Consider the following 113334-nt stretch of genomic DNA (forward strand, 5'->3'; position numbering starts at 1 on the left):
GTTGGCAGCAAGCCCACGACGGCCTGCACCACGATCATCCAGAACAGGATCGACAATGCGCTTTCGGTCCGGGTCAGCGACTTGGCCAAGATCATGGAAATGCTGAAGCCGATTGCAGCCCCGAGGGCGATCAATTGGCCCGGATTGATCTCGCTGGTGGCGGGCCGCACGATCATCACGACGCCGACGATGCCGAGCACGACAGCGGCGATCTTCCAGAGCGTCATGCGTTCGGACAGGAACGTCGCGGCCAGCACGGCGGTCCAGATCGGCATGGTGAATTCGATCGCGACGACCTGCCCGATTCCGATCAGCGTCAACGCGTAGAACCAGCCGAGCTGGGCAAAATAATGCACCCCGTTGCGAGCGAGGTGCTGGGGCAGGCGCATGGTCGCGACCGCCTTGAAGCCACCGGCGCGGGAGATGATGGGCAGCAGGAGCGCGAACCCGATCACCGAGCGCACCTCCATGATCTGGAAGACGCTCAACTCGCGCGTGGTCTCGCGCCCGGCAACCGCCATCACCAGCATCAGCGACAGCCAGCCGGCCATCCACAGTGCAGCCATCGTTTTGGACTGTGTCGCGCTCATCGGCGGTGATTGCGGGAGGATGGAATGTGAAAGGAGGGCCGGTATCGGCGACATCGCCGCCGTTTGCAACGGCCAAATCTGCGGATGCAGCGATGCAGCGGGCCGTGCTAAAGCATGATCCGGAAAAGCGCGCAGCGGTTTTCCGGAAAGATCATGCTTAAACAGCAAGCTATGGCGCGATGGCGATTCATCCTTGTCGCATCGTGCTTTAGGCATCATCGAACAACAAAAAAATCGGGAGAGCTTCGCTCATGCAGATCTTGCAGCCGGCCGAATGGAAGAAACCGCGTGGCTTTTCCCATGGTGTCGCGGTCGAGGGGCCGGGGCGCTGGGTGGTCCTGGCCGGGCAGACCGGCGGCGACGAGACCGGCAATTATGCGCCCGACCTGGCGGCACAGGTCGAAATGGCGCTGAAGCGGATCATCAAGCTGCTGGACGAGGCGGGCGCGGGTCCGGAGCACATCGTCCGCCTGACCTGGTACCTGACCAGCCGCAGCGAATATGAAGCAGCCGGTGCCGGCATTGGTGCGGCCTGGAAGGAAACGCTTGGACGCAATTTCCCGCCTTCGACACTGCTCTATATCGGCGGCCTCGCGGACGAGCGGGCCAAGGTCGAGATCGAGGTCACCGCGTTCGTGCCGGCCGCATAAAAAATCGATCCGGCGGGGCCGCCGGATCGATTGTCAGATCGAGTGCTGGCTTACTTCGACAGCGAGATGTTCGCCCCGCGGAACTGGCTGTCCGCGCGTATCGCGACGTTCTGCTTGTTGCCGCTCGTCTTCAGCGAGATGTTGGCATTGAAGCCAGCGGCAGCGGCAACCAGCTCGAAATTGCCGCCGGCGCCACGCCCCTGGAGCGATCCAGAGATGTTGCGGCTGATTTCGGACCAGCTCCCGGAAATGGCGCTGCCCTCAGCCTTGAGGCTGGCCGCAAAGTTGAACTTGTAGGCGTCGCTGGCGCAGGTCAGGGACAGCTCCATGGTGGGGCCGATCGGGGCGTACTTGGCCCGACAGCGGATCCGTTCGGTCGAGCCGTCATCCAGAGCCACCGTCCCGGCGCCACTCCAGCTGCCCGCCATTGGGGCGAACGGGCTCGACTGGGCCTTGCTTTCAGTGCCGGCGATCCCTGCCGCAAACAAAACGGCGGCCGCGATCAGCAGCCGCCGGCTCCGGGCGCGAGCCTCGATTGGTTTATTGGCGCGATGCTTCCCATCGCCCGCTGCACGGTATGCCTGCAGATGCTCCATTCCACTTCCCCGATCCGGCGTTGCCGTTGAGTTGACCGTTGGCATATGCACCATTGATCGAAACTTTCACAAGACCCCCGCTGCCGATGGTGCCGGAAACGTTAGCGCCGGGCGCAGTGATCTTGCCGTCGGCAACCGTCAGCATGGAACTCGCGGTGGGTTCGCAGGAGCCGCTCTTGGTCACGATCGTGACCTGCCAGTTGCCGTCATAAGGCGTCTGGGCAAAGGCGGAAGCGGCGAGGGTGCCGGTGAAAACTGAAGCGGCACAGAACACCGCAATGCGAGCAAAACGCATAAATCCGTCCTTGAATGTGTCTGATATGCTGTCGCTTATCTGGACCAAATGTGACGGAAATTTGTTGCGATGCCAAATCGAAAATTGTTCCTGTGGGAACAATAGTTTATTTGCGTTTTCGGCTGCGATTTTCCAAGCGGAATCAATGCGGCTTCACGTTAAGGGTAAACGTCAGGAGCGAACTCTTGGACGGGCTTCACGAAAGGCTTGGCGCGGAGGTCGCGAACTGCTCGTCCTGAGTCTTGGCGGGCAGCGCCTTGTGCACCTTGGCGTAGTCGATCACATCGGCCAGGAGCTTGAGGCCGAGGGGGGCCAGCGCGCGCTCCCAGAGCTCTCGCGCCGTCTCGCCCTTCTTGACGAAGCACCAGTCCTGGGCGGCGATGGCGCCGGCGTCCATGCGGTCGGCGAGGTGATAGATCGTGCCGCCGGCGATCGGATCGCCTTCCTTGATGGTCCATTCCACGGCGGCCTTGCCGCGATGACGCGGCAGTAGCGAGGGGTGATAGCCGATCCCGCCGAGCCTGGCGGCGGCGAGCGCGTCCTTGCCGATCCGGGCGTGGCTGTGCGCCGTGATGATCAGATCGGTATCGGGGGCAATCTCGGAGGCTATCACCAGCTTCGGGTTGGCCTGCACCACGACCTCGATGCCGGCTGCCTTGGCGGCCGCGGCGAGGCGATCCTCGGAGTCGGCCACCACGACCCGGACGATCGAAACGCCGTGCTCCCGGAGCATGTTCAGGGTTGTCACGCCGAAATGGCGGGAGCCGACGAGGGTAATGCGCATGGGTATCCGATCCGATCTCGCAACTGCGTCATCCCCGATAACACGTCCGGACGCCCTGTCACCACCCGCGCAGCGTTTGCGTGGGTTATCAACAATACGCCGAGGGCGCGGGCTGCGATGGACGCCATGATTGCGCAGCCAGCCGTTCCGGTGCCGCCATGGCGGGCGCAGATCGCGGCGCACTTGCTTCCGCGTCGCCGATGAGCGTTGCTGCAAGGCCACGGCGGGACGGCAAGCGTCCGATAAGTGGGTTTCTGTGTTTCGTTTTTAACAGAAGGACGCTGGGCGGGCTGATAAGATTGGGCGGACCGGGGCTGGCGACATTTCAACCCGCATCCGTTTTTAAACCCGGCTTGGGCCGCTGGCGCAATCGTCAGCGGCCTTTTTTAGTGCCGCGTATTACGAAAATCACGGAACGGTAACGCGATCTCAACCAGCCCGGCGTATCGACTAATCCGTCGCGGATTTGTATTGCGTACCGCGACACCGAAAATGTCCCGCCGGCGCGGGTGCGCCGTGCGGGCCTTTTCGCCGGGACAAATTTCATGCCGCGCGCAATTGAGCAGATTGTCGACAGCTATGTGCGGCTGAAGAACCGCCGTGGGCTCGACGAGCTGATGATGCACAGGCAGCGGCTCGCGGTCGAGCTGAAGAGCAGGTCCGGCTATGATTTCAGCCTGCCGATCGGCCAGATCGACGAGGAGATCGCGATCATCGAGGCCGGCCTCAGCCGGCTCAAGGCCGATAATTCCACGGCGGACTAGCGGGGTCTGCGAGGCAAGGCTACGGGTCGCCGCCGCGCCCGCTGTCCGCACCGCTACGATGACAATTACTCGCAGGGACAATGCTATCGAAGCGGCGCTCGCGCGCCCGGCATGCAGCAGCGCCAGCTGATCGCGGGCCGAGGCGCTTGTCGTCGTTCAATCGCGCCGGCCGCCGTCGATCACTGTGAACAATGGCCGCGCCGGGGTCGGCTCGACCAGCAATTCCTCCACCAGCGCGGTTGCCGCGTCGACATATTTGCGTGTCGGCTTGTCGAGAGGGCGCCTGGCCTCATCGTCGAGCGCGACCTTTGCGGCTTCGACCAGCTTGCGCATGCGCGCCGCATGGTCGTCGCCCGCCGTCAGCGTCGCGCGCGCCAGCGAGCGCAGCACGAACAGCTCGCCCTCGAGGCGGAGCAGGCGGTCGTTGAGCCTGGTCAGGACGGCGTTGAGATCGGCCATGATTTTGATGGTTCGGCGCGAGGGATCCGTTCTGATCTAGCGGCGATCGGTGAACGGAGTCCAAATGGCGCCGCTGCAATTCGGCCTATCCTCCCGCCCGTCGCGGGCGACCGCGCGGCGCAATCAAAGATGCGCGCGTGGGCCGCCTACCATTCCACGTCCGCCCAGCGCCTTCCGAACACGGGTGGCCGCGTTTTCACGGCTTGCCAGCCGAAGAAATGATGCTTGCCGGACCAGGCATGCACTACGCCGCTGCAGATGCTGCATTTGAAGTGGCCGGCGTGGGCTTCGCTGTGTTCCTCCCTGGTCGCGGTGTAGTTCATGCCGCAACCCGCACAGGTGAATTCTTCGATCGTCCAGATGCTGTTGGCCATTGCACGGAATGCTTTTTGGTGACCCCGATCCACGGTAGCCGCGGGCGTTTGCAGCGGCGTAAACCGGCGCCCGGGAATCCGGTTAACGGGCGTTAGCCAAGGCCGGCCGGCGTCGGGGGCGGCCGCGGTCGCGGATTGGCGGAATGGCCCGATGTGTTCCCAATCGCGGGGCCGACCGGTTCCAGTCGCCTTGACGCCGGATGCGTTGCTGGCAATAACGGCTGGGCCGCGCAAGCACCGGAAGTTTTGCGTTCATGCCGCAAGGAAAGCAGTGCCCGTGAAAAGTCTCCGTCAGCTCCTGACCGGAGAAGACGTCATCCAGCTCGTGATCCGGCTCGGCCTGCTCGCCCTGCTGATCATCTGGACCTTCCTGATCATCCGCCCGTTCGTGCCGATCCTGGCCTGGAGCGGCGTGCTCGCGGTTGCGTTCTATCCGGCCTTCAGCTGGGTCGCCAAAGCCCTCGGTGGCCGGCCCAAGACCGCAGCCGCGATCCTGACCATGATCACGCTCGGCATCGTCATCGGCCCGGCGACCTGGCTCGGCATCAGCGCGGTGGACGGCGTGCGCGAGCTGGCACAGCAGCTCGGCACCGGCGATCTGGCGCTTCAGGCTGCGCCCGAGCAGATCAAATCATGGCCGCTGGTCGGCCCCTGGCTCTACGAGCTCTGGGACCAGGCCTACACCAACGTTCGCGCGCTGGTGCGCGAGGTGGCGCCGTATCTCCAGCCGCTGGCGGGCCCGCTGCTGTCGCTTGCCGGCGATGCCGGCGTCGGCACGCTCCAGTTCCTGGTCTCGGTGTTCGTGGCCGGCTTCCTGTTTCCGCATGGGCCGAGGCTGGTCGCGGCCGGCCGCGGCTTCCTGTTTCGCATCGTACCGGAGCAGACCGAGCATTTCCTGTCGCTCGCGGGTGCGACCATCCGCGCCGTGGCGCAGGGCGTGATCGGTGTGGCGATCGTGCAGGCGCTGCTCGCCGGCATCGGCTTCAAGCTCGCCGCCGTGCCGAGCGCCGGCCTTTTGGCCTTCATCGTGCTGCTGCTCTCGATCGTGCAGATCGGCGCGTTCCTCGTGCTGCTGCCGGTGATCATCTGGATCTGGACCGCCAAGGACGTCACCACGGCGCTGCTGCTCACCGTGTTTCTCGTCCTCGTCGGCTTCATCGACACCATGTTGAAACCGCTCGTCATGGGGCGCGGCCTGACCACGCCGACCATCGTGATCTTCGTCGGCGTGATCGGCGGCACGCTCGCCCACGGCATCGTCGGCCTGTTCATCGGACCGATCATCCTGTCGGTGGCCTGGGAGATGATGATGGCCTGGATCAGGACCGAGGACCGGGCAGGGGCGGGCAAGGACTGATCTCGCAGCCGACGGGCCGTGCCGCGCCGGGACAAAGCATGCTGCGAACTTGTCTGTTCCACTAGACAAGTTACGATCGGAACGATTCTGTTTCAACCACGGCAGCAATGGCGAAGTCTTCCAAGCTGGTTGCCGCAAGGCGCGGCAAGGTACTGTTGGTCAGACGCCGGTCGGACGGCCTGTGGATGTTTCCGGGCGGCCGCAAGCGTGCGCGCGAGTCCGCCAAGGATTGCCTGCGGCGGGAGATCAGGGAGGAGCTGCCCAAGCTGAAGCTCGGCAGGATCAGTCTCTGGAAAGAAGTGAAAACCAGGAACAAGCGCTCCGGCCGCAAGATGAGCGACGCGATCTTCATTGCCAAGAGGGCCAAAGGCAGGCTGGCGATTGGCGACAAGAAGGAGATCGACCGCGCCGCCTGGCAGAAGCCGCGCGGCATCCGTCTGACAGCCACCTCGCGCTACATCCGCGACCGCCTGTTTCCGAGGAAGCAGAAGCGGAAGTGAGCTAGTCCTCGCGTCCGGCCGATCGCGTCCGTCCGGCGAACGCTCTCGACTGCGCCGCGCGCGGCCCCGGAGCGGCCAGTCTGGCTGCACCGGCTTCCCGCATCTCCTTGCGGGCTTTGCGCGCATTGCGCATCGCGCGCTTGATGAAGGGATGCTGGGAATCCTCGGCGAAGAACAGCACCACTTCGCAAGTCGGGCATTGCCTGGAATAGCCGTCCTGCAACCGCCCGGCGCGATCGCGAAACACGCTCTTGCAGCGCGTGCACTGAATCTGGACCGAACTCATGTGCGGACAACAATGACTTTGAAAAAATGGAATATTCAGCTGATCCCAAATGTCTGAAGAAAGCTTGAACGGCATCGCGGCGGATGTCGTAGAACGCGCGCGGCCTTCGGCCGACCGCGGCCGGCGTCGGGAAAACCCGGTTCGAGCGGCAAGCTGGCCGCTATTGACCGGCTGCCATCGTGTCCAGGCAGTGGGTGAGAAAAGCGGTGCGATCCCTGGGCAGCACTTTCTCGAGATCCGCCTTCAGCGCGCATTCGCGCTGGCGCAGCTGCTCGGCCCGTCGCTTCTCGGCTGCCTCGCGATATTCCGGAGCAACCTTGCTCGGATCGACCAGCGGCTGCGAGCGGGCGGGTGCCATAGCAAGCAGCGCGATGGCGATGAAAAGGAATGGTTTCAAATGAGCCTCCGTAAAAGGCGGCATCCTAGCGCGCGGCGCGTGCGCGCTCAAATGCGGTATCCCGCTCCGGCGTGATTGAACGGGTCGAACGTTCAGGCCATCCCGGCGAATCTTTCGGGGGCGGCGATGGAACGACTTGGCGTGGCAGGCGTCGAATCCTGGCTCGCGGCCCAACCCCAAGCCCCCCAAAAGCCCCGGGCCGTGAGAGAAAACCTTCCCCACAAAGGTTGGCGACCTCAGGGCCTCCGCGCTGAGGTCGTTTGTTTGCCGCAAGATGTGAACCAGGTCACAAGCGCGCGCTGAAATCGCTGCTATGAAGACGTCATTGCTTGACCAATTTATTTGAACGAAACGCCCCAGCGTGGCTCCAAGCGCTGGGGTTTTTCGTTTCTCTCCGTGCGCGGAATGGTTACAATCGCGCCAAGCGTCGCATCGACAGACGCAGCTCCCGCGCCGCGCCAGTTCCGTTCCACCGGTCGATCAGCAAGCCCTTGTGTCGGGATCGTTGCGCCGTGCCGAACGTTGCTCCCAGGCGTGCGTTCGCGGGGCAAATCTCATATGCATGGCGCGAAGTCGCCGAATCGGAATGAGGGCGGCTGGCGTTCAGTTGACGACGGTTTACGACCAGAAACGGATTCAAGTGAGGCTTACCAAGAAGGCGCGGGTGGCCAAGAGGTCGCCGAAGAAGACGTTGCCGAGCAGGACGTCGACAAGCAAGGCGTTGCCAAACAGGACGTCGCCAAGGACGAGCAAGGCGGTGCAGCGCGCCACGATCTCGTCGTCGTCGCCGCTCGGGGTGCTGGCTCTCCACCTGCTTGCCCAGTGGAAGCAGTCCGGACCCGGCGGCATCGTTTTTCTCGCCGAGAACGAGAACAGGGCGGAGCGGCTGGGCAGCGTCATTCACGCGCTCGACCCCGCATGCGAGGTCCTGGTGTTTCCGCGCCTGAACACCTTGCCGTTCGATCAGCTCGAGCCGTCGCACGAGCTCGCGGGGCGTAGAGCCTCCGTGCTGAGGCGCCTCGCGAAATCCAAGAAGCCGCTGTTTCTCGTCTCGACGGCGGAAGCGGTGATGGAGCGCCTGCCGCCCCCGGCGAGCCTGGCGCGCCTCAGCCTGAGCTTGAAGGTCGGCGGCCCGTTCTCCGAGCGCGAGCTCGAGACGCGTCTCGAAGCCCTCGGATACGATCTCGACGACGAGCCGGATTATCCCGGCGGGGCGCTGTTCCACGGCCAGACCTTCGAGATCTTTCCCGCGGGCGCGCTGGGGCCGTTCCGGATCGAGCATTCGGATCGTGCGATCAAGCGGATCGTGGCGTTCGATCCGAACGAGCACAGGATCATCTTCGAGACCAGGGAGCTTCTCGTCGATCCCATGTCGGAGCGGCTTGGCCTTGCCGGCAAAGGCGGCAGGCGCGCGAGCCTGTTCGAATATTGCGGACGCGCCAAATGGATCGCCGACGCAGGCGTCCCGGCGCACGCCGACGGCTGGCTCGATACGATCGAGGAGGCCGCGCCGCGCGCCGAGCGCGAGCGCGAATATCTCGGACGGCGGGATTGGAAGCAGCTCTCCAGGGGCATGAAGGTGCTGCCGCGCGCGGCGTCCTTCCAGACCATCCCGGAGTTTTCGAAGCTGACATCCGCCAGGAAGGCGCTGCGTGCTTTCGTCGAGGAGACGCGGCGGGCGGGTTCGCGCCTGATCCTCGCCGCGGCGCAGGAGGACGACCTGCGCGTGATGGAGCGCATGAGCGGCCTCAAGGCGCCGCGCTGCGAGGACTGGGACGAGGCGGCGAGCGCGCGGAGCGGCGAGGCGGCGCTGCTGGCCGATCTCGATGCGGGCTTTGTCGTGCCGGGCAGAAAGCCTCTCGTCGTCGTGACGGCCTCCGACGTGCTCGGCAGCCGGGCGCATCATGCGCAGCCGATGGCGCGGGCCTGGAGCACGGCGTTCGACCATGCCGACGTGCCCGAGCAGGGCACGGTGGTGATCCATCTCCAGCGCGGTCTCGGCGTGCTTGACGGCCTGCAGACCGTCAACACCGGCGGTGGCGGCTTGCGGGAGATGATCCGCCTGAAGTTCGCCGGCGACAATGCGGTGCTGGTGCCGCCGTCCGATCTTGCCTTGATGTGGCCTTACGCGGCCGAGCTCGGCAAGCTCTCGCTCGACAAGGCGGACGGCAGCACATGGTGGGCCCGCCGCACCGAAGCGGAGCGCGAGATCCAGGCCGCCGGCAGGGCGCTCGCCAAGCACATCAGCCAGCGCCGCCGGCGGCGCGGCGAAAAGCTGGTGCCGCCGGGATCGGCCTACGAGAAGTTCGTCGCGCGCTTCCCTTACTTCACGACGATCGACCAGGCCAAGGCGATCCACGACGTGCTGGACGATCTCGCCTCCGGTCATCCCATGGACCGCGTGATCTGCGGCGACGTCGGATTCGGCAAGACCGAGGTGGCGCTGCGGGCGGCGGCGGCCGTGGTGCTTTCGGGCAAGCAGGTGGCGGTCGCGGTGCCGACGACGGTGCTGGCGCGCCAGCACGTCGCGACCTTCCAGAAGCGTTTTGCCCCGTTCGGCATCGAGGTCGGCAACCTGTCGCGCGCAACCTCGGGCGCGGAGCTGCGCGAAACGAGAGAGGGGCTGCGCAGCGGCCGGATCAAGGTGGTGATCGGCACGCAGGCACTCACCGGCAAGGACATCAGGTTCGACGATCTCGGCCTCGTCATCATCGACGAGGAGCAGCATTTTGGCGCGGCCGAGAAGGCCAAGCTCGCCGGCCTCGCCAAGAATGTCCATGTGCTGATGATGAGCGCGACGCCGATCCCGCGCACGCTCGCCGCCGGTCTTGCCGGCTTCCGCGACCTCAGCGTGATCGCCTCGCCTCCGGTGCACCGGCTGCCGGTCGCGACCCGGATCGCGCCGCTGTCGGATGCCGCGATCGCCTCGGCACTCTTGCGCGAGCAGCGCCGTCACGGCCAGAGCTTCCTGATCTGTCCGCGCATCCAGGATCTCGATCCGATGCTGGCGCGGGTACAGGCGGTGGCGCCGGACCTGCGCATCGTCTGCCTGCACGGCCGCTTGGCCGCGGACGAGATCGACGACCGCATGATGAGCTTCGTCGAGGGCAGGGCCGACGTCTTGCTCGCGACCAACATCGTCGAGAGCGGCCTCGACATTCCCCGTGCCAACACCATCGTGGTCTGCTGGCCGGAGAAGTTCGGCCTCGCCCAGCTGCATCAGCTGCGCGGGCGCGTCGGCCGCAGCGGCATCCGCGCCTTCGCCCATCTGCTGACCGAGACGCAATCCGGACAATCCGAGAAGCGCCTGGCCGTGCTCGAGGAGTTCAGCCGGCCCGGCGCGGGCTTTGCCATCAGCGAGCGCGACCTCGACCTGCGAGGCGCAGGCGACCTGTTTTCCGAGCAGCAATCCGGCCATGTCCAGGTGTTCGGGCCGGTGCTCTACAGTCACCTCCTCAAGATGGCTTCGGAGAAGCTCGACGAGGGGCAGGCGGTGTGGGTGCCGGACCTGAACCTGCCGCTCGGTGAAGTGCTGCCCGAGAGCTACGTGCAGTCCGAGCCGGTCCGGCTCGAGCTCTATGCCCGCGCCGCACGTTGCACGGATGAGGACGACCTCGAAGACCTCGAGGAGGAAACCGCCCGCCGCTTCGGACCCTTACCGAAGGTCGCGCGCGACTTCTTCGCCGCGGCGAGGCTCAGGATCGAATGCAAGCGCAGAGGCATCGTCCGCCTCGACGTCGGCCCGGAAGCTGCGGCCGCGACGTTCCTGCCCGGACGCCTGCGGAAGTCGCGGGGCAAGTCGCTGCAGCGCGCCGGCGACCGCGTGGTCTATCACGCCAAGATGCAGGACACCCCGTTCGAGCGGGTGGAGGAGCTGTTCGAGCTGCTGGACGAGGGCTGAGGCGGCCTTCAAAACGCGAAAACAACCCCATGCACAGTAGCTAAGTGCTGCTCGCACAAAGCTTTTTGAATCGGCGAAAAGCCGGCCGCAACCACCTGAGCGCACGCCTCGTCCTTCGAGACGCCCGCTTGCGCAGGCTCCTCAGGATGAGGCTAAGCAGCATCGGCGCTCGTCGAAACGATCGCGGCGCACCCGGTCCTCATCCTGAGGGCCCGCAAACGGCGGGCGTCTCGAAGGATGGCCACAGGCGAAATCGCTCCCAGCGACTGCCCCCGTACTCGAACGGAGGCGCCGGGCCCGTCAGCCACCTCCGCCGCTAACGTGGAATTAATCCGAAATGCTCACAATTCTAGGCAGTTGTGTAAGGGTGCTGCGTACACGGACTCGTCGCGAGGACGTTCCAGGGGCGGCTTCCTGTTGCTCGCTCATTGGGGTCCATGCACGTGACCACGACATTCGAAACGGCAAGCTTTGCCGAAGAGCTCGACGCCGCAGCCCTTGCAGCCGCCGCGGCAGGGCACGAACCCGAAATGCCCGAAGCTTCGGAGCCGGCCAAGCGGCCCCGCCGGAAATCGATCCTGGCGCTTTCGGTGTGTGCCCTGGCCATCAACGGCGCGGCCGCCATCTACACGTCGCCGGCCGATCTTTCGTCGCTGAACCTCGGCAGCCTGGCTGACCTGCTGCCGCGCCAGGAAGCGTCCGCGCCAAAGCCGGATCCGGTCGTCGCGGCCCTGAAGGACATTCAGGCAGCCCAGCAGCAACACACCGCCTTGCTCCAGCAGAACAATCAGGCCGCGGATCAGAACTCGGTTCTGCTGCAGCAGGATTCAATGCTGCTGCTGTCGCTGCGACAGAGCATCACGGACGAACGGGTCGATGTGAAGAAGATCTCGTCGCAGCTGTCGACGCTGATTGCGAAGATCGACTCGCTGCAGAGCACGGTGATGTCGGACGTCACCTCGTCCGTCCGAAGAGCGCATGCGCGCTATGGACTGTCCGCCGCGATGCGCAAGCGGATGGTGCGGGAGACGAAGCCCGTGGGCCCCGTGGGGCCGGTAGGGCCGGTGTCGGTTGGCGGCGCGCCGCTGAGCGTGCCGGCTGCGGCGCCGGAGAGCTGACGTCACGTCAAGCTGATCAGCCCCGTCGACGGCCGCGCTGGTCCGGCGCGCCGCGTCCGCGCGTCACTTCAAGGCGTGATCGATCTTGTGTCCCAAATGACCGGTGTCGTGATCACGGCGCAGCTGGCTCAGCGACGTCTCGTTGAGCTGGGCCAGGACCTCGCTGAGCTGCGTCGCATCGGGATACCCGGCCGCAAAACTCTTGCCGTAGATCTTGCGCAACGTGCCGACCAGCGTGTTGCCGTGCTTCTTGCTGATCCCGCCATCCTTGTCGCGGTGGCGACCATCCAGGCCCGGTTCCTTCATGCGTCTCTCCCGTGCGGCGTCTGAAGCGCCTGGAGAGAGCCTGCGCCCAAACCGGTGGACTGGCAATGGCACCGCGCGTCCGACGACGGCAAGCCAATGTCACGGAAAGAGCGCGCACCTAGCTCGGCAGCCTGTGAAGCCGCGAAGCAACGCAGCGCTGGCTGAAAATGCCCGTCGAACGTCGGCCGAGGCGGATAGCGGCAGGCGATCGCTCGGAACTAGGCGGCCTGCTCTTCAAACGAGGTGTAGACGCGGCCGCTGGGATCGACGACCCGAACGTCCCAGCACCCGTCCTCGACCAGCTCCTTGGCCTTCTTGAGGGCGGCGGCGAGTGAAGCCCGCTTCAGGCTGACGACGCCCGCCGTGTCGAAGCCGTTGATTTCAAACATGCCGCGCCTCCGATTTTGCTGAATCCTACACCTTTCCGGCCCGTTGTCTTCCGGCTTTTTGGGGGCAGGCTGCCTGGAGCCGCCACGGATGCGACGCAATGGCAGGTGCGGTAGTTGAGAGCACTGCGCACCGCAGCGCGCTAGCTCGGCTCTCCCGGCCTTAATCGAGCGGGATGGTGTCTACCCGCAGACACGGACGGCACTGGTAGGCATGCACTGCCGGTAGCGTGAAGATGGCCGGGAGCGTGGCCAAGAACGCCATCGGCCGTCTGCACTTGGAGCAGATCAGAACGGGCGGACTGTCTTTCGCTGCGCAGATCATCGCCAAAATGCCGGGAAGGGAAGGGCACAATAGGCGCATGCTGCGGGGAGTTCATCTCGGGGCGACTACTGGACTCTATCGGAAATTGGCGGATTCCTGCGACAAAGCGGCGCCGGCGGCAGCAACCGCACGACCTGTCAGACAGAGCGGCAGCGCGGCGAATATTCTCGTCGTTGAATGGCGCAGCCTAACGGCTGCATGGACAAGGGCATGTTCAGTTCCTCCCACTCCGCGGCCTCTGTGGATGGCTCCGATAATCGATCGCGGATCGGGGGCGAGAGGCCGAGGTGCTCGTCGACGATCATTGGTGCTCCACGCCAGAACGATAGAATTCGACGATGCGGTGCTTCATTGATACCCGGACATCAAAGCCTGCGGACAACCACGCCTTCGCTTGTGGGCTTCTGCCATTTAGTGTGCTCCACCAGCTAGTGAATCTATAAGCCGACCTCGGCAGAGGCTTTCCCAATATCGATTCAACCTCAGCAAAGGTTAGCCGAAGTCTTGGACAGTTCTCCGTTAGCAATCTCTCGCGGAGGGGGCTGTAAATCGAGATTGGCATTGGCGAGCGTTATGGGAGTAATATTGACCAGGATTGTCACTGCGCCTTTTGACCGAGATCTCTCAAGAGCGCGTGGAGAAAGTCGCTGGCATGGTCATAATGTACGCCGTCATTCGCGATTTGACGGGCGCGCGGCTCCAGTATGCGACCGGCGGTTTCAGAGCCAAGCAGTTCAGCTCCTTCCGACCATTGCTCCAGCAATCTATCGGGAATGTCTTCAGCCGATCCAAACAGCTTCAATAAGCGATGTTCGCCATCGTGCTTGTGGTCGTGATGTGCTTTCGCTGCATAAAAAGCGAACAACCCACGAAAGGCATCACGGGAAACGGCAGGCTTTGCCATCGCAATGTCCCCCAATAAAATCGGCGGTATAATTCCAGAAATCTGGATCGTCGGCAAAACAAAAGCTAGGGGAAAATTTAATCGCGGCTCCGAAAATTGAATCGCGGCTCTGAAGATTTAATCACGGCCCTGAAAAGGAAGGTCAATAGAGCTGACGTTGACGCCTTCTCGCGGATCCGCGTCGATGCTCAACGTTATTTGCCGGCGCTCCGCAACGGCAGCGCGAGCTGAACATCGAAACCTCTCGTCGCATGGGCGGCAATGAAAGCCTGCAGCGCGGACGAGACGTCGGCGTCAGAATCGGCTGCGCGCCGGGCGAGCGCGTCGGCGACCTCGGAGGTGGCGTCCCGTGACCAGCCTTCGCCCGGATTGAAGCACACAATCCGGGCGGGGTAGGCGTATTGACCGGAGAGAATGTGCTGCAGGACGGTTTCGAGATCTGTATCGGCTTCGTCCGTCTCGCGCCAAGCGCAGCCGGCACGCGCGCCAATGTCCTCAAGCACCAAGTAAATGTCACGGTCGAGACGATCGGCCGGCACGATCGAGGGTGAGGAACGCATACGCAAACTCCGATATTGCGCTTGGCAGAGAGACGGCCCCGGCTGCAGGGGGGCTTTTGGGGTAGGCCGGGGCCGCTCCGCCAGCTCGGCGGCGAGCCGGCAGCGATTCAAGCATCAGGACGCCCAGGTGTTCCTTGGAGGTGTTCCTTGAGGTGTTCCTTGGAAAACCCGCGCGCAGGATGCCTCTCACTGGGTTCGCCTTGCAATTGTGCCAACCTCGTGGCGTAATGCTGAGATTGCCGGGATCGTTTTGTACTCTTGTCATTGTTATTTTATGAGGTCGTGATGAGTATTTCCGATCGGACTTCCTATCTTGCTGTCGCCTTGCACCAACGTATCGCATTTCTAGAAAGTCAGATTGCAGAATTGGGCCTCTTGCGAACTCGATTAATGCAAGCAGAGTTGCGCCGCCGACGCTCAAGGTCGCGCGGGAAGTCTGCGGAATCGAGCAGAGTAGATAACCTTCTGCACTCAACGAACCACTAGTTGCCAGCTCCCCCCTTGTAGCCCCAAGCTATAGACGATTCGTGAGTCGGGGGGATTCATGGAACGAAGGCCGTTCGAAAGCATGTCGATTGAAGAGCTGTGGCAACTCCACAGTGTCGTCAATGACATTCTTGCCACGAGACTCGTGGCCAAGAAGGAAGAACTGGAGAGGCGGCTTGCGTTTCTCAACCGCGAAGACAAGACCCCTCGCGGCCAGCATTGAGTGAGAGGTGGTGGCTCAGTAGGCCGCCCGTGCCGGCCGGCGCGTTCGTGGGGTTGGTCGCATCGCTGCCACCGCGCATGCTGGCGGGACCCTTACGCTGGCAACGTGGCGTGCCGCGCCGATCGTGCGGAACGTCGCGGCAAGAGCCGCAGGATCTGTCTTGAGGCAGCGCGAGAGGTCTTGCTGGCCTGGATGACTAAGTTTCGCTCAGGTGTATGATTCCCCGGGCGGAGCTTGATTCGTCATGCTGGAAAGCATCTTGGTCTTGCTGGGAATTGGAAACGCGGCAGTCCTGTTCATCGCCCTGTGGGGCGCACATAACCGCCCGCGCCTCCGTTAGCTAGCTCGCTCGTCCAGAAGATTTAGGATGGTCCGCGCTCTGTCCACGCTGGCGGGCCCGCCGGTTATGCTCCTTGGGCAAGCTCCAGAAGTCGGCAAATTAAACATTAAAAAATAAATGGCATTAAATGAATTAAATGGTGGACAAGATTTAAAGTTGGGCTAGAATGCAATTGCTTGGCGCCGGACGCACGCGTCAAGGACCTCCTGGAAGCGGCCCCATCATCCTGCCCCCCTGCTTACGCCGTTCAAAGGATGTAGGGGCCGCTTCTGGCAAATTGGGAGGCGAATCATGCAGTTCCTGTCCTTAGGTGACTTGTTTTTCATCTCCGCAGCAGCGGGTACGCTCCTACTGGTTGAGATCGGAGTCTTGATCATTGTGGGCGTGATCTGAGCAGGACGTTCTCCGGTCAATTTCAATTCAAGCGCTTCGCCGCGATCGACGTCAGGCCGGACGTCGGCGCCGCGGGCTTGTCACCAATGGTCTAATTAGCTGGCGATCCATCTGACTGGGCACCAGCTTCAATCCAGAGCGCGGCGATCGGTGGCGGCTATTGATCAATACTCGTCGCGGTAATAGCGGTGTCGCCACCGTGGGCGGTACTCCTCCCTGTAATATCGGCGCGGCTCATAGTAGGCGCGGGGTTGGCGCGCGGCTTGATACTCCGGCGGAATGACGCCGTTCGGATAACATCTTCCGTAGATATCGGTATCAAACCCGTAGCTGCACGGCCCTTCACGGACCTGAACCAGGTTGGGCGTTTCGGTCTGGTTGACTGCGGGTGTCGCGAGCTGGAGCGCAAGGACTGCAGCAGCTGCTGCACTGGACAAGGGCATGTTCAGTTCCTCCGGTGGTGTAGAGCTAAACGCCGCAGAGACGCGCGCGGTTTCCAGGGCAAGAAAATGGTTTTTCGCTCAAGCCGTCGCGGCATTCATGGTCTATTCATCACGGCGCGCGGGGAAGGCGTCGGTGATGTCGACGTCTTTCTCGTCAGACAACGCCACGCTGGCGCTTGCGCGACGACAGCAACATTTTGGCCAGGACGACGCAAGTGTGGGAGTTTGACTCACGGCAGTCAGGCCAAACGCAACGCTGGCCCCATTTCGGCGCTTGCGGACAGAAGCGGATATCGACCTGCCGACAACCCGAGATGAATCCGTCTCAATGGCCCAATGCTGACATTCGCCGGGACATGTTGATATAAGGCGATACCCCCGGATACGAGGACGTTAGGCTTTGCCAAATCGTCGCCAGATATTGTCAGGAATAGCAACAGCCGTGGGTTCGCAAATCCTGCCGGCTCGGGGGCAGCAACAGCCCACGTTTCCTTCTGACCAATTCGCCACCGAGGTAATCAGACGGCTCGATCAAGCAGTCGCCGAGCGACGTGTGTGGAATATTCACGGTCTTCTTGTTCTCAAGAACGGAGAACAGATCGTCGAGCGCTATTTCGAGGGTCAAGATCGCGCGTTGGCGATCTCGGAACGGTGAAGTTCTCGGTGGAGACGCTCCACGATCTTCGATCCTGCTCGAAGAGCATCGTGGCTTTGCTCTATGGAATCGCTCTTCAGCAAGGGAAGGTGCCGGCGCCGGAGGCGAGCCTGCTTTCCGGATTCCCGGAGTATCGTGATCTTGCCGACGAGGAACGCTCGCGCGTGACCGTCCATCATGCGCTGTCGATGACGATGGGAATGGATTGGGATGAGAGCAGCTTACCTTATGCCGATCCCCGCAACAGCGAAACCGCAATGGACAACGCTACCGACCGTTATCGTTACATACTGGAGCGACCGGTTGTCGATAGGCCTGGTGCGCGCTGGAATTATTGCGGCGGAGCGACCGCGTTGCTCGCCCGGCTGATCGCCAAGGGATCAGGCAAGTCACTGCACGACTTCGCACGCGAGGCGTTGTTCGATCCGCTCGGCCTGGGGCCGACGCAATGGGCCGCCGGGCCCGATGGTGAGCCATTCGCTGCCTCAGGCGCCCGGATGTCGGTTCGCGACCTCTCTCGGATCGGAACGCTGATGCTCTCGGGTGGGCAGCTCAACGGCCAGCAAATCGTTCCTTCGGAGTGGATCACTCGTTGCACGACGCCGGTTGTCAGTTCCGACGAGCTTCGCCGGTATGGCTATCAGTGGTTTCTCCTCGACGTGGCTTTCGGCAAGCCGAAGGGATGGGCGGCCGGGCGCCTGGAGCGTATGTGGCTGGCGCAGGGGGAAGGCGGCCAACGCTTGTTCATCATTCCTGCGTTGCAGCTCGTCATTGCCTTGACGGCTGGAAACTACGGGATGGAAGATCAGTGGATTCCGCCGACGCGCGTGCTGCGGGAAATCGTTTTGGCGAGCGTGCCTTAGCCTTTTTCATCGGGACAACTCGTCAGTTTTGACCTTGGCTCTCATCTTCATCCGCTCCCGCAGACGCTGAAACGTCACGTAAAGCATCGGCACCAGGAAGATTCCGATCGAGCTGGCCGCGAGCATACCTGCAAAGACGGCTGTCCCGACGGCCCTGCGGCTGAGCTCCGCAGCGCCGGTCGCGATCACGAGCGGCACGAGACCAAAAATGAAGGCAACGGAGGTCATCATGACCGCGCGGAAGCGCATATGCGCGGCCTGGATCGCAGCGTCCTCGAGCGCCACGCCTGCCTCGCGTTGCTCCTTGGCGAATTCAACGATCAGAATCCCGTTCTTGGCGGCGAGCGCAATCAGCACCACCAGCCCGATCTGGCCGTAGAGGTCGAGATTGAGGCCGGCGAGCTTGATGCCGACATAGGAGCCGAGCACGCCGACGACAACGGACAGCAACACTGGGATCGGGATCATCGTGCTTTCATAGAGCGCCACCAGGAACAAATAGGCAAACAGCACCGCAAGCATCAGAACGATACCGGTCTGGCCGGCGGCCTGTTGTTCCTGATAGGCGGTGCCGGTCCACGCGAAACTGTAACCCGCAGGCAGTACGCTATTCGACACATCGGCCATTGCGGCCATCGCAGTGCCTGACGAAACTCCGGGCGCCGGGCTGCCGTTCACCGTCACCGAGCGGTAATTGTTGTAGCGGGTGATCACCTGAGGGCCGGTCACGATCCTGATCCCGGCCAGTGATCTGATCGGTACCATTTGCCCGGTGGCGTTGCGCAGATAGATGCGCCAGATATCCGAGATGTCGCTGCGATCGAACGCCTCGCCCTGGACGTTGACCTGCCAGGTGCGGCCAAACCGGTTGAAGTTGTTGACGTAGATGCCGCCAAGCGTCGCCTGCAGGGCGGTGAAGATGTCGTTGATCCCCACGCCGAGCGCCTGCGCCTTGCCGCGGTCGATGTCGAGATGGATCGACGGATTAGTCGCAGTGAAGGTGGAAAAGACGCGCGCCAAACGTGGATCGGCGTTGGCGGCTCCGATCAGCGCGTTTGTGACGCTCGAGATCTCGGCCGGGCTCTGTCCTTCCAATGCCTGAAGCTGGTATTCGAACCCGCCGCCGGTGGAGAGTCCGATGATCGGTGGCAGGTTGAACGGCAGTACATTGGCCTGTCGGACCTGCGCGCCGGCGGCAAAGGTCTGCCGGATCAGCGCTTGCGCAGAATCCGCTGCCGCCTTGCGGTCGGCAAATGGCTTCAGGCGGGTGACGACGAGGGCGCTGTTCGATTCCGATGCGCCGTCGAGCAGGGAAAAACCGACGATGGCAAGAACGTGGTCAACGGCCGGCATCTGCTTCAGGACGTCTTCGACCTGCCGGGTGACCTCGCTGGTTCGCGCCACCGATGCGCCGTCCGGAAGTTGGACCGACGTGAAGAAGGCGCCCTGATCTTCCTCGGGCAGGAAACCCGTCGGCGTGATCAGCGACATGCCGAAGATGCCGGCGGCAAAGAGCAGGACGAGCAGAACGGAGAGGCCGGCCATGCGCACGAGGCGTCGGACGCCGCTGCTGTAACGGTCACGAATCCAGTCGATGGAGCCGAGGACGCGGCCGATGATGCCGCGCCTTGGCCCGGTGTGGCGCAGGAACAGCGCGCACAGGGCGGGCGACAGTGTCAGCGCGTTCAACGCCGAAATCATCATCGCGGCGCTGATCGTCACCGCGAACTGGCGAAAAAGCGTTCCGGAAACGCCTGGAATGAATGCGACGGGTACGAAGACCGACAGCAGCACCAGGGTAATCGCGATGATCGGCGCGGTGATCTGGGTCATGGCCTTCTTGCTGGCTTCGGTCGGCGAAAGGTCCGGCTCCTCCTGCATGACTCGCTCGACGTTCTCGACGACGACGATGGCATCGTCCACGACGATGCCGATCGCGAGCACCATCGCCAGCAGGGATACTGTATTGGCGGAATATCCTAGTACCAGTAGGACAGCGAAAGTACCGATCAGACTGACTGGAACGGCGATTGCCGGGATCACCGTCGCCCGGAGATTGCCGAGGAAGAGGTACACCACGATCACGACCAATACGAAGGCCTCGCCCAGCGTCTTCAACACCTCCGCGATGGTGTCGCGCACGAAACTCGTGGAATCGTATTGCACGAGGTAGCTCAGCCCGGTCGGGAAGTGCTGCGACAGCCGCTGCATCGTCGCCGCCACCGCTTGTGCGGTGGTCATCGCATTGGCGCCCGGCGCCAGATAGATCGCGACCGGGACGGCTGCGCGTCCGTCGATCCGCGCTTCGCTGTCGAGGTTTTGCGCGCCCATCTCGACGCGGGCAACGTCCTTCACCAGCAGGGATGAGCCGTCCGGGTTGGCGCGCAGCACGATACTGGCAAATTGATCGACGGTTGCGAGCCTGCCCAGGGCCTGCACGTTGAACTGGAATTGCTGGTCGTCACTGATCGGGCGCGCGCCGATGCGGCCGACCGGCGCCTGGACGCTCTGCGTGCGAATTGCGGCAATGACGTCCGACGGCGTAAGGTTGAGGCTGGTCAGCCGCTGCGTGTCAAACCAGATCCGCATCGAGTAGTTCATCTTGGCGAACAGATTGGCCTGGCCGACCCCCGGGGTGCTCGCAATCGCATCGAGCACGTTGATGATGGCGTAGTTTGTGATGAACAGCGGATCCTGCTCGCCATTAGCGCTGTAGAGCACGAGGAATTGCAGGATCGACGAGGACCGCTTGCGCACCGTCACCCCCTGCTGCTGCACTTCGGTCGGCAACTGCGACAGCGCGCTCTGCACGCGGTTGTTGACATTGACGGTGTTGATGTCGGGGTTAGTGCCGAGCGCGAACGAAACCGTCAGTGTGTAGCTTCCGTCGCTGGCGCTGGTCGATTTCATGTAGAGCGCGCGGTCGACGCCGATGATCTGTGCCTCCAAGGGCTGGGCGACGCTGCTCTCGACGACTTCGGCGGATGCACCCGGGAACGTGCCCGAGACCGTGACTTGTGGCGGCACGATGTCCGGAAATTGCGCCACCGGGATCTGCATCAGCGCGAGCGCGCCCGCGATGGTGATGATGAAGGCGATCACCAATGCGAGCCGCGGACGATCGATGAAGACCGCAGATATCATGGCTTGTCGTCCGCCCGGCCGGCTTTGCCGGAGGTGCTGGGAGCTGCCTGCGGAGCCGTACCATCCGCAGCCTTCATGCTCGACAGGATCAGGGGACTTGCCGGTCCCGGCAAAACGACCTGGCCGGGGCGAACCCGCTGCAGGCCCTCGACGATGACGCTGTCTCCGGCCGCGAGCCCGGCGATGACCGCCGCGATGGTCGGGGTCGATTGCCCGAGCTGGATGCGGCGCTGCTCGGCCTTGTTGTCGGCGCCGACGGCGAGAACATAATGGCCCTGCTGATCGGAGAGCACGGCGGAGCGCGGGATAGCTAGCACCTCGATCGGTTGGACGCCCTCCAGCACGACGGTAACGAACTCACCGTCGGTCAACTCGTGAACGGTGACGCCGGCCGCCGAGGACGCCCGCAGGATAGGATTGCCGATCTCGCCGCGCACGGTGATCGTGTCGGTGTTTTGGGCGATGGTGTTGTCGACGAAATTCAGTTTGCCGGACTGGCCGTACATGCGGCCGTCGGGTAGTCGCAGCCTGATGACGACGGCCTCCAGGCCTCCTTGCGGCGCGTATCGTTCCCGCAATTCCAACCCCTGGCGCAGCGGCACGGGGAAGGTGACGTACATCGGGTCCTGGCTGACGATGGTGGTCAGCACGCCCGAGCTTGGGCCGACAACGTTGCCTTCGGTCAATGCCGTGCGTCCGATCTTGCCGGCGATCGGGGCGCGGATCGTCGTATAGTCAAGGTTGATCCGGGAGGCCTGAACCTGGGCTTGTGCGGCCTGGACCTGGGCTTCGAGGCTGAGCTGGTTCGCAATGGCGGCGTCGTAGGTGGACTGTTGCCCGGCAGGGCCTCCGAGCAGAGTCCGCGCGCGTTCCGTCGTCTGTTTGGCATTCTCGAGTGTGGCCTGAAGTTGAGCTACCTGCGCCTGTTTCCATGCCAGATCCGCTTCGAACGGACCGCGCTCGAGCCGGTAGAGCTCATCGCCTTTGCTGATCTCGGCGCCTTCCTCGAAGAGGCGCCGTTCCAGAAATGCAGTGACGCGCGCAACGACATTGACCCGATTGATCGCTTCGATCCGCCCGAGAAATTCACTCCTCTCGGTGATCGGTCGCCTTGTCGCTTCCACGACGCCGACCGCGGGTGGGCCAGGGGCGGCGGGTTGGGTCCTGGCCCACCCACTGGCGATGATCGTCAGGAGAATTGCCGCCAGCAGCCTCATCGAAACGCCAGCAAGGTTCATGGTCCGCTCCTTGCAACCAGGCTTGGGACCGGGCCGATGCTTCACCGGTGCCGTATCACTCCCGCGGTGTTCGATTGCTGCGCACGGGCTCGTCGTAATCCTTGCGGCGGCTATAGAACATCAGTGCGATCAGGCCACAGCCGGACACCAGCATCAGGAGTGCAGCTCCCGCCAAGATGGCGTTGCGGTAAAACGGCATTGATGGCGTTTCCTGCCATACCGCCACGGTGTACCAAGTCGCCACTACGAGAAGCGGTGCGAGAATGGCTCCGAGAAGCCACAGATTGGTGTGGCGCACGATGTCCTCCATCGGTCTGTTGGAGTTGCATGGCCTTCACAGCCCTTCAGCTGTGTGGGGGATCGCGCAAGGGTAGGCCTAGCGCCACCGCCATCCGCAGTGACGACGTCCGCGATGCCACCAGCAAACCCAGCGGCGGCTGCGCGGCCGCCGGCGGCGCCAGCCAGGAGGAGGCGGCGGTCCCCATTGAGCTTGCGTCAGGAGATCCGACGGCCGGTCGTTCTGGCCGAGGTCGGGTGCGATCGGCATCGCTTCCGCAACCGCAATGAAGCGGACACCGATGGCGCCTATCGCCGCGCCGGCTACGACATTTTGAGCAAGACCAAGGAAAGCGCGACGGGTGGGGAGATCCATCATCTTTTTCTCCTTATGTTATGCAGTCCGCCGCGCAGACTGGAACGCGTAGATCAGCCAGGCGAGGCCGTGCGAGATCAGGTCGACGCCAAGCAGGAATCCGAGGAGCCACGGGCTGATGGTGGGGAAGCTGAACAGGGTCAACGCACCCGCGGCCAAGCCGAAGACGCCGGAGGTCAGCATCATCCATCCGTTCTGGCTCCAATGGGCAAAGCTCAGCATGCATCGAATGACGCCTGAGGCGATCAGGATCGCGCCGAGGAAATAAGTGAGGATCAGGGCGCCGGAGGCGGGCTGGGTCAGCAGCACGAGCCCGAAGGCGACGTAGAGGGCGCCGAGCAGGATCTGCCACAGAAAGCCGCCCCATCCCTTGGTCCAGAAGGCGTGGGCGATCTCGAACGCGCCGGCCGCGATCGCCGTCAGTCCGATCAACTTGACGCTGATAATGGTTGCGAACACCACATCGCTGAGAGCTGCGATACCGGCGGCGATCATGACGACGCCAAGGAGAGCGCAGACCCACAGGGGAGGAGGGCCCAGAGCTGCAATGCCGGACCGGCTGTCATAGACTGTCATGCCACGCTCCTGATCTATTAGATGGCTACCCCGACGCGACGGTAGCTTCGGAGCCGGAGCGTCGACATCCGACGAAACCCTGAGCGACGATGCGGGAATGTTCGCATGAAGTCTCGGGAACGATTCCGGTGAACGAGCTATCGCCTGCCGCGCGGTCCCAGAGACAGGTTGGTCACGCCCGCTGCAAGATTGATTCCGATCGATCGCTCGATCGACAGCGGTTGCAACATCACGCTTCGGCGCGAGCCGCCAATCAGGACATTCGCCCCGAGCCCGGGACCGAATGCGACATTGCCGCTTGCTCCCACATAGAATCCTCGCAGCGTAGCGGGGCCGATCCGCGAATTCTTGGCGAAGACGGCCCAGGAGAGAGTCCCCGCCGAGGTCACTCCCAGGTCGAGTCCAACGCGCCTTATTCGCCCCTCATAGATATATTGTCGAGGAGGTCTGCGCGCATAGAAGAAAGTGCAGCGCAGCGATTGAGTCGATCCAAGGACCAAGCCCACGCGCGGGGAGCTGAGGCATAACAGTCGGCCGACCCGGAATGCGTCGGCGCGGACGGGCGAGGCGGCGGTGCACAGCAACGCGCATGCGGCAGCGCAAAGGAACCGTGTCATTCGCATTCAAGCCTCCATCTGGTTGTTTATGGATGCGGTCGCCGGCCGGCGATCCTGGCGAAGCCAGAACGTGATGCCGAGGCCGATTAGCAGCACCGCGCCAAGCAAGAAGAAGAAGACGGATTGCTTCAGCCATGATATCGCCGGGACGGTCACGCCCATCGCAAGGCCGAGAAACGAGATTTGTAGCGACAGTAGGCTGACGCCCGCGAGGAACGTGCCGAGCGCCAGCAACGTCAGCAGGACCAGGCCGGTTGCCGGTGTCGGAAGCAATTGCTGAACCCCCGACATCAGCATGATGTTCATCGTGACCAGGACGGCGATCCAGTGCAGCGCCTGGGTCCAGATCAATCGGAGCTGGGCGTCCTTGCCTTGCGTCTCCGGCCATTTCGTGACGACGCAGACCACGCCAATGGCGAGCGCCAGGAATTCCCAGTAGCCGACGAGAGGCTGGTGGGAGACGTTGGTATAGGCGACGCCTGCGACGGCGAGCACCAGCGCCACCACATAAGGGAGTTGCTCCCACAGGAAATGGGCCATCCTGGATTGCGGCGTGGAGGACGCCGCGCCCTCGCTGCCTGATACATCAGTCTCGCTCATAGTCATCCACTCACGCTTTCTTGCTGCTGAACGTCGGCTTTGGCTCGTCGCCGAGATGGTCCTCGACGTAGAACCGGATGATTGCGACGCGGCCGATCGCGACCAGGGGCATGGCCATCGCGATGCCCAGTATCCCGAACAGCGCGCCAAGCATGACAATCGCGACCAGCGTCCAGGCAGGGGGGATCTCGACCGCATGACGGTGGATCAGCGGGCCGATCACATAGCCCTCGATCGACTGGATGATTGTGTAGATTAGCACGGCCCAGATCAGCAGCGAGCCGCCGAGTGGCATTGCGACCAGCGCGATCGGAATCGCCGCCACGATCGGTCCAAGGTAGGGAATGAAGTTCGACAAACCCGCCTGCAGTCCGAGCACGAGAGGTCCGGGCAGGCCGACCAGATAGAGCGCGATCCAGACGCACAGTGTCATGAGAAGGATCCGAATGAACTGTCCGATCAGCCACAACCGCATCACGCTGCCCATCTCATCCATGACCGCTCTTGTTCGCGGTCGGTAGGGTCGCTTCACCAGCATGACCAGGCTCTCGCGATGGCTGATCGGATCGAAGGCGAAGAGAATTCCGAGAAACAGGATGACTAACGCGCCGGTCAGAAGACTCGATGCTCCGCCGAGCACGAATTGGGCGTGGCTGAGAAAGCGCCCCTGATCGGAGAACAGCCATTGTGCAAAGTCGCGGCCCCATTCCGGGCCGAGGAGGTCGACGCCGTATGACAGGAGATGCTCCTGAAGGATGTCGATCTGGCTGTCCATGACCTTCAACAGGAGGCGCGTCTGCTCCGGTAGCTTGCCTGCGCCCCATACCAACCCAAATCCGGAAAGAGCGGAGAACAGGAGCAGGACCAGCGTCAGCCGCCAGGTGCGAGCGAGCGGAAGGACCGGCGCCAGTGCCCTTGCGCAGGCATCGAGAAATGCGCCGAACAACACGCCTGCAAAGATGAGCAGGAGACTGGACACTGTCTGCCACGCCAGAAACAGGAAAACACAGGCAGCTAGCAGGCTGAGCCCCGTCGCGAGAATGCTGCGCTTGGCCTGCTCCGGCAGGCCGGGGGAATCGTCGTGCGAAACGAGTTCTCCAAGCCGCTCCGGCCCTGTCCTGGAATCGCTCATGGATCTGCCCAATCACCAGGGTGGATGATGGTTCGCGGCACCTAGGTGCGGACGCGCCGGCTGCCAAAGTGCGGATGCTTGCCGCCGCGATGACGCCAGTGGCGGTGCTTGGTCGGGTTCGTATTGGTATTGGGCGCCACGTTCTTCGTCGACACGCCGGGGTCCTTCGGTGACGCCTCCATGCCGGTTGGCTGGGCTAGCAACGGGGTCGGGGATGCGGAAACGGCCATCAACCCGCCCAGGATCAGGGCGCCCCAGATGATTCGGATGCTCATTTTCGCCTCCATGCTGCCAGGGACAAGGACTCAAATCGAAATGGCTCCGGTGGACAGTGCGTACACGCCGGCACATGCTGCGATCGTGATCGCGGCAAAAAGGATTGCCTCGAGCGGCCTGAACGCAGCTTCCTTGCGCTCGCGCTTGGCGATAAGAAACAGCAGCGTGCCGGGCGCATAGAGGATCGAGGACAGCAAAAGAAACTTTGGTCCGCCTGCGTAGATCATGCCGGCCGCGTAGAACGTCGCAACGGCCGAGCGGATCCAGTCACCAACACGCGCGCGCTCGCCAGTGCGGTAGGTCTCGCCGGTCCAGGCGAGCTTGAGACCATAGGCCGCAACAAAGAAATATGGGATCAGCGTCATCGCGCTCGTCATCTTCAAGGCGAGCGTGAATGCGTATTCCGCAAACCAGGTTACCAGGAGGAAGGTCTGGATGACGCAATTGGTGAGCCAGAGCGCTCCAGAAGGCACCTTGTACGCGTTCACTGTTGCGAGAAAGGAGGGCATGGTGCGGTGAACCGCGGCGGAATGCAGCACCTCAGCGGCCAATAGTGACCAGGACAGGTAGTTGCCGAGGACCGAGATCAGGAGCGCCACGCTGATGAACACGCCGCCCCAGCGGCCGACGATCGCTTCCATGACGCCGGCCATGGATGGCGTCGGTAGATCCGCCAGCTCCGGTCGTAGCAGCACGCCATAGGATAGCAGCGTCACAAGGACGAGCAGGCTAAGCACCGTCAGAAAGCCGGCAATAGTTGCGAACCCAACATCGGTTCGGCTTAGGGCATAGCGGGAGTAGACACTCGCGCCTTCAATCCCGACGAAGACGAATACGGTCAGCAGCATCGTGCTGCGGACCTGAGTGAGCACATCTGAATGCTCCAGCTGCTCCGTTCCCGCGAAGTTCATGGAGAAAAGCCTGCCATCAAAGGCGATGGCGGCGGCTGCAATGAACAGCAGGATCGGAATGATCTTGGCGTAGGTCGCGATCGTATTGAGCGCGGCGGCGTTTTTGATGCCGCGCAGCAGCAGAACATGCACTCCCCAGAGCAGGACGGATGCCGAAGCGATCGCCACTGCCGTTGTGCCGTCACCGAAGACGGAGAAAAACTGCCCGAGTGTCGCCTTGATCAAGACAAGGCAGGCGACATCCGCGAGGCAGCATCCAATCCAGTACCCCACGGCTGAAGCAAATCCGATATACTCGCCAAACCCAGCCCTGGCGTAGGCGTAAATGCCGGCATCGAGATCCGGTTTGCGGTGTGACAAGGTCTGGAATACAAAGGCCAGCATCAGCATGCCGGTGCCTGCGATCGCCCAGGCGATCATTGCGCCGAGCGCACCCGTGGTTCGCCCGAACGAGGCGGGTAGCGCGAATATGCCAGAGCCGACCATCGAGCCCACCACGAGTGCGATGAGCGCATTGCGGGAGAGCTTTTGATCGACCTGGTGCGGTGACGGAGCCATGCCAAAATGGCCTTCCAATCCGCGATCGGCGGGCACTGATGCCCGTCGATCTCGCCAACACCTTAGGCGCGGCCTTCCCGATCGCACATCAGGGATTCTCTGTAGAGAGCAGGGGCAGGAAATCGCCGAGGGCCTGCACGCGGGCTTCAGGCCTTTGCCGTGAGGTCGATCGCGCCTTCGCCGGGACCGGATGGCCCGGAAACAGCAGCCAGAAGCACGACGCCGAAACGGCAGAATTCACCGGCCTTCGCGAGCTCGGCCGCAATCCGTTGAGCATGCTGAACCGCGGTATCCTGATCGGCATATTCGCATCCGGTCTCATCGGGCGTGAGACCGTATTTATCGACGATGTGAAAATAGTAGCGCATGTCAGCCGATTAGGCCGCGCCGCGATCATCTCCTAGTGACAAACGCGTAAGGCGCCTCCTCCAAAGGAGGACGCGTGAGTGGTGGTTCCAGTTTGCCACTTTGTAATGCGCAGGATGGTCGCTGCGGCGGAATTTACGGGGGCAACAGGGTGGTTTCCCCGTCGGCGTTCGGGTGATTGTCCGATGCCATCCTCTGAGTCCGAGGGATAGCGTTGCTCCGTCAGCAAGCTCTGAGAGGAGACGAGCAATGTCAAATTATGATCAGAACCTGGCGGCCTCGAGTGCGGGCGGTGGTGACACAATCGCGGTGGACACCGGCCTGCGTGACTACATGCTGCGCATCTACAACTACATGGCCGCAGGCGTTGGCCTGACCGCTGTCGTCGCGTGGCTGACCTATCAGCTGACTGGTCCGGCCTTGCTGCAGAGCCCGTTGATGTGGGTCTTCATCCTGGCGCCGCTTGCGCTGGTCTTCTTCATCGGCTCGCGCATCAATACGCTGTCGGTGTCGACCGCACGGCTTCTGTTTTTCATTTACGCCGCCCTGGTCGGCGTGTCGCTCTCGACGCTGCTTCACATCTACACTAGTGCATCGATTACACGCGTCTTCTTCATCGCAGCCGCGACCTTCGGGGCGCTCAGCGTGTTCGGCTACACCACCCGGCGAGACTTGTCCCGTCTTGGGACCTTCCTGTTCATGGGCCTGATCGGCATCATCATCGCGACCGTGGTCAACCTCTTCCTGGAGTCATCGGGGCTGGACTGGCTGATCTCGGTTGTGGGGGTCGGTGTTTTTGCCGGACTCACGGCATACGATACGCAGCGAATCAAGACGATGTACGACGGCAGGGATGACGAAGTGTCGGCAGGCCGCAAGTCGGTGATTTCGGCGTTGTCGCTCTACCTCAACTTCATCAACCTGTTCATGATGCTGCTGCGCCTCACCGGTGGTCGGCGCTAAGCGGGCCGAAGGCGGCCGGTCAGGCCGCCGGCCGTTCCGCCGCACTTGCGAGCGCGTCGCGCAGGGCCTGTTCCTTGGTGTCATCCAGGGACGTCTTCAGCACGGTTCCGCCGGCGTCCTTGATCTCCTTCAGCACCTTGTCCGCCGTCATGTTCTTGATCAGGACGAACAAGGCGGCGTTGCCGGTGTGCAGCGAGGCAGACAAGTCCTTCATGAAGGCGTCGTCGATGCCGAAATCGGCCAGGGCGCCGCCGAGCGCACCGGATGCGGCGCCGACCGCGACACCAAGGATCGGATTGAGGAAGATCACGCCGATCAGAAGGCCCCAGAAACTCCCGGTCATCGCGCCCATCGCTGTTGTGTTGACGAGCTGGTTGAGCTTGATGCCGCCGGAATCTGTTTTCACGGCGATCACCGCGTCGCTGATTGTGATTAGATATTCCTTCTGCAGCTTGAGCAGCCGTTGACGCACTTCTTCGGCCTTCGCCTCGGTTGGATACACGATCGCTACTAGGTCGGACATGCAAGCCTCCTTCTGGTCGGGTTCTGCGGGCCAGGGCTGGTAGCCGGCGAGACGCGCCTAAAGATTAGCTGTCGGTCCGCCAGCGCGGCATCGGATAAAACCCTAGGCGTGCAGGGATGAATTTTCTTGATCATCACCTAGGAAGGGACATCGGATCTAGCTTTCGCTAGCTAATGCTGGGCTCCCGTCCCACGCGGTCACGAAGCATGGGTGGAAATGAATGACGTTAGGTGTTCGCTTCCCGGCGAGGAGAATCCCTATCCCAGACTAGGTGATCACCCGATATTTCGAGCCGGGATCAAGGCGCATCGTGCAAGCGGTCGGGCAGTCGATCGTAGAACTGTCGCGCACCATCGTGTGGCGAGGTCTTCACATGACTGCGAACCCGTCAATCCAAAAGCTCTCGCTGTTCGCGTTGACCGCGATGGTGGTCGGCTCGATGGTCGGCTCGGGCATCTTCTCGCTGCCGAGAACCTTCGGTATCGCCACCGGACCGTTCGGAGCGATCTTCGCCTGGTGCATCGCGGGCGGCGGCATGTACACCCTCGCGCGGGTGTTCCAGGCGCTGGCGGAGCGAAAGCCCGAGCTCGATGCCGGCGTCTATGCCTATGCGAAGGAGGGGTTTGGCGACTATCCCGGTTTCCTGTCGGCATTCGGATACTGGATAGGCAGCTGCATCGGCAACGTCTCCTATTGGGTGCTGATCAAGTCGACATTGGGCGCTTTCTTCCCGGTCTTCGGGGACGGGAACACCGTGATCGCGATCGTCGTCGCCTCGATCGGAATATGGCTGTTTCATTTCATGATTCTGCGCGGAGTGCAGCAGGCGGCCGCGATCAACACGATCGTGACGATCGCAAAGATCGTGCCGATCCTCGTCTTCATCGTCATCCTGATCATCGGGTTCAACGCGGACCTGTTTCGAACGAATTTCTGGGGCGGAGAGGGCATGCCGGACAAGAGTCTGTTCGAGCAGATTCGCGCTACCATGCTGGTCACCGTATTTGTCTTTCTCGGCATCGAGGGCGCCAGCGTCTATTCACGCTATGCCAAGGAGCGCGCGCATGTCGGCGCTGCAACCATTCTGGGATTTACGATCGTCACGAGCCTGATGGTGCTCGTAACCATGCTGCCCTATGCCGTGCTTCCCCGCGCCGAGATCGCCGGCATGCGGCAGCCCTCCATGGCGACGGTGCTGGAAGCAGTCGTTGGCCATTGGGGCGCGATCTTCGTCAGCGTCGGGCTTCTGGTTTCGGTATTGGGGGCCTATCTCGCCTGGTCGCTGATCTGCGCCGAGGTGCTCTCCGCCGCCGGCCGGACCAGGGACATGCCGGCTCTGTTCGGCACGGAAAATGCGAACAAGGTGCCGGCCGCGGCGCTTTGGCTCACCAACGCGATCGTTCAGCTCTTCGTCATCAGCACCTATTGGTCGCAGGATGCGTTTGCGTTGATGCTCAATTTGACGAGCGTGATGTCGCTCATTCCGTTCTTTCTCGTCGCAGCCTATGCGCTTCTGCTCAGCAGGCGGGGCGAGACCTATGGGAAGAACAGCAGCGACAGAACGCGCGACATGATCTTCGCTGGCATCGCCGTCGTCTACACGCTGTTCCTGATCTACGCCGCCGGAATGAAGTTCCTGCTGCTGTCCTTGATCCTCTATGCGCCCGGCACGGCACTCTACTTCTGGGCTCGTCTGGAGCAGAAGGCGAGGGTCTTTACGGCCGTCGAGTGGGTCATCTTCATTGCCGCCGCCGTCGGCGCTGCTGTCGGGATCCACGGATTGGCCACTGGCTACATCACCATCTAGGCAAGGCAACTCCCGGGAGAACTCCCATGGCAAGACAGGTGTCGGATAGCTCGGTTTCCTTTGGGGTCCATTCGGAGGTCGGTCAACTCCGCAAGGTGATGGTCTGCTCACCCGGCCGTGCCCATCAACGCCTCACGCCGTCCAATTGCGACACCCTGCTGTTCGACGACGTGCTGTGGGTCGAGAACGCCAAGCGCGATCACTTCGACTTCGTGCAGAAGATGCGCGACCGCGGCATCGAAGTCGTTGAGATGCACAATCTGCTGGCGGAGACCGTCACGATCCCCGAGGCCAAGAAGTGGATTCTCGACAACCAGGTCGTTCCCGATCAGGTCGGCCTCGGTCTCGTCGATGAACTGCGGGGTTACCTCGAGAGCCTCAAACCGCGCGATCTGGCCGAAACGCTGATTGGAGGCGTTTCGACCCATGACTTCCCGGACGCCCATGGCGGCGAGATGCTCAAGCTCGTGCGCGAGGCCGCCGGCATGACCGAGTACCTGCTGCCGCCGCTTCCTAACACGCTATACACGCGGGACACGACCTGCTGGATCTATGGCGGGGTCACGCTGAACTCGCTCTACTGGCCGGCGCGGCACGAAGAGCCGATCCTCGCGACGGCGATCTACAAGTTCCATCCGGATTTCGCCGGCAAGGTCAATGTCTGGTGGGGCGATCCGACGCGGGACCACGGCCTGGCGACGCTGGAAGGCGGCGACGTGATGCCGATCGGAAAGGGCAACGTGCTGATCGGCTTGAGCGAGCGCACCTCGCGGCAGGCGATCAGCCAGGTCGCTGCGGCCTTGTTCAAGAAGAAGGCGGCGGAGCGCGTGATTGTGGCTGCGATGCCGAAGCTTCGTGCGGCAATGCATCTCGACACCGTCTTCACGTTCGCGGATAGGGATTGCGTTCTGCTGTATCCCGACATCGTCAACAACATTGCGGCCTTTTCCTACCGTCCAGCAGACAATTCGGCCGGCCTCGATCTGCGCAGGGATGAGAAGCCGTTCGTGGACGTCGTGGCCGAAGCCCTTGGCCTGAAGAAGCTGCGCGTGATCGAGACCGGGGGCAACGCCTATATGCGCGAGCGCACACAATGGGACAGCGGCGCCAATCTGGTTTGCGCATCCCCTGGCGTGGTGTTCGCCTATGACCGCAACACCTACACAAACACCTTGCTGCGCAAGGAAGGGATCGAGGTGATCACCATCGTCGGGGCCGAGCTCGGACGGGGCCGGGGCGGCGGTCATTGCATGACCTGTCCGATCATCAGGGATCCTGCGGACTATTAGACCACCAACTGGGCTCCGTCGTGAGGCCGGCGTGTCAGGGCGGAGCGCCGCTCCGGTCTTTCTTGCACCTGCGCGATCGATTGGGATCAAGCGCAGGATTGGGTCCATGCGTCGAGAACCTCCGGCAATCTACGAAATCGCGGTCCATCGATTCAATCACGGATTTTGAATCATATCACTAACACGCCACAATTGTCGACCAGGCTGAGGCGATTCCTGGTGCACGCAAAAAGCCATCGAGGAACACCATGCACAGCTCGAGAGCTCTTTTGCCGGTCTTGGGGTTGTTGGGAACCGGCACCGCTTGGGCAGCGGACGTTGATCTCACCGAACTGAAGGCGAGCAGCCCCATACCGTATTACTCCGCTCCGTCCTGGAGCGTCGTCGGCTCCGTCACGCCGAGCTTCACCGACAATGCCCTGTTCAGCCGAGACAACCGCAGGTCGGATTTCTTCTACGAGCCCGACGTAAGCGTCAGGCTGGATGGGAACCTCACAGATGACCTGTCGTACCGGCTTTATGCACGCGCGCAATATGACGCCTTTGCGAGAGAGAAAGACGGCAATGCCGCGGTGGCGCGGATGGGAGCGCGCCTGACGGAGAATTGGGACGGCTGGCGCTTCTCCGCCATCTACGAGCACCGATACGATTTCGACGGCGTCTATCGCGATCTCGCTTTCACGTCAGACGACGTGATGGGCTCGGTGGCGCGCGACTTCCGCGTGAACAATGTGACATTCTCACCGCTCCTGCTCCTGACCTACCGGTTCTCCGACCTTGCGGAAGCTCGCCGCTGGCGCTTCGATGCCTTGCTCGGCATAGAGGTCAGGCTCGATCCAAAATGGTCGATCGTGAGCACGCCGTTGTTCGAAGCCTTCTGGTTCACCGACGGGCTGAACAGGGGACGACAGGATCAAATCTACTCCGCGGATATTGGCCTGAAGTATAGTTTTGCCAGCAACGTTTCGATCACAACGACTGTGCTGTACGAGGCACGAGAATCGAACGTCATGGTGCGTCGCTACAGGGATCTCAGGATCGGTCCCCGTCTCGACTTCGCCTTTTGAGAGGTCTGCAAGATGACGTTGAGGCGCGCTTGGGTGCTGATTGGGGTCCTTGTCGGTTTAACGGCAGCATCCGTCGCAGCGGCGGACCCACGCGACTCTGTGGACCGGAGCCAGCGTCTCGATACCGATGCTCTCAGGGATGATGCCGGCACTCAACGGCTGCGGATGCCGTATCATCCGCTGGTGATCGCCCCGCCGCAAGAGGCAGCCCCAAACGCGACGAAAGGAAAGAAGAACAGGCCGAAGACGAGCGGCGATGTGAGCCGCTAACACACCGCGACTTAGCCATGGTGCGATCGCCTCGACGCCATCATGAAAGCTGTTTGCTGCGCTTGAGTATCTGTTGCACCTTATTCGAATTGCAGCGGGATAATCTGGCAAAAGGCCACTGATCCGATCCGCCCGATGTCGTCTCATCGATGCAAGATTTTATTCCGTCAGCAACACTACCTGGTGGTGTGAGCAACCTGACGGTGTATACTCTGCCTACCCCAAGGGCGCGTCTCCTGATTCATTGATGGATATCTCGCCGGCGGGCAGGGAGGAGACTCCTGATGTTCGGCCTCAATATATTGGGCTTCAATATGTTGAGCTTCAATATCGGGCGTCACCGGTGAATAGTGGTGCGTACCGTGAAGTCACATAGCTCGCCCGCCTGTGAGTCGAGTGGAACCAGTGCTAGAGGGTGGTTGCGACTTGGCTCGGAAGAAACCAGCGAACGCCTTTACTGGGTCTTTTCACCCGATCTTCTTTTTGCAGCACACCCTTCGTTTGAAGGGCACTTCGTGTATGAAGGGATAAATCCGGCATTCGAGCTTCGCCTTGGGGTCTCGTCGGAAGATATCCGGGAGATGGACGTTTTCAACTGCCTCGGCAGCGACGACGCCAGAGCCGTCAGCGAAGCTCTCCGCGCGTGTCTCGCAGAAGGAACAGAGGTCAGGATTCGCCATCGCCTGGCGTTTGGCGGCCAGCGCCAGAACATGGAAACGACCATCGTTCCGATCATGGACGCTGCCGGTGGTGCAATCCGGTTGATCGGCAGCCATCGGATCGCGCGAAATGAATTTTTCCAAAGCGCCACTGAGCGCTTGGTCGCTGCGCAGGCGAGCGTCAGTCTCCTGTCCATTCAGGAAGAGATCCAGCAACGGATTGCGTCTGATCTGCACGACTCGACGTGCCAGCATCTGATTGCCGCGAGCCTTGGCCTGATGCGCATCCGCCAGACCATTGGCGACCCCGTCCGGGCCGAGCGCCTCTGCGATGAGATCGACGCGTCGATCGACGAGGCGCTCAGGGAAATCCGCGCTTTTGCCTACTTGCTGCACCCGCAAAATCTGACAGACAACGGGCTCAAGGTCGCGATCGAGCATTATGCCGATGGATTCGCGGCCCGCACGTCGTTGCGGGTCACGACCAGGATCGTGGCGGCCGTCGATCGACTGCCCTACGAGAAGCAGCGCTCATTGCTTCGGGTCGTTCAGGAAGCGCTCACGAACGTATTCCGCCATGCAAAGGCGACGGAAGTGAGCATCGTCATCAAGGAGACCGGCGGTCATTTTCGGCTGACCGTCAGGGACAACGGGCGCGGGCTTCAGGCCGGCCGCACCCACCAGGCGATATCGACCGGCGTTGGTATTCCAGCCATGAAAGCAAGGCTTGAGCAGATCGGAGGGTCGCTGGAGATCCGCTCCGATCCGGCAGCGCATCGTTCCGGCACGGTTCTGTGCGCAGTCGTTCCGCATGCATTTGTCACGACCAGGAGAAACCGGCGAAAGGACACCACTGTCATGAGGGCCCCCGCAGGCACCCACTGAGGGAAGAAAAACACTGATCACCGGCGGCAGGCGAAACGAATTCGTTTCGGCCCCAGCCGCCGAGTAGCGACTGGAGTGCTCGCCATGAAGCGTATTTTGATAGCAGACGATCACGAAGCGGTGCGGTCGGGCTTGCGCGCGGTGCTCGAGCAACGAGCGGATTGGGAAGTGGTCGCCGAGGCGGACGACGGCAGCAAGGCGCTAACAGCGGCGATCGAAAGCCGACCTCACGTGGCAATCGTCGATTTTTCCATGCCGCGAATGACCGGACTGGAGGTCGCGCGGCGGATCAGGCAATACCCGCTGCAGACCGAGGTCCTGATTTTCACGGTCCACAACTCCGGCCTACTCGCCCAACAAGCATTCGAGGCAGGTGCGCGCGCTTTCCTGGTGAAATCGGATGCAAACAGATTGCTGATGACGGCCGTCGATGCTCTTCTGGCGCACAAGCAGTTCTGTACCGAAAGATGTCGGAACGAACTGAACGGCGGATCCAGCAATGCAGAACGGCATCCGGGTCTCACTCCGCGCGAGCAGCTCGTCGTTAAGCTGGTTGCAGAGGGCTACAGCAACAAGGGCATCAGCGCGATCCTCAACCTCAGCGTCAAGACCACCGAAGCTCATCGCGCCGCCGCGATGCGCAAGCTGGACGTGAGCTCGACCGCGGGGCTGGTACGATACGCCGTCCGCGCGCAGCTGGTCGAGGCATGACAATGCCTCTCTGGGGGTGGGTGGCCGCGGTCCTGTCGGTACATTCGCCCGGCCATCTCGGGGTTTTGCAGGATAATGCCTCAGCCCGCGATCTGTATGATCGCTCGACTGTTCTGCTGCCGATGATCTCCGCCGATAGCAGTCGGATAGGAGAACGATGCCGTGAAGCGCATCCTGATTGCGGATGATCATGAAATCGTGCGTTCAGGGCTGCGCGCGATTATCGATACGCGCTCTGACTGGATCGTTGTCGGTGAAGCAACGAACGGTGAGCAGGCTGTCGCACTGGCTCTGGAGACAAAGCCGGACGTCGTGATCGCTGACTATTCGATGCCCCTCATGAACGGGCTTGAGGTCAGTCGCCGATTGAAGTCACTTCGCTTGCGCAGCGAAGTTCTGATTCTGACGATGCACGAAAATGAAGAGCTGCTGACCGAAGCCATTCTGGCCGGTGTCCGCGGCTTCTTGTTCAAGTCGGATGCGAGGAAACACCTGCTTTCCGCCGTCGAAGCGCTGCTGGACCGCAGGCCCTATTTCACAAGCGTGTTGCTGGAGAAATTGCTCCACGACTATCAGATCAACAAGCTGAACAAGTCGGATATGCTGCTTACCTCGCGCGAGCAGGGCGTAGTGCAACTGATAGCAGAAGGACACACCAACAGGTCCATCAGCGCCATTTTGCAATTGAGCGTGAAGACCGTCGAGACCCATCGTGCTTCGGCAATGCGCAAGCTGGGGATGTCGTCGACAGCTGAACTCGTCCGTTACGCCATCCGCAAGAAACTGGTGGCGCCCTGAGAGACCTAGCCGGCCGAACGATGTCCGCCAGATGTGAGATCCGACGTAGCTTCGATTGTCTTAGGGTTCTGCGTGCGCATGCTGCGTGCAGATTGACGGATGGAGAGATTGTAGGCTCGCTTCTCGTATCTCGCGGCCGGTGTTGGTACTTATCCCTCAGTGCCCTCGGCTGAATTTGGGAGTGTCCTTGATCCACAATGATGCGAAGACTTGTCGGTAAACGCAGCAAGGAGGCCCGCATGAATAGGAGTGCACCTGTTGTTATCGCAATCGTTCTGTCGGCAATTGCTGTAAGCGCCGCGCATGCTGACCGGCCGGGGGCTGACTGGATGCCAATCCAGCAAGTCATCGAGAAGGTTCTCAAGTCGGGCTTTACGCTGGTCAGCAAAATCGAAGCCGATGACGGTCGTTGGGAAGGCGAAGGCATGAAGGATGGTCAGAAGATGAAGTTTCACGCCGACGCCAGAACGGGCGAGATTATATCTGCAAGGCCCGATCGCTAAATTGTGCGATTGCCTCACGGGCGCCCCGGCGATGCAGCCTGCGTCGGCCTTCCACACTGAGCGAGGGACGCTCCGGCCGAGTTCTCCGCGGGCGACAATCGGATGACGATTAGAATTAGGTGAGCTTTAAGGACAGGGAGCCCTTCAGATGAACTCGGATTGCAGAAAGGCCGGAGCCCGTACCAGCGTGGACACCGTCCAGCGCCACTCAAAGGCCGTGCGGCCGCTCCGGTGCATCTTCCTTGAAGACGACAATCCGGGCGACTACCCGCACAACCATCATCAAACGGATCCCCAGCGGGTCCCCGAGCGGTGCGGCCCGATTTAGAGTGTAGCGTAACGCATTGATTTCGCTTGGTGAGCGCGCTGGGGCTCGAACCCAGGACCCCGTGATTAAAAGTCACGTGCTCTACCGGCTGAGCTACGCGCTCCCATGGCCGCTGATGGCTTTGACGAAGATCGCCATCGTGTTCGGACATTCGAGAAGCATGTCTTGCCGCTACGCCCGATTTGCGTCGCGGGGAAAAACCGGCTGTTTCCGGATCATGCTTTCGGCCCCGGCTGTGTAGGGGGATGGGGCGCGGAGGTCAATAGCGGGCGTGGCTGCCGAAAGTCTTGGCAGGGACGGGGATTTGCTCGCGGAATCCTCGGCTTAAGGCGGGATTTTCAACCCGATTGGCGGGCGTCATCCACGCTGAACTTCGGGAGGTTGCTGGACCACCGCGGCCAGAGCCCGCCGCAGGCGGGCGTCTCGAAGGATGGCCGCACCCGCCCGTCACTGCGTCTCGCGCCGCACCTCGTTCGACACGGCTTGCGGCGCGCCCACCGGCGGCAGGGCGACCGGGCGCAGGCCGATCAGCTCGGCGGTGCGGATCGCGCTGTCGCGCCAGAACTGGAACGAGTTGATGCGGCTGAGCTCGAGGATGGCGATGGCGACGGCGGCCAGGAACGGCAGGCTCTGCAGCACCAGCACGCCGGCGAAGATGTAGATCTCGGTGATCTGCTTGTAGCTGTTGGTGGCGATCAGCACGCCGGCGCCGATCAGGAGCAGGGCGCCGATCACGGCCTCCCAGAACGCCTGGAACTCGATCGACATTCGACTGAGGCCGCCCTTGGAGGTGCGCGCGAACGCGATGTGCTCGGTGATGAGGCCCTGCGCCACCGCGCGCGACACCGTCCACTGCACGCTCATCGCCGCGATCATGGCACCCAACATCTGGCCCGGCTTGATGGCGACGCGGGCGCGGTACATCGACAGGAAGTGCACCAGCGAGACGATGAAGGCGCCGATGATCGGCAGCGTCAGGATCTTGTCGGGGATGGCGATGTCGGCGAAGGCGACGATCGGCACCCAGACGAGGTTGAGCAGGGCCACGACCACGCCGAGGCTTTCGGCGCCCAGCCAGTTCAGCCAGCCGAGGCCGTATTCGCGCTTCTGGTCGGCGGTCAGCCGGCTCGTGCCGGGCAGGAAGCGGCGCCAGTGCTTCTTGACGATCTGCAGGCCGCCATAGGCCCAGCGGTGACGCTGCTTCTTGAAGGCCTCGTAGGTGTCGGGCAACAGGCCCGCGCCGTAGCGGGTGTTGGTGTAGTGCGTGGTCCAGCCGAGCTCCTGGATCGCAAGGCCGAGATCGGAATCCTCGCAGATCGTGTCGGACGACCAGCCGCCGGCCATGTCCATCGCGGCGCGACGGATCAGGCACATCGTGCCGTGCACGATGACGGCGTTGAGCTCGTTGCGCTGGACCATGCCGATGTCGAAGAAGCCGGCATATTCGCCGTTCATGATGTAGTGCATGATCGACAGGTCGCCGTCCCGGTGCTCCTGCGGCGCCTGCACCAGGCCGACGCGCGGGTCGGCGAAGGCGGGCACGAGGTCCTTCAGCCAGTCGGGCTCGACGACATAGTCGGCATCGAGAATGCCGATGATCTCGGCATCCGCCGCGGTCCGGTCCATCGCGATGCGCAGCGCGCCGGCCTTGAAACCCTGCACCTTCTCGGCGTTGATGAACTTGAAGCGTTCACCGAGCGCGCGGCAATGGTCCTGGATCGGCTGCCAGAACGCGGGATCCGGCGTGTTGTTGATGATGACCACGCATTCGTAGTTCGGATAGTTCAGCCGCGACAGCGCGTCGAGCGTCTGCTTGAGCATGTCGACCGGCTCGAAATAAGCGGGGATATGGATCGAGACCTTCGGGCAGTAGGTCTCGGGCACGTTCTCGACCGGCTTGTCCTTGGTGATCAGCCGCTGCGGCGGCCGGCCGAAGGCGACCGCGGCGATCTCGTCGATGCGCGCCATCGCGATGAGGACGAGCGGGACAAGCAGGATCATGCCGAGCGTCAGCGCGAAGGCCGAGCCGAAAAGGAAATAGTGGCCGTTCCAGTAGGCGAACACGGTCGCGGCCCAGGCGCCGACGCCGTTGGCGGTCGCCGACAGCAGGAAGGCCTGCTTGGCGGTCGCCTTTTCGATCCGCAGAATCGGCAGCGACAGCAGCACGCCGACTAAGAGCGCGATGCCCATCAGCTTCCAATAATCGGGATTCTCCACCGGACCGGTCCAGGCGAATTTCGGCTCGCGGCTGGCATTGAGGATGCCCCAATAGGGACCGACGCCACCCTCGAAGAATTTCCAGGGCTGATCGATGGCTTCGACGATGTTGTAGTCCATGCCGAGCGCTTCGGCGCGGGTGACGAAGTTGCGCAAGGTCAGCGCCTGCTGGAACGGACCTGGGTCTGCGTTGCGCAAATTATAGCCTGCGCTCGGCCAACCGAACTCGGCGATCACGATGCGCTTGCCCGGGAACTGATTGCGCAGGAGGTTGTAGCGGTCCACGGCCTGGTCAACGGCCTGATCCGAACGGAAGTTTTCCCAATAGGGCAGCACGTGCGCGGCGATGAAGTCGACGCTGGAGGCGAGGTCCGGAAAATCGCGCCAGATGTTCCAGATCTCGCCCGTCGTAACGGGAACGCGGACCGCGCTCTTGACCTTCTTGATCATCCGGATGAGGTCTTCGACCTTCTGCTCGCCGCGGTAGATCACCTCGTTGCCGACCACGACGCCGACGACGTTGCTGTTCTTGCGGGCGAGTTCGATCGCAGCCTTGATCTCGCGCTCGTTGCGGTCCTCGTCCTTGTCGATCCACGCGCCGACCGTAACCTTGAGGCCGAACTCGGCCGCGATCGGCGGCACCAGCTCGTTGCCCTCCGTCGCGGAGTAGGAACGAATCGCTCGCGTGAGGGTCGAGAGCTTCTTCATGTCCGCGCGAATCTTGTCGGGGTCGACGTTGAGGTCGACGACATGGCCCGGTTCGAACGGCGTATAGGACAGGCTCGGCACCAGGCCCTTGAAATCCGGCGCAGGTTCCCTGTCGCGCAAGACTCCCCAGATGCCGGCGTGAAGCGCGGACACGAGCAACAGAACGGCGGCGACAACGCGCATCGCGGCTAAACCAAACGGGGCTGAGGTGGCAGGGAAGCGGATCCGACCCCGAGATCCGACCAAGTCCGCGGCAAAGGAAGCATAACTCTGCCGCGCGGTTTCACAACTGTCATGGCCTCATGTCCTTATGAGGGCATGCCTTTCAGGATGCACGGCAGTGCCAACCGTCTCTATGGTCGATCGTTCCTGAACGCCAGCTGAAACGACTCTCGGCTATTTCTGGGGCGCCGGTGTCGGGCTTGCCGCGGGCGAGGGGCTGGCGGCCGGCTGCGGCGCCGGGGCGTTGGCTGCGGCCGGCTGCGCCGCCGCGGCGGCCGCCTGCTGCGGCTGGGCGGCCGGGTTGATCCAGCAGGCATGCACACGGCTGTCGAGGGTCTCGGCGACCTTGGGATCGATCTGGCCGCCGAACCGGGTCAGGCAGCGGAACGCGGCCTGGATGTGGCCGCCGGGGCAGCCGAAACGATCGTAGAGGTCGAGATGGCGGAACGCGGTATCGAGGTCGTCCCGCCACATCAGCCGCACCACGCGCCGGCCGAGCCAGACGCATTCGGGATTGCCGGCCGGGCCGTTGATGACCTGGGCGGCTTCGGCGAACTCGTCGGTGCGGCGCTGGTTCTGGGCGGCATCCTTGGCGGCGTCGGCGGGCTGGGCGGCGGCCTTGCCTTGATCCGGGGCCGGCGTGCCGCTCTGGGCGGAGGCGCCACCGAGACCGGCGAGAGTGAGAAGGCAGGAGACGGCCAAGGTGGCGGCGAACTGCCGCAGGACCGCATTTCGTGACTCGAACACCCGTTGCCGCATGAATTCCCCAATGTATCCGCTGGCCGTCCGCGTCAGGATCCCGCGGACGCGTCGGTGATGGCGTCCAAATGGGTCTCCATTGCGGCGGAAAAGTCGTTCGGAGTCCATGACCTGTATTTGGAATTTTGTCCAGCAAAGTCACGATGCTAGGGCCCGGTCGAACGGCCGCAGCCCAATTCCTCGGGGCGGGAGCGGATCCGCCGAGCGATCGGCACTTGGGCACCCCCTTGGCACCCCCCTTGGCAGACGGCGTGCAAGCAGGTAATCGACGGACCCTTCGCGGAGGACGGAACCGATTTCTCTTCGTACGCCACTGGCGCTTCTGCTCGTTTCACTGGGTGCGATTGCTGCCGTGTGGTGGTGGTTGGCGACGCCGATCACGCTCGCGCGCGCCCCGATCGACCCTGCCGACAAGGTCCAATGCGTCTCCTACGCGCCGTTCCGCGGCGAGCAGACGCCGCTGGAGGCGTGGACCCATATCGAGGCCGAGCAGATCGAGCAGGATCTGCGCCAGCTCAAGCAGATCACCGACTGCGTCCGCACCTATTCGATGGAGAACGGGCTCGACCAGGTCCCGGCGATCGCCGCCAGGGTCGGTGGGCTGAAAGTGTTGCAGGGCATCTGGCTCTCCAGCAACCGCACCAAGAACTACGAGCAGGCCGGGCTCGCCATCCGCCTCGCCAAGCAATTCCCCGACATCATCACCACGCTCATCGTCGGCAACGAGGTGCTGCTGCGCGGCGAGATGACAACAGCGGATCTCGTCTCCCTCATCCGCCTGGTGAAGACGCAGGTCAGCGTGCCCGTCACCTATGCCGACGTCTGGGAGTACTGGCTGAAGAACCGCGAGGTCTCCGACGCCGTCGACTTCGTCACGATCCACATCCTGCCCTATTGGGAGGATTTCCCGGTCAAGGCGAAGTTCGCCTCCGCCCATGTCGAGACGATCCGCGAGCGCATGGTGGTGGCGTTCCCCGGCAAGGAGATCCTGATCGGCGAGACCGGCTGGCCGAGCGAGGGGCGCATGCGCGACGCCGCGCTGCCGTCACGGACCAATCAGGCCCGCGTGGTCTCGGAAATCCTCGGCCTTGCCAAGGCGAACAAGTTCCGTGTCAATCTGATCGAGTCCTACGACCAGCCCTGGAAGCGCAAGCTGGAAGGCACCGTCGGCGGCTATTGGGGCCTGTACGATTCGGTGCGCCGGAGCCTGAAATATCCGCCGGGCGAGCCGATCAGCAATTTCCCGTACTGGAAATGGTACATGGGCGCGGGCATGGGCCTTGCCGTGCTGGTGTTCGCGGTCGCCATCATCACGCTGCGCCGGCGGCCGTGGACGCCGCGCTTCTCGGCCTGGCTCGGCGTCGGGATCTCGGCAACGACGGCGGGGAGCCTGCTCGGGATCGGTGCCGACAAGATGTATTACGAGAGCTACGGCATCGGCGGCTGGCTGCTCTGGGGCGCGCTGCTGCTTGCCGGCATCCTGTCGCCGATCTTCTGTTCGCAGGCCATGGTGATCGGCCGCAGCCTTCCGACCTTCCTCGACCTGCTCGGTCCGCGCGAGGGGCGCAAATGGTCGAAGCTCACCGCCGTTCTCGGCCTGACGCTGGCGGTGACCGCAGTGATCGCGGCCGCGACCGCGCTCGGCTTCGTGTTCGACCCGCGCTACAAGGATTTTCCCTACGCCGCGCTGACGATGGCGGTGGTGCCGTTCGCGCTGCTGATGCTGAACCGGCCGCAGATCGGCCAGCGTCCGATCGCGGAATCGGTGTTCGCGGGCGTGCTGGCGCTGTCGGCCGTCTTCGTGCTCTTCAACGAAGGCCGCGACAATTGGCAGTCGCTGTGGACCTGCACGATCTACCTGTTGTTCGCGCTCACGCTGTGGCGGGCGCGGGCCGAGCAAATCCAAGAATGAACAGGCCGATCGCAAGGCCCGACAGCACGACATTGTAGAGCACGATGCCGAGGCCGGCCGCGACGATGCCGACCGTGAGCAGCACGATCGACGGCCGCATCAGATTCAGCGTCGCAACCACCAGCGCGACGATGCCGAACACCGAATTCTTGAACAGCACGGTCGAGACCGAGCGCGCCTTGCAGAGCAGCGTCTGAAGCCCGGCGTCGCAGGCGAGAGCGACCTGCGACAGCTCGATCGCGAGGTAGCGCAGATAAAGCGCATAGCCGACGGACGCGAAGCCGACGACGATCAGGAACTGCACCTGGTAGGGCGTGAGGCGGAAGGGCTTTTTTGTCATGGCGGCAATATGGTCGCGATGGCGCGGGCAGGCAACAGGGCAGGCGATGTTTCTGTTGGTCCGGCTCGCTCTAGACGTGCGCAAGCAGCCGTCAAAGCCGCCGGGGGGCCAAACCTATTTCAGTCCCAGCCGGCGCTCGACCCAGCCGAGAACGAACAGCACGAGCAACGTCACCGCGATCGCAGCGCCGACGAGCAGCCAGGCGCCCAGCGCGCATGCGATTCCGAGCCCCGCCGCGATCCAGACGGTCGCCGCGGTCGTGAGGCCGTGAACGGTTTTCGCCTTGCTGTCGTGCAGGATGACGCCGGCGCCAATGAAGCCGACGCCGGTCAGCACGCCCGTAACGACGCCCTGGATGACGCGGGAGATCGCATCCGGGTGGTCGCGCAAATTCTGGAACTCGATCACGGCGATCGACACCAGCGCGGAGCCGAGCGACACGAGCGCGAGCGTTCGCATCCCCACCGGCTTGTCGTTCATGTCGCGGTCGATGCCGATCAAGAGGCCTGTTCCGGCCGCGACGAGAAGCCTCAGCACATCATCAAGTTCATTCATCGAAGCCCGGGAGTTTCGGAAGGTTGAGGCGCCGCTGGGGCGCGCCGTGAATGAACGCAAACGGGCTGCAAAAGGACAGCTCAGGTCCTAGCGTCCGATCGCCGCATGCAAGAGGCTTTCGTCGGAGACGGGGCGTCCTATCGCCTGAAGAACGACGACAAGGTCGATGTCGCCGATGCGGTCTCCGGCTTCGCCGGCGCCGGCTGTGCCGCAGGAGCGGGCGCGGGCTCCTCGCGCTTGGTGCGTTTCGAAGTGTAGCTGCGGCGGCGCTGCGGCTTCTCGGGCTTGGCGCTGGGCGCGGTTTCGGCTTGCGGGGCCGCGTCCTGATTCTTCTCCGCGTTCTTCTCCTGAACCCTGTCTTGCGACTTCTCTTGTGCCTTGTCCTGGGGTTTGTCTTGCGCCTTTTCCGAGCCACGCATCGACAGGCGCTGGCCGTCGAACACGGTGGTCTCGCAGTGACGATTGCTCTCGGCAAGGCTCGCGCAGAACTTCGCGGCGGCGGCGGCATTGACGAGCGGGCCGGCACCGAGGCGGAGCTGCATGCCAAGCCCTGTCGTGCCTTCCTTGATCATGATGATCGGTCGCAGCGCTGCGATTTCCGGATTGGATTTGGTCACGCCGCGCCAGAGCGCGCGCAGGCCGTCGACCGAATTGGCGCCGCCGAGATCGATCGCGAAACGCGTCTGTTGAACCGCGATCGCGGGCGATTCGCTCTCGGTTGCCTCCGATGGCTTGGCGGCTGCCACGACGGCTTCGGTCGGCGCGGGCGCCGGCTCGGCCTTCTTCTCGGCGGCCTTCTCGTTCGTCTCCGGCTGCATCAATTTCGATGCGGCCGGATCGGGCGGCGCCATGATCGACTTGGACGAGACCAGCGGAATGGTCGGCAACGCTGAATTCATCGCCGGCGATTGCTGCACGAGCGAGGCGGCCGCGGCGGTCTGCGGCGGCGGCTCCTTTGCCGCTTCCTTCGGGGGATCCTTGAGCGTGTCCTTGAGCGTGTCCTTGGCGGCCTCGGTGCGAGGCTTGTCGGCGGCGGAAGCAGGCGTCGAAGCAACCGGCGCGACGCTGGGGGCTGCGGGCGCAGCATCCTGCATCTTGCCGGCCTGCGGCGGCGGCGGGGTGGTCTGCCTGGCGATGGCGCCGGTGACGGAATCGAGCCCTTGCTCCAGCACGGTGACGCGCGAATACAGCCGGTCGCGATCGGTATTCAGCGTCTCGATAGCGGCCGTGAGCCGACGGGCCTCGTTCTGGCTCTCCCTGGTGAGCATCTGGAGGCGGTCAGCCTGGCGCGCCAGATCGGCGGAAGCAACCTGGTCGCGCCGCCAGCCGAGCTGGGCCTGATTGGCCAGCACCGCGATGGTGACCGCGCCCACGGCCGCCACGCCCCACGAGCCCAGACGCCACATCAGGCGGCGATCGAACGCGCTTTCCTCAGCCAAGAGTCCGGAGAACAGTCCGCCGGTCTCCTTGGCGCCGAAGGCATCCGCCAGTGGGTCGGAATCCTTTGCCATGAACGTTAAGTGCCCAGCCCCGAAGCTTCCCCGAATCAATCAAGGAACATTAACAGGAAATGCGTGCCGCACTTGAATTCCGGGCGTTTGCGGGGGTAGCAAGGCGGCAGCTCTTGAGGGCGGCCCGCCTGCCGCGCCATTTGATTCGGCCGAACCGACAGGATTTCGATGACCGCCCGTTCCAGCCTCACGATCGTGCTCGCCGCCGGCGAAGGCACGCGCATGCGCTCGAGTCTGCCGAAAGTGCTGCATCCGGTCGCTCACCAGACGCTGCTGGCCCACGTGCTCGGCGCGGCGCCGAAGGGAACCGGCAGCTCGCTCGCGGTCGTGATCGGTCCCGACCACCAGGCGGTCGCGGATGAGGCGAAGCGCATCCGGCCCGACGCGCTCACCTTCGTGCAGGCCGAGCGGCTCGGCACCGCGCATGCGGTGCTGGCGGCGCGCGAGGCCATTGCGCGCGGCGCCGATGATCTGCTGATCGCCTTCGGCGATACGCCGCTGATCTCGGCCGAGACCTTTGCGCGGCTGCGCGCGCCGCTCGCCAGGGGCGCTGCGATCGCCGCGCTCGGCTTCCGCGCTGCCGATCCCGCCGGCTACGGCCGCTTCATCGTCGAGGGCGAACGCCTGGTCGCGATCCGCGAGCAGGCCGATGCGAGCGCCGACGAGCGCAAGATCGACCTGTGCAATGCCGGCGTGATGGCGATCGACGGGCGCCGGGCGCTTCAAATCCTTGGGCAGATCGGCAATGCCAATTCCAAGGGCGAATATTATCTGACCGACGCGGTCGAGATCGTCCGCAAAGAGGGATGGGAGTCCGTCGTGATCGAGACCAGCGAGGACGAGGTGCGCGGCATCAACACCAAGGCGCAGCTCGCCGAGGCCGAAGCCGTGATGCAGACGCGCTTGCGCAAGGCGGCAATGGAAGCCGGCGTCACCCTGATCGCTCCGGAGACGGTTTATCTCGCCGCCGACACCGAGTTCGGCAAGGACGTGACCATCGAGCCGTTCGTGGTGATAGGCCCCGGCGTCTCGATCGCCGACGGCACCGTGATCCATTCCTTTTCGCACATCGTGCAGACGACGCTGGGCAAGAACGTCTCGATCGGCCCCTTTGCGCGGCTTCGGCCCGGCACCTCGCTCGGCGACGGCGCGCGGATCGGCAATTTCGTGGAGACCAAGGCGGCGACGCTGGAGGCCGGCGTCAAAGTCAACCATCTCTCCTATATCGGCGATACCACGGTCGGCGCCAATTCCAACATCGGCGCCGGCACCGTCACCTGCAACTACGACGGCTTCAAGAAGCACAAGACGGTGATCGGGCAGGGCGCCTTCGTCGGCACCAATTCTTCGCTGGTCGCTCCGGTCAGAATCGGCAACGGCGCCTATATCGGATCGGGCTCGGTGATCACGCGCGACGTGCCCGATGACGCCATGGCGCTGGAGCGCAACCAGCAAACCATCCGGGAAGACGGCGCGGCGCGTTTTCGCGAGATGAAGACGGGCGGCAAGAAGCCGGAGAAATGAGCTTTCCGCTATTCGTCGTCGGCGAATTCGGAGAAGATCGCGCGGGTCAGGCGCCAGCCGCGCGGCTTGGCGCGCTTGACCGGCTCGCCTTCGGGATGCTTCATGAAGACGGGCTTGCTTTCCTTGCCGCGCTGGGGCGGCGGCCAATGTGCGAGATGCGTGCCCGTGGTCTCGCTGGCACGCAAGTACGTCGATGACAGACCTTTGCGGTCGGACGAGCCTTTCATGGCCTCACTCTCCTGAGCCGGAATCGTTGGCCAAATATGTTGACAGCAAGTTAATGTGCGCGGTCTAAGGCCGGCCAATTCGACGCAGGCGAAGCTCAGGTTGCGGTCCGCGCTGTCTCAATCCGCAATAATTATTGAGTAATGGTTGCTTCTGAATTTCGCTAAAAGCCGGACGTGTCGTTTAGGCGATTTTTCGACGATTTGGGGGATAGTGATCCGCATGTGCGGGATTGTCGGCATTCTCGGGCGCGAGCCGGTTGCAGAGCAGCTGGTGGATTCGCTCAAACGTCTTGAATATCGCGGTTACGACTCAGCGGGGGTCGCGACGCTCGAAGGCGGGCACCTCGAGCGCCGCCGCGCCGAGGGCAAGCTGAAGAACCTGGAGAAGCGGCTCGAAGCCGAGCCTTTGACGGGCACCACCGGGATCGGCCACACCCGCTGGGCCACCCACGGCAAGCCGACCGTCAACAACGCCCATCCGCACGCGACCGAGCGCGTCGCTGTCGTCCACAACGGCATCATCGAGAATTTCCGCGAGCTGCGCGAGGAGCTCGAGAACAATGGCACGGTGTTCAACACCGAGACCGACACCGAGATCGTGCTGCATCTGGTCGACGATCTCTTGACGCGCGGCAACAAGCCGGTGGAAGCGGTGAAGCTGGCGCTGAGGCGCCTGCGTGGCGCCTTCGCCCTCGGCTTCATCTTCGCCGGCGACAACGATCTCATGATCGGCGCCCGCAACGGTCCGCCGCTTGCGATCGGTTACGGCGACGACGAGATGTATCTCGGCTCCGACGCCATCGCGCTCGGCCCGTTCACCGACACGATCAGCTATCTCGAGGACGGCGACTGGGTCGTGCTGACCCGCAAGAGCGCTTCGATTTTCGACAAGGATGGCAATGCCGTCCAGCGTGACAAGATCAAGCACGCCGCCTCGACCTCGCTGGTCGACAAGGCCAATTACCGCCACTTCATGGCCAAGGAGATCCACGAGCAGCCGGAAGTGGTCGGCCACACGCTGGCGCGCTACGTCGACATGGCGAGCGAGCGCGTCTCGCTGCCGGTCAAGCTGCCGTTCGACTTCAGGAACGTCCAGCGCATCAACATCACGGCGTGCGGCACCGCGAGCTATGCCGGCTTCGTCGCAAAATACTGGTTCGAGCGCTTTGCGAGGCTGCCGGTCGAGGTCGATGTCGCCTCCGAATTCCGCTACCGCGAGGCGCCGCTGCGCAAGGGCGATCTCGCCATCTTCATCTCGCAGTCGGGCGAGACCGCGGACACGCTGGCCGCGCTGCGCTATGCCAAGGCCGAGGGCGTGCACACGATCGCCGTCGTCAACGTGCCGACCTCGACGATCGCGCGCGAGAGCGAGACCGTGCTGCAAACGCTAGCCGGCCCCGAGATCGGCGTCGCCTCGACCAAGGCCTTCACCTGTCAGCTCATGGTGCTGGCCAATCTTGCGATCGCGGCCGGCAAGGCGCGCGGCGAATTGTCCGACGAGGACGAGACCAAGCTGGTTCACGGCCTGGTCGAGATTCCGCGCCTGATGGCAGACGCGCTCACCACCGAGCCTCAGATCGAGAAGCTCGCGCATCGGATCGCCAAGTCGCGCGACGTGCTCTATCTCGGCCGCGGCACCAGCTTTCCGCTCGCGCTCGAAGGCGCGCTGAAGCTGAAGGAGATCTCCTACATCCACGCCGAGGGCTATGCCGCCGGCGAGCTCAAGCATGGACCGATCGCGCTGATCGACGAGACCATGCCTGTCGTCGTCATCGCGCCTTACGACCGGGTGTTCGAGAAGACCGTCTCCAACATGCAGGAGGTCGCCGCCCGCGGCGGCAACATCATCCTGATGACGGACGCCAAGGGCGCGGAAGAGGCGACCGTCGAGTCCCTCGTCACCATCGTCATGCCCGACATGGCGGCGGCGTTCACGCCAATGGTCTATGCCGTCCCGGTGCAGCTGCTCGCCTATCACACGGCTGTCGTGATGGGCACCGACGTCGACCAGCCGCGCAACCTCGCGAAATCGGTGACTGTGGAATAGGCAGGCGGGATATCGGCCGGTCGTGGTCTTCCAAAATCTGCTAGAAGACCCTAGCTTGTGTGTTGCGACCGACCTGGAACCCGAATGACCCCCCGCGACGACGCGCCTGCGCCTCTTGATCCCGTCCCGGAACCGCATACCGGCCTGATGGGCCGCTTCCGCAATTATTTCCTGACCGGGCTCGTCGTCACAGGGCCGATCGCGATCACGCTGTACCTGGTCTGGTGGTTCGTCACCTGGGTCGACGGCGTGGTGCGGCCCTTCGTGCCGCTGGCCTACCGGCCCGAAACCTATCTGCCGTATGTCGTTCCCGGCTGGGGACTGGTCGTCGCATTCTTCACGCTGACGCTGGTCGGCTTCCTGGCGGCCAATCTGATCGGCCGCACCCTGGTCGATGTCGGCGAAACGCTCCTCGGCCGGATTCCGGCCGTGCGCGCCATCTACCGCGGCCTGAAGCAGGTGTTCGAGACGCTGTTCTCGGGCAAGGGCTCGAGCTTCCGGAAGGTGGGCCTGGTCGAGTTTCCGTCGCCGGGCATGTGGTCGATCGTGCTGATCTCGCAATCGCCGAATGAAGAGGTCGCGCGCAGCTTGCCGGGGCAGGAGGAGCACGTCTCGGTGTTCCTGCCGTGCTCGCCGAACCCGACCACCGGGTTCTTCTTCTACGTGCCCAAAAGCAAGATCGTCGAAGTCGATATGAGCACCGAGGATGCCGCGACGCTGATCATGTCGGCCGGCGTGGTGCAGCCGGGCTCGGCGCCCGATCCGAAGAAGGCCGCGGCACTCGCGGGCATGGCGAACGCCGCGCGCATCGCCAATGCGTCGGCGATGCAGCCCGAGCCTGCGAAGGTGGAGTAGAGCCATTCCGTTGCGGGATGGCGTCGGTCACGCGCGCGTTGGCATCCTCTGCTAGTCTCCCCTCGAGCCGCGCGCCTCGCTCGGCGTTCGATCTGGAGTGCATGATGTCCAAGACCATTGCGATCCTCGCGCCCGGCGCCATGGGCAGCGCCGTCGCCCGCCGCCTTAGCGAGCATGGCGCTCGTGTACTGACGTCCCTGACCGGGCGGAGCGAGGCGACGCGCAAACGCGCAGCAGATTCCGGCATGATCGGTGCCGATGACGATGCGATCGCTGGCTCCGACATCATTCTTTCGATCGTGCCGCCCGGGGAAGCCGTCGCGCTGGCCAAACGGCTGGCGGCGCTGATCGTCAGGCGCGAGCACAAGCCAATCGTGGTGGATTGCAACGCCGTCAACGTCGACACCGTGCGTGGGATCGAGGAGATCATCGGCTCGGCGCAGGCACCGTTCGTCGATGGCGGCATCATCGGCTTTCCGCCGCAGCCAGGCGGCAAAAGTCCTGCGTTCTACGTGTCCGGCGAGCACGCCAAGGACGTCGCGGTGCTGAAGGATTTCGGGCTCGACGTGCGGATCGTCGAAGGCCCGGTCGGCGCCGCCTCGGCGCTGAAGATGTCCTATGCCGGCATCGTCAAGGGCCTCGCCGGTATCGGCTCGGCCATGGTGATCGCGGCAACCAAGGCGGGCGCCGCTGATGCGCTGCGCGACGAGCTGGCACTGAGCCAGCCCGCGATCCTGGCGCGGCTCGAGGTCGCGCTGCCGGACATGATTCCGAAGGCCTATCGCTGGATCGCGGAAATGCGGGAGATCTCCGGGTTCCTCGGCCCCGATCATCCGGCCAGCCAGATCTACGAGGGCTTTGCGCGCTGGTTCGAGCATCTGGCGGATGATGCGAAGGGCGAGGCGGTGGATGCCACGTTGCTGAAGGCGTTTGCCGCGGGGAACGCGCGGAAGAAGACCTGACGTACCCACGTTCGCTCCCGCAAGGTTTGCGGTTGCGGTGTGCGGGTTTCTATCCACGCGTCATTGCGAGCGCAGCGAAGCAATCCAGAGTCCCTCCGCGGAAAGATCCTGGTTGCTTCGCTGAGCTCGCAATGACGGAGATGAGACGCTGCGGAGCCCATCTGCTATTGTGTTTGCGGTTCTTCTGAGACGGGAGTTCGAATGAGAGTGCTTGTCATCGGCGCGGGCGCGCTCGGCGGCTATTATGGCGCTTGTCTCGTCCGGGCAGGCCGCGACGTGACCTTTCTGGTGCGCGAGAAGCGGGCCGGTAAGCTGCGGCAGAACGGATTGCAGGTGGTGAGCCCGCACGGCGACTTCGTGGTGCAGCCGAAGATCCTTCTGGCCGGCGATCTCAGGGAGGCCTTCGACGTCGTGCTGGTCGGCGTGAAAGCCTACTCGCTCGACGACGCGATGAGCCAGTTTGCGCCCGCTGTCGGCCCCCACACGATGATTTTGCCGATCCTGAACGGGTTGAAACACATCGACGCTCTTACAGCCAGGTTCGGCGCCACTCGCGTCCTCGGCGGTCTCGCCAATGTCAGTGCCGGGCTGGACGCGGATGGCCGGGTCCTTCACTTCATGGCCAACCAGACCATCGTCTTTGGCGAGATCGAGGGCGCCTTAAGTGAACGCGCCCTCGCGCTGGAGACATTGTTCGATGTTCCCGGTATCGACGTGCGCGCCAGCGAGGCGATCACGCACGACATGTGGGAGAAGTTCGTTCAACTCTCGACGATCGCGGGCATCACCTGCCTGATGCGTGCAAGCATCGGCGACATCCTGGCCGTGCCCAACGGCGAGCAGTCCATCTTCCGCCTGTTCGCGGAATGCTGTGCGGTTGCCGCAGCATCGGGATATGAGCCGCGCGCGCCGTTCATCGAGTTCGACCGCAAGCTGTTCACCACCCTCGACTCGCCGCTCAAGGCCTCGATGCTGCGCGACATCGAGCGCGGCTCGATGACCGAGTCCGAGCATATCCTCGGCGATATGGCGAACCGGGCCCGTACCCTGGGCATCGAGACGCCGCTGTTGGATCTGGCCCGCGCGCATGTTGCGGCCTACGAGGTCGGGCGACGAAGGGCCGCAAGCTAGCCCGCCCCGATCAGCGGGATCGCTTCGTCGCGTTCGTAGAGATACAGCAGGCACCGCAGCGCCTCGCCGCGCTCGCCCTTCAGCTTCGGATCGTCCTTCAGGATGCGCAGCGCCTCGTCTCTCGCCTGGGCGATGAGCTGGCCGTGCACCTCAGGGCGCGCGATGCGGTAGCCGGGCAGGCCGCTCTGGCGCACACCAAGCACGTCGCCTTCGCCGCGCAGCTTCAAATCTTCCTCGGCGATGCGGAAACCGTCGGTGGTCTCGCGGATCACCTTCAGCCGGGCCTTCGACATCTCGCCGAGCGGCTCCGAATAGAGCAGGATGCAGGTCGAGGCCTCCGAGCCGCGTCCGATGCGGCCGCGCAGCTGGTGCAGCTGGGCAAGGCCAAAGCGCTCGGCGTTCTCGATCACCATGATGGTGGCGGCGGGAACGTCGACGCCGACCTCGACCACGGTGGTCGCGACCAGGAGCCCGATCTCGTGGGCGGCGAACTGGCCCATCACGCGGTCTTTTTCCGTGCCCTTCATCTGGCCGTGGACGAGGCCGACACGATCGCCGAAACGCTTTTGCAGGCTTTCGAAACGCTTGGTCGCGTTGGTGAGGTGTTCGGTGCCCTCGGCTTCGGATTCCTCCACCAGCGGGCAGATCCAGTAGACCAGTTTGCCCGATTGCAAGGCACGGCCGACGCCGTCCATGACCTCGCCGAGCCGGCTCATGGCGACGGCGCGGGTGTCGATCGGCTGCCGGCCGGCGGGCTTCTCGCGCAGCTCGGAGATGTCCATATCGCCGAAATAGGTCAGCACCAGCGTGCGCGGGATCGGCGTGGCGCTGAGCACCAGCACGTCGACAGCTTCGCCCTTGGACGTCAGCGCGAGCCGCTCGCGCACGCCGAAGCGGTGCTGTTCGTCGACGATGGCGAGCGCGAGGTCGTGGAAGGTCACATCGTCCTGGATCAGTGCATGGGTGCCGACCAGCAGGTCAATCTCGCCTGCGGCGAGCTGCGTGATGATCTCGCGCCGTTCCTTGCCTTTCTCGCGGCCGGTGAGGATCGCAACGCGCATGCCGGCACGCTCGGCGAGCGGGGCGATGGTCTTGATGTGCTGGCGCGCCAGGATTTCGGTCGGCGCCATCAGCGCGGCCTGCTTGCCGACCTCCGCGACCGCGGCCGCCGCGAGCAGCGCCACGACGGTTTTGCCCGAGCCGACGTCGCCCTGGAGCAGGCGCAGCATGCGCAGCGGCTGCTTCAGGTCCTCGGCGATGGCCGCCGCAGCGCTGCGCTGGGATGGCGTGAGCGCGTAAGGAAGGGCGTCGATGACCCTGTTGCGCAGATGTCCGTCGCCGGCATTGCGCACGCCGGCGGGGCGACGCAACTGTGCGCGGATCAGTGCCAGCGCGAGCTGGCCGGCCAGCAGCTCGTCGAAGGCGAGGCGCGACCAGAACGGCTGGTCCGGCAATATGTCGGTCAGCTCGACCGGCTGGTGCACGCGGGTGAGCGCTTCGGTGACCGGCGGGAAGTGGCAGCGCCGCAGCACCTCCGGGCTGATCCATTCGGGCAGCGCCGGCAGCTTTTGCAGCGCCTGCGCGATCGCCCGGCGGAGCGAGCCGAGCGCGAGGCCCTCAGTGAGGGGGTAGACCGGATCGATGCCCGAGAGCTTGGCGATCGCTTCCTCGTCCAGCACGCGGTCGGGATGCACGATCTGCGGGATGCCGTCATACATCTGCAGCGTCCCGGAGACGTAGCGCTTCTCGCCGACGGGCAGCAGCTTTTCGACATAGCCCGGCTTGGCGCGGAAGAAGGTCAGCACGACGTCACCGGTGTCGTCGCTGGCATAGACCAGATACGGCGCGCGCGCGTTGCGCGGCGGAGGCGGGCGATGACGGTCGACAATGACCTCCAGCGTCACCATAGTTCCCTGCACCGCGTCGCGGATCTTTGGCCGCGCCCGGCGGTCGATCACCTGGCTCGGCAGATGCAGCAAGAGATCGACCAGCCGCGGCGTCTCGCTGCGGCTGAGCAGGTACTGCAGCAGCTTGTCCTGCTTCGGACCGACGCCGGGCAGGCTGGTCACGGCAGCAAACAGCGGATTGAGCAGGCTGGGGCGCATCAGTGGAATCTAAGATTGTTCCTGGCCGTCATGCCCGGCTTTATGCCGGGCATCCACGTCTTTTTTGCAGCCCCACGTGGATGGCCGGGACGAGCCCGGCCATGACGGACGGGATGAGCGACTTGTCGCAACAAAGGGCTGACACGGCCACCCCGAGTGGCTATATCACCCCGGCCCGGCACGTCCGGGCTTTCTGCGTTTGACTGGATTTGAGACATGACGGGAACGACACGATCGAGCAGCGGGCTGGACGATCGCCGCAAGCGGCTTTTGTTCCGCTGCTGGCACCGCGGCACGCGCGAGATGGACCTGATCCTCGGCCGCTTTGCCGATGCCGAGATCGGCAATCTGTCCGATGACGAACTGGCGCAGCTCGAGAGGCTGCTCGATCTCAACGATCCCGATCTCTATGCCGCCATCACCGCCGACAAGGTGCTGCCGGCTGATGTTACCGGTGCGCTGTTCGCCCGCATCAAGGCCTATCCGCTCGCGGACGGCGGCGTATGAAACAGGGGATGAAATCTCCGGCCGAGCTGCTTGCGCCCGGCCGGGCGCTGACGCTTGCCAATGTCGCGGAAGGCGCCGAAGGCCTCGTGATCTCCGATCTGGCTCGGGCCATCGCGGCGCGGCCGAAGAAAGCGGCCGTCAGCCTTGCCGTGGTCTGCCGCGACGGTCCGCGCATGCAGCAGCTCGAACGCGCGCTGCAATTCTTCGCCCCCGATCTGCCGGTGCTGACCTTCCCGGCCTGGGACTGCCAGCCCTACGACCGCGTCTCGCCGCATGGCGGCATTCTGGCGCAACGCCTGACGACGCTGGCCCGGCTTGCCTCGCTCACCGGCAGCGACAAGCCGCTGATCGTGCTGACGACGGTGAATGCCGCCGTGCAGCGCGTGCCCGCGCGCGAGCTGGTCGCGGCGCAGGCGCTGTCGGTGGCCCCGGGCAATGTCGTGCCGATGGACACCATCGTCGCCTGGCTCGAGCACAACGGCTACAACCGCTCCTCGACCGTGCGCGAGCCCGGCGAATACGCCGTGCGCGGCGGCATCCTCGATCTGTTTCCGGCCGGCCTCGAGCAGCCGGTCCGCTTCGATTTCTTCGGCGACAGCCTGGAATCGATCCGCTCCTTCGATGCCGAGACCCAGCGCACGCTGCTCGATATGCGCTCGCTCGACCTCGTGCCGGTCTCGGAATTCCAGCTCGTCACCGAAACCATCCGCCGTTTCCGCATGGGCTACGTTGCCGAGTTCGGCGCGCCCGAGCGCGACGATGCGCTGTATGAGGCGGTCAGCGAGGGCCGCCGCCATCCCGGCATGGAGCATTGGCTGCCGCTGTTCCAGGACCGCATGGACACCCTGTTCGACTATCTGCAAGGCGCTCCGATCGCGATCGAGCCGCAGGCCGAGGACGCCGTCCGCGAGCGCTTCAAGCAGATCCAGGACTATTACGAGGCCCGGCGCGACGCGATGGAGCATCCCGGGGGCGGCGCGATCTACAAGCCGCTGCCGCCGGATCGGCTTTATCTCACCAGCGGGGAATGGGCCGAGCGCGAGAGCGGCATGCCGCTGGTGCGGTTGACGCAATTCTCGGTTCCGGCTGACGGGACGAGTGTCGTCGACGCCGGTGCGCGCAAGGGCCGCGACTTCGCGCCGGAGCGCAACGACACCAATGTCAACGTATTCGAATCCGTGGTCGGCCACGTCATGGCGCTGCAGGCCCAGCGCAAGAAGGTGGTGATCGCGCTGTGGAGCGAGGGCTCGCGCGACCGCATGACCTCGATGCTGCGCGACCACAAGCTGGCCCACACCACCAGCGTCAACTCCTGGCGCACCGTGCAGGCAACCCCGCGCAACGAGACCATGCTCGCTGTGCTTGGCCTCGAGAGCGGTTTCGAGACCGACGAGATCGCGCTCATCAGCGAGCAGGACATCCTCGGCGACCGCCTCGTGCGGCCGCGCAAGGCGAGCCGCAAGCTCGACAATTTCATCTCGGAGGTGACGAGCCTTGCCGCCGGCGACATCGTCGTCCATGTCGACCACGGCATCGGCCGCTTCATCGGCCTGCAAACGCTCGACGTGGCCGGCGCGCCGCACGACTGCCTCGAGCTGCATTATGCCGCCGAAACCAAACTGTTCCTGCCGGTCGAGAACATCGAGCTGCTGTCGCGTTACGGCTCGGACCAGACCAATGTCGAGCTGGATCGCCTGGGCGGCGGCGGCTGGCAGACCCGCAAGGCGAAACTCAAGAACCGCATCCGCGAGATCGCCGGCGAATTGATCAAGATCGCGGCCGCGCGCCAGCTGCACGAGGCGCCCAAGCTCCCGGTGCAGCCCGGGCTCTACGACGAGTTCTGCGCACGCTTCCCCTATGACGAGACCGAGGACCAGCTAGGGGCCATCGAAGCCACGCTGAAGGATCTCGAACTCGGCCGTCCGATGGACCGGCTGATTTGCGGCGACGTCGGCTTCGGCAAGACCGAGGTGGCCTTGCGCGCGGCGTTTGCCGTGGCGCTCGAGGGCAAGCAGGTCGCCGTCGTGGTGCCGACCACGCTGCTGGCGCGCCAGCACGCAAGGACCTTCGCCGAGCGTTTCAAGGGCTTTCCGGTCAACGTCGCGCAGGCTTCGCGCCTGATCGCGGCCAAGGAGCTGAACCAGGTCAAGAAGGGCATCGCCGACGGCTCGGTCGACATCGTCGTCGGCACCCACGCGCTGCTTGGCAAGGCCATCAAGTTCCGCGACCTCGGCCTCGTGATCGTCGACGAGGAACAGCACTTTGGCGTCACGCACAAGGAGCGGCTCAAAGCGCTTCGCTCCGAGGTGCACGTGCTGACGCTGTCGGCGACGCCGATCCCGCGCACGCTGCAACTCGCGCTCACCGGCGTGCGCGAGCTCTCGATCATCGCTTCGCCTCCCGTGGATCGCCTCGCGGTGCGCACCTTCGTCGCTCCGCACGATCCCTTGATGATCCGCGAGGCATTGTTGCGCGAGCGCTATCGCGGCGGGCAGGCGTTCTACGTGGTGCCGCGCATCGACGACCTCGCCGAGGTCAAGGATTTCCTCGACAAGAACGTGCCGGAGATGAAGGTCGCGGTCGCACACGGCCAGATGCCGCCCGCCGTGATCGAGGACATCATGACCGCGTTCTACGACGGCAAGTTCGACATCCTGCTGTCGACCACGATCGTGGAATCCGGCCTCGACATTCCTAACGCCAACACCCTCATCGTGCACCGCGCCGACATGTTCGGCCTCGCCCAGCTCTATCAGCTGCGCGGCCGGGTCGGGCGCTCCAAGCTGCGGGCCTATGCGCTGTTCACGCTGCCGGCGCAGCAGAAGATCACGGCGCAGGCCGAGCGCCGGCTCACCGTGCTGCAATCGCTGGAGACGCTCGGCGCCGGCTTCCAGCTCGCCTCGCACGACCTCGATATCCGTGGCGCCGGCAACCTGCTCGGCGAGGAGCAGTCCGGCCACATCAAGGAGGTCGGCTTCGAGCTCTATCAGTCGATGCTGGAGGAGGCGATCGTCAACCTCAAGGCCGGCGTCTCCGAGCCCGCCGCCGACCGCTGGTCGCCGCAGATCACGATCGGCATGCCCGTGCTGATTCCGGAGGACTATGTCGGCGATCTCTCGGTGCGGCTGTCGCTGTACCGGCGCCTCGCCGATCTCGACACCGAGGAGGAGATCGAGAACTTCGGCGCCGAGATGCGCGACCGCTTCGGCGTGCTGCCGGACGAGGTGCGCTACCTGTTCAAGGTCGCCGCGATCAAGGCGTTCTGCCGTAGGGCCAATGTCGAGAAGATCGACGCCGGCCCGAAGGGCGCCGTCATCGCCTTCCGCGACAATTCCTTCGCCCATCCCGACCGCCTCGTCAGCTTCATCCGCAGCCACGGCCAGGCCGCCAAGGTGCGCCCCGACAAGAAGGTGGTGTTCCTGCAGGATTGGGAAACCCCGGAGGAGCGGCTGGCCGGCACGACGGAAATCATGCGTCAGCTGGCGCAGCTCGCCGAGAGCAAGAAGGCGGCGTGAGCGCGAGGCGAGATGCTGTAGGGTGGATTAGCCGAAGGCGTAATCCACCATCTTTGGTTGCCGCGAGCAGAAAAGTGGTGGGTTACGCCCCGCGCCTGCGCTTCGCGCAGTCGCAAGGCTAACCCACCCTACAGCAGCGAGGTTGTGGTTACGACGCCGCCCTGGACGCATCCGCCGACAGCCGCGCCAGCAGCGACCTCGCCGTATCCGAGGGCGACAGCGAGTCCACGCTGACGACGGGGTCGCTGCGCATCTCGTGCTTGCCGTTCGAGGTATGCCGCATCACCGCCGACAGACGCCGCGCGATCATATGCGCCGTGCGGAAGTCGGTCTCCGCGAACACGACGATGACCGAGCCATCCTTCTGCGCTACGCCGAAATCCATCTGCCGCATCAGGCGGCTGAGGATGCGCGCGGCGTCGAGCTGGGCGCGGGAATTGCCGGGGTCGAAAGCAAAACGCGCGACGGACAGACCGCCGCCGCGGGCCAGCGTCTGCTCGACCGCCTTGGCAAAATCGCGGGCGAAGGCTTCCACGGTGAGCAGGCCGCTGCGCGGGTCGAGCCAGCCGCCGGCATCGATCGAGCGCAGCGTGCGGCTCAATTGGGCTTCCATCGCGTGCTGGCGGATCAGGGGCAACGCATTGGCCGCGACCCTGGCCGGCTCGCCAGGGATCAGCTCGAGATTTGGCAAATCGTAAGTCTGCGTCAGCTGATGCGCGGTGACGATCACCGGCAGGCTGCGGAAGCGGGTGTCCTCGGCGAGCACCGTGAGAAAGGCATCGGTGACGCGCGCGGTAAAACCCTCGGCAAGGACCACGCCGTCGAGGTCGCGGGTGTTGAGGTGCTTCGCGGCGGCCTCGATCGAGAGCGCGCCGACGACGCCGACGCGTTCGCCGAGCGCGACGGACAGCGCGGGGTAGGCCGCGCCGCGGCCGATCAGGAGCACGGTGGCATCGCGGGCGGGATCACCTTGCGGCAATGCGACTTTCACTTCGGGCAGCCGGCGCAGCACCGTGGCGTGGAGCGTGCGCACGCGCAGTGCGGCGCGAAGCCGTGCGATCAGGCGGTCGGGATTGCCGCCGCGCGAGGAGAAGGGCAGGGCGTTGTGAGGCAGCGTGCCCGCCGCATCCACGGCGACAAAAGGTAGATAAGGCGATTGCTCGGCGATCTTCCTTGCCAGTGCAGCCAGATGCGGCTCGTGTCCGCCATGCATCGCAGCGAGAATGGCCGCTGGCTGCACCTCTTCGACCGCGCGTGCCGCGCTGGCCCAGTCGGTATCGACCACGGGAAACAGCCGGGCCTCGTCCAGCGCCCCGACGAAGGGCGGCCGATCGGCATTGGACACAAAGAGGATCGGGCCCGCCTGGGACATTGGGAAACTCTGATGACGCAACAGATGCCGCGCAATCTAGTTCGGCCGCCTTAATGCGGCGTCAACATATCCGGCGAAACTGCGCCTAGACCGGCCCGGAGCGATCGCGAAAAGCTTCGACCATCAGTGGGTTAAGCCCGAGCTCGCTGAGCGCCTCGCGGGCGCGGGCGTTGTCCTGGGCACGTCCGGCCAGCCTGTGGCCGGAAAGCCGGTCGGGCAGCGCGGTGAGGAGGGCGCCCTGGCCGAGCCGGCGGGCCCATTCCTGCAAATCGTTGGAGAGGAAGCGGTAGCCGCCGACGGCCATGATGCCGGAGGGGGGCGCGGTGATGCAGATTGCGCCGCTCGGGCGGTCGAGCCGCGCGGCATAACCGGTGTCGACATAGTCGCGCGGCGGCTGCGCCGTCAGGGTTTCACCGACCGGCTGCGGCGGGGCATAGGCCGCAATCGGCACCATCGCGCCGCGCAGGCCGAGCGTGCCCTTCGGCGTCAGCAGGATTTCGCCGGCAATGGAGGAGCCGGACTGCTCACGCGGGGCGCCGTGCGGCCCGGGCATCACCGCGACCGGCATGCCGTCCTCGCCGCGGCGGGCACCGAACAGGCCGGCCTCGCCGAACAGATAGACGTCGGTCAGCGGTGCATGCGGGGCGATCCAGGCATCGCTCGCGGCCACCTGCTCGGGCGCGCGCCACAGGCCGATGACGTTGCGCAAGGACGGCATCCGCGCCGCCAGGTCGGAATCGCCGAGCCGCAAGGCCAGCTGCGCCGGCGCGATCAGCACCTCACAACCATGCTCGTTGATCTGCTGCTCCAGCACCTCGATCTCGAAGGGATGATGCAGTGCCAGGGCGCCACCGGAGAGCAGCCAAACCGCGAGCGAGGAGGCGAGGCCGGCGAACGACATCGGCGCGAACGCCGCCATCAATGTCGCGCCCTGCCGGATGTCGGCTTCCAGCGACATCGCCAGCCCGCCGGCGATCAAGCTGAAATGCGGCCGCGGCACCGGACGAAAGCCTTCCGCGGTGACGTCGAAGGAGATCATCGCCGCCTTGCGGCCGTCCTGGATCACGGCGCGCGTGGTCCCTGGCGGACGCGCCAGCACGTCGTCGAGCGACGCCATGCCTTCGGGCAGGTCGGTACCGAAGCCGCAGACGTGACGGATCGAGAAGGCTTCGGCGGCCGCATGCATCGCGAGGTCGGCATAGCTCGTGCCGTCGACCTTGCTCGTGGTGACGATGGCACGGGCCGCGGTGCGGTTGAGCGCGGCGGTCAGCTCCGCATGGCGCCACAAGAGCGGCAGCACGGCGACGACGAGGCCGGCGCGATGGGCGGCGAGCACCGTCAGCACGAACTCGATCGTGTTGGGCAGCTGGATCGCGATGACAGAATTGGCCGGCAGGCCCGATTCGACGAAATGTGCCGACAGCGCCTCGATGGCGGTGTCGACCTCGGCATAGGTCATCCGCCGCGGCTGGTGCCCGGTGATGCGTGCCTTGTTGAGGGGATCGAGCAAAGCGAGCGCATGCGGCTGCCGGATCAGCGTGCGCTGAAACAGCGTGTCGAGCGTCGGCGATATTGCTGGCTGGTTCACGGCGTCACTTCGCTTGAGTGGCTTGCTTCTGCCCCTTCGCCCACCAGGTCTCCGGCAAATAGCCTGAGAGCGAGGTGGCCTTGGGCCGTTCTATCCGATTCCAGCGCGCGATCCATTGCTCGGACACGTTAAACAGGGGGATTGTGTAGAAGCCCGAGATCAGAGCGCGGTCGAGCGCGCGCACCGCCGGGACGAAATCCGTATGTTCACGGGCCTCGAGCAGGGCGGCGATCATGGCATCGACGGCGGGATCCTTTGCGCCCATGTAATTGCGGGTGCCGGGATTGTCCGCGGCCGCGCTGCCCCAGTAGAAATATTGCTCGTTGCCCGGCGACAGCGACTGGTCCCAGCGGTTCTGGATCATGTCGAATTCGTAAGCCAGACGGCGCTGGTCGAACTGCACGGGATCAACCGAGCGCACGCTCGGCTCGATGCCGGCCCGCTTGAGATCGCGCTGGAACGCGAGTGCGATACGCTCCTGGTCGCGGGTCGTGACCAGGATCTCGAAGGTGAAGGGCGCTCTCGTCGCGCGGTTGCGCAGCACCGTGCCGTCGAGATCGTAGCCGGCCTCCGACAACAGTTTCAGCGCCGCGCGCAGCGTCGTGCGGTCGCGTCCCGATCCGTCGGTCACGGGAAGGCGGTAGCTGCCGTCCATGATGTCGGGCGCAATTCGAGCGGCGAACGGTTTGAGAAGCTCACGTTCGGGCGCGTCCGCCGGCCGGCCATAGGCCGAGAGGTCGGAGCCGGCGAAATAGCCGGCAACGCGCGAATAGAGCCCGAAAAAGTAGTTGCGGTTGACCAGCTCGAAATCGAACAGCAGCGTCAGCGCCTGACGCACGCGGATGTCGGCGAAGATCGGGCGGCGCGTGTTGAACACCAGGAATTCGGAGGGCTGCGGCAGGCCCGGCTTCACGGTGTCACGGACCACCTCGCCGCTTCTCGCAGCCGGAAAGTCGTAACCGTCATGCCAGCGCAGCGGCTCGTGCTCGATGCGGAAATCGTACAGGCCGCGCTTGAAAGCCTCGAACTGGCCGTTGGCCTCGCGAAAATAATCGAGCCTGATCTCGTCGAAATTGTAGAGCCCGCGGTTGATGGGCAGGTCGCGGCCCCAATAGTCGGGATTGCGGCTCAGGGTGACGCTGGCGCCGGGCTTCACCGCCGTGACGCGATAGGGTCCCGAGCCGACCGGCGCCGTCAGCGTCGTCTCCTCGAAGGTTGCGACGTCGATGGCATGCTTCGGCAGGACCGGCATCAGGCCGAGAATCAGCGGCAGCTCGCGGTCGTTGGCGCCGGTGAGGTCGAAGCGGACGGTGAGGGGATCGGGTGCTTCGGCCTTTGCGACCTTGGCGTAGTACTGCCGGTGATTGGGCCGGCCGTGGTCGCGCAGCAGCTGCCAGGAGAACAGCACGTCCTCGGCCGCGACCTGCTTGCCGTCGGAAAAACGGGCGCGCGGATCGAGACGGAACGTGACGAAGCTCCGCTCGTCATTGGTTTCGACGCTCCTGGCGAGCAGGCCATAGAGCGTGAACGGCTCGTCATTGCCGCGCGCGAGCAGGCTCTCGACCACGTAGCTGCGCATCTGCTGCACGGCCAGTCCCTTGACGATGAAGGGATTGAGGCTGTCAAAGGTTCCGAGAATACCCCAGGTCAAGCGGCCGCCCTTGGGCGCATCCGGATTGACGTAGGGCATATGGGTGAAATCGGCCGGCATCGCCGGCTTGCCGTGCATGGCAATGGCATGGGCCTGCTCGGCCCGTGCCGCGCCCATCGACACTCCGCCACCAAGGCCCAGGACAAGGGCAGAGGCCAGCACCAGGACGCAAAGGCGGACACCGGGGCCCTCGACGAGGCGTTGGAACATGAACATCGGCACAGGTTGATTCGAGGACGGGCGTGCCTCGAATCCTATCACAGGGAATTTCCCCGGACGCGGCTGCGGGTGTGGCCAAAGGCGCTTGTCGGCATTGATCTTTTCGTCGACCACGTTAAGAAGGCACCCGATCGCGCAAGAGCGTCGAGCCCGTCACTTATCCGCCTCAATTGACGGGGAGAGAGCCGCGCCCAACGCGGCCAGGTTCGATGCTTCGGAGCGGTTCGGGCACTTCCCGTTCAGAAAGGGTTTTCCGCAATGAATTTCCGTTACTTGGCCGCGTCCGCCCGGCCGCGCGGGCGAATTCTCGCCTTGTTGACGGCGACGGCATTGGCCGTCCCGTTTGCCGCCGAGGCCCAGACCCCGGCGCCAGCGCCGGCGCCGGCCCCCGGCGCACCCAAGGCGGCTCCGGCCCCGAAGGCGACGCCCAAGGCTGCCCCCAAGGCGCCGACCGCTCAGGCGCCCGCCCAGCCGGCTCCTGCCCAGGGCGCTCCGGCGCAGCAGGGCGCGGCCCAGCCGGCCGATCAGCAGATCCAGCTGATCTATGCCCCCTGGACCAAGTTCTGCCTCAAGGGCCAGGACGCCAACGCCAAGCAGGTCTGCTTCACCGGCAAGGACGGCCGCATCGAATCGGGCCAGCCGGTCATCGCCGCCGTGATCATCGAGCCGGAAGGCGAGCCGAAGAAGATCCTGCGCGTGACGCTGCCGCTCGGCATGCAGCTCGTGCACGGCACCCGCATCATCGTCGACAGCAACGCGCCGCTGCAGCAACCCTATGTGATCTGCTTCCAGAACGGCTGCATGTCGGACTACGAGGCGACGCCCGAGCTCATCAACAACATGAAGAAGGGCCAGAATCTCGTTGTCCAGGCGATCAACGCCAATGGCGCGCCGCTGACCCTGCCGCTGCCGCTCACCGGCGAATTCCAGAAGGCCTATGACGGTCCGCCGACCGATCCGAAGGTGTTCGAGGAAACCCAGAAGAAGCTCCAGGAAGAGCTTCAGAAGAAGGCCGAAGAGCAGCGCAAGAAGCTGGAGCAGCAGGGTGCGCCTCCCGGTACACCACCGGCTGGCCAGAAGTAGTCGGGACCAAATCCCGGACATGAAAAAGGCGCTCATCTCGAGCGCCTTTTTTGTCGATCGCCTGTCGGTGCGACTCAATTCAGTGAGGGATTACGCGGGCGGTAGCCGCCATCCTTGTTCTTGATGAAGATCTCGGCCACCTGGGAATGCCGGACCGGCTCGCCGGAATCGTCCGGCAGCAGGTTCTGCTCGGAGACGTAGGCGACGTACTCGGACTCCGCATTCTCCGCGAGCAGGTGATAGAACGGCTGATCCTTGTGCGGCCGCACCTCCTCGGGGATCGACAGCCACCACTCCTCGGTGTTGTTGAATTCCGGATCGATGTCGAAGATGACGCCCCGGAACGAGAAGATCCGGTGGCGCACGACCTGTCCGATCTGGAATTTGGCGGTCCGCGCTTTAATCATTCCCCGTCGATAGACCAGGATTGTGGCCGATGCTAGTGGCCTGATCTGGAATTGGCGTTCACTTGAGGGGGAGATAGCCCCCAAATCTTCAGAAAACACTTCATCAATGGTCGATATCCTCAATCTGGCACTACCTTATTTCGGCCTGATCTTCGTCGGTTTCGCGTGCGGCAAGGTCAAATCCCTGCCGGAATCGGGCCTCGCCTGGATGAACTTCTTCCTGCTCTACGTGTCGCTGCCGGCCCTGCTGTTTGCGATCATGTCCAAGACCCCGTTCTCGGAATTGAACAACCCGCCGTTCCTGGTCGCGACCACGCTGTCCACCGTCGCCGCGTTCACCCTGGCGCTGGTCGTGGGCAAGGTTTTCGGCCGGCTGACATTGCGCGAGGCGACGCTCGCAGGCCTGTCCGGCGGCTACGGCAATATCGGGTATATGGGGCCGGGGCTGGCGCTCGCCGTGCTCGGCAGCAAGGCCGCGGCGCCGACCGCGCTGATCTTCTGCTGCGACAGCATCTTCCTGTTCACCATCGTGCCGCTGCTGATCGAGCTCTCCGACCGCGATCATCCCTCGATCGTGCACGCCTTCGGCGTGGTGCTGAAGCAGATCGTGCTCAACCCGCTGATCATGTCGGCCTGCTTTGGCGCGGCCGTCGCGGCCCTGCATATCGAGATGCCCGTCGCGCTCGATCGCACCATCACCTTCCTGCAGAACGCGGCGGCCCCGACCGCACTGTTCGTGCTCGGTGTGACCGTGGCACTGCGCCCGTTCGACCGCGTCCCATGGGAGGTGCCGGGTGTGATCGCGATCAAGCTGCTGTTTCACCCGCTCGCGGCGTTCGGCCTGATGCTCGCGTTCGGGCCGTTCGCGCAGCCCTGGGCCGCCACCGCCGTGCTGATGGCCTCGCTGCCGCCGGCGCTGAACGTGTTCGTGATCGCCCGGCAGAACGATGCCTGGATCGAATCCGCCTCCGTCGCCGTGCTGCTCGGGACCTTCGCGTCGGTGGTCACGCTGACCAGCGTGATGTGGGCGATCCAGACCGGACGGCTGGCGTTTCCGTAAAGGGCCTTACCGTCGCCAAACTACCTTCGCCAAGTCGGCGTCAGGCCCTCGCGCATTGCAAACCGTCGGAGCGGGCCGATGGCGCCGAGCAGGTGCATGCCGACGGCGCGGACCGGCTGCAGCGGCAGGAAATCGTTGAGCAGGGAGCGGTTGGCGATGTCGATCGCAAACGTGCGGCTCAGGATGTCCGGACGCCGCGCCCGGTCATAGCGCGTGAGCACCTCGTTCGCGCCGGGATCCTGTTCCGCCGCGACGGTTTCGCCGGCGAGCCGCGCGATGTCGGCGGCGTCGCGCAGGCCGAGATTGAGGCCTTGGGCGCCGATCGGGGGAACTACATGGGCGGCTTCGCCGACCAGCGCGATGCGGTCGCGGCCGAAGGATTTTGGACGCTCGATCGCCAGCGGGAACAGGTTGCGCCCGGGCTCGACACTCATGCGTCCCAGAATCGAATGCGACTGTTTCTCGACCGCTGCGGACAGCTCGGCGTCATCAAGGCTCCGCAGCCGCTCGGCCTCGGCCGGAGCCGAGACCCAGACGACGCTGGAGCGGTCGCCGGGCAGGGGCACGAACACGCAGGGTCCGTGCGGCGTATGGAACTCGGTCGAGACGTTGCGATGCGGCCGCGCGTGGCTGACGTTGAAGGTCAGCGCGGTCTGGTTGAGCTCGCGCCGCGTCACCTCGATGCCGGCAGCCTCCCGGCACAGCGAATGCCGGCCGTCGGCGCCGACCACGAGGCGGGCCGTGAGAAACTGTGCGGAGGCCGTGCGGATTGCGACGTCGTCGGCCTCGATGACGATGCTCTCGGCCTCGTCGTCGAGACGGACGAGATTGGGCAGCTCAGCCGCACGCTCTTCGAGCGCCAGCATCAGCGAGCGGTTGTCGATGTTGTAGCCGAAGGCATCGAGCGCGATTTCGTGACAGGAGAAGCGGACCTCCGGCGCGCGGAACAGCCGACCGGTGTCATCGACGAGGCGCATGACCTCGAGCGCGGCCGCCTTGTCCTTGCAGCGCGACCAGACCTCGAGCGTCTCCAAGAGGTCGATGGAGGCACCGAGCAACGCCGTGGTGCGGTTGTCGGCATAGGGAACGCGGCGTGCCACCAATGCGGTCCGGGCACCGGCCTGTGCCAGCGCGATCGCCGCGGCAAGTCCCGCCGGCCCGCCGCCGATCACGGCGGTGTCATAAAGTGTCGATGCGTCTGTCATGGAACGACACATGACACGCCCGGCGGCAAATTCAAGCTCAAGTCTCTCGGCTGTCATTCCGGGAGCGCCTGACGGTGCGGCCGCAGCCAGTTCAACCGTTAACCGATTTCGCCTGATTTTACGGTCCATCATGCGACGGCGCGCCGCAATGGCGGATGTGCAAATCGGCCTCATTCTGATAGCAGAAGTCATGGATAGCCAAGAGGATTCCCTGAAGCCCACGCCCGCGATCCGCGCCGCGGCCTTCTCGGTGCACATCTTCACCGCGTTCGGCGCGGCACTCGCGCTGCTGGCGATGCTGGAAGCCGTGCGCGAGCACTGGGCGGCGATGTTTCAATGGCTGGGCGTCGCCCTGATCATCGACGCGATCGACGGTCCGATCGCGCGCCGGCTCGACGTCAAGAACGTGCAGCCGAACTGGTCGGGCGACGTGCTCGATCTCGTGGTCGACTTCGTCACCTATGTGTTCGTGCCGGCCTATGCGATCGTGGCCAGCGGCCTGTTGCTGCCCGTCGCAGCTCCCTTGCTCGGCATCGCGATCATCGTCACCAGCGCATTATATTTCGCCGATTTGCGCATGAAGGCGGATGACAATCATTTTCGCGGCTTCCCGGCACTGTGGAATGCGGCGGCGTTCTATCTGTTCCTGCTGCACTGGCCGCCGCTGTGGTCGACGCTGCTGGTGACCGCGCTGGTCGTGCTGACCTTCGTGCCGTTCCACGTGCTGCATCCGGTTCGCGTCGTGCGGCTGCGCTGGCTGACGATGTCGCTGATTGCGATCTGGGCGGTGCTCGGCCTCTACGTGCTGGAGATGGACTTTCGCGTCGGCACCGGCGTCACCATCGCGCTCTGCGCCATCGCGCTCTGGATCAGCTTCAGCGACGCCTTGATCCGCCTCGTCAGATCCTTCGCATGATGCACTTGCTGACCAGCCCCGAAGCCTCGGCGGCGCTGCTGACATTGACCGCGCTCGAGATCGTGCTCGGCATCGACAACGTCATTTTCATATCGGTGATCGTCTCGCGCATCCCCGAGAAGCAGGCGCACCGCGCCCGCCGGGTTTAGGCGTTCCAGCTGCCATCGAGTTGACAAGGCGGGCGCGATGCCTTTCGCTTGCGCCCTGGAGAAGAGGAATCAGGCGATGACCAAAGCGGTCCGTGTGCACAAGGTCGGGGGGCCCGAGGCTCTGGTCTATGAGAGCGTCGACGTGCCGGCGCCCGGTCCCGGCGAGGTGCGGATCCGCCAGCACGCGGTCGGCCTGAACTTCATCGACGTCTACTACCGCACCGGCCTCTACAAGGCGCCGGGGCTGCCCTTCATCGCCGGCAACGAGGCCTCGGGCGAGGTGATCGCGGTCGGGCCAGGCGTTACAAATTTTCATCCCGGCGACCGCGTCGCCTACTATCACAATCTCGGCGCCTATACCGGCGAGCGCAACATCCCCTGGGAAAAGCTGGTCAAGCTGCCCGACCACATCACCCACGAGCAGGGGGCGGTGCTGATGCTGAAGGGGCTGACCGTCTGGTACCTCCTGCACAAGACTTTCAAGATCGAGCCGCATCACCGCGTGCTGATCCATGCCGCCGCCGGCGGCATTGGCTTGCTCGCCTGCCAGTGGGCGAGGGCGCTCGGCGCCCATGTCATCGGCACGGTCGGCTCGCGCGAGAAGGCCGAGCTCGCCGAGGCCAATGGCTGCGATCACGTCATCCTCTACAACGAGGAGGATTTCGTCGCGCGCGTCAAGCAGATCAGCCGCAACGAGGGCTGCGACGTCGTCTATGACGGCGTCGGCAAGGCGACCTTCCCGGGCTCGCTGTCCTGCCTGAAGCCGCGCGGCATGTTCGTCTCGTTCGGCAACGCGTCAGGTCCGGTGCCGCCATTCGCGATCGCCGAGCTCAACAATCACGGCTCGCTGTTCGCGACGCGGCCGAAGCTCAACGATTACATCGGCACGCGCAAGGAGCTGCTGGAAGGCGCCGACACGCTGTTTGCTGCTGTCATCAACGGCAAGCTGCACGTGCCGATCAATCACGCCTACGCGCTCAAGGACGCCGCGAAAGCGCATATCGATCTCGAAAGCCGCAAGACCACGGGCGCTTCGATCCTGAAGCCGTAGGACTTTCGTCGTCATCCGCATCTGTGTCCCGGACAAGCTGCAACGCGCACGCGTTGCGGCGCAGAGCCGGGACCCAGAAGCACCGCACGATGCGCAGAGATGGGCCCCGGCTCTGCAGCGCACCGCCGAAGTGGCGCTGCGCTGCGTCCGGGGCACGAGACAGCCCTACGCCACCCGCCGTGCCGCGCCGGCCTTGGTCAGGATCCCGTCGAGACAATCGATCATCTCGGCGATCTCCGCCTTCGCGACGTTGAGTGCCGGCATGAAGCGCAACGTGTCGACCTGCGGCGCGTTCAGGAGCACGCCGGCCTCGAACGCCTGCGCGACGATGCCGGGCGCGATCGGCAGCTTGAGGTCGAGCGCGAGCAACAGGCCGCGTCCCCGCACGCCGCCGAGGCCGTGCCGTGCCGAGACCTTCTGCAGCTCGCTTTCGAGCAGCAGGCCGGTCTCGGCGACCTGTTTGAGGAAGTCCGGCTTGCCGACCTCCTCGAGCACCGCAAGGCCCGCGGCGCACATGATCGGGTTGCCGTTGAACGTGCCGCCCTGGTCGCCGTGCTCGAAGCAGGAGGCGCGTTCGGTCGCGAGCAGCGCTGCGAGCGGGACGCCGCCGCCGATGCCCTTGCCGAGCGTCATGATGTCGGGCGAGATGCCCGTGTGCTCGTAGTGGAAGAGTTTTCCGGTCCGGCCCATGCCGGTCTGGATCTCGTCGAAAATGAGCAGCAGGCCGTGCGCCTCGGTCAGCGTGCGCAGCTGCTGCAGGAACGCATCGGTTGCCGGCCAGACGCCTGATTCACCCTGGATCGGCTCGAGCATCACCGCGACGGTGTTGTCGTTGATCAGCTTCTCGACCGAGGCGATGTCGTTGAGCTTGGCCTTCTTGAAGCCGGCGACCTTCGGCTCGAACAGCGGCTCGAACGCTTTCTTGCCCGAGGCCGACATCGTCGCCAGCGTCCTGCCGTGGAAGCCGCCTTCGAAGCTGATGATCTCGAATGCGCCGCCCTTGTGCAGGCTGCCATATTTGCGCGCGAGCTTGATCGCGCCCTCGTTGGCTTCGGCGCCGGAATTGGCAAAGAACACCTGGTCGAACGCGCTGGCTGCGACCAGCGCCTCGGCCAGCTTCAGGCTCGGCTCGTTGTAGAATGCCGGGCTCGGCGTCAGCAACCGCTTGGCCTGCGAAGCCAGCGCGTCGGCGACCGCGGGCGGGGAATGACCGAGGCAGTTGACGGCCCAGCCCTGCACGAAGTCGAGATAGCGCTTGCGGCCGTCGTCCCAGAGGTAGGAGCCGGCGCCGCGGACGAACACGGCTTTCGGCCGTGCGGTGATGTCCATCAGCGCGTCGTACGGATGCGTCGTCATGTCGAACTCCTCTGGAGGCGGGTGGAAAACGGGCGCAAAAAGCAGAAAGGCCGCACCTTGCGGGTGCGGCCTTCTCGAAAACTTCGGCTGAATTTTAGTGGTTCAGCGGCGTCGTCGGACATGGCGCACCCTCTCATCGTCGCGGGAGCGACGACGGAGCATGGTGGTGCGCTGGTTGGTCCGGTTGATCATGGGGCGCGTCCGTACAGCCGAATGGCAGGGCTTGTCAAGCGGGCGTTTTGCCGAACACCCGCCTCGCGTGCATCGGTCAGGTGAGGTGGGCGGCTTCCTCGGCATCCTCCTCGCCCCAATCCGCGTCCGCAATCGCGGTGTCCAAGAGCTCGCCGCGCATCAGCTTGAGCGGCGATCTCCAGTACAGCGCGATGTTGTGGAAGGGGTCGGTCAGCACCTTGAACGACCAGACCAGGCCGGTCGTGAGGTCGCGCGTGACGAAGAGCTGGAGCATGCGGGCAAGGCCGCCGCCGATGCCGATCGCGAGCCAGAGCGTGCCGACGTGCCGGATGAAGTCGAGACGCCCGGCCGGCGGATCGAAAACTCCGAACAGCGCCGGATGGAAATACAGCGCGATCGGCGCGCTGCCCCATACCAACAGCAGGATGATCTTGCGGGTCTGGTTGTAGCCGACCTTGATCGCTTCCTTGTACTCGTTGCTGACGTCGTTGACGGCGTCATAGCCGTTCGGCTCGAAGAAGAAATGCCCGGTCTGCCGCGTCAGCATCGCAAGCCAGCCGACGATGCCGGCGAGTGCGGGGTCAACGAACAGCAGCGCGTAGCAGAACAGGAAGATCGCGGCGCTGAAGAGGTGCAGCGTCTGGTTGACGGTGCTCTGGTGGTAGAAGCGGTAATCGTCGAAGCGCTGTGTGCGCAGCATGCCCGAGAGGCTCATCCTCGTTCCTCGCTCGCGTTGAAAAGCGCGGGCAGAGTTAGGCCGAGTCCGTGACCTCTGCGTGAATGCACTATAGTGTCACAATACGCTCCGCGTAGCGCCGCGGCAGCCGAGACGACGAAGCGTGCGAGCGAGGCCGATGCGGTCATCGGGCGGGCATAGTCCGCTCCCGGATACCGCTGGTTTCCCGTCATTTCATTGTCGCGCCCGCAGAAACCATCGCGTCGCTGGCGCGTTTGTGATCGAGGTACGCGAATTGGTTCGAACCGGATGCAACTCGGCTCAGACCAAGAGGGGCGGGACCAACGAGACAGTTTCAGCCTTGTCCGATACGCCTTATCCAATCGATCTCGACAGCGTTCGCGGCGCATTTCCGCCGGGCATCGAAGCGCCTCCGCTGCTGGTCGACTTTGCCGCCTGGCTCGACGGGCGCCCGTGGGGCAGCGTCGGCTGTTTTTCGCTGCAAGGCCAGTTCTCCGATCACGCGCCGATCATCGACGGCAGTCCCTTGCGGGACAGGTTTTCGCTGTTCATGCGGCTGCCGGACGGTTCGGCCGTCGGTGGCTGGTACGGCGCAGGTCTCGACCGCGACAATCCGCCGATCGTCGGGCTGGGGTCGGAGGGCGATTACGAATTGCTGGCGCCGAGCCTCGACGGCCTGCTCGCCAAACTGACATCGCAACAATTCGACGACACCTGGAGCGATCTGAAGCCGTGCGAGGAGGTGGAGTGCCAGACGGTCGAGCTCGCGCAATGGCTCGCCGGACGGCCGCAGGGCGAGCCGACAGCGGCCGAGGAAATGTCGTCGGAGCTGCCCGACTTCCGCGGTTTCATGGAGAAGTGGAGCCGGGAGCGGGAGGACTATTGGGCCAATCATCGGCTGATGGCCGAGCTCGGCTGGCGGCTCGCGGCGCATCTGCCCAAGGGCAAGAAGCCCTGGGACCAGACCCGCTTCGAGGTCGCGATCGTCGGCGCGCAGTACGAAGCGCGCGTGCTCTCGCGCGGGCCGCAGCCGTTCGAAGAGGCCGCATCGATCGAGTCTCTGCTGCGCGATCTGCGCGAGGAGATGCGCCGTGCGCAGCCCGAGCTTGGGCTGTGGTACGCGATGAATTTCGGCCTCCATGCCGACGGCCGCGTCATGCCGAGCTTCGCATACGATGTCCGCCCGACCATCGACGGCGAGCCGGCGCTGCTGTCCGAAGCCAAGGCCGATCTCGCCCGTGCCCCGCGCCCCGAGCGCTGGGTGCCGAAATGGCTGGTGTGAAGTTGTAGCCCGAGCAGTGGTCCGCTCCCTCTCCCGCTTGCCGGGAGAGGGGTGGGGAGAGGGCTCTATCCACAATGAGACTCCCGATGAGGACAAAGCCCTCACCCGGCGCTTCGCGCCGACCTCTCCCGCAAGCGGGAGAGGTTGCAGCAACCTCGCGGCGAGACCGATCGCAACAGCGAGGTGCCGTCAGAACCCCGCGACGCTGCCGTGCAGGTCGTACTGATCGGCGCGCTCGATCTTGGCGGTGACGATCTCGCCGACGCGCAAGGGGCGGCGGCTCGTCAGGTACACCGCGCCGTCGATCTCCGGCGCATCGGCCTTGGAGCGACCCTTGGCGACGGTCGGTCCGACCTCGTCGATGATGATCTGCTGGCGCGTGCCGACTTTGCGCTTCAGCCGGCGCGCGGAGATCTTCTGCTGGCGGGCCATCAGCGCATTGTAGCGCTCCTGCTTGACCTCTTCCGGCACCGGGTTCTCGATCGCGTTCGAGGTGGCGCCGGCGACCGGCTCGTATTTGAAGCAGCCAAGGCGGTCGATCTCAGCCTCATCGAGCCAGTCGAGCAGATAGGCGAAGTCGGCATCGGTCTCGCCGGGGAAGCCGACGATGAAGGTCGAGCGCAAAGCGAGATCGGGACATTCCTCGCGCCAGCGCTTGATCCGCGCCAAGGTCTTGTCCTGCGCCGCCGGACGCTTCATCGCCTTCAGCACCTCGGGGCTTGCATGCTGGAACGGGATGTCGAGATAGGGCAGCACCTTGCCCTCGTTCATCAGCGCGATGACCTCGTCGACATGCGGGTAGGGGTAGACGTATTGCAGCCGCACCCAGGCGCCCAGCTCGCCGAGCTCGCGCGCGAGGTCCAAAAATTTGGCGCGGACCTGGCGGTCCTTCCACGGGCTCTCGGCATATTTGAGATCGACGCCGTAGGCCGAGGTGTCCTGCGAGATCACCAGCAGCTCCTTGACGCCGGCGCCGACCAGGCGCTCGGCCTCGCGCAGCACGTCATTGGCCGGGCGCGAGACCAGGTCGCCGCGCAGCTTCGGGATGATGCAGAAGGTGCAGCGGTTGTTGCAGCCCTCGGAGATCTTCAAGTACGCGTAATGGCGCGGCGTCAGCTTGATGCCGTGCGGTGGCACCAGGTCGAGATGCGGATTGTGCGCAGGCGGCAGCGCGCGGTGCACGGCATCGAGCACGCTCTCATATTGCTGTGGGCCGGTGATGGAGAGCACGCCGGGATAGGCCTGCTCGATCGCTTCCGGTTCCGCGCCCATGCAGCCGGTCACGATCACCTTGCCGTTCTCGGCCATGGCCTCGCCGATCGCCGAAAGCGATTCCTGCTTGGCGCTGTCGAGGAAGCCGCAGGTGTTGACGATGACGATGTCGGCGCCGTCATGCCTGCGGGCGAGCTCATAACCCTCGGCGCGCAGGCGCGTGATGATGCGCTCGGAATCCACCAAAGCCTTGGGGCAGCCGAGTGATGTGAATGAAATACGCGGCGCTCTGTCCATAATCGCCTGGAGCCTATCTGAATTGTCTGGATTTGCGATCCAACTAATTGAACCGATGACGAAATTCAACAACTAACGTATGCGGCGCGACAGCAGTACTCGCGGTACTTGACCTGCACTCGGAAAGATACGGACTGACTGAGGTTCCTGATCTGGAGGCTCATTCGGATCGAGCGAGTGGAGGAGCCGAGATGAATTGCTCGAATCTGCACGTTTTAGTTGTTATTCTGTTTCTTGGCTATTCCACGGAGCTTAACTGCGATGCGCAGATTCATCTTCGGCTTGGCTTTCGCTACCGTTTCCTATGGCGCTATGTTTCCGGCGCGAGCTGAAGTCGACAAGATCATCCATGTCTGCGATCGGCAAGAACGATTGTGTCCGGAATTCAGGCCACGCGTGATAGCGCCTGATGGGTGGGTGAGGGACGAGGCCGCGAGCCTTAAGTACGGCGCATCGATGTTCGTGCCTAACGGGAAGAACTTCGGTGACGCAGAAGCAATCATCTATGCCGAAGGCCGCTACAACAAGGGCCGGACCAAATTGGTTCAGTGGGTCGCTGCCAGTGATCGGGATTGGGCAACGACATCCGGCAAGAATGCAAAGATCGTCAAGCTTCCCTCGGTCAACCCTAAGGTCATCATCAACCGCTACGACAATCCGTCCCTGAAGGACCAGCCGATCGAAGTGATCGCGCATTACGCCGATCTCGACAAGGACGGCAACACCTACGTCGTGCGGCTAGCGGTCTCCGGCCGCAATGAGGCGGCGGTGCTGGCCACCGTGCCTCTTCTCGAAAATATGATCGTTGGCGCTAAGATTCCCTGAGAGCATGAGTTCCGCTTCGCAGCCGAAAGCTGAAGTCTTGCCTTAAAGAGTACACGACGGCTTGCGCGAGCATTTTCTTGCGAGCGGGCGGTACGGAAAGTTTACATCGTTGTCTCAGGCATACCCGAGCGACACGAAGCTGACCTTGGGCGCAGCCGTCTGATCCATATCCAAATCTGCCTGATTGACCGGCCTCAGCTAGTCCCAATTGCCCACAATTACAACCCTTTGCAGGGCGATCCGGCGTGCTATGGATGAAGCACCTGCCGTGAGTGAGCTATGAGCGCCGAACAGTCGCCCAAAATCGTGATCGTCGACGAAAGCCCGGTCAGGGCCGCGATCCTGCAGGAGGGATTGCGGGAGGCCGGATTCACGCAGGTCGTCCATATCAGCGAGATGCAGAGCCTGCTTGCCCGTATTTATGCGGTCGATCCCGACATCATCCTGATCGATCTGGAGAACCCCAGCCGCGACGTGCTGGAGGCGATGTTCCAGGTCAGCCGCGCCGTCAAACGGCCGATCGCGATGTTCGTGGATCAGAGCGATTCCGCCTCGATCCAGGCCTCGGTGGAGGCGGGGGTGTCCGCCTACATCGTCGACGGGCTGAAGAAGGAGCGCATCAAGCCGATCCTCGACCTCTGCGTGTCCCGCTTCAACGCCTTCGCCAAGCTCCAGGAGGAGCTCGATCGCACCAAGTCGCAGCTCGAGGACCGCAAGATCATCGAACGTGCCAAGGGCATCCTGATGAAGGTGAAAGGCCTGACCGAGGACGAGGCCTATGTGCTGCTGCGCTCCACCGCGATGCGCGAGAAGAAGAAAATCGGTGAGATCGCGCAGTCGATCATCACCGCCTCGGAGATGCTGAAATGACCGCCCCCCTTCGCATCGGGTTCATTCCGCTGGTCGATGCCGCCGCGCTGATCATCGCCGTCGACAAGGGATTTGCCGCCGCCGAAGGGCTCGACGTCGAGCTGGTGCGCGAGGTCTCCTGGTCCAATGTCCGCGACAAGCTCAATATCGGGCTGTTCGACGCCGCGCATCTTCTGGCGCCAGTGGCGATCGCGTCCTCGCTCGGGCTCGGCCACGTCAAGGTGCCGATCGCCGCGCCCTTCAATCTCGGCATCAACGGCAATGCGATCACGGTGTCGCCGGCGCTTCATGCCGCGCTGATGGAGCAGATCGACGGCGACCGTTTCGATCCGATGGTGACGGCGAAAGCACTGGCGAAGGTGGTTGCCATCAGGCGCAAGCTGGGTGCCGAGCCGCTGACCTTCGGCATGACCTTCCCGTTCTCGACCCACAATTATCAATTGCGGTTCTGGATGGCCGCGGCCGGTGTCGATCCGGACGAGGACGTGCGCCTCGTGGTGTTGCCGCCGCCCTACATGGTCGACAGCCTCGCCAATGGCCATGTCGATGCGTTCTGCGTCGGTGCGCCCTGGAACTCGATCGCGGTCGATCTCGGCATCGGTCACATCCTGCATTTCGTCTCCGACATCCTCGACCGCGCCGCCGAGAAGGTGTTGGCGGTTCGTCAGGTCTGGGCCGACAAGCATCCGGACGTGGTCGCTAGCCTGGTGCGTGCGGCGGTGAAGGCGGCCGAGTTCATCGAGAACCCGGCGAACCTGACCGAGGCGGCGCAGATCCTGGCGCAGCCCGAGCGGATCGGGGTCGATGCCGAGGTCATCCAGCGCACCTTGACCGGACGCCTGAAGATTTCTCCTGACGGCACGTTGCGCGAAAGCGGCCGCTATCTGCTGGTGGGGCGGGAAGGGGCAGGGCGCCCCGATCCGGTCCAGGCCGCCTGGCTCTATGCGCAGATGGTGCGTTGGGGGCAGACGGTACTGACGCCCGAGGGCGTCAAGACGGCGATGGCCGTGTTCAGGCCCGATTTGTACGACGCGGCCCTCGGCCGCCGGCCGCCCGAGCCGCCTGCCGCGGCGTTCGGCGCTTTCGCCGGCCCGGTCTTCGATCCCGCCAACATCCGGGGGCATCTCGAGGCCTTCGAGGTAGGACGCTGGCGAACCTGATTCGACCTGCATCGTTTTTGAGCATGCAGATTTATTGCCCAAATGTTGGCCAGGGTGCACGAATTTCGTGAAAATGTACGACCCGGGATCTTCCGGGTGTGTGCGTAATCGGTTGTAAACGCAAAGCTTTCCATTTCCCCCAAGCTGGCACGCAACTTGAATATTGCAGTGCGGCCAGCTTGTCACAGATGCCTGCTGAGCCGAGTCCCGCAGCAACGAAGCTGATCGGACCGCTGGGGTAGCGAAGCCGGCTCTTGGAGCCAGCCTCGGTCCTCGCGGGTCGCGCAATATCCGTCGATGCCACCAGGTGGCCGCAGGAGCTTCGTTACCGACCATGAAAATCGATACGCTCTCAGTCGACTTTACCGACGAGCAGAAACGCTATCTCGAAGGCTTCACGACCGGTCTGCAGATCAGCCGGGTCGGGCGCGGTCTGGGCGGCGGCGCCGGCAAGGCGAATGCCGAGCCTGTTGGTCCCGATGCCGTGCACATCAAGGCGCAGGACAAGGTGATCGCGGCGGGCAAGAAGCTCGCCGACCAGGAGAAGTTCAAGCGCGACGAGCATCCCTTCGACGCCTATCCGCGGCTGCGCCAGCAGGCGCTCGATAATGCGCCGCCGAGCCCGGCGGACAATTTCCGCTGGCGCTATTACGGCATCTTCTACGTCGCGCCGACGCAGGACTCCTACATGTGCCGCCTGCGCATTCCGAACGGCATCATGAAGCACTGGCAGCTGTCGGGCCTTGCCGATCTCGCCGATGAGCTCTGCGGCCCCTATAGCCATGTCACGACCCGCGCCAATCTCCAGCTCCGCGAGATACCGCCGAAGCATGCGGTGAAGCTGCTCGAGGGCATCCAGGAGCTCGGCCTGTGCTCGCGCGGCTCCGGCGCCGACAACATCCGCAACGTGACGGGAACGCCGACGGCCGGCATCGATCCGCAAGAGATCCTCGACACGCGGCCCTATGCGCGCGAGTGGCACTACCACATCCTCAACGACCGCTCGCTCTACGGCCTGCCGCGCAAGTTCAACGTCGCCTTTGACGGGGCCGGCAGGATCGCGGTGCTAGAGGAGACCAACGACATCGCGTTCACGGCGTATGAGGTGAAGGACGGTTTTGGTGTCGAGCCGGGTGTCTGGTTCCGCCTCGGCCTCGGCGGCATCACCGGCCACAAGGACTTTGCAAAATATTCCGGCATCATCGTCAAGCCGGAGCAGGCGACCGCCGTCGCCGACGCCATCGTGCGTGTGTTCATCGACCATGGCGACCGCACCAACCGCAACAAGGCACGGCTGAAATACGTGCTCGACGCGATGGGCCATGACGGCTTCCTCAAGCTGGTCGAGGAGCGGCTGAAGACGCCGTTCACGCGCGTGCCGGAGGAGGCGTTCGCGCCGCGGCCGGCCGCCGACCGCATGGCGCATGTCGGCGTGCACAAGCAGAAGCAGGTCGGTCTCAACTGGATCGGCGTGTCGCTGACGCTCGGCAAGCTGACAAGCGACCAGATGCGGGGGCTGGCCAAGGTTTCGCACGACCTCGGCGACGGCGAGATCCGGCTGACGGTCTGGCAGAACCTGCTGATATCGGGCGTGCGCGACGAGAACGTCGAGCTTGCCATTGCGGCGATCAAGCAGATCGGGCTCGCGGTCGAGGCCTCGCACATCCGCGCCGGCCTGATCGCCTGCACCGGCAATGCCGGCTGCCGCTTCGCCGCGGCGAATACCAAGCGCCACGCCGCCGAGATCGGCGATTGGTGCGAGCCGCGCGTCGCGATGGACAAGCCGGTCAACATCCACGTCACCGGCTGCCATCATTCCTGCGCGCAGCATTACATCAGCGACATCGGCCTGATCGGCGCACGCGTGCCCGTCAACGAGGACGACACGGTCGAGGGTTATCACCTCTTCACCGGCGGCGGATTCGGCCCGGACGCCGACGTCGGACAGGAGGTCTATCACGACCTCAAGGCCGAGGACGCGCCGAAGACGGTCGAGGCGCTGCTCAAGGCCTATATCGCCCATCGCTCGTCGTCTGACGAAACCTTCCTTTCCTTCGCGCGCCGCCATGACGGCGAGACGCTGCGCAAGCTTGCCGATGCACAGGTGTCCGCATGAACCAGATCACTCCTCCGCCCAGGCTCGATATCATTCCCGCCAGTGCACCGTTCTCCGATGCGCAGCGCTCCTGGCTGAACGGTTTCTTTGCCGGGCTGCTGTCGCCGGACGTCGCCGCGCCGCTGTCGGCCGAGCAGGGCGCCGCCGTCATGCAAGGTGCGGCCGGCGACGGTGACGACGGCGAAGCGCCCTGGCATGACCAGACCATGCCGATCGCCGAGCGGATGAAGCTCGCCGAGGGACGGCCGGTGCGCCGCAAGATGATGGCGGCGATGGCGCAGCAGGATTGCGGCCAGTGCGGCTACAATTGCCACGATTATTCGGAAGCGATCGCGAGCCGCAGCGAAGCGCGGCTCAACCTCTGTGTCCCCGGCGGCAAGGAAACCGCGCGGATGCTGAAGTCGCTCTACGAGGAGCTCGACAAGGCCCCGGCGGCCAAGGCGGCGGACAAGCCGGACGCTCCGGCGCCGGCCGTGACGGTGACGATCGCGGAGCCGGGCCGCTCACGCGACAATCCTGTGCCTGCGACCTTCCTGTCGCGCCGCCTGCTCAACAAGGGGAAGTCGGAGAAGGAAACCTATCACGTCGAGTTCGATCTCTCCGAGAGCAAGCTCGACTACGTCGTCGGCGACAGCTTTGGCGTGTTCGCGCGCAACGATGTCGGTCTCGTCGACCAGATCATCGCGCTGCTCGGTGCCTCCCACACCACCAAGGTGAACGGCAAGACGCTGCGCGAGGTGCTGATCGACGACGTCTCGCTGTCGCCGGCGCCCGACAGCCTGTTCGAGCTGATCTCCTTCATCACCGGCGGCGGGGCGCGCGAAAAGGCGCGGGCGCTGGCGCAGGGAGAGGACCCCGATGGCGATGCCGCTACCCTCGACGTCATGGCCGGGCTGCAGAAGTTTTCCGGCACGCGGCCGCACCCCGAGGCCTTCGTCGAGGCGCTCGAGCCGCTGCAGCCGCGGCTCTACTCGATCTCGTCGTCGCACAATGCGACGCCCGGAAAGCTGTCGCTGACCGTCGATTCCGTGCGCTACGTCATCGGCAAGCGCAAGCGCCTCGGGGTCGCCTCGACCTTCCTCGGCGAACGCATCAATGAGGGCGACAAGCTCAAGGTCTACGTGCAGAAGGCGCACGGTTTCGGCCTGCCGCAGGACCCCAAGACGCCGATCATCATGGTCGGTCCCGGCACCGGCATCGCGCCGTTCCGCGCCTTCCTGCTCGACCGCAAGGCGACCGGCGCGCCCGGCAAGAACTGGCTGTTCTTCGGCCATCAGCGCAGCGATTGCGACTTCTTCTACCAGGAGGAGCTCAATGCGATGAAGACCTCGGGTCTGCTCACGCGCATGTCGCTGGCCTGGTCGCGCGACGGCGAAAAGAAGTTCTACGTGCAGGACCGCATGCGGGAGGTCGGCCGCGAGCTGTGGACGTGGCTTGCCGAAGGCGCGCATTTCTACATCTGCGGCGATGCCAAGCGCATGGCCAAGGACGTCGAGCGCGCGCTGGTGGACATCGTCGCCCAATTCGGCGCACGTTCGACCGACGAGGCCGTCAGTTTCGTCGCCGAGCTCAAAAAGACCGGGCGCTTCCAGGCGGATGTCTATTAAGGCGCATGGGGGCAGGGGCGGGAAACCTGCTTCGATCTGCGCGGCGCCGTAGGGTGGGCAAAGGCGCGCCCTTCGCGCGCCGTGCCCACCATCTCTTCCTGATTGAGACAGGTGGTGGGCACGCTTCGCTTTGCCCACCCCTACGAGAGTTGCCGTTCCGCTATCATTTGGCGGGTTCCGACTGGCTCGGATTTGAACGAATAAGATTCTCGGAACCCGAGCCTTAAGAGAATTTACGTCTGCGAGAGGGCCGCCTCGAAGGAGGCGCATCGCTATTTGCGCCACCATCTTGCCTCCCGCCCTGGTTGATCCCTCATACTCCCGCAAATGGGGCGTTGGAGATCGACCATGCGCGAACTATCGGCGGAAGCCAGACTGCACTTCTACGCGCGCTCGCTCTCGCGGCAGACCCGGGCGAATGCCCATCATCTGGCGCTTTACAGCGCCTTTGCGGTCATCGCCGCGATCGTGTTCGGCACGCTCTCGGTGCATCCGTTTTAAAGCTCTCGTAGGGTGGGCAAAGGCGCACTCGCGCCGTGCCCACCATCTCTCAATATACAACTTCGGTTTGGTGGGCACGCTTCCGCCTTCGCTCTTCGAGCTACGGCGGACAAGTCGCTTTGCCCACCCTACGGCACCTTTCGTGCCTCACCCGCGCCTGAACGGCGCCACCTCGATCCCCGCCGCCTTCAACGCCTGACGCAAGGTCCGCGCGATCTCCACGGCGCCGTGCGTATCGCCATGGATGCAGACCGTGTCCGTGCGCATCTTGATCACCTTGCCGGTCACCGAGACCACCGCGCCGTCCTGCACCATGCGCACCACGCGCTCGGCGATCGCCTTGGCATCGTGCAGCACCGCGCCGGGCTTCTTGCGCGAGACGAGGTTGCCGTCGTCCTCATAGGCGCGATCGGCGAACACTTCGTGCACCATCGGCAGGTTGGCGTCTTCGCCGGCCTTCACCAGCTTCGAATTGGCGAGCACGACGAAGATCAGGCTGGGGTCGACCGCTTTGATGCCGGCGGCGATCGCCCTGGCGGTCATGTCGTCCTCGCAGGCGACGTTGGAGAGCGCGCCATGCGCCTTCACATGCGTGACCTTGTGGCCGGCCGCGGTCGCGATCGCCTGCAGTGCGCCGATCTGATAGGCGACGAGGTTCTCGATCTCGGAAGCCTTGAGGCCCGCGATCGGATGGCGGCCGAACCCGTGCAGGTCGCGATAGCCGGGATGCGCGCCGACCGAGACGCCGCGCGCCTTCGCCAGCTCCACCGTCCGGCGCATGATGTCGGGGTCGCCAGCATGGAAGCCGCAGGCGACGTTGACGGAGCTTGCCAGCTCGATCATGGCGGCGTCGTTGCCCATCTCCCACGCGCCGAAACCTTCGCCGAGGTCGCAATTGAGATCGATCGTCTTCATGGGTGCTCTCCGCCTCTGGTCTCGTTGTAGCTTACGGCTCGGCCGCGACCTGCCAAGTCCCTGCGTCCATGGCGCTCACCGCATAGCCCGCAACGTTGGCATCGCTGAGCGCCGCGATGTTGAGCGCGACGGTGTCGGAGGAGCGCAGGCGATCGGGCAGGCTGCGGATCAATTGCGCAAACCTGCGCGCCTCGTCCTGCGCCTCGGCCATGCTGACGGCCTTGAAGCGGAACGCGGTTCCCGCCGAGGTCTGGGCAAGACGGCCGACATCGGCCGTAATGACGGTTGCGATCTTCGGATAACCGCCGGAGGTGCCGCGATCCATCATCAGCGCGATCGGCGCACCGTTGCCGGGCACCTGGATGCTGCCGTTGACGGTGCCGTCGGAGACGATGTTGTGGCCGTGCAGATGCTTGATCGCGGGGCCTTCGAGCCGGTAGCCCATGCGGTCGGAGGTTGCCGAGATCTTCCACTCGCTGTCCAGGAACAGCGACTTGTTGGCCTCGTCGAACTCGTCGTCCTGCGGCCCCAGCAGAACCCGGATCGGGCCGCTCATCGGCTTCGGCAATTCGATGCGCAGCTCGCCTGCGCCGCTCGCGGCAGCGACGCTGAATTCGTCGCCGGCCTGGAGCGGGCGCGGGTAGGGGCTGCCAAGGCCGGCGCGGGCATTGACCGCGAGACTGCCGAACACGAGTTCGCCGGTGATGGCGCCTTCGATCGCGAGATAGGTGAAGGCGCCGCCGCGGGCAAAGCCCAGGGTCAGTGTCTCGCCGTCCTTCAGCGTCACTGACGTGTCCATGGCGACCGGGTTCCCGGCGACGTCAGCGTTGCGCGGCGCGCCTGAGATCGCCACGCGCACGGCGCCGTCACGGGCGGTGAAGGCGGCACCGAACGGGCCGATCTCGACGGCGGCCGCGAACGGCGCGTTGCCGACGAGCGTGTTCGCCGCGGCCAGCGACAGCCGATCCATCGCGCCGCTCACCGTCAGGCCGTAGCGCTGCGCACCGAGGCGGCCGCCGTCCTGGACGGAGCTTGCCGGGCCGATGCTGGCGACGACAAGCCGGCTCATGCGTCCACCTGCTCGGCAATGATCTCGCCGGCTTCCGCCGCGCGGTCCAGCTCCTCGAACGTCTTGTGGTCGATGGCGAAGAACGTCACGCGGTCGCCGGGTTCGGTCAGGAAGGTCGGATTGCGGTGGAGCTGATAGGTGCGCACCGGCGTGCGGCCGAGCAGATGCCAGCCGCTCGGCGCCGCCAGGCATTGGATTCCGGCCTGGACGCCGCCGATTGAGATCGTGCCGGCCGGCGTCAGCAGCCGCGGATTTTGCCGCCGCGACATATGCAGCGATTTGTCGAGGCCGCTGAGATAGGACCAGCCCGGCGTGAAGCCGATCATGGCGACCTTGTAGTCGCCGCCCGCATGCCGGGCGACGATGTCGTCCGGCGTGGTGTTCAGCGCCTTGGCGACATCCTCGAGGTCGATGCCGTGCTCGCCGCCATAGGCGACGGGAATGCGCCAGCGGCGCGCCTTGGTCACGGGCGGCGGCGGCTGGATCGCGATCGGAAGCAGCTTTTCGCCGAGCGCGTCGAAACCGATCTTGCAGGGGTCGTAGTGCACCAGCAGCGAGCGATAGGTCGGCACGGTCTCGGTGATGCCGTCGATGGGGCTTGCCGCGAGCGCTTTGTCCAGCGCCAGCACGCGCTGGTTGGCGTCCTCGTCGATGGTGCGGCTGAACTCGACCGTGACGGCGCTGTCGCCACTGGGCAGAAGGCGGGGCGGGGGAAGCGTCGCGGCCATTGAGCTGTCGAAGAGCTGTCGGAATCGGGCTTTGGAAAGCGCGGGCTCGAGCTTTGAGTTCCGCGTCACCCCTGCTTCGCGTAAATGCGCCCTCAAGTCCAATAAATTAATGCAGGGGGAGGCGATAAAGCCTTGTTATCGCGTCGCATAAAGGCCCACCGGCCCTGCGTTATTGCGAGCCTCTTGGCCCTTGACGCAGGGGCTGCGGATCGCAAGATGCGCGCGTTATTTCCCGCACCTCGGAGCTTGTCTGTTTCCATGTCGCTGTCCCCCGAAGCCCGCAAGACCCTCGCCGGCATCACCACCGCCACCATCACCACGGTCCTGCTGAAGAAGGGCCTGCGCAATGTGTGGATGCGCGGCGCGCGGCCGCTGCGCCCCGGTCTGCCGCGGCTGGTTGGGCCGGCCTTCACGCTGCGCTTCGTGCCGGCGCGCGAAGATCTGGCGACGCCGGAATCCTGGTCCTCGCCGATCTCCACCCGCACCGCGATCGAGGCGATGCCGGAGGGCTGTATCGCCGTGGTCGATGCCATGGGCATCACCGATGCCGGCATCTTCGGCGACATTCTGTGCGCCCGCATGGTCAAGCGCGGCGTCACCGCCCTCGTCACCGACGGCGTGGTGCGTGACGTCGAGGGCGTGCTCGGCACCAATCTGCCGGTCTGGTGCGACGGCTATGCCGCGCCGCCCTCGGTTGCGGGCCTCACCTTCGTCGGCTGGGGCGAGCCGATCGGCTGCGGCGGCGTTGCCGTGTTTCCGAACGACATCGTGGTCGCCGACCAGGACGGCTGCGTGCTGATCCCGCAGGCGATGCTCGAGCACGTGCTCAACGAGGGCGTCGAGCAGGAGCGCATGGAGGCCTGGATCGTCAACGAGGTCAACAACGGCGCCGTGCTGCCGGGCCTCTACCCCATGAACGCCGAGACCAAGGCGCGCTACGCCGCCAGCAAGAAGTAACCGGGAAGCAAGCGAGGTAATCCCATGGAGATCACTGTTGCAGGCACGCGGCCGACCCGCCGCGCGCCCAAGGAAAACTTCACCGGCACCGTGTGGCAGGACCCCGTGATCATGGCACCCGCGCCGGCACGGCTGAACTGCTCGCGTGTTGCGTTTGAGCCCGGCGCCCGCACCAACTGGCACCATCATCCGCTCGGGCAGACGCTCTACGTGATTTCCGGCGTCGGCCGCGTCCAGACCAAGGGCGGTCCCGTCAGGGAAATCCGTCCCGGCGACACTGTCTGGATTCCGCCGGGCGAGTTGCACTGGCACGGGGCCACGCCGACCAACGGCATGTGCCACATCGCCATGCAGGAGGCGCTCGACGGTGTGTACTCGACCTGGCTCGAGCCGGTCACCGACGCCGAGTACGGCGCAGCGCTGGGTTAGAGCCTCGTGTCCCGGACAAGCCGCGGCGCCGTAGGGCGATGCGGCGCCGATCCGGGACACGGCAGGCTACATCCGCTGCGCGGTCCACGTGCCCCTGCACAGCGCGCCGCGCCACGTGCCGGAGCCGGAGGTGCCGCTGAGCCGGCCGAAGCCGACGGCACGCTTGATGCCGGTGCTCAAGGTAACATTGATGCTGCCGGCGTCAGCGACGCGGCCTGAGGCCGATACGGCCGCGCTGCTCGATGCGATCTGACCATTGTTGATGCCGATCGCGACGGTGGCGCCGTTGCCGCAGGTCTCGCTGGATGACGAGATGCGCACGTTCCAGGCGCCGTCGAAGCTGGTCGATGCTGCATTCGCCGGTCCGCAGAGCAGGGCGACGGCCCAGATCGCGGCAAACATACCCTTGCAAAGATATCGCATGACACGCCCCATTGGCTGAACCTGCGGGGCAGCGTGTCACAAGGCGGGGCGGGCCGATGTGAGGACTGTCACGCATTCGGCCGGACGGTGACGGCGAGGACCGTGTCCGGGCGCCGTCCCGTCAGCCGGGCAGAGCCGCGAAACGGCTGGTTCGTGCCGTCACCTTGCTGCCGCAGCGCGATCGATCACGCGCGCCAGCGCGACGGCGGAGTCCGTGTCGACCAGAGAAGTCTTGCCGACTGTTTTTCGCAATGCGAAGGCCTCGGACGCAAAAAGCTTGTCGGGATCCTCCGGGGCATCCCTGATGCCGGTGAGCAGGCGGATTTGCATGCCCTTCAGGAGCTCTGTCACGGCCGGCTTGGCGATCGTCTTGTCGTTGGGGGCGCCCAGAATTGCCTTTTCCCAGCCGCGGTGAGCGTTTTTCGGCGTCACGCGCTCCACGAGCTTGTCGTAGCTGGTCTGGTAGGCGCCGATCGCCACGAGACGATCGTTTTCGGCAAGTTCGGGCGACGTTATCACCTCGGCGCGCAGAGTCAGCATGTGCTCGTCCGCACGCTCCAACTCCCGCCTCATGATGCTGCCTGCGACACCCTGCCAGTGTCGATGAAATCCGAGCTGCGTGAGAGGGTTGATCGAGTCAGGCCCGTCGGGCAGCAGGCTGGCCGTGAACTCGACGGCCAGGAGGCAATAGTCCAGTCCAGATACACGCTGGCCGTCCAGCAGCAAGCGGTCGTCGGTCACCACCAACCGCTTGGCGACCGCTTCTTCGAGGTAGGAACCTGCAACCAGCAGGTAGCCGCTGCGACCAAGCGCATTGCCGTCGGCATACGAGAACAACGGCGTGACGATGTTGAGTCCGAACAGGCCGGCGACCCGGTCGTAGATCTTTTCAGCCACACGCAACCCGTCGGAAACGCCCGGCGCGAGGCCGGTCTGCGTCGTCAGGTCGGCGGCCAGTTGCAGGACCTGCTGTGCCACATCGTGAAACGGAAGGCGGAAGAGCCCGACGAACAGAGACAGGTTGTCCTGCTTCATGGGCGCGCGCCTGACGGCATAGATATTCCTGAAGTCGACATAGCCCGGAGCGGCACCGGCTGCCTTCAGTTGAGCGGCGATCTCGTCATTGCTCAAAATCGTGGGACGGCGCTGGCGCCCGTCGCCGAAGCTGAACTCGGTGAGCACGACGCCGAGCGGGAGGAACGAGTTGAAGAACTTGCCGCCTTCGCGCAAGCCCATTTCAACCATACGCACGCCGAAGTAGCTCGCTTCGGGCACGAAGGTCTGTCCCGCCGTGATCCCATTGCCGGTCGAAGCGACGTAGCCGACATAGGGGCGCCGCAGCTCGCGGCTCGCCCAGTGGTCGACGACGTTCTTGAGCGTGGCCCAGACTGTCATGACATTCTTTCCACTACGAGCTGCTCAGTGGCAGCGTGTTGCCCAATCGGTCGACTGCGCCAGCAGGATCGGAGAAAGCCAGATCGGGCTTTCCTCGTCGTAGTTCAGGCTTTCCCACGATGCGCGGCACGCTTTCCGGAACGCCACGCAAACGGACCGCGTCCGGTACAGTTCGTCATAGAACTCCTTGGCGAACTGCGGCGCGCGCTCGTCCTCGACATTCCATCGGAAGCCCAGCGCATAGGGGATTCCGTTCATCACCAGTTGCTGAACGCAGCCCTTCGAGATGCCACGGCAGGCCGAGAGGTACACGAGCGTCGTCGCTGAAAGGCCGTCGGAGGCCGCCACCCTGTCCAGTTTCAGCCCGACCGCCTGCTCTGGCTTCATCCCGGGAAGGACGAGGGTCGCGGTTTGCTGGCCATCGCTCCAGGCGTGACCGGCGTAGTGGAGTATGGTGGGCCGGAATGCGTCCAGCTGCTTCAGCAAATAGGAGGCGGCCTCGCCCGGCGGGGCATCCGACAAATTGACGACCTTCAAATCGAAACAGCCTGCGGCGCCCAGCTTTTCCACGTGCTCCAGTTCGGCATCGATATTGCCGAGCTTGTCGAACCTCTTGCCATCGCAGATCGCGCTGTCGAGCTTCAGATCGGGATGTTCGCCGATCTGAGAGCGAACGAACATCAGCTTCGCGCCCGGACTGATCCGCGCTCGCTCACTGGCCCTTCCACGGACGAAGAACGGAATGCGCCGGACAATCGGCGCATAGAGCAGCACGAATGGCCCATTTTCCTCCGAGAGATAACGCACGCTGGCCTCGAAGGGCACCGCATAAAAGCCTGCGTCGCTGATGACGAACCGGAACGACAGTCCCACCAGCCCGCCTGCGGACTTCTCGATCTGCGAGAACAGATGTTCTCCGATCGCTTTGACGACGAAGCTCTTGAACAGGCGTGTTCCAACGTCGCGCGTCTGGCCGAGCCAATTGTTCGGCGGCATCTCGTCGCGCGCATAGGTTTGAGCGGCAGACTTGAGGTCATCGAGATCGCTGATGGTGTTCCAGCGAAGCATCGGGGAGCCGTCTTCGCCCGTTCCGAGCCGGCATTCCACCTTGGCGCTATGGATCTCGATCTCGACCACGCGGAACGCGCCCGGGATCGCATTCGTCTCGTCCGGACGACCGGTGAGCATCGCAATGAACGGGCGCAAGATCCGGTGCCGGTGCAGCTGCAGCGCGTCCATCGGCAGGATCAACGCATTGCCCGCCGCCCGGCACTCTTCCTCCAGGTCCGTGCAGGTCCCGAACGAGGGCGCGATGACCAGCACGGAAGTGTGCGGGTCCTGGGCCAATACGACGGTGTTGAGCACGTGCTTCGCGCCGAGAGTCGTACGTGTGTCGTAGACGGCAGTCGGGTCGGTCGGCAACCGGGCATCGAGCACGAGCAGCTCGGTCTCATTCGCGACGAGCCACTCGTTGGTCTGGTCCGGGGTCATCAGAGGCTTGTCGTACAATTCCTCCATGGCCACTCCCGCCGCGAGCAGCTGCGCCCGCAGCGTTTCGAACATGTTTGCCTCTGCGGTGGCGATCGCAATCTTGGCTGTCATACCGGTGCCTCCTGCGCGCACAATGGCAGGTTGAACTCGAAGCCTGCGCCGTCCAAATCGGTCAGAGTGCCGTCGTGCTGCTCGGCCGCCTTGCGTATCGCCTCGACCGCGACGCTGGCCATCTGCCGTGCCCGGTGCTGGCTCTGCTCGATCGGGTCCGCCGCCGACGGAGCCAGGGTGTCGGCGATCATTGCGGGCAAGCGCATGGACACCGAGAGGTGATGCTGCGGTCGTTCCGCGATCGTCACGGTCAATTTGTCGTTCGGCGTGATGCGCAACGACAGCAGGGAGCTGAGGGCAGAGCGAAACGCAAAGCTCAAACGCTTCGTCCATCCCTTGACCAGCAGGGGGCGGCGCGTCGCAATCTCGTCGATGAAGTGGATCGCGTCGCGATCCTCGACTGGAAGGCCCTCGACCTCGTGATAGAGCACTTCCAATGCGTCGAATAGTTCGGGGACTTCCTGCGGCGTCTGCTGCACGACGAGACGCTCGGACAGACGTTCGAAAGTCAGATCGGCCTTGAGCAGGTGGTTGGCGGCCTGCTCGAGCAGACCGGCGCAATTCTGCATGAGCTCTGGCTTGCTCAGGAGCGACGCTGCGCCGCGCAGCAAGCCGTCAGCCATCAAGAGCGGGGCGCGCGTCTCGCGCGCAACGGATGTGACAGTCTCCTCCAGATAGCCCCAGTCGCTCTCCCGACTTTGATCGGCAAGGCTGGTGAACAGCCAGAGCTGATGACCATAATCGTCGTTCAACGGCTCGCGACTTGCGAGAACCGTCAGTTCGGTGCGCGGCGCATCGCCGATCGTCAGGTGTAGACGAAGACGGTGCTGGATCCCGGATTCCGACAGTTGCGCGGAATCTTCAGGCCGGGCGCCAAATGTCGAGAGCTTCTTGTCACGCGCCCGGCCGAAGATGTTGGCCGCCGCACCATTCATGTGGCAGATCGTCCCAACGGCATCCACGATGACGGCCGCCTGCTCGATTCTGTTCATGAGCGCGTGCTCGATCGCTTCGTGCCAGCGAGCCGCAAAGATCTGTTCACAGTCGGCGGCGAGGCCGCTTGCCGCGTCGCGATCGGGCCCACGGAACGCGTTCAGCTCTGATGATTCCATGTCCAGGATCAGCTCGATCTTGCCGTTCACGAGGAGGGGGACCGTCATGGCCGATCGTTGATCGGGGGCGGTCTTGATGAAGCCGTAGTTCCGCTCGGTATCGCTGACGTCGGGGACGACAAGAATGTTCCGCTCGGCCAGGCAGCTGCCAAGCATGCCGCTGGACAGCTCCTGGGTGTATTCGGCCTTGCGGCCGGCCGCTTTCACGAGCAGGTTGCGGTCGTTCTTGACGTACTCGGCGACCAGCACGAACTTGCCGCGCAGGCGATCGATCCGGAACACGCCGACATATTCCCAGCCCAGGCATTGCGTCGTGCCGGTGGCCAGCAGCTCGGCGATGGCGCGCGCACTCGGTGCCTTGTTCAAATCATCCTTGAGTTTGCGCAAGGCGCGCGCCTGCGCATGTTCCATGGCCGCGTCGGCGGCCTGCAATATCTCTTCGACGCCGAGATTTTGCAGCGTGCGTAGATCGGCAGGGGTGTATTTGTGCTTGCGGGACAGCAGAGCCAGCGAGCTTCCAAACCGGCCTCCCGCCTTGCGTATCGGCAATACGAGCATCGACTCGAACTTGTCGGCGATGATGGCTTTGCTTACCGGATTGTCCTTTTCCTCGGGATTGCGGCTCTCGACGAACGCGGCCAGATTGTTGTCCCACGTCTTGCCCTGCTCGAGCCACTCGATCACGCCAGGTGGCACCTTGAACCAACGCGTGCTCCACTCCCAGCTGGGTTTTGGAAAGATCGTGAGCGCCCGCCAAAAGTCGTTGAGATCGCTGTAGACCCCGAACGTGCTCATTTCGAACGGGATGACCTTGCCGATCGCCTGAAGCGTTGCCTCGATGATCTCTTGTGGATCATCGTGCTCGGCGAGAATTGTCCTGAGCTCCTGGCGCGCGCGATCTTCGGCAAGGGGAGCGAACAGCACCAATAGCCCCGCCGAACTGTTCGGTGCTTCCATGTAGGGAGTTCCGCTCACCCTTGCCAGAATGGAGCGCCCGTCTTTTGGGCGCAGCCGAACGAAACCCGAGAAACCCGTTTGCTTTGTGATCCATTCGCCGAACAGGTTCGTCGTTCCCTCGTCATCGGGTCCGAACACCTGGGAGAGCGGCATCTCCCTGAGTTCTGATTCCGAGAATCCCAGAACCTGCACCGCGCGATCGTTCGCGAATCGGATCTTGCCGATCAGGTCGGTGCGGAGCACGCCATCCTGCAGGGCATCGAGGCGGCTCTGTTCGGCGCTCTGGTCGAGAAGCAGCGCGTAATTGCCCGGCATGCCATCTTCGTCGCGCAGCGGGCCAATTTCGACTCTGACCTGACGAACCATGTCATTGGTCTGGATGTCTGCGCGTAAGCTAGAGTTGTGGTTGGCCTGGAGGGCCATCCACACGTCGGCTGCACGTGATCCGAACAGGCCGGAGAAGGGAACGCCGCGTCTGCCGGGCAAGAGCTTGTCGAATGCCGCGTTCGAATAGACGATGCGGCCGTCGTGCGCCAGTTCGACGAAGGGAATCTCGCCGTAATGTGCGGCCTCATCGAGCGCGTCATACCGATCCGACAAGACGCTCAGCATGGTGTTTTGCGATTGCAGGATCTTACCGACGGTCTGAGCGTCGAAACCGAATTCCGAAACGAGCATGCGCGCTTGCTCTTGGACCAGAGGCTGCAGCGCGCTGGTCAGGCTCGTCTGCCGACTTCGGAGTGCGCCGATGACATGCCGCCTGATGCCTTGCTCCGACATCAGCGAGTGGGGGCCCCGGTCACCCGAGACTAGCGATGGTGTCGCACGGAGTTCCTCCATAACAACCTCGCTCGCTTACGCAACTACCGGCGCCGAAACGAGGTCGGGGGAATGACTCGTTTCGAGTCTACGTGTCTCGGCGAAACGGTGCCAAATGCGGTGTATGACGGTGGCAAATAGTCTGGCTATCAATCCAGACTAGAAGCAACGACGGCGGGCAGATATGAAATGGTTCACAATCGAGGGTTATTGCGCGGCCCGGTGACAGGAGGGCCGCAGCGCTCTCATTGGCGGTGACAGCGACTGGCAGTCGCGTTGCCGATTGCGGTTGTCCGGCGAATAAACGTCAGCCTGGCTGCGCCATGTTGGCTTCGATCCAATCGGCGCCGCTCAGTTCACCCGCGTCCAGGTCTGGCCGCCGCAGAACATGCCGCCGAAGGCGCAGCCCTGCACGCGCAGGCGATCGGTGCCCTTCATCGCGATGGTCGAATCGTAGGTCGAGCCGGAGTTCGGATCGAGAATGCGGCCGGACCATTTCTGGTCCTTGCCGGGCTTCATGTTGATCAGAACCTGCTCGCCGTTCTGGTTCGATTTGCTGTCGACCGAATAGCCGCAGAGATTGCTGCCGCATTGCTCGATGCGGACCTTGCCTTCCTTCTCCTCGGTGAGCCAGACGCCGAGAGGTGAATTGAGATCGCGCGTGGGCGCGGCCGCTGGGGCGGGCGGAGCGACCGCCGCCGCCTGAACCGGCGCGGGAGCAGGGGGTGGAGCGGGAGGCGGCGGAGCCGCAGCCGCGGCTGGGGCCGGCGGTGGGGGCGCGGCGGGAGCGGCCTGCTGCGTGGCCGGCGCCGGAGCCGGAGGGGGGGCCGGCGGCGTGGGCGGCGGCAATACCGCGGTCTCGGCCGGCGCATTGCTGGCGGTTGGCGCCGCAGGGGGAGCCGGCGGTGGCGCCACGGCCGCGGAGGCCGGCGCAGGCGCCTGGGCAGCCGCGGGCGCTTGAGGAGCCGCAGGCGCTTGGGCCGCCGCGGGCGGCGGGGCGATTGGGGCAGGCGCGGGAACTGGTGCAGCCGGCGTTTGCGGCTCGACCGTGGCTTGCTGGGGCGGCTGCTGGCCCGGCGCCGTTTCGTTCTTCTTGGCCTTCTTGGCCTTGGTCTGGCCGGTGTTGTCGTACACGCCGGGGATCTGAACCGTGCCGCGGTCGGGGTCGATGCGGATGGTGTGTCCGCCATATTCGAACGTGTACTGCGCCTGGGCAGCTGTGCTCGCCAACAGGAATGCGGCCGTGGCCAACAGCTTCCTCATTTCCATCTCCTGAACAGGTGGTCCCCGCACCGACGCTTACGCGGCGGTTCGATTGCAAAACGTGATCTAGATCACTGTCTCGGTATGAGTCGCCGTCCTGCGGTTCAGGGTTCAATAGGCGAGGGGCCGGTCCAAAGTTGGGCCGAGGCAGCGACAGGAGGACGCGGCCTGAAGCGCCATGCCAACGGAATCGGAACGGGATTCCAAGGTCTGACCTCAGCGCGTCTTCTTGACGGCAGCGGTTCCTTGCCTCGCGCGACAACGCTCTAATCGAACCAGGCGGCGTAGATCTTCCTGTAGCTGCCGTCTTCCATGGAAATGTGCAGCCATTGGTCGACGAAGGCCTTCAGCGCCATGTCGCGCTGGAGCCAGTAGGCCTTCTCGGAGAAATCGAATGGTTTTTCCGGATGCACCGCGCAGAGCACGCCTTGATGCTGCTTCTGCTGGTAGCGCGTCTCGGAGGCGTCCGTCATCATCAGGTCGGCATTGCCCTTGGCGATCTCGTCGAAGATCACGGTGTTGTCGGGGAAGACGGTGATGTCGGCGTCCTTGATGTTGGCGCGCGCGAAGCGCTCGTTGGTGCCGCCGGGATTGACGATCACGCGGGTGCCCTTCTTGTCGATGTCGGCGATGCTCTGGTACTTGCCGACATCGGCGCAGCGCGTGATCGGCGTCTTGCCCTCGCGCATGATCGGCGTCGAGAAGAAGCCCTTCTTCTGGCGGTCGAGCGTGACCGAGACGCCGCCCATCGCGATGTCGAACTGGTCGGCCTCGAAATCCTTCATCAGCTTCGGCCAGGCCGTGGCTACGTATTCGACCTTGACCCCAAGCGCCTTGCCGAGCGACTCCGCCATGTCGACGTCGAAGCCGCTGAATGTCTGCGTCGCCTTGTCCAGATAGGTGAAGGGCTTGTAGTCGCCGGTCATGCCGACCCGCAAGGTGCCGCGCTTGACGATCTCGTCGAGCCGCGAGGGCGCCTGCTGCGCTTGGGCCGAAAGGTTTGCCAACAACGCCACGGCCAAAGCCAATGCGATACGCACGATCATCTCTTCTCCACCCCTGCGTAAGCTGTCATTGTACAGCTCTTCACAGCGTGGATTTAAACCAGATGCGCGCCTCTGGCGAGGCGGAATTGAAAGGAATCTCGACGTGACGATCTCGACGTACGAGGCCTCGGTCGGCCTCTTCGTGCCGTATTTGCGTAACCTCTCCGCGCTGCTCGACAAGGGCGTCGCCTATGCGGAGGCCCGCAAGTTCAACCCGGCAGTCCTGCTCGGCATGCGCCTTGCGCCGAACATGTACGACCTCGCGCAGCAGGTGGGTGAAGCCTGTCGCCACGCCGTCGTCGCGCCGGCCTTGCTGGCCGACTGCGAGCCCGTAGCGTTGCCGGCGCTGGAGCACGACATGGCCGGGCTCCAGGCGCGCATCGCGACCTCGATCGAGTTCATTGAAAGCCTGCCGCGCGCAGAGATCGAGGCGGCGGCGGAGCGCAATGTCTTCTTCAAGCTGAAGAACGGGACCGAGCTGCCCTTCACCGGGCGGACGCTGCTGCTGACGTTCAGCGTCCCCCAGTTCTTCTTTCACGTCACGACCGCCTACGACCTGTTGCGGCACGCGGGCGTCGAGCTTGTGAAAAAGGATTATCTCGGAAGGAAGTAGTTGCGGAGACTCGTTGTGCACCTCTCCCTACGGGAGAGGTGCACGGCGAACTCCGGTGCGCTTTACGCTTCGCCTTTGCGCTCGTAGTCGGCGAGCGAGCTTCGGCCGGCGATCTCGCTGCGCAGCTCTTCGAAGCGACGATGTGACTCGTCCTCCCGTTCGTCAACGAAGCGCACGGCGGCCTCGCTCGTCATGGGGCCGCTGACCACGGGGGCGGATTGCTCGCCGATGGTCTCGTGGACGTAGAATTGGCCGTCATCGCCGCGATTGACCGTCCATTTGAGGCGGATCGCGACCATCGGACCAGGGCCAACCTTGCTGTAGCCATCCGCATCGATGTGCTCCGGCACCAGCGGCTGCTCGTCGATCATTGGATGCTCGTCGACAGCATGATGTTCTTCGACCGACGGCTGCTCACCGACGACGACGATCTCGGTCTCCCGGATGGTCTCGGTCTCACGAACGACGAGGACGGGCTCGGGGTGCTCCAAAATGCTGGCGATGGTCGCCAGCGCGTGGTCGGTCGGGTCGATCTCTGACAAGGCTCCATCCTCCAGCTCGACGCGGCCGGCTAGTTCTGTCCCACTGCCGCCGCGGCCGGGAACATTAGGCGCGCTTGATTAAGGCTGAGTTGGGGCCCGATCTGCGCCAAAATGGGACGCTTCCTGGCGTTCCGAAGGCGGGCGCTTCCGTCGCCCGCCAGGACCCAGCTTGGCTCAGCTCAGCTCAGCCGAGCACGTCCTGATTGATCACGTTCTGCCGGATCGGATCGCCGTCGAGCACGCTCAGGATGTTGCGCGCGGTCTGCTCGCTCATGCGCTGGACCGCCTCGACCGTGACGCCGGCGACGTGCGGGGCGATGATGACGTTGGGCAGGGCGAACAGCGCGTTGCTGACCGGCGGCGGCTCCACCTCGAACACGTCGATGCCAGCGCCGGCCAGCTTGCCCGAGACCAGCGCGTCGTGGAGCGCGGCTTCCTTGACGATGCCGCCGCGCGCGGTGTTGATGAGATAGGATCTCGGCTTCATCCGGCCGATCCGCGCCGCATCGAACAGGCCGACCGTCTCCGGCGTCTTCGGGCAGTGGATGGTGACGAAATCGGCGTTCGGCAGCGCGGCGTCGAGGTCGGCGACGAGCTCGCAGCCGGCAGCCTTGATCTCGGCGGCAGGCTTGTAGGGATCGTAGACCTGCACCTTCATTTCCATCGCCAGGCAGCGCTTGGCGGTGCGGCTGCCGATGCGACCGAACCCGATCACCAGCACGGTCTTGCCGTAGAGATCGAACGGCAGCATGCCGAGCCGGTCGGCCCATTTGCCGTCCTTGACGCAGGCGTGCAGCTCCTGGGCGCGCTTGGCCAGCGTCAGCATCATGAACAGCGCCGCTTCCGCGACCGAGGGCGAGTTTGCGCTGCCCGCAACCATCAGCGGCACCTTGCGGCGGGAGAGGGCGGGAACGTCGACGGCGTCGTAGCCGACGCCGATCCGGGTCACCACCTTCATGTCTCTTGCGGCCTCGAGCTCGGTCTCGCCGAAGGCGGTGGCGCCGAGCGCGACGCCGTGGACCGGCGCGTGGCGCTTCAGCAAGGCCTCGAAATCCACAGCCGAGATCAGGTTCGCAAACTCGACGAGCTCGATATCGTCCCGCCGGGTGAGGAGGGCGCGTGCCCCTTGCGACAAAGTTTGCGTAACGAAAATCTTCTTCTTGTTGGTCGCCATCGTCCCCTGCCTGCGCGAGTTTCTTGAACCGGCGTCACAACACGGCGCCGGTCGCCTCGTTTAGCAGGTGCATATTGTTGAGGTCCATCGCCAAACGCATGGGAGCCCCGTCCTTGGCGCCGGCATTGGGATTGACGCGGCCGCAGACCGGCGTGCCCTCGAGTCCGAAATAGACCAGTGTCTCCATTCCCATCGGCTCGGTGACGTCGAGCACGGTGTCGAAGGTTTCGACGCCGGGCTCCAGATGCGCATGCGACTCGGTGAGATGCTCGGGCCGCAGGCCGAGCAGCAGCTTGTCGGTGCGCGGCAGCGAATTGTAGCGCGCGGCCCGGGCCGGCGGCAGCGGGAAGGCAATGCGGTCGGTGAGGCGGATCTGCAGCGTGCCCCCGACGTCCTCGAGCCGGCATGGGATGAAGTTCATCGCCGGCGAGCCGATGAAGCCGGCGACGAAGCGCGTCGCAGGCTTGTGATAGAGCTCGTTCGGCGTGCCGATCTGCTCGATCCGTCCCTTGTTCATCACCACGACGCGGTCGGCCAGCGTCATCGCCTCGACCTGGTCGTGGGTGACGTAGACGGTGGTGGTGCGCACCTTCTGGTGCACCTTCTTGATCTCGATCCGCATCTGCACGCGCAGTTTCGCGTCGAGATTGGACAGCGGCTCGTCGAACAGGAAGACCTTCGGATTGCGCACGATGGCCCGCCCCATCGCGACGCGCTGGCGCTGGCCGCCGGAGAGCTGCTTCGGCTTGCGGTCGATCAGGTCGGTGATGTCGAGCAGGCGGGCGGCCTCCGTCACCCGCGCCTTGATCTCGGCCTTGGGATAGTGCTTCAGGCGCAGCCCGAACGACATGTTCTCCGCGACCGTCATGTGCGGGTAGAGCGCGTAGTTCTGGAACACCATCGCGATGTCGCGGTCCTTCGGCGGCACGTCGTTGACGATGTCGCCGCCGATCATGATGTCGCCGTCGCTGATGTCCTCGAGCCCTGCGATCATGCGCAGCGTCGTCGACTTGCCGCAGCCGGAGGGACCGACCAGCACGATGAACTCGTGGTCGGCGATGTCGAGATCGATGCCGCGCACGGCTTCGACGTCGTCGTAACGCTTGACTACCTTCCGCAAAGCAACTTCAGCCATCGAACTTCAGCTCCTCGCCATCAACCCTTTGTCGCACCGGCGGTCAGGCCGGCAATGTAATAGTCCATCAGGAAGGCGTAGACGATCAGCGGCGGCGCAGCGCCGAGCAGCGCGCCGGTCATGATCTGCCCCCAGTTGAAGACGTCGCCCTTGATCAGGCTGGTGATGATGCCGACCGGCAGCACCTGTTGATCGGTCGAGGTCGTGAACACCAGCGGATAGAGAAATTGCGCCCAGGAGACCGTGAAGGCGAAAATGGTCGCCGCAATGATGCCGGGGAAGGCAACCGGAATGAAGATGCGTGTCAGCGTCTGAAACCATGACGCGCCGTCGATAATGGCGGCTTCATCGAGTTCCTTCGGGATCGATGCGAAGTAGCCGATCATAATCCAGGTGCAGAACGGCACCGTGAGCGTCGGATAGACGATCAGCAGCACATACCATTTGTTGATCAGCTGTATTCCAGTGAGCTCGCCGAATGCCGCAAACATCTTGAACAGCGGCAGAAACAGCAGCGTCTCGGGGATCAGGTAGGTCAGGAAAACCCCGGTCGCGAGCGTCGCAGAGCCCCAGAACCGCATTCGCGCCAGCGCGAAAGCGGCCGGCACGCTGATCAGCATGGTGATCGTCACCACGAAGATCGAGACGAACGCGGAATTGCGGAAGAACGTCAGGAACTGGTTCGAGGTCAGCAATCCGATATAGTTTTCCAGCGTCGGGTGAAAAACCCACCACGGATTGGTCGCCGCCGATATCTCGGCGCTGGTCTTGAGCGATGTGACCAGCATGTAGAGGGGCGGCACAAGCGAGAAGATCGCGAACAGGGTGAGGAAAAAATAGGACCATCGCAGCGCCCATGTCCGGTCGCGGCTCATGCTGCCATACTTGACCGTGCGCCTCGGCGCGCTCTTGTCGACTGTTACCGTGCTCATCAGGCTTCATTCCCGCGCTTGTTGACATCCCGCAGGATGAATACCGCTGCGATGGCCAGGATCGGCAGCATGAACAGCGAGACGCTGGCGCCGAGCGGAATGTCGCTGCCTTCGATACCGATCCGGAACGCCCAGGTCGCGAAAATATGGGTGTGATCCAGCGGACCGCCGGCGGTCAAGATTCGGACGATATCGAAATTGGCGAAGGTGACGATCAGCGAGAAAAGCGTTGTGATCGCGATGATGTTTCGCATCATCGGCAACGTGACATACCAGAGGCGCTGCCACCAATTGGCGCCATCGATGGCGGCGGCCTCGTAGAGCTGCTCCGGCACGGATTTCAGCGCCGCCAGATACATGATCATGAAGAACGGCGCGCCGACCCAGATGTTGACGAGAATGACCGAGAAGCGGGCCCACATGGCATCGCCGGTCCACGGGATCGGCCCGATACCGAAGAAAGAAAGCGTGTAGTTGAACGCACTGTAGGAGGGGTCGAACAGCCACAGCCACGCCAGTGTGCTCATCGCCGGGGGGATTACCCACGGTACCAGCAGCATGCCGCGCCATTTGCGCTGGCCCTTGGCCGGTATGTTGTGAACGAAGTGCGCAATGATAAAGCCCAGCAGAGCCTTGAAGATGACGGCTGTGATCGCGAAGATGCAGGATTGCTTCACCACGAGCCAAAACGTTTCGCGCTTGAACAGAAACTCGAAATTGCCGAGGCCGACGAACCGCTGCATCGACTTATTCAGCGACGCCAGATGCAGCGAATAAAACGCCGGATAGATCACCAGGATGGCGATCAGCAGAATCAGCGGCAGCGTCATGAGGAAAGCGGCGGTCGATTTTCGCTTGAGCGCCTTGTGCAGGCTGGAGCGTTTCCGTGCCGGTTGCGTTGCGCCTACCTTGTTCGGCTGCAATGCGACATCAGCCATGATGTATCTTCCTTGCGCGATTCACTTCGATGAAACCAATTCCCGGGATTGCGGCGAAAGCCGGCATGACGTCGGCTTTCGCTTGCGCTGGCGCGAAAACGGATTCGCCGCAGCGTCCCCGCAACACGCGGGCCGTCGCGGCGATCTCCCTCCGTCCTAGCTCCGCATGTAGCCCTCACACTCGCCTTCCGCCCAGGCCAGCGTCTTTTCCATCGCCTCGCCTTGATGGAATCTCAGGCACATCTTGGTCAGGATGGCCTGGGTATAGATCTGTTGCGCGACCTTCGGCGGCGCCGGTGAGGCGGCGATCGACAGCGTTTGGTGCTTGAATGGATTTGGATAGTGGAACAGCGTGCCCTTCGGCGGGCCTTCTTCCGCCCAGGTCTTCAGGGTCGTGAGTTTCTCGAATGCCGGCAGGTCATAGCCACCGCTGGCCGCGACGAGTCTCTCGACCGCAGCCGGTTGCGATAGATAAACCAGCAGGCTCTTGGCGGCTGGCTTGTTCTTGGAGAAATTCCAGACGCTCCAGAAGTACGGAAGGAACGGCGCAAATCGTCCTTTCGGTCCTACGGGGAAGCCGTGGGTCCAGCATTGCTCGGCGACCTGCGGCGCGTCCCGCTTGGCGACTGCCCAGGCGCTGGGCGGATTCATGATGAGCGAGGCCTCGCCGGAAACCAGCGCCTTGTTGTTGTGGGAGTCGTCCCAGGACGCGACGCCCGCTGGCAAGAAGGGGATGAGCTTCTTGTAGAATTCGAGAGCCTGCCTTACCCCATCGCTCTTGACGGTGATGTTGCCCTTGCCGTCGACGAGCTGGCCACCGAACGCCTGAAAAAACGCGCCCGCAGTATCGACTGAGTCGGTTGTCTCACCCAGTCCGATCCCGAACGGATTGCCGCCTTTCTTGCACGCTTCTGCCGCTTTCAGGAATGTGTCCGTCGTCCAGTTGTCGGCTTTGGGCGGGCTGCCGGCCGGATACATTTCCTGCACATCGATGCCGGCGTGCTTCTTCAACAGATCGATGCGCGAGCAGGGACCCTTGATCTGGCTGCCGATCGTGGCGGGAACGCCAAGCCATTTATCGCCGGACTTGCCGAGATACTGGACCGTGCCGTTCACCTCGCCGTTCTGCTTGATCAACGGCTCCATAACGTCGTTCATGGGCTCGAGCAGATCGGACTGCGCGTGTGGCCACCATGTCGGCATCGCGAGGATGTCATGGCCGGATTTCGCCTGGCCTTCTGCGGCGATTTTCAGCTGGATTCCGTTGCCTTGACTCGAGATATAGTCGATCGAAATCTCTACCTTCTCCTTGGCGGCCCATTCATTGACCAGTTCGGTCGAGGTCTTGTTGGCGCCGGGCACCCAGTGGTCCCAGAACCCGATTGCGAGCTTGCCGGCGGCGTAGGCGCCCCGGACGTAGGGCGCCGTGATCAGCGCCGCGGAGGACATTGCAGTGGCAGCCACAAATTGACGTCGCGTCAGTCTCTTGCGTGACATCTCGTTTCCTCGCTTGGGTGTTTGTTGTTGGAGTTTCCTCTAAGACGTCTTTTCCGAGTTTCTTGTTGTTCGATTTTCTTGTTGATGCCGTCGGCCCGATGGCAATTCACCGATGCCGCAGCAAATTGGTAGCGCGATCAGATCATGATTGATCGCGTCTGTCGAGAAACCCGAACGGCCCGCACCTAGAACTAACGTTGTGTCCTGAAAGGTTGGCGTGCTGTGGCGGTCGTGAGCTGCCAACGCTTGTTTTTTGCGACGCACACTTGGCCTGAACCGGCCAGGAACAATCCGTGCGCAATTACGCCGCAGTTTCGAATGAGCCTTCATAACCGCTTCGCGCGAAAGACTTTTCGGGCGTGGACAGCACCTGGCTGCGGCTGGACCGCGAAGCGGAGGAAACGATAGAGTTACGGCGGGCGGGTTGGCTGCCGCCCAACAGGCGAGCGAGATCGACGATGGAGACGAGAATGATCAACCCGGTGCCGTCAGCGCGGCTTCACATGCGGCGATGCATCGCGCTCGGGGCCGCGCTCGCGCTGCTGCTCGGTGCCGCCGCCGTGGCCAATGCGCAAGGTCTGGTCAAAGGCGTTCAGGACGGCGCGGCCGCCGGCAACAAGGCGGCAGGTCCGGTCGGTGGCGTGCTCGGCGGCGCCATCGGCGGGGTCGTCGGCGTCTTCACCGGCGTGCTCGGCGTCGGCAACAATGGCGGCAATCCGCCGCCGGCCGCCAAGGAGTCCAGCAAGGACGCCAAGCAGCAGGGCGCAGCCAAGGACAAGGACGCCAAGACTGCCAAAGGCGGCAAGGGCGCCAAGGCGAGCAAGGAAGCGAAGAACGCTCCGCAGGGCAAGGACAATAAGGACGTCACCGTCCTCACCCAGCCCGGCGCGCCGCAGCAGACCGCCGAGCAGATCGTGGCCAACAGCGATTCCTATATCGAGCGGATCAAGACCGAGCTGAACCTCACGCCCGAACAGGAGAAGCACTGGTACGGCTTTTCGAGCGCGATGCACTACCTGGGACATAATGGTGCAGAGCGGCTCAACTTGCGGGTTGCGCGTGCCAAGCGCGATCCGCCCGACGACATCATCGAGCAGATGCGCAACGAGGCGCAGTTTCTGATCGACCGTGCCGCCGACCAGCGCAATGTCGCCGACGCCGCCGAGCCGCTCTATTCGAGCCTCGATGACAAGCAGAAGCAGGTCTTCATCCAGGAGATGGTGCGCCTGAGCCACGAGCGCGGACTGGATTGATCAAGTTGAATCGGATCGGGCGCCTCTGAATTAACGGCGCCCGCCACGAATTCGTGTATCCTCTCCGCAATTGATGTATGGTTAGCTTCGCAAGCTGACTGCGGAGTTGAGATGGCGGACGGACTCTCCGTTTTCCTGGTCGAAGACGAGGCGTTGATCCGGATGATGATCGCCGACATGGTGGTGGAACTCGGCCACCACGTCGTCGCGGAAGCGGACAATGTTCGGGACGCGAGCGCGTTCGCCATGACCGCGCAATACGATCTGGCCATCCTCGACATCAATCTCATGGGCGTCTACGTCGATCCCGTCGCCGACTTGATCGAACGTCGCGGCAAGCCGTTTCTGTTCGCCACCGGTTACGGGCCAGAACTGCTGCCGTCCTTGCTCCGGCGCCGGCCGATCCTGCGCAAGCCGATCGCAATGGATCAGCTCAAGGCGATGATCGATTCGATGTTTCCTGGAGCCTCGGCCCAGGCGCCGCACTGAGCGACGGCACAGATGCCGCACTGCTGACGATGAAGACGCCTGACGACAAGACGCCGCGGCTCAGCTGCGGCCGTTCTTCAGCACCCTGGCAATGGTGTGGGCCGTCATGGCCGCCCGGTCCGAGGCGCGCTGCGCGGCCAGCCGGTCTCGCGCCTTTTCCTCGATCAGGAGGTCGATCAGGGCCAGCCGCTTGTCCTCGTCGTCCGCCTCGCTCAGCAGGCGGTGATAGCGGTGATAGTCGAAACCCAGATCCTGCTTACGCATGTCACGCCCCCGCAACTACGCCACACACGGTCTGATTGTTTCGCATCGGGAACATATAGGCAAGCACGATCCTGCGTGGAACCGCGCGCTCGCCGCAATCACCTGTGAATATTGGAACGGCGCGGGGCTAGTTCCCGCAGCTCAATCCACGTTATGGTCGGCAAACATCTTCAGGCCGACGAAGCTAGCATCGGGCTTGATCACCAGCCTGGTCGGGATGTTGCGCAAATAGTCCTGGAACCTGCCCTTGGCTTCGAAGCGCGGCCGGAACGCGGAGGCGGTCAGGAACTCGGGAAAGCGCGGCACGATTCCGCCGGCGACATAGACGCCGCCGCGGGCGCCGAACGTCACCGCGAGATTGCCGGCGACCGAGCCCAAGATGGCGCAAAACATCTCGAGCGTCGCCCGGCTGACGGGACAGCTGCCCTCCAGGGCCGCCTTGGTGATGCCGGCAGCATCGCGATGCGGCACCTGAGCGCCGTCAACTTCCGCCAAGGCTTCGTAGAGATTTTGCAGCCCGGAACCCGAGAGCGCGCCGCGTTCGATGGAGACGTGGCCGAGGCGTCGGCGCAAGCGCGCGATCACGCGTTCCTCGCGCTCATTCTCCGCCGGCAGGGTCGCGTGTCCGGCTTCGGTGACGACGGCGAGGCGCGCGCCATGGCGTTGGACCAGACAGGAGACGCCAAAGCCGGTTCCGGGACCGACCACCAGCAACGGCTCTCCGGGCAGGCCATCGCCGCCGCCGAGCGGGATCAGATCGGCAGGCTGCAAGGCGGGCAGGGACCAGGCTACCACCTCGAAGTCGTTGAGCACGTGGACGCTGTCGAAGCCCAGAGCCGGTTGCAGCTCGTTGCCGTCGATGACCCAGGGGCTGTTGGTCATGACGCAGCGGTTGTTGGTGACGGGACCCGCCACGGCCAGCACGGCCCTTCGGGGCTGTTCGCCACCGGCCCGACGCGCCAGGACGTCCGCGATGGCCTCCCGCACCGTCGGAAAGTCGGCGACCTTTACATAATCGATCGGTCCGGATTGATCGCCTTGACCCAATTCTTGGCCCAATTCGCTCCGGCTCAGCGCGAAGCGCGCATTGGTGCCGCCGATATCGGCGAGAAGAATCTGTCCTGTCTTGCCGATATTCATGATCTCGTGGCCGCCGCCGCCTTCCGGCCTCGGCAACCCTGTCCTCCGCGCCTTCGACCCCATCCACCCGTCACGAACAGTTTCGAGAATCCGCCCTCGGGTGCGCCTAGTCAACACGGACGAGGCCAAACCGTTGCATCCTGGCGGCCGTAGTGACCAATTCGCGCAGGCTCCGCACGGTGGCGGCGGTTGCGAAGCTGGGCGGGAAGACCGACACTAAGGCGGGCCTGTCCGGCGGCCGGCGCGCCGGGCACATGGAATGAGACTGGCGATGAAGATTTCCGACCACGACGTGCTGCTGGCGATCGATGTGCAGAACGACTTCTGCACCGGCGGAGCGCTCGCCGTTCCCGGCGGTGAGAAGGTCGTCCCCGCGATCAACCGAATCGCCCAAAAATTCGCCAATGTGGTGCTGACCCAGGACTGGCATCCACGCGACCACGTTTCATTCGCGACGAACCATGCGGGCAAGCAGCCGTTCCAGACCATCGAGCTCGACTATGGCACCCAGGTACTCTGGCCGGCGCATTGCGTGCAGGGCACCTCGGGCGCCGAATTCCATCGCGATCTCGACGTCGTCAGGGCGAGCCTGGTGGTGCGCAAGGGGTTTCGCCGCGGCATCGATTCCTATTCGGCATTGTTCGAAAACGACCACAAGACGGCGACGGGCCTGCTCGGCTATTTGCGCGAACGTGAGCTGAAGACTGTCTTTGTCGCCGGTCTCGCGCTGGACTTCTGCGTCCGCTTCTCGGCGGAGGATGCGCGCAAGGCTGGGTTGGAGGTGGCCGTCATCGAGGACGCCTGCCGCGGCATCGATCTCGACGGCTCGGTGGCCGCGGCCCATCGGAGCTTTCGCGAGCTCGGCGTCTCCGTCGTCAGCCTCGAGGCGTTTTTATAAGGACCTCGTCATGGTGGACAAGATCGGCAAACGGCCAAGCGGACCGGATCGTGCTCCCGACGAGTCGTTGCTATGGCCGTTCACGGCAGCCCGGCTGGCCATGGACGCTTGCTTCTGGTGGGTCGAGCGCGGCCGGGCAGAGCAGGATGAGAGCAACCTGCCGTGGACGACGCCCAACCGCGTTGCGCTCGAGCTTGCGACGATGCGCCTGCGCGATTGCTCGCAGAGCCGGTCAGGTCAGCCCGTGCTAGTCTGCGCGCCCTATGCGCTGCATCGGGCTTTGATCGCCGATTTCGCGCCCGGCCACAGTGTGGTGGGGTCCCTGCAAGACGGCGGCATCGACCGGATCTATCTCACCGATTGGCGCTCAGCCACCCCCAGCATGCGCTATCTTTCGATCGACAGCTATCTCGGCGATCTCAATGTCGCCATCGACGAGATCGGCGCGCCGATCGATCTGGTCGGCCTGTGCCAGGGCGGTTGGCTGTCGCTGCTCTATGCGGCGCGCTTTCCGGCCAAGGTGCGGCGGCTGGTGCTGGTCGGCACCCCCGTCGACCTGTCGATCGATTCGCCGTTGTGCCGGCTCACCCGCAACGCGCCCGAGATGGTGTACGACCAGCTCGTCGCACGCGGTGGCGGTAATGTCAGCGGCGGGGAGATGCTCCGCTTGTGGTCCAAGGCGCCAAACCGCGATGATATCGTGGCGGCGTTGCAGAGGGACCTGTCGGACGAGGAAGGCGCGGCGCTGCTCGCGCGCTTCGACCACTGGAACGCGGAGACGCTCGATCTGCCGGGTGCGTATTATCTGGAGGTCGTCAACCGGATCTTCCGGGAGAACCAGATCGCCGGCGGCAGCTTCAAAGCGCTTGGCCGCACGGTCGATCCGAAGGACGTCAAGGCGCCGGTTTTCCTGCTCGCTGGGCTCGACGACGACGTCGTGCCGGCTGCGCAGGCGCTCGCCACAGCTGGTCTTCTCGGCACGCCGCCAGCCTTCATTGCTGCGGCTTCCGAGCCGAGCAACCACCTTGGCCTGTTCATGGGGGCGCGCACCCACGCGCATGCCTGGCCGCGGATCGCCGAATGGCTGCGCGACGACCTGTCGGGCGTGCTGGCCCGCAGCGCATGAGCTTGTCGGGCGCGAACCGGCGGCCCTGCAAATCCGTTATGCATGACGGCGGATGGCCTGCACGCGCCCCGGCCGATGGGCTACATATGATCCGGAGCTGACGGCTTCGGCAGCGAAGAGACCAAGGGTACTGCGCTCGATGACTTTCCACTCGATCTACGCCCACGGATTTGCGCGCGTGGCGGCCTGTGTCACCACGTCCCATGTCGCCGATCCCTCGGCCAACGCAAAGGCTGTGCTGGCGGCAGCCAACGCCTGCCACGAGCAGTCGGTGGCGGTCGCGGTGTTTCCCGAGCTGTGCCTGTCCGGCTATGCCATCGAGGATCTGGTCAAGCAGGACCCGCTGCTCGATGCCGTCGAGCGCGGCCTCGCCGGCCTGGTCGAGGCCTCCGCGGCACTGATGCCGGTCCTGATCGTCGGCGCGCCGCTGCGCTTTGGCCATCGCATCTACAATTGCGCCGTCGTCATACATCGCGGCAACGTTCTCGGCGTGGTGCCGAAGACCTATTTGCCGACCTACCGCGAATTCTACGAGGGCCGGCACTTCGCCTCCGGCGCCGGCATGGTCGGGGAAACGATCGCGTTCGGCGGGCTGCATGCGCCGTTCGGCGTCGACCTGCTGTTCTCGGCCGAGGACGTTCCGGGCCTCACCATCGGCGTCGAGATCTGCGAGGACATGTGGATCCCGGTGACGCCGGCCTCGGAGCTCGCGCTCGCCGGCGCGAGCGTGCTGATCAATCTCTCGGGCAGCCCGATCACGATCGGCCGGGCGCGCTCGCGCGCGCTGCTGTGCCAGTCGACATCGGCGCGCTGTCTCGCGGCTTATGTATACTCCGCCGCCGGGGCAGGGGAATCGACCACCGATCTGTCCTGGGACGGCCAGACCTCGATCTACGAGAACGGCGTGCTGCTGGCCGAGGGCGAGCGCTTCCGGCAGAGCGGCCAGATCACCACTGCCGACATCGATCTCGACCTGCTGAGGCAGGAGCGCGCGCTGATGGGCACGTTCGACGACAACCGCAGGCAGCGCGAGGCGTTTTTCCGCAAGGTGACATTCGCGTTGAAGCCACCGGCCGCCGACATCGGCTTCCTGCGCAAGGTGGAGCGTTTCCCGTTCGTACCGAGCGACGAAAGCCTGCTCGAGCAGGATTGCTACGAGGCCTACAACATCCAGGTCGCAGGTCTCGTGCAGCGCATGCGCGCCACCGGCACCAAGCGCGTCGTGATCGGCGTCTCGGGCGGGCTCGATTCCACCCACGCGCTGATCGTCGCCGCCAAGGCGGTCGATCTGCTCGGCCTGCCGCGCGAGAACATCCTGGCCTACACCATGCCGGGCTTTGCCACCGGCAGCGAGAGCAAGACCCACGCACTGGCGCTGATGCAGGCGCTGCAGACGAGCTGGCAGGAACTCGACATCCGCACCACGGCGACGCAGATGCTGAAGGACATCGGCCATCCCTTCGGCCGGGGCGAGAAGGTCTACGACGTCACCTTCGAGAACGTTCAGGCCGGCCTGCGTACGGATTATCTGTTCCGGCTCGCCAACCATCACGGCGGCATCGTGATCGGTACCGGCGATCTCTCCGAGCTCGCGCTCGGCTGGTGCACCTATGGCGTCGGCGACCAGATGGCGCATTACAACGTCAATGCCGGCGTGCCGAAGACGCTGATCCAGCACCTGATCCGCTGGGTGATCTCGTCCAGGCAGTTCAGCGCCGACGTCAACCGCACGCTCGGCGCGATCCTGGCGGCCGAAATCTCGCCCGAGCTGGTGCCGGTGGAGGCCGGCCAGAAGCCGCAGAGCACGGAAGCGTCGGTCGGACCGTACGAGCTGCAGGATTTCAACCTGTTCTACACGCTGCGGTTCGGCATGCGCCCGTCCAAGATCGCCTTCATGGCGCAGCACGCCTGGAAGGACGTGGCCAAGGGCGAATGGCCGCCGGCCTTCCCGAGCGACCGGCGCAGGGCGTATGATCTGCCCGAGATCCGCCGCTGGCTCGAAGTGTTTCTGCGCCGCTTCTTCGCCTTCAGCCAGTTCAAGCGCTCGGCGATGCCGAACGGCCCGAAGGTCTCGGCGGGCGGCTCATTGTCGCCCCGCGGCGACTGGCGCGCACCGTCGGATTCGAGCGCGGCGGCCTGGCTCGAGGATCTCGAGCGGAACGTGCCGAACTGATCGGGCGGCGGATCGGTGGGGGATGATCGGATGTCGGCGGTGGATGGAGCACAGGAGGAGCCCAGGGTCGTCAACGGCCTCTACATCTTCGACATCGAGATGCGCGACGGCAAGCGCGGCCAGGCGAGGGGCGTCGTGGTGCTCTGCGACGGCCGCATCATGGGTGGCGATAGCTATTTCTATTACACCGGCAGCTACACCTTCCGGAACGGAAAGTGGCGCGGCGACATGATCGTCAACCAGCATACCGAAGCCGTCGGCAGGACGCTCGCCTTCGGCGGCAGGGAGGTCACCTGCGGTTTCTCGGGCGACTATTCCGCCGGCGGCGCCGAGGTCGAAGGCATGGCGCTGGTCGGCAAGACCAGTGTGACATTCACAGCCCGCCTCACGCTCAAGGACGCGATGTAAGCCCGGTTTGATCGCCCTCGTTCCTCCTCAGGAACCTTCGCACCCACAGTACGTTTGCCTGTGTTGTTGCGAATTTTCGAGGAGAGGGACTATGCGCAGGCACTTGATGCTATCGACTGCGGCTATCGGATTGATGCTTGCTTCCGGCGTCGCCTACGCCCAGGCGCCCGGTGAGCGCAAAGACGAGCCGAAACGGACCGAGGAGCCGGCGAAAGGCGCCGCGCCGCAGCGCGGCGGCGCCCAGGAACGTGTTCAAGAGCGTGCACAGGGCGCCCAGGAGCGACTGCAGGGCGCGGGCCGCGAGGAGAAGGGCGGCGCTGCCAAGGAGGCCAACGACGACAAGCGCCAGCCGGCCAATTCTGCCGAGCGTAACCAGCCGAAGGCCAGAGATCAGGCACAAGAATCCCGCGAGCCTGCGCGCGATCGCAACCGTGAAGCCGAGAGTGCGAAACCGGGACGCGACGGCAAGAGCAGCGCAGAGACGAAGCAGGACAAGTCTGCGCCGCAGAAATCAACGGCCGAGACCGAGAAATCCAGGACCGGTCCCGCCGGTCAGCAGAACGAGCGGACTGGGGCTGCGGCCAACCAGAAGGAGCAGAACCAGGCCCAGCCGCCGCGCAATGCTGCCGATCAGCAGCAGCCGGCGCAGCAGACCAACCGGCCAGCCACCGCGACGGACACGAGCCGGACGGCTCCGACCAACAATGCGCAGACCGCGCCTTCTGGTACGCAGACCAATCAAGCCACCCAGACCACCCAGACCAATACGCAGGTCAATCAGCAGGCCCAGGTGACGTCCGAGAAGCAGGTGCGGATCTCCGAAACGGTGAGCAGGGCGCGCCTGGCCCAGCCGGAGCGCAATCTGAACATCTCGATCCGGGTCGGCGAGACGATTCCGCCGCGCGTGCGTCTCCACCGGCTGCCGCCCGAGATCGTGTCGATCGAGCCGGCATATCGCGACTACGAATATTTCGCCACGGATGACGATGTCGTCATCGTGGAGCCGCGTACGCATCGCATCGTCAGCCAGGTGCCGCGCGATCCGTCGCGAGCCCGCGCGCAAATGGGCGGCGCCGCCTCATCGAGCATGGCGGCGGCCGGCGCAAGTAACGTGAACTGCCAGGTCATGCGGCGTGACGCGTCGGGCAATGTCGCCCAGGCAGAACCCTCAACCGTGGGATCGACCGCGCGCGGGGATTCCATGAGCGTGATGGTGCAGATGCCCGGCGGCGGCTCGTCCGCGCCGATCGCCCTCGGCGCCGCCGCGGGCAATATCGTGGTCGCAACACAGGGGCAGGGCGACTGCACGGTGACGATCGAACCGCAGACGCGCTGAGCGAAACACGACGCTGAAACGACAACGCGCCGCCCGGATGCCCCAACCGGACGGCGCGTTCTTGCGTTCAATCTCAGAAAGTGTCGAGGTCCGGAGTGCCTAGGAGTCCGGACCTCGTCACCTTGCCCCAGCCTTCAATCCCCCGCCCCATGTGGTCCCCCAACCCCGTGGCGCGCGATCAGAGGATGATGCCCGTGGAAGTGGCCGCCGATCGATGTCCGGCGATGTACGCGAAGCTTGGTTAGGATTCCATTCCGGATCACTACGGACACGATAACGGTTGCGGTGTGTTCGTTCGGCATCGGCGCCGCGATCGCTGTCGTCTGAATCCGGAGCGCGCGGTCAAGATGTCCACATCTCCCGGCGCTGCGAAACCTGCATTTCACCGGCCTGTCATCGAACTGGTCTAGCGCTGCTCCCGTCATCGCTGACGGTCAAGGAGCAAGCCATGTCGAAGCCGGTGCTGGGCGCCGCATTGTCCATCAAGTCGATACCCGCGCATCGCGATTGGCTTCTGGAGCGGCAGCGCGATCTCGAAATCCAGGATTTCTTCCGCGCCGATCTTCTCGACAGCGATTGGCGCAGCACCGCTGGCGAGATCAAGCAGATGCTGTCAGGCCATACCGGCCGGCTCGGCATCCACGGTCCGTTCTGGGGCTTCAAGATCGACAGCCACGATCCCATGATCCGTCAGGCGGTGACCAAGCGCCTGCTTCAGGGGCTGGATGCCGCCGAGTTCCTCGGCGCGACGCAGATGGTGATCCATTCGCCGTTCACGACCTGGGATCACAACAATCTCGATCTCTATCCGGACAATCGCAACAATCTCGTCGAGCGCGTCAAGGCGACGCTCGCCGAAGTGGTCGCCCGCGCCGAAACCGTCGGCTGCGAGATCGTCATCGAGAACATCGAGGACAAGGATCCGCGCGACCGCGTGCGTCTCGCCAAGGCACTCGAAAGCGCCAAGGTTCGCGTCTCGCTCGATACCGGTCACGCCAACTACGCCCACATCTCCACCGGCGCGCCGCCGGTCGACTACTACGTCGAGACCGCCGGCGACATGCTGACGCATGTGCATCTGCAGGACACCGACGGCTTTGCCGACCGGCACTGGGCCCCGGGCGAGGGCAACATCCCCTGGGTCGCCGTGTTCCGCGCGCTGGGACGGCTGACGTCCAACCCGCGCCTGATCCTCGAACTTCGCAATCACGACGATGTCCGCGCCGGTGCAGCCCATCTCGCCGCGCTCGGTCTCGCCGAATAACAACATCATCCAGGGCAGGGGTTACCGCCATGAGCAAATTTACCCGTCGCACCATCCTGAAATCCGGCGGCGCGGCCGCGAGCACATTGCTGCTGCCGCGCTTTGCCATCGCGCAAGGCGACAACCGTCCGTCGGTGACGATCGCCGTGCAGAAGGTCACCAACGCGAACGTGCTCGACGTGCTGCGCGAGCAGTCCAATGTCGGCGAGCGTGTGTTCTTCTCCTCGATCTGGGAAGGTCTGATCTCGAAGAACTGGCGCGGCAATTTGGAAGCCGTGCCGGGCCTTGGCACCGAATGGCGCCGCCTCGACGACCAGACCGTCGAGGTGAAGCTGCGCCAGGGCGTCAAGTTCCACAATGGCGACGAGCTTACGGCCGACGACGTCGTCTTCACCTTCAGCCGCGAGCGCATGTTCGGCGAGAGTGAGGCCAAGAACCGCTCCACGATCAAAGCGTTCGAGAAGATCCCGACGCCGCGGCCCGGCAAGGAGCTGCCGCCTGATGTGCCGGCCGTCGCCCGCCGCATCTGGCCGGACCTCGTGCGCGTCGATGCTGTCGACAAGTACACCGTGCGCTTCTACAACGCGACGCCCGACGTCACCATCGAGGGCCGGCTGTCGCGCTACGGCTCCGACATCATGAACCGCCGCGCCTGGGAGGAGTCCGCGAGCTATCTCGACTGGGCGCGCAAGCCCGTCACGACCGGCCCCTACAAGGTCGTCGAGCTCAAGCCCGATGTGTCGCTGACCCTGGAAGCCCACGACGAATATTGGGGCGGCCGTCCGCCGCTGAAGCGCATCCGCTTCCTCGAAGTGCCTGAAGTCGCGAGCCGCATCAACGGCCTGCTGTCGGGCGAATACCAGTTCGCCTGCGACATCCCGCCGGACCAGATCGCCGGCATCGAGAAGAATTCGGCGTTCGAAGTGCAGGGCGGCACGATTCAAAACCACCGCCTGACCGTGTTCGACAAGAACCACGCCGTGCTCGCCAATCCGCTGGTGCGGCGCGCCTTCACCCATGCGATCGACCGCCAGGCCATCGTCGACAGCCTGTGGGCCGGCCGCACCCGCGTGCCGAAGGGCCTGCAATGGGAGTTCTACGGCGACATGTTCAACGCCGATTGGAACGTGCCGGCCTATGATCCGAAGCTGGCGCAGGATCTGCTCAAGCAGGCCAATTACAAGGGCGATCCGATTCCCTACCGCCTGCTCAACAATTACTACACCAACCAGGTCGCGACCGCGCAGGTGCTGGTCGAGATGTGGAAATCGGTCGGCCTCAACGTGCAGATCGAGACCAAGGAGAACTGGTCGCAGATCATGGAGCGCGCGCCGACCCGCGCCGTGCGCGACTGGTCGAACTCGGCGGCGTTCAACGATCCCGTGTCCTCGCTGGTCGCCCAGCACGGACCGAACGGCCAGCAGCAGCAGATCGGCGAATGGACCAATGTCGAGCTGAACAAGCTCTCGGAATTCCTGGAGACCTCGACCGACCGTGCCGCGCGCAAGAAGGCGTTCCGCCGCATGCTGGAGATCGCCGAGCGCGAGGATCCCGCCTACACGGTGCTGCACCAGAACGCGACCTTCACCGCCAAGCCGAAATCGATCAAGTGGAAGGCCGCGCCGGCTTTCGCGATGGATTTTCGCGCCGGCAATTTCGAGGCGTAGCCGTGGCGCCGCTGGTCAACATTGCAGGT

General features: G+C 64.1%; 108 protein-coding genes, 1 tRNA gene and 1 pseudogene (2 of these 110 running past the window's edge). 52 read left to right on the plus strand and 58 right to left on the minus strand.

The window, feature by feature from the left end; genetic code table 11:
- Nucleotides 1–590: the 5' portion of a DMT family transporter gene (locus tag D6B98_RS13785; RefSeq protein ID WP_126257545.1), read on the minus strand. 286 nt of this gene lie to the left of the window's left edge; only the first 590 of its 876 coding nucleotides appear in the window; its start codon is at nt 588–590; its stop codon lies beyond the left edge, outside the window.
- A gap of 251 nt (nt 591–841) precedes the next feature.
- Here D6B98_RS13785 and D6B98_RS13790 point away from each other — a divergent pair, with 251 nt between their 5' ends.
- Entirely contained in the window at nt 842–1240 is a 399-nt protein-coding gene (locus tag D6B98_RS13790; RefSeq protein WP_126257546.1) for a RidA family protein, read from the plus strand.
- Between the two features lie 50 nt (nt 1241–1290).
- Here the strand turns inward: D6B98_RS13790 and D6B98_RS13795 are convergent, their stop codons facing one another.
- The 3 genes from D6B98_RS13795 to D6B98_RS13805 form a co-directional block, all read right to left on the minus strand.
- Entirely contained in the window at nt 1291–1836 is a 546-nt protein-coding gene (locus D6B98_RS13795) for a hypothetical protein (protein ID WP_164718584.1), read from the minus strand.
- Entirely contained in the window at nt 1781–2131 is a 351-nt protein-coding gene (locus D6B98_RS13800) for a hypothetical protein (protein ID WP_100174819.1), read from the minus strand. Before D6B98_RS13800 ends, D6B98_RS13795 begins: the two co-directional genes overlap by 56 nt.
- Nucleotides 2132–2327: 196 nt before the next feature.
- Nucleotides 2328–2915 (minus strand): formyltransferase family protein, encoded by a 588-nt coding sequence (locus D6B98_RS13805; protein WP_126257548.1) that lies wholly within the window; start codon nt 2913–2915, stop codon nt 2328–2330.
- Between the two features lie 545 nt (nt 2916–3460).
- Between D6B98_RS13805 and D6B98_RS13810 the strand changes: the two genes are divergently transcribed.
- On the plus strand, nt 3461–3679 hold the full coding sequence (locus D6B98_RS13810; RefSeq protein ID WP_126257549.1) for a hypothetical protein: 219 nt from the start codon (nt 3461–3463) through the stop codon (nt 3677–3679).
- 156 nt (nt 3680–3835) lie between these two features.
- On the opposite strand, the gene D6B98_RS13815 is transcribed toward D6B98_RS13810, so the two are convergent.
- On the minus strand, nt 3836–4138 hold the full coding sequence (locus tag D6B98_RS13815; protein WP_028136298.1) for a hypothetical protein: 303 nt from the start codon (nt 4136–4138) through the stop codon (nt 3836–3838).
- Nucleotides 4139–4284: 146 nt separating this feature from the next.
- Nucleotides 4285–4512: a hypothetical protein gene (locus tag D6B98_RS13820; protein WP_126257550.1), complete on the minus strand. Its 228-nt coding sequence runs from the start codon at nt 4510–4512 to the stop codon at nt 4285–4287.
- A gap of 277 nt (nt 4513–4789) precedes the next feature.
- On the opposite strand from D6B98_RS13820, the gene D6B98_RS13825 reads away from it, so the two are divergent.
- Nucleotides 4790–5869, plus strand: coding sequence for an AI-2E family transporter (locus tag D6B98_RS13825; RefSeq protein ID WP_235885214.1), 1080 nt, complete (start codon nt 4790–4792; stop codon nt 5867–5869).
- 107 nt (nt 5870–5976) lie between these two features.
- Nucleotides 5977–6369 (plus strand): NUDIX hydrolase, encoded by a 393-nt coding sequence (locus D6B98_RS13830; RefSeq protein ID WP_126257552.1) that lies wholly within the window; start codon nt 5977–5979, stop codon nt 6367–6369.
- 1 nt (nt 6370) lies between these two features.
- Here the strand turns inward: D6B98_RS13830 and D6B98_RS13835 are convergent, their stop codons facing one another.
- The 3 genes from D6B98_RS13835 to D6B98_RS41410 form a co-directional block, all read right to left on the minus strand.
- Nucleotides 6371–6655 carry a hypothetical protein gene (locus D6B98_RS13835; RefSeq protein ID WP_126257553.1) on the minus strand — a complete coding sequence of 95 codons (285 nt, stop codon included), beginning with the start codon at nt 6653–6655 and terminating at the stop codon, nt 6371–6373.
- A gap of 160 nt (nt 6656–6815) precedes the next feature.
- A complete protein-coding gene (locus D6B98_RS13840; protein ID WP_126257554.1) occupies nt 6816–7052 on the minus strand; it encodes a hypothetical protein in 237 nt (78 codons plus the stop codon).
- A gap of 636 nt (nt 7053–7688) precedes the next feature.
- Nucleotides 7689–7823: a hypothetical protein gene (locus D6B98_RS41410; RefSeq protein WP_283805925.1), complete on the minus strand. Its 135-nt coding sequence runs from the start codon at nt 7821–7823 to the stop codon at nt 7689–7691.
- Between the two features lie 25 nt (nt 7824–7848).
- On the opposite strand from D6B98_RS41410, the gene D6B98_RS13845 reads away from it, so the two are divergent.
- Nucleotides 7849–10953, plus strand: coding sequence for a DEAD/DEAH box helicase (locus D6B98_RS13845; RefSeq protein ID WP_164718629.1), 3105 nt, complete (start codon nt 7849–7851; stop codon nt 10951–10953).
- Between the two features lie 437 nt (nt 10954–11390).
- A complete protein-coding gene (locus D6B98_RS13850; protein ID WP_164718585.1) occupies nt 11391–12071 on the plus strand; it encodes a hypothetical protein in 681 nt (226 codons plus the stop codon).
- 63 nt (nt 12072–12134) lie between these two features.
- On the opposite strand, the gene D6B98_RS13855 is transcribed toward D6B98_RS13850, so the two are convergent.
- The 5 genes from D6B98_RS13855 to D6B98_RS13865 form a co-directional block, all read right to left on the minus strand.
- Entirely contained in the window at nt 12135–12377 is a 243-nt protein-coding gene (locus tag D6B98_RS13855; protein ID WP_126257557.1) for a hypothetical protein, read from the minus strand.
- Between the two features lie 218 nt (nt 12378–12595).
- Complete coding sequence (locus tag D6B98_RS39825) at nt 12596–12766, minus strand: hypothetical protein (RefSeq protein WP_164718586.1); 171 nt, start codon at nt 12764–12766, stop codon at nt 12596–12598.
- 623 nt (nt 12767–13389) lie between these two features.
- The gene (locus D6B98_RS41935) at nt 13390–13650 is read right to left on the minus strand and encodes a DUF7662 domain-containing protein (RefSeq protein ID WP_430644604.1); all 261 of its coding nucleotides are present in this window, start codon (nt 13648–13650) and stop codon (nt 13390–13392) included.
- 36 nt (nt 13651–13686) lie between these two features.
- Nucleotides 13687–13992: a hypothetical protein gene (locus tag D6B98_RS13860; RefSeq protein WP_126257558.1), complete on the minus strand. Its 306-nt coding sequence runs from the start codon at nt 13990–13992 to the stop codon at nt 13687–13689.
- Between the two features lie 194 nt (nt 13993–14186).
- A complete protein-coding gene (locus D6B98_RS13865) occupies nt 14187–14552 on the minus strand; it encodes a hypothetical protein (protein WP_126257559.1) in 366 nt (121 codons plus the stop codon).
- Nucleotides 14553–15096: 544 nt separating this feature from the next.
- Here D6B98_RS13865 and D6B98_RS39830 point away from each other — a divergent pair.
- Nucleotides 15097–15261, plus strand: a complete 165-nt coding sequence (locus D6B98_RS39830; protein WP_164718587.1) for a hypothetical protein — start codon at nt 15097–15099, stop codon at nt 15259–15261.
- A gap of 897 nt (nt 15262–16158) precedes the next feature.
- On the opposite strand, the gene D6B98_RS13870 is transcribed toward D6B98_RS39830, so the two are convergent.
- Nucleotides 16159–16437: a hypothetical protein gene (locus D6B98_RS13870; RefSeq protein ID WP_126257560.1), complete on the minus strand. Its 279-nt coding sequence runs from the start codon at nt 16435–16437 to the stop codon at nt 16159–16161.
- Between D6B98_RS13870 and D6B98_RS13875 the strand changes: the two genes are divergently transcribed.
- The 3 genes from D6B98_RS13875 to D6B98_RS13880 all read left to right on the plus strand — a co-directional run bounded on the left by D6B98_RS13875 (nt 16436) and on the right by D6B98_RS13880 (nt 17955).
- Nucleotides 16436–16666 (plus strand): hypothetical protein, encoded by a 231-nt coding sequence (locus D6B98_RS13875; RefSeq protein WP_126257561.1) that lies wholly within the window; start codon nt 16436–16438, stop codon nt 16664–16666. The genes D6B98_RS13870 and D6B98_RS13875 overlap by 2 nt on opposite strands.
- A gap of 213 nt (nt 16667–16879) precedes the next feature.
- Nucleotides 16880–17092: a hypothetical protein gene (locus tag D6B98_RS40840; RefSeq protein WP_245481360.1), complete on the plus strand. Its 213-nt coding sequence runs from the start codon at nt 16880–16882 to the stop codon at nt 17090–17092.
- On the plus strand, nt 17089–17955 hold the full coding sequence (locus D6B98_RS13880; RefSeq protein ID WP_245481361.1) for a serine hydrolase domain-containing protein: 867 nt from the start codon (nt 17089–17091) through the stop codon (nt 17953–17955). Before D6B98_RS40840 ends, D6B98_RS13880 begins: the two co-directional genes overlap by 4 nt.
- 6 nt (nt 17956–17961) lie before the next feature.
- Here the strand turns inward: D6B98_RS13880 and D6B98_RS13885 are convergent, their stop codons facing one another.
- The 9 genes from D6B98_RS13885 to D6B98_RS13925 form a co-directional block, all read right to left on the minus strand.
- Nucleotides 17962–21099, minus strand: a complete 3138-nt coding sequence (locus D6B98_RS13885) for an efflux RND transporter permease subunit (protein WP_126257562.1) — start codon at nt 21097–21099, stop codon at nt 17962–17964.
- Complete coding sequence (locus tag D6B98_RS13890) at nt 21096–22337, minus strand: efflux RND transporter periplasmic adaptor subunit (RefSeq protein WP_126257563.1); 1242 nt, start codon at nt 22335–22337, stop codon at nt 21096–21098. The genes D6B98_RS13885 and D6B98_RS13890 overlap by 4 nt, the downstream gene beginning before the upstream one ends.
- A gap of 55 nt (nt 22338–22392) precedes the next feature.
- Nucleotides 22393–22647, minus strand: coding sequence for an Asp23/Gls24 family envelope stress response protein (locus D6B98_RS13895; RefSeq protein WP_126257564.1), 255 nt, complete (start codon nt 22645–22647; stop codon nt 22393–22395).
- A gap of 360 nt (nt 22648–23007) precedes the next feature.
- Nucleotides 23008–23565 carry an HdeD family acid-resistance protein gene (locus D6B98_RS13900; RefSeq protein ID WP_126257565.1) on the minus strand — a complete coding sequence of 186 codons (558 nt, stop codon included), beginning with the start codon at nt 23563–23565 and terminating at the stop codon, nt 23008–23010.
- A gap of 137 nt (nt 23566–23702) precedes the next feature.
- Nucleotides 23703–24188: a DUF992 domain-containing protein gene (locus D6B98_RS13905; protein ID WP_126257566.1), complete on the minus strand. Its 486-nt coding sequence runs from the start codon at nt 24186–24188 to the stop codon at nt 23703–23705.
- A complete protein-coding gene (locus D6B98_RS13910; RefSeq protein ID WP_126257567.1) occupies nt 24189–24782 on the minus strand; it encodes a hypothetical protein in 594 nt (197 codons plus the stop codon). It lies immediately after the preceding gene.
- 10 nt (nt 24783–24792) lie between these two features.
- Nucleotides 24793–25914, minus strand: a complete 1122-nt coding sequence (locus D6B98_RS13915; RefSeq protein ID WP_126257568.1) for an AI-2E family transporter — start codon at nt 25912–25914, stop codon at nt 24793–24795.
- A gap of 41 nt (nt 25915–25955) precedes the next feature.
- Nucleotides 25956–26189 (minus strand): hypothetical protein, encoded by a 234-nt coding sequence (locus D6B98_RS13920; RefSeq protein WP_126257569.1) that lies wholly within the window; start codon nt 26187–26189, stop codon nt 25956–25958.
- Nucleotides 26190–26219: 30 nt separating this feature from the next.
- Nucleotides 26220–27659: a basic amino acid/polyamine antiporter gene (locus D6B98_RS13925; RefSeq protein ID WP_126257804.1), complete on the minus strand. Its 1440-nt coding sequence runs from the start codon at nt 27657–27659 to the stop codon at nt 26220–26222.
- Nucleotides 27660–27697: 38 nt separating this feature from the next.
- Here D6B98_RS13925 and D6B98_RS39835 point away from each other — a divergent pair, with 38 nt between their 5' ends.
- Both D6B98_RS39835 and D6B98_RS13935 read left to right on the plus strand, forming a co-directional pair.
- The gene (locus D6B98_RS39835; RefSeq protein WP_164718588.1) at nt 27698–28063 is read left to right on the plus strand and encodes a hypothetical protein; all 366 of its coding nucleotides are present in this window, start codon (nt 27698–27700) and stop codon (nt 28061–28063) included.
- A gap of 211 nt (nt 28064–28274) precedes the next feature.
- On the plus strand, nt 28275–28988 hold the full coding sequence (locus tag D6B98_RS13935; RefSeq protein WP_126257571.1) for a Bax inhibitor-1/YccA family protein: 714 nt from the start codon (nt 28275–28277) through the stop codon (nt 28986–28988).
- Between the two features lie 19 nt (nt 28989–29007).
- Here D6B98_RS13935 and D6B98_RS13940 read toward each other — a convergent pair whose 3' ends face one another.
- Nucleotides 29008–29511, minus strand: coding sequence for a DUF1269 domain-containing protein (locus tag D6B98_RS13940; RefSeq protein WP_126257572.1), 504 nt, complete (start codon nt 29509–29511; stop codon nt 29008–29010).
- 373 nt (nt 29512–29884) lie between these two features.
- Between D6B98_RS13940 and D6B98_RS13945 the strand changes: the two genes are divergently transcribed.
- The 7 genes from D6B98_RS13945 to D6B98_RS13975 all read left to right on the plus strand — a co-directional run bounded on the left by D6B98_RS13945 (nt 29885) and on the right by D6B98_RS13975 (nt 37500).
- On the plus strand, nt 29885–31318 hold the full coding sequence (locus D6B98_RS13945; RefSeq protein ID WP_126257573.1) for a basic amino acid/polyamine antiporter: 1434 nt from the start codon (nt 29885–29887) through the stop codon (nt 31316–31318).
- Nucleotides 31319–31344: 26 nt separating this feature from the next.
- Entirely contained in the window at nt 31345–32607 is a 1263-nt protein-coding gene (arcA, locus tag D6B98_RS13950; protein ID WP_126257574.1) for an arginine deiminase, read from the plus strand.
- Nucleotides 32608–32876: 269 nt separating this feature from the next.
- A complete protein-coding gene (locus D6B98_RS13955; RefSeq protein ID WP_245481365.1) occupies nt 32877–33674 on the plus strand; it encodes a hypothetical protein in 798 nt (265 codons plus the stop codon).
- 689 nt (nt 33675–34363) lie between these two features.
- A complete protein-coding gene (locus D6B98_RS13960; RefSeq protein WP_245481367.1) occupies nt 34364–35488 on the plus strand; it encodes a sensor histidine kinase in 1125 nt (374 codons plus the stop codon).
- An 84-nt stretch (nt 35489–35572) separates the two neighbouring features.
- Nucleotides 35573–36199, plus strand: coding sequence for a response regulator (locus D6B98_RS13965; RefSeq protein ID WP_126257576.1), 627 nt, complete (start codon nt 35573–35575; stop codon nt 36197–36199).
- A gap of 162 nt (nt 36200–36361) precedes the next feature.
- Nucleotides 36362–36997, plus strand: coding sequence for a response regulator transcription factor (locus D6B98_RS13970; RefSeq protein ID WP_126257577.1), 636 nt, complete (start codon nt 36362–36364; stop codon nt 36995–36997).
- A 239-nt stretch (nt 36998–37236) separates the two neighbouring features.
- Entirely contained in the window at nt 37237–37500 is a 264-nt protein-coding gene (locus D6B98_RS13975; RefSeq protein WP_126257578.1) for a PepSY domain-containing protein, read from the plus strand.
- Between the two features lie 355 nt (nt 37501–37855).
- Here D6B98_RS13975 and D6B98_RS13980 read toward each other — a convergent pair.
- The 3 genes from D6B98_RS13980 to D6B98_RS13990 form a co-directional block, all read right to left on the minus strand.
- Nucleotides 37856–37931: transfer RNA gene (locus D6B98_RS13980), tRNA-Lys, on the minus strand.
- A gap of 344 nt (nt 37932–38275) precedes the next feature.
- Nucleotides 38276–40936, minus strand: a complete 2661-nt coding sequence (locus tag D6B98_RS13985) for a glycosyltransferase (protein WP_126257579.1) — start codon at nt 40934–40936, stop codon at nt 38276–38278.
- A gap of 213 nt (nt 40937–41149) precedes the next feature.
- Nucleotides 41150–41734, minus strand: a complete 585-nt coding sequence (locus tag D6B98_RS13990) for a beta-1-3, beta-1-6-glucan biosynthesis protein (protein WP_126257580.1) — start codon at nt 41732–41734, stop codon at nt 41150–41152.
- Between the two features lie 352 nt (nt 41735–42086).
- Here D6B98_RS13990 and D6B98_RS13995 point away from each other — a divergent pair, with 352 nt between their 5' ends.
- Nucleotides 42087–43646: a glycoside hydrolase family 17 protein gene (locus tag D6B98_RS13995; protein ID WP_164718589.1), complete on the plus strand. Its 1560-nt coding sequence runs from the start codon at nt 42087–42089 to the stop codon at nt 43644–43646.
- On the opposite strand, the gene D6B98_RS14000 is transcribed toward D6B98_RS13995, so the two are convergent.
- From D6B98_RS14000 to D6B98_RS14010, 3 genes are all read right to left on the minus strand, one after another.
- The gene (locus D6B98_RS14000; protein WP_126257582.1) at nt 43606–43986 is read right to left on the minus strand and encodes a hypothetical protein; all 381 of its coding nucleotides are present in this window, start codon (nt 43984–43986) and stop codon (nt 43606–43608) included. The genes D6B98_RS13995 and D6B98_RS14000 overlap by 41 nt on opposite strands.
- 114 nt (nt 43987–44100) lie before the next feature.
- Nucleotides 44101–44541, minus strand: a complete 441-nt coding sequence (locus D6B98_RS14005; protein WP_126257583.1) for an MgtC/SapB family protein — start codon at nt 44539–44541, stop codon at nt 44101–44103.
- A 137-nt stretch (nt 44542–44678) separates the two neighbouring features.
- Nucleotides 44679–46052, minus strand: a complete 1374-nt coding sequence (locus D6B98_RS14010; protein WP_126257584.1) for a hypothetical protein — start codon at nt 46050–46052, stop codon at nt 44679–44681.
- A gap of 168 nt (nt 46053–46220) precedes the next feature.
- Between D6B98_RS14010 and glmU the strand changes: the two genes are divergently transcribed.
- Nucleotides 46221–47576, plus strand: a complete 1356-nt coding sequence (gene glmU / locus D6B98_RS14015; protein ID WP_126257585.1) for a bifunctional UDP-N-acetylglucosamine diphosphorylase/glucosamine-1-phosphate N-acetyltransferase GlmU — start codon at nt 46221–46223, stop codon at nt 47574–47576.
- 8 nt (nt 47577–47584) lie between these two features.
- Here glmU and D6B98_RS14020 read toward each other — a convergent pair whose 3' ends face one another.
- Nucleotides 47585–47803 (minus strand): hypothetical protein, encoded by a 219-nt coding sequence (locus tag D6B98_RS14020; protein ID WP_126257586.1) that lies wholly within the window; start codon nt 47801–47803, stop codon nt 47585–47587.
- A 220-nt stretch (nt 47804–48023) separates the two neighbouring features.
- On the opposite strand from D6B98_RS14020, the gene glmS reads away from it, so the two are divergent.
- The 4 genes from glmS to panE all read left to right on the plus strand — a co-directional run bounded on the left by glmS (nt 48024) and on the right by panE (nt 52798).
- Nucleotides 48024–49850: a glutamine--fructose-6-phosphate transaminase (isomerizing) gene (gene glmS / locus D6B98_RS14025; RefSeq protein ID WP_126257587.1), complete on the plus strand. Its 1827-nt coding sequence runs from the start codon at nt 48024–48026 to the stop codon at nt 49848–49850.
- A gap of 84 nt (nt 49851–49934) precedes the next feature.
- Entirely contained in the window at nt 49935–50705 is a 771-nt protein-coding gene (locus D6B98_RS14030) for a DUF502 domain-containing protein (protein ID WP_126257588.1), read from the plus strand.
- Between the two features lie 104 nt (nt 50706–50809).
- Nucleotides 50810–51667 (plus strand): NAD(P)-dependent oxidoreductase, encoded by an 858-nt coding sequence (locus D6B98_RS14035; protein WP_126257589.1) that lies wholly within the window; start codon nt 50810–50812, stop codon nt 51665–51667.
- A 201-nt stretch (nt 51668–51868) separates the two neighbouring features.
- The gene (gene panE, locus D6B98_RS14040) at nt 51869–52798 is read left to right on the plus strand and encodes a 2-dehydropantoate 2-reductase (RefSeq protein ID WP_126257590.1); all 930 of its coding nucleotides are present in this window, start codon (nt 51869–51871) and stop codon (nt 52796–52798) included.
- Here the strand turns inward: panE and recG are convergent.
- Nucleotides 52795–54903 carry an ATP-dependent DNA helicase RecG gene (gene recG, locus D6B98_RS14045; protein ID WP_126257591.1) on the minus strand — a complete coding sequence of 703 codons (2109 nt, stop codon included), beginning with the start codon at nt 54901–54903 and terminating at the stop codon, nt 52795–52797. The two genes, panE and recG, sit on opposite strands and share 4 nt — an antisense overlap.
- 216 nt (nt 54904–55119) lie before the next feature.
- Between recG and D6B98_RS14055 the strand changes: the two genes are divergently transcribed.
- On the plus strand, nt 55120–55410 hold the full coding sequence (locus tag D6B98_RS14055; protein WP_126257593.1) for an FAD assembly factor SdhE: 291 nt from the start codon (nt 55120–55122) through the stop codon (nt 55408–55410).
- On the plus strand, nt 55407–58925 hold the full coding sequence (gene mfd, locus D6B98_RS14060; RefSeq protein WP_126257594.1) for a transcription-repair coupling factor: 3519 nt from the start codon (nt 55407–55409) through the stop codon (nt 58923–58925). The genes D6B98_RS14055 and mfd overlap by 4 nt, the downstream gene beginning before the upstream one ends.
- Nucleotides 58926–59073: 148 nt before the next feature.
- On the opposite strand, the gene D6B98_RS14065 is transcribed toward mfd, so the two are convergent.
- From D6B98_RS14065 to D6B98_RS14075, 3 genes are all read right to left on the minus strand, one after another.
- Nucleotides 59074–60297: a GGDEF domain-containing protein gene (locus tag D6B98_RS14065; protein WP_126257595.1), complete on the minus strand. Its 1224-nt coding sequence runs from the start codon at nt 60295–60297 to the stop codon at nt 59074–59076.
- Nucleotides 60298–60382: 85 nt separating this feature from the next.
- Complete coding sequence (locus tag D6B98_RS14070; protein WP_126257596.1) at nt 60383–61885, minus strand: AMP-binding protein; 1503 nt, start codon at nt 61883–61885, stop codon at nt 60383–60385.
- A 4-nt stretch (nt 61886–61889) separates the two neighbouring features.
- Nucleotides 61890–63752 carry an extracellular solute-binding protein gene (locus tag D6B98_RS14075; protein ID WP_164718590.1) on the minus strand — a complete coding sequence of 621 codons (1863 nt, stop codon included), beginning with the start codon at nt 63750–63752 and terminating at the stop codon, nt 61890–61892.
- Between the two features lie 261 nt (nt 63753–64013).
- On the opposite strand from D6B98_RS14075, the gene D6B98_RS14080 reads away from it, so the two are divergent.
- Nucleotides 64014–64838, plus strand: coding sequence for an invasion associated locus B family protein (locus D6B98_RS14080; RefSeq protein WP_126257598.1), 825 nt, complete (start codon nt 64014–64016; stop codon nt 64836–64838).
- A 74-nt stretch (nt 64839–64912) separates the two neighbouring features.
- On the opposite strand, the gene hspQ is transcribed toward D6B98_RS14080, so the two are convergent.
- The gene (gene hspQ / locus D6B98_RS14085; RefSeq protein WP_126257599.1) at nt 64913–65245 is read right to left on the minus strand and encodes a heat shock protein HspQ; all 333 of its coding nucleotides are present in this window, start codon (nt 65243–65245) and stop codon (nt 64913–64915) included.
- Nucleotides 65246–65351: 106 nt separating this feature from the next.
- Between hspQ and D6B98_RS14090 the strand changes: the two genes are divergently transcribed.
- Nucleotides 65352–66305 carry an AEC family transporter gene (locus D6B98_RS14090; RefSeq protein WP_126257600.1) on the plus strand — a complete coding sequence of 318 codons (954 nt, stop codon included), beginning with the start codon at nt 65352–65354 and terminating at the stop codon, nt 66303–66305.
- A gap of 20 nt (nt 66306–66325) precedes the next feature.
- Here D6B98_RS14090 and D6B98_RS14095 read toward each other — a convergent pair whose 3' ends face one another.
- Nucleotides 66326–67510, minus strand: coding sequence for a UbiH/UbiF family hydroxylase (locus D6B98_RS14095; protein WP_126257601.1), 1185 nt, complete (start codon nt 67508–67510; stop codon nt 66326–66328).
- 148 nt (nt 67511–67658) lie between these two features.
- Between D6B98_RS14095 and pcsA the strand changes: the two genes are divergently transcribed.
- From pcsA to D6B98_RS14110, 3 genes and pseudogenes are all read left to right on the plus strand, one after another.
- Nucleotides 67659–68426: a phosphatidylcholine synthase gene (gene pcsA, locus D6B98_RS14100; protein ID WP_164718591.1), complete on the plus strand. Its 768-nt coding sequence runs from the start codon at nt 67659–67661 to the stop codon at nt 68424–68426.
- Nucleotides 68423–68572, plus strand: a pseudogene (locus tag D6B98_RS14105) (TerC family protein); the annotation flags it as partial. The gene pcsA and the pseudogene D6B98_RS14105, both read left to right, overlap by 4 nt.
- 79 nt (nt 68573–68651) lie before the next feature.
- On the plus strand, nt 68652–69626 hold the full coding sequence (locus D6B98_RS14110) for a quinone oxidoreductase family protein (RefSeq protein ID WP_126257602.1): 975 nt from the start codon (nt 68652–68654) through the stop codon (nt 69624–69626).
- Between the two features lie 165 nt (nt 69627–69791).
- Here the strand turns inward: D6B98_RS14110 and D6B98_RS14115 are convergent, their stop codons facing one another.
- On the minus strand, nt 69792–70982 hold the full coding sequence (locus D6B98_RS14115) for an acetylornithine transaminase (RefSeq protein WP_126257603.1): 1191 nt from the start codon (nt 70980–70982) through the stop codon (nt 69792–69794).
- Between the two features lie 268 nt (nt 70983–71250).
- Nucleotides 71251–71889 carry a hypothetical protein gene (locus tag D6B98_RS14120; protein WP_126257604.1) on the minus strand — a complete coding sequence of 213 codons (639 nt, stop codon included), beginning with the start codon at nt 71887–71889 and terminating at the stop codon, nt 71251–71253.
- A 322-nt stretch (nt 71890–72211) separates the two neighbouring features.
- Here D6B98_RS14120 and D6B98_RS14125 point away from each other — a divergent pair, with 322 nt between their 5' ends.
- Nucleotides 72212–73153, plus strand: a complete 942-nt coding sequence (locus tag D6B98_RS14125; protein WP_164718592.1) for a hypothetical protein — start codon at nt 72212–72214, stop codon at nt 73151–73153.
- Nucleotides 73154–73342: 189 nt separating this feature from the next.
- On the opposite strand, the gene rimO is transcribed toward D6B98_RS14125, so the two are convergent.
- On the minus strand, nt 73343–74662 hold the full coding sequence (gene rimO, locus D6B98_RS14135; RefSeq protein WP_126257606.1) for a 30S ribosomal protein S12 methylthiotransferase RimO: 1320 nt from the start codon (nt 74660–74662) through the stop codon (nt 73343–73345).
- A gap of 261 nt (nt 74663–74923) precedes the next feature.
- On the opposite strand from rimO, the gene D6B98_RS14140 reads away from it, so the two are divergent.
- The 6 genes from D6B98_RS14140 to D6B98_RS14165 all read left to right on the plus strand — a co-directional run bounded on the left by D6B98_RS14140 (nt 74924) and on the right by D6B98_RS14165 (nt 81741).
- Nucleotides 74924–75487 carry a hypothetical protein gene (locus tag D6B98_RS14140; RefSeq protein ID WP_126257607.1) on the plus strand — a complete coding sequence of 188 codons (564 nt, stop codon included), beginning with the start codon at nt 74924–74926 and terminating at the stop codon, nt 75485–75487.
- 279 nt (nt 75488–75766) lie between these two features.
- Nucleotides 75767–76357: an ANTAR domain-containing response regulator gene (locus tag D6B98_RS14145; RefSeq protein ID WP_126257608.1), complete on the plus strand. Its 591-nt coding sequence runs from the start codon at nt 75767–75769 to the stop codon at nt 76355–76357.
- The gene (locus D6B98_RS14150) at nt 76354–77517 is read left to right on the plus strand and encodes a CmpA/NrtA family ABC transporter substrate-binding protein (RefSeq protein WP_126257609.1); all 1164 of its coding nucleotides are present in this window, start codon (nt 76354–76356) and stop codon (nt 77515–77517) included. The genes D6B98_RS14145 and D6B98_RS14150 overlap by 4 nt, the downstream gene beginning before the upstream one ends.
- 334 nt (nt 77518–77851) lie before the next feature.
- Nucleotides 77852–79633, plus strand: coding sequence for a NirA family protein (locus D6B98_RS14155; RefSeq protein ID WP_126257610.1), 1782 nt, complete (start codon nt 77852–77854; stop codon nt 79631–79633).
- Nucleotides 79630–81240, plus strand: coding sequence for a sulfite reductase subunit alpha (locus D6B98_RS14160; RefSeq protein WP_126257611.1), 1611 nt, complete (start codon nt 79630–79632; stop codon nt 81238–81240). Before D6B98_RS14155 ends, D6B98_RS14160 begins: the two co-directional genes overlap by 4 nt.
- A 348-nt stretch (nt 81241–81588) precedes the next feature.
- A complete protein-coding gene (locus D6B98_RS14165; protein ID WP_035677849.1) occupies nt 81589–81741 on the plus strand; it encodes a hypothetical protein in 153 nt (50 codons plus the stop codon).
- 147 nt (nt 81742–81888) lie between these two features.
- On the opposite strand, the gene D6B98_RS14170 is transcribed toward D6B98_RS14165, so the two are convergent.
- From D6B98_RS14170 to pxpB, 3 genes are read right to left on the minus strand one after another with little or no spacing between them, the layout of a single operon-like run.
- Complete coding sequence (locus D6B98_RS14170) at nt 81889–82656, minus strand: LamB/YcsF family protein (protein ID WP_126257612.1); 768 nt, start codon at nt 82654–82656, stop codon at nt 81889–81891.
- Nucleotides 82657–82687: 31 nt separating this feature from the next.
- Nucleotides 82688–83725 carry a 5-oxoprolinase subunit C family protein gene (locus tag D6B98_RS14175; protein ID WP_126257613.1) on the minus strand — a complete coding sequence of 346 codons (1038 nt, stop codon included), beginning with the start codon at nt 83723–83725 and terminating at the stop codon, nt 82688–82690.
- Nucleotides 83722–84453, minus strand: a complete 732-nt coding sequence (pxpB, locus tag D6B98_RS14180) for a 5-oxoprolinase subunit PxpB (protein ID WP_126257614.1) — start codon at nt 84451–84453, stop codon at nt 83722–83724. Before pxpB ends, D6B98_RS14175 begins: the two co-directional genes overlap by 4 nt.
- Before the next feature lie 258 nt (nt 84454–84711).
- Between pxpB and D6B98_RS14185 the strand changes: the two genes are divergently transcribed.
- Complete coding sequence (locus tag D6B98_RS14185; protein ID WP_028136365.1) at nt 84712–85410, plus strand: ribonuclease activity regulator RraA; 699 nt, start codon at nt 84712–84714, stop codon at nt 85408–85410.
- 24 nt (nt 85411–85434) lie between these two features.
- Nucleotides 85435–85839: a (R)-mandelonitrile lyase gene (locus D6B98_RS14190; RefSeq protein ID WP_126257615.1), complete on the plus strand. Its 405-nt coding sequence runs from the start codon at nt 85435–85437 to the stop codon at nt 85837–85839.
- Nucleotides 85840–85905: 66 nt separating this feature from the next.
- On the opposite strand, the gene D6B98_RS14195 is transcribed toward D6B98_RS14190, so the two are convergent.
- The 6 genes from D6B98_RS14195 to D6B98_RS14220 all read right to left on the minus strand — a co-directional run bounded on the left by D6B98_RS14195 (nt 85906) and on the right by D6B98_RS14220 (nt 94456).
- Entirely contained in the window at nt 85906–86262 is a 357-nt protein-coding gene (locus tag D6B98_RS14195; RefSeq protein WP_126257616.1) for a hypothetical protein, read from the minus strand.
- A gap of 159 nt (nt 86263–86421) precedes the next feature.
- Nucleotides 86422–87657 (minus strand): hypothetical protein, encoded by a 1236-nt coding sequence (locus D6B98_RS14200; RefSeq protein WP_126257617.1) that lies wholly within the window; start codon nt 87655–87657, stop codon nt 86422–86424.
- Between the two features lie 24 nt (nt 87658–87681).
- Nucleotides 87682–89259 carry a CHAT domain-containing protein gene (locus tag D6B98_RS14205; RefSeq protein ID WP_164718593.1) on the minus strand — a complete coding sequence of 526 codons (1578 nt, stop codon included), beginning with the start codon at nt 89257–89259 and terminating at the stop codon, nt 87682–87684.
- Nucleotides 89256–92006 (minus strand): PAS domain-containing protein, encoded by a 2751-nt coding sequence (locus D6B98_RS14210; protein WP_164718594.1) that lies wholly within the window; start codon nt 92004–92006, stop codon nt 89256–89258. The genes D6B98_RS14205 and D6B98_RS14210 overlap by 4 nt, the downstream gene beginning before the upstream one ends.
- A 492-nt stretch (nt 92007–92498) precedes the next feature.
- Entirely contained in the window at nt 92499–93410 is a 912-nt protein-coding gene (locus D6B98_RS14215; protein WP_126257620.1) for a DUF2147 domain-containing protein, read from the minus strand.
- A 266-nt stretch (nt 93411–93676) separates the two neighbouring features.
- Nucleotides 93677–94456, minus strand: a complete 780-nt coding sequence (locus D6B98_RS14220; protein WP_126257621.1) for a transporter substrate-binding domain-containing protein — start codon at nt 94454–94456, stop codon at nt 93677–93679.
- A gap of 103 nt (nt 94457–94559) precedes the next feature.
- Here D6B98_RS14220 and D6B98_RS14225 point away from each other — a divergent pair, with 103 nt between their 5' ends.
- Nucleotides 94560–95069, plus strand: coding sequence for a DUF1993 domain-containing protein (locus tag D6B98_RS14225; protein ID WP_205680483.1), 510 nt, complete (start codon nt 94560–94562; stop codon nt 95067–95069).
- A gap of 62 nt (nt 95070–95131) precedes the next feature.
- On the opposite strand, the gene D6B98_RS39840 is transcribed toward D6B98_RS14225, so the two are convergent.
- From D6B98_RS39840 to D6B98_RS14255, 6 genes are all read right to left on the minus strand, one after another.
- Nucleotides 95132–95611: a hypothetical protein gene (locus tag D6B98_RS39840; RefSeq protein ID WP_164718595.1), complete on the minus strand. Its 480-nt coding sequence runs from the start codon at nt 95609–95611 to the stop codon at nt 95132–95134.
- Between the two features lie 184 nt (nt 95612–95795).
- Entirely contained in the window at nt 95796–96785 is a 990-nt protein-coding gene (locus D6B98_RS14235) for a hydroxyacid dehydrogenase (protein WP_126257622.1), read from the minus strand.
- A 34-nt stretch (nt 96786–96819) separates the two neighbouring features.
- Nucleotides 96820–97920, minus strand: a complete 1101-nt coding sequence (locus D6B98_RS14240; RefSeq protein ID WP_126257623.1) for an ABC transporter ATP-binding protein — start codon at nt 97918–97920, stop codon at nt 96820–96822.
- 20 nt (nt 97921–97940) lie between these two features.
- Nucleotides 97941–98852, minus strand: a complete 912-nt coding sequence (locus D6B98_RS14245) for a carbohydrate ABC transporter permease (RefSeq protein ID WP_126257624.1) — start codon at nt 98850–98852, stop codon at nt 97941–97943.
- Nucleotides 98852–99790 carry a carbohydrate ABC transporter permease gene (locus D6B98_RS14250; RefSeq protein WP_126257625.1) on the minus strand — a complete coding sequence of 313 codons (939 nt, stop codon included), beginning with the start codon at nt 99788–99790 and terminating at the stop codon, nt 98852–98854. Before D6B98_RS14250 ends, D6B98_RS14245 begins: the two co-directional genes overlap by 1 nt.
- Before the next feature lie 156 nt (nt 99791–99946).
- A complete protein-coding gene (locus tag D6B98_RS14255; protein ID WP_126257626.1) occupies nt 99947–101287 on the minus strand; it encodes an ABC transporter substrate-binding protein in 1341 nt (446 codons plus the stop codon).
- Between the two features lie 470 nt (nt 101288–101757).
- On the opposite strand from D6B98_RS14255, the gene D6B98_RS14260 reads away from it, so the two are divergent.
- The gene (locus tag D6B98_RS14260; RefSeq protein ID WP_164718596.1) at nt 101758–102540 is read left to right on the plus strand and encodes a Spy/CpxP family protein refolding chaperone; all 783 of its coding nucleotides are present in this window, start codon (nt 101758–101760) and stop codon (nt 102538–102540) included.
- A 111-nt stretch (nt 102541–102651) separates the two neighbouring features.
- Complete coding sequence (locus D6B98_RS14265; protein WP_126257628.1) at nt 102652–103029, plus strand: response regulator; 378 nt, start codon at nt 102652–102654, stop codon at nt 103027–103029.
- A gap of 60 nt (nt 103030–103089) precedes the next feature.
- On the opposite strand, the gene D6B98_RS14270 is transcribed toward D6B98_RS14265, so the two are convergent.
- Both D6B98_RS14270 and glk read right to left on the minus strand, forming a co-directional pair.
- Nucleotides 103090–103293: a hypothetical protein gene (locus tag D6B98_RS14270; RefSeq protein ID WP_126257629.1), complete on the minus strand. Its 204-nt coding sequence runs from the start codon at nt 103291–103293 to the stop codon at nt 103090–103092.
- Nucleotides 103294–103434: 141 nt separating this feature from the next.
- Complete coding sequence (gene glk / locus D6B98_RS14275; protein WP_126257809.1) at nt 103435–104433, minus strand: glucokinase; 999 nt, start codon at nt 104431–104433, stop codon at nt 103435–103437.
- A 259-nt stretch (nt 104434–104692) separates the two neighbouring features.
- Between glk and pncA the strand changes: the two genes are divergently transcribed.
- The 8 genes from pncA to D6B98_RS14315 all read left to right on the plus strand — a co-directional run.
- Nucleotides 104693–105331 carry a bifunctional nicotinamidase/pyrazinamidase gene (gene pncA, locus D6B98_RS14280; protein ID WP_126257630.1) on the plus strand — a complete coding sequence of 213 codons (639 nt, stop codon included), beginning with the start codon at nt 104693–104695 and terminating at the stop codon, nt 105329–105331.
- 10 nt (nt 105332–105341) lie between these two features.
- Nucleotides 105342–106457, plus strand: coding sequence for an alpha/beta fold hydrolase (locus D6B98_RS14285; protein WP_126257631.1), 1116 nt, complete (start codon nt 105342–105344; stop codon nt 106455–106457).
- Between the two features lie 139 nt (nt 106458–106596).
- Entirely contained in the window at nt 106597–108630 is a 2034-nt protein-coding gene (locus D6B98_RS14290) for an NAD(+) synthase (protein WP_126257632.1), read from the plus strand.
- Nucleotides 108631–108660: 30 nt separating this feature from the next.
- The gene (locus tag D6B98_RS14295) at nt 108661–109038 is read left to right on the plus strand and encodes a GrlR family regulatory protein (RefSeq protein WP_126257633.1); all 378 of its coding nucleotides are present in this window, start codon (nt 108661–108663) and stop codon (nt 109036–109038) included.
- Nucleotides 109039–109129: 91 nt separating this feature from the next.
- Nucleotides 109130–110374: a DUF1236 domain-containing protein gene (locus D6B98_RS14300; RefSeq protein WP_126257634.1), complete on the plus strand. Its 1245-nt coding sequence runs from the start codon at nt 109130–109132 to the stop codon at nt 110372–110374.
- Nucleotides 110375–110822: 448 nt separating this feature from the next.
- Nucleotides 110823–111638 (plus strand): sugar phosphate isomerase/epimerase family protein, encoded by an 816-nt coding sequence (locus D6B98_RS14305; protein WP_126257635.1) that lies wholly within the window; start codon nt 110823–110825, stop codon nt 111636–111638.
- A 29-nt stretch (nt 111639–111667) separates the two neighbouring features.
- Nucleotides 111668–113305 (plus strand): ABC transporter substrate-binding protein, encoded by a 1638-nt coding sequence (locus D6B98_RS14310; protein WP_126257636.1) that lies wholly within the window; start codon nt 111668–111670, stop codon nt 113303–113305.
- 2 nt (nt 113306–113307) lie between these two features.
- Nucleotides 113308–113334: the 5' portion of an ABC transporter ATP-binding protein gene (locus D6B98_RS14315; protein WP_126257637.1), read on the plus strand. Its footprint extends 957 nt past the window's final position; only the first 27 of its 984 coding nucleotides appear in the window; its start codon is at nt 113308–113310; its stop codon lies off the right edge, out of view.

This window comes from Bradyrhizobium sp. LVM 105, from assembly GCF_003957705.1.
Classification (GTDB): domain Bacteria; phylum Pseudomonadota; class Alphaproteobacteria; order Rhizobiales; family Xanthobacteraceae; genus Bradyrhizobium; species Bradyrhizobium frederickii.

Coding starts and splice junctions, on each gene's coding strand:
- D6B98_RS14220 (WP_126257621.1), bottom strand. CDS start 94,456: ATGATCGTGCGTATCGCATTGGCTTTGGCCGTGGCGTTGTTGGCAAAC.
- D6B98_RS14270 (WP_126257629.1), bottom strand. CDS start 103,293: ATGCGTAAGCAGGATCTGGGTTTCGACTATCACCGCTATCACCGCCTG.
- D6B98_RS13940 (WP_126257572.1), bottom strand. CDS start 29,511: ATGTCCGACCTAGTAGCGATCGTGTATCCAACCGAGGCGAAGGCCGAA.
- D6B98_RS13805 (WP_126257548.1), bottom strand. CDS start 2,915: ATGCGCATTACCCTCGTCGGCTCCCGCCATTTCGGCGTGACAACCCTG.
- D6B98_RS14140 (WP_126257607.1), top strand. CDS start 74,924: ATGCGCAGATTCATCTTCGGCTTGGCTTTCGCTACCGTTTCCTATGGC.
- D6B98_RS13890 (WP_126257563.1), bottom strand. CDS start 22,337: ATGAACCTTGCTGGCGTTTCGATGAGGCTGCTGGCGGCAATTCTCCTG.
- D6B98_RS14120 (WP_126257604.1), bottom strand. CDS start 71,889: ATGAGCCTCTCGGGCATGCTGCGCACACAGCGCTTCGACGATTACCGC.
- pcsA (WP_164718591.1), top strand. CDS start 67,659: ATGGCGGATGTGCAAATCGGCCTCATTCTGATAGCAGAAGTCATGGAT.
- D6B98_RS14310 (WP_126257636.1), top strand. CDS start 111,668: ATGAGCAAATTTACCCGTCGCACCATCCTGAAATCCGGCGGCGCGGCC.
- D6B98_RS14030 (WP_126257588.1), top strand. CDS start 49,935: ATGACCCCCCGCGACGACGCGCCTGCGCCTCTTGATCCCGTCCCGGAA.
- D6B98_RS13830 (WP_126257552.1), top strand. CDS start 5,977: ATGGCGAAGTCTTCCAAGCTGGTTGCCGCAAGGCGCGGCAAGGTACTG.
- D6B98_RS14080 (WP_126257598.1), top strand. CDS start 64,014: ATGAATTTCCGTTACTTGGCCGCGTCCGCCCGGCCGCGCGGGCGAATT.
- D6B98_RS13870 (WP_126257560.1), bottom strand. CDS start 16,437: ATGCCCTTGTCCAGTGCAGCAGCTGCTGCAGTCCTTGCGCTCCAGCTC.
- D6B98_RS14305 (WP_126257635.1), top strand. CDS start 110,823: ATGTCGAAGCCGGTGCTGGGCGCCGCATTGTCCATCAAGTCGATACCC.
- D6B98_RS14290 (WP_126257632.1), top strand. CDS start 106,597: ATGACTTTCCACTCGATCTACGCCCACGGATTTGCGCGCGTGGCGGCC.
- D6B98_RS14190 (WP_126257615.1), top strand. CDS start 85,435: ATGGAGATCACTGTTGCAGGCACGCGGCCGACCCGCCGCGCGCCCAAG.
- D6B98_RS14215 (WP_126257620.1), bottom strand. CDS start 93,410: ATGAGGAAGCTGTTGGCCACGGCCGCATTCCTGTTGGCGAGCACAGCT.
- D6B98_RS13795 (WP_164718584.1), bottom strand. CDS start 1,836: ATGGAGCATCTGCAGGCATACCGTGCAGCGGGCGATGGGAAGCATCGC.
- D6B98_RS14285 (WP_126257631.1), top strand. CDS start 105,342: ATGGTGGACAAGATCGGCAAACGGCCAAGCGGACCGGATCGTGCTCCC.
- D6B98_RS39835 (WP_164718588.1), top strand. CDS start 27,698: ATGCCCGTCGATCTCGCCAACACCTTAGGCGCGGCCTTCCCGATCGCA.
- D6B98_RS14010 (WP_126257584.1), bottom strand. CDS start 46,052: ATGGCAAAGGATTCCGACCCACTGGCGGATGCCTTCGGCGCCAAGGAG.
- D6B98_RS14255 (WP_126257626.1), bottom strand. CDS start 101,287: ATGTCACGCAAGAGACTGACGCGACGTCAATTTGTGGCTGCCACTGCA.
- D6B98_RS13855 (WP_126257557.1), bottom strand. CDS start 12,377: ATGAAGGAACCGGGCCTGGATGGTCGCCACCGCGACAAGGATGGCGGG.
- D6B98_RS13800 (WP_100174819.1), bottom strand. CDS start 2,131: ATGCGTTTTGCTCGCATTGCGGTGTTCTGTGCCGCTTCAGTTTTCACC.
- D6B98_RS13865 (WP_126257559.1), bottom strand. CDS start 14,552: ATGCGTTCCTCACCCTCGATCGTGCCGGCCGATCGTCTCGACCGTGAC.
- D6B98_RS14035 (WP_126257589.1), top strand. CDS start 50,810: ATGTCCAAGACCATTGCGATCCTCGCGCCCGGCGCCATGGGCAGCGCC.
- D6B98_RS41935 (WP_430644604.1), bottom strand. CDS start 13,650: ATGCCAATCTCGATTTACAGCCCCCTCCGCGAGAGATTGCTAACGGAG.
- D6B98_RS14250 (WP_126257625.1), bottom strand. CDS start 99,790: ATGGCTGATGTCGCATTGCAGCCGAACAAGGTAGGCGCAACGCAACCG.
- D6B98_RS13850 (WP_164718585.1), top strand. CDS start 11,391: ATGCACGTGACCACGACATTCGAAACGGCAAGCTTTGCCGAAGAGCTC.
- arcA (WP_126257574.1), top strand. CDS start 31,345: ATGGCAAGACAGGTGTCGGATAGCTCGGTTTCCTTTGGGGTCCATTCG.
- D6B98_RS14260 (WP_164718596.1), top strand. CDS start 101,758: ATGATCAACCCGGTGCCGTCAGCGCGGCTTCACATGCGGCGATGCATC.
- D6B98_RS13905 (WP_126257566.1), bottom strand. CDS start 24,188: ATGCGAATGACACGGTTCCTTTGCGCTGCCGCATGCGCGTTGCTGTGC.
- D6B98_RS13875 (WP_126257561.1), top strand. CDS start 16,436: ATGTTCAGTTCCTCCGGTGGTGTAGAGCTAAACGCCGCAGAGACGCGC.
- D6B98_RS13965 (WP_126257576.1), top strand. CDS start 35,573: ATGAAGCGTATTTTGATAGCAGACGATCACGAAGCGGTGCGGTCGGGC.
- D6B98_RS13860 (WP_126257558.1), bottom strand. CDS start 13,992: ATGGCAAAGCCTGCCGTTTCCCGTGATGCCTTTCGTGGGTTGTTCGCT.
- D6B98_RS13910 (WP_126257567.1), bottom strand. CDS start 24,782: ATGAGCGAGACTGATGTATCAGGCAGCGAGGGCGCGGCGTCCTCCACG.
- rimO (WP_126257606.1), bottom strand. CDS start 74,662: ATGGACAGAGCGCCGCGTATTTCATTCACATCACTCGGCTGCCCCAAG.
- D6B98_RS13990 (WP_126257580.1), bottom strand. CDS start 41,734: ATGCGGCAACGGGTGTTCGAGTCACGAAATGCGGTCCTGCGGCAGTTC.
- D6B98_RS13790 (WP_126257546.1), top strand. CDS start 842: ATGCAGATCTTGCAGCCGGCCGAATGGAAGAAACCGCGTGGCTTTTCC.
- D6B98_RS13920 (WP_126257569.1), bottom strand. CDS start 26,189: ATGAGCATCCGAATCATCTGGGGCGCCCTGATCCTGGGCGGGTTGATG.
- panE (WP_126257590.1), top strand. CDS start 51,869: ATGAGAGTGCTTGTCATCGGCGCGGGCGCGCTCGGCGGCTATTATGGC.
- pncA (WP_126257630.1), top strand. CDS start 104,693: ATGAGACTGGCGATGAAGATTTCCGACCACGACGTGCTGCTGGCGATC.
- D6B98_RS13935 (WP_126257571.1), top strand. CDS start 28,275: ATGTCAAATTATGATCAGAACCTGGCGGCCTCGAGTGCGGGCGGTGGT.
- D6B98_RS13925 (WP_126257804.1), bottom strand. CDS start 27,659: ATGGCTCCGTCACCGCACCAGGTCGATCAAAAGCTCTCCCGCAATGCG.
- D6B98_RS14020 (WP_126257586.1), bottom strand. CDS start 47,803: ATGAAAGGCTCGTCCGACCGCAAAGGTCTGTCATCGACGTACTTGCGT.
- D6B98_RS14090 (WP_126257600.1), top strand. CDS start 65,352: ATGGTCGATATCCTCAATCTGGCACTACCTTATTTCGGCCTGATCTTC.
- D6B98_RS14175 (WP_126257613.1), bottom strand. CDS start 83,725: ATGAGCCGGCTTGTCGTCGCCAGCATCGGCCCGGCAAGCTCCGTCCAG.
- D6B98_RS13915 (WP_126257568.1), bottom strand. CDS start 25,914: ATGAGCGATTCCAGGACAGGGCCGGAGCGGCTTGGAGAACTCGTTTCG.
- recG (WP_126257591.1), bottom strand. CDS start 54,903: ATGCGCCCCAGCCTGCTCAATCCGCTGTTTGCTGCCGTGACCAGCCTG.
- D6B98_RS14300 (WP_126257634.1), top strand. CDS start 109,130: ATGCGCAGGCACTTGATGCTATCGACTGCGGCTATCGGATTGATGCTT.
- D6B98_RS13815 (WP_028136298.1), bottom strand. CDS start 4,138: ATGGCCGATCTCAACGCCGTCCTGACCAGGCTCAACGACCGCCTGCTC.
- D6B98_RS14240 (WP_126257623.1), bottom strand. CDS start 97,920: ATGGCTGAAGTTGCTTTGCGGAAGGTAGTCAAGCGTTACGACGACGTC.
- D6B98_RS13945 (WP_126257573.1), top strand. CDS start 29,885: ATGACTGCGAACCCGTCAATCCAAAAGCTCTCGCTGTTCGCGTTGACC.
- D6B98_RS13820 (WP_126257550.1), bottom strand. CDS start 4,512: ATGGCCAACAGCATCTGGACGATCGAAGAATTCACCTGTGCGGGTTGC.
- D6B98_RS13895 (WP_126257564.1), bottom strand. CDS start 22,647: ATGGAGGACATCGTGCGCCACACCAATCTGTGGCTTCTCGGAGCCATT.
- D6B98_RS14265 (WP_126257628.1), top strand. CDS start 102,652: ATGGCGGACGGACTCTCCGTTTTCCTGGTCGAAGACGAGGCGTTGATC.
- D6B98_RS13810 (WP_126257549.1), top strand. CDS start 3,461: ATGCCGCGCGCAATTGAGCAGATTGTCGACAGCTATGTGCGGCTGAAG.
- D6B98_RS14195 (WP_126257616.1), bottom strand. CDS start 86,262: ATGCGATATCTTTGCAAGGGTATGTTTGCCGCGATCTGGGCCGTCGCC.
- D6B98_RS14205 (WP_164718593.1), bottom strand. CDS start 89,259: ATGACAGCCAAGATTGCGATCGCCACCGCAGAGGCAAACATGTTCGAA.
- pxpB (WP_126257614.1), bottom strand. CDS start 84,453: ATGGCCGCGACGCTTCCCCCGCCCCGCCTTCTGCCCAGTGGCGACAGC.
- hspQ (WP_126257599.1), bottom strand. CDS start 65,245: ATGATTAAAGCGCGGACCGCCAAATTCCAGATCGGACAGGTCGTGCGC.
- D6B98_RS13985 (WP_126257579.1), bottom strand. CDS start 40,936: ATGCGCGTTGTCGCCGCCGTTCTGTTGCTCGTGTCCGCGCTTCACGCC.
- glk (WP_126257809.1), bottom strand. CDS start 104,433: ATGAATATCGGCAAGACAGGACAGATTCTTCTCGCCGATATCGGCGGC.
- D6B98_RS14200 (WP_126257617.1), bottom strand. CDS start 87,657: ATGACAGTCTGGGCCACGCTCAAGAACGTCGTCGACCACTGGGCGAGC.
- D6B98_RS13900 (WP_126257565.1), bottom strand. CDS start 23,565: ATGACAGTCTATGACAGCCGGTCCGGCATTGCAGCTCTGGGCCCTCCT.
- D6B98_RS14065 (WP_126257595.1), bottom strand. CDS start 60,297: ATGTCCCAGGCGGGCCCGATCCTCTTTGTGTCCAATGCCGATCGGCCG.
- D6B98_RS14075 (WP_164718590.1), bottom strand. CDS start 63,752: ATGTTCATGTTCCAACGCCTCGTCGAGGGCCCCGGTGTCCGCCTTTGC.
- D6B98_RS14185 (WP_028136365.1), top strand. CDS start 84,712: ATGTCGCTGTCCCCCGAAGCCCGCAAGACCCTCGCCGGCATCACCACC.
- D6B98_RS14210 (WP_164718594.1), bottom strand. CDS start 92,006: ATGCTCGTTTCGGAATTCGGTTTCGACGCTCAGACCGTCGGTAAGATC.
- D6B98_RS39830 (WP_164718587.1), top strand. CDS start 15,097: ATGGAACGAAGGCCGTTCGAAAGCATGTCGATTGAAGAGCTGTGGCAA.
- D6B98_RS14110 (WP_126257602.1), top strand. CDS start 68,652: ATGACCAAAGCGGTCCGTGTGCACAAGGTCGGGGGGCCCGAGGCTCTG.
- D6B98_RS14295 (WP_126257633.1), top strand. CDS start 108,661: ATGTCGGCGGTGGATGGAGCACAGGAGGAGCCCAGGGTCGTCAACGGC.
- D6B98_RS14155 (WP_126257610.1), top strand. CDS start 77,852: ATGAAAATCGATACGCTCTCAGTCGACTTTACCGACGAGCAGAAACGC.
- mfd (WP_126257594.1), top strand. CDS start 55,407: ATGAAACAGGGGATGAAATCTCCGGCCGAGCTGCTTGCGCCCGGCCGG.
- D6B98_RS14170 (WP_126257612.1), bottom strand. CDS start 82,656: ATGAAGACGATCGATCTCAATTGCGACCTCGGCGAAGGTTTCGGCGCG.
- glmS (WP_126257587.1), top strand. CDS start 48,024: ATGTGCGGGATTGTCGGCATTCTCGGGCGCGAGCCGGTTGCAGAGCAG.
- D6B98_RS14165 (WP_035677849.1), top strand. CDS start 81,589: ATGCGCGAACTATCGGCGGAAGCCAGACTGCACTTCTACGCGCGCTCG.
- D6B98_RS39825 (WP_164718586.1), bottom strand. CDS start 12,766: ATGTTTGAAATCAACGGCTTCGACACGGCGGGCGTCGTCAGCCTGAAG.
- D6B98_RS14235 (WP_126257622.1), bottom strand. CDS start 96,785: ATGGCGACCAACAAGAAGAAGATTTTCGTTACGCAAACTTTGTCGCAA.
- D6B98_RS14245 (WP_126257624.1), bottom strand. CDS start 98,852: ATGAGCACGGTAACAGTCGACAAGAGCGCGCCGAGGCGCACGGTCAAG.
- D6B98_RS14145 (WP_126257608.1), top strand. CDS start 75,767: ATGAGCGCCGAACAGTCGCCCAAAATCGTGATCGTCGACGAAAGCCCG.
- D6B98_RS14005 (WP_126257583.1), bottom strand. CDS start 44,541: ATGAATGAACTTGATGATGTGCTGAGGCTTCTCGTCGCGGCCGGAACA.
- D6B98_RS14000 (WP_126257582.1), bottom strand. CDS start 43,986: ATGACAAAAAAGCCCTTCCGCCTCACGCCCTACCAGGTGCAGTTCCTG.
- D6B98_RS13885 (WP_126257562.1), bottom strand. CDS start 21,099: ATGATATCTGCGGTCTTCATCGATCGTCCGCGGCTCGCATTGGTGATC.
- glmU (WP_126257585.1), top strand. CDS start 46,221: ATGACCGCCCGTTCCAGCCTCACGATCGTGCTCGCCGCCGGCGAAGGC.
- D6B98_RS13975 (WP_126257578.1), top strand. CDS start 37,237: ATGAATAGGAGTGCACCTGTTGTTATCGCAATCGTTCTGTCGGCAATT.
- D6B98_RS14095 (WP_126257601.1), bottom strand. CDS start 67,510: ATGACAGACGCATCGACACTTTATGACACCGCCGTGATCGGCGGCGGG.
- D6B98_RS14160 (WP_126257611.1), top strand. CDS start 79,630: ATGAACCAGATCACTCCTCCGCCCAGGCTCGATATCATTCCCGCCAGT.
- D6B98_RS14150 (WP_126257609.1), top strand. CDS start 76,354: ATGACCGCCCCCCTTCGCATCGGGTTCATTCCGCTGGTCGATGCCGCC.
- D6B98_RS13835 (WP_126257553.1), bottom strand. CDS start 6,655: ATGAGTTCGGTCCAGATTCAGTGCACGCGCTGCAAGAGCGTGTTTCGC.
- D6B98_RS14055 (WP_126257593.1), top strand. CDS start 55,120: ATGACGGGAACGACACGATCGAGCAGCGGGCTGGACGATCGCCGCAAG.
- D6B98_RS14115 (WP_126257603.1), bottom strand. CDS start 70,982: ATGACGACGCATCCGTACGACGCGCTGATGGACATCACCGCACGGCCG.